The sequence below is a fragment of the Moorena sp. SIO4A5 genome (assembly GCF_010672005.1).
Lineage (GTDB): Bacteria > Cyanobacteriota > Cyanobacteriia > Cyanobacteriales > Coleofasciculaceae > Moorena.
In genome coordinates this window covers 1-106,748 of record NZ_JAAHHZ010000016.1, presented here as the reverse complement: position 1 = coordinate 106,748, position 106,748 = coordinate 1, and the positions used below count along the sequence as shown (strand labels likewise).

97 protein-coding genes, 1 tRNA gene and 2 pseudogenes are annotated in these 106,748 nt (G+C 43.1%); 54 read left to right on the top strand and 46 right to left on the bottom strand.

What is annotated here, in order from left to right:
* The first annotated feature begins 200 nt into the window (after nt 1–200).
* Nucleotides 201–911 carry a CatA-like O-acetyltransferase gene (locus F6K57_RS08530; RefSeq protein WP_293066521.1) on the top strand — a complete coding sequence of 237 codons (711 nt, stop codon included), beginning with the start codon at nt 201–203 and terminating at the stop codon, nt 909–911.
* A gap of 254 nt (nt 912–1,165) precedes the next feature.
* Here the strand turns inward: F6K57_RS08530 and F6K57_RS08525 are convergent, their stop codons facing one another.
* Nucleotides 1,166–4,963 (bottom strand): HEAT repeat domain-containing protein, encoded by a 3,798-nt coding sequence (locus F6K57_RS08525; protein WP_293066518.1) that lies wholly within the window; start codon nt 4,961–4,963, stop codon nt 1,166–1,168.
* 110 nt (nt 4,964–5,073) lie between these two features.
* Between F6K57_RS08525 and F6K57_RS08520 the strand changes: the two genes are divergently transcribed.
* Nucleotides 5,074–5,235 carry a hypothetical protein gene (locus F6K57_RS08520; protein ID WP_293066515.1) on the top strand — a complete coding sequence of 54 codons (162 nt, stop codon included), beginning with the start codon at nt 5,074–5,076 and terminating at the stop codon, nt 5,233–5,235.
* A gap of 195 nt (nt 5,236–5,430) precedes the next feature.
* Here F6K57_RS08520 and F6K57_RS08515 read toward each other — a convergent pair whose 3' ends face one another.
* Nucleotides 5,431–5,652, bottom strand: coding sequence for a hypothetical protein (locus F6K57_RS08515; RefSeq protein ID WP_293066512.1), 222 nt, complete (start codon nt 5,650–5,652; stop codon nt 5,431–5,433).
* 270 nt (nt 5,653–5,922) lie between these two features.
* Here F6K57_RS08515 and F6K57_RS08510 point away from each other — a divergent pair, with 270 nt between their 5' ends.
* Together F6K57_RS08510 and F6K57_RS08505 are read left to right on the top strand one after the other, a co-directional pair.
* Complete coding sequence (locus F6K57_RS08510) at nt 5,923–6,192, top strand: Asr1405/Asl0597 family protein (protein WP_293021268.1); 270 nt, start codon at nt 5,923–5,925, stop codon at nt 6,190–6,192.
* Nucleotides 6,193–6,382: 190 nt separating this feature from the next.
* Nucleotides 6,383–7,459, top strand: coding sequence for an ABC transporter ATP-binding protein (locus tag F6K57_RS08505; RefSeq protein ID WP_293021267.1), 1,077 nt, complete (start codon nt 6,383–6,385; stop codon nt 7,457–7,459).
* Here the strand turns inward: F6K57_RS08505 and F6K57_RS08500 are convergent.
* Complete coding sequence (locus F6K57_RS08500) at nt 7,439–7,612, bottom strand: hypothetical protein (protein ID WP_293066507.1); 174 nt, start codon at nt 7,610–7,612, stop codon at nt 7,439–7,441. The two genes, F6K57_RS08505 and F6K57_RS08500, sit on opposite strands and share 21 nt — an antisense overlap.
* A 645-nt stretch (nt 7,613–8,257) precedes the next feature.
* Between F6K57_RS08500 and F6K57_RS08495 the strand changes: the two genes are divergently transcribed.
* Nucleotides 8,258–9,064: an ABC transporter ATP-binding protein gene (locus tag F6K57_RS08495; RefSeq protein ID WP_293020359.1), complete on the top strand. Its 807-nt coding sequence runs from the start codon at nt 8,258–8,260 to the stop codon at nt 9,062–9,064.
* 83 nt (nt 9,065–9,147) lie between these two features.
* On the opposite strand, the gene F6K57_RS08490 is transcribed toward F6K57_RS08495, so the two are convergent.
* Entirely contained in the window at nt 9,148–10,146 is a 999-nt protein-coding gene (locus tag F6K57_RS08490; protein ID WP_293066502.1) for a beta-ketoacyl-ACP synthase III, read from the bottom strand.
* 487 nt (nt 10,147–10,633) lie between these two features.
* Nucleotides 10,634–11,683 carry a phosphate acyltransferase PlsX gene (plsX, locus tag F6K57_RS08485; RefSeq protein ID WP_293020357.1) on the bottom strand — a complete coding sequence of 350 codons (1,050 nt, stop codon included), beginning with the start codon at nt 11,681–11,683 and terminating at the stop codon, nt 10,634–10,636.
* 192 nt (nt 11,684–11,875) lie between these two features.
* Here plsX and F6K57_RS08480 point away from each other — a divergent pair, with 192 nt between their 5' ends.
* Nucleotides 11,876–13,207, top strand: a complete 1,332-nt coding sequence (locus tag F6K57_RS08480) for a D-alanyl-D-alanine carboxypeptidase (protein ID WP_293066499.1) — start codon at nt 11,876–11,878, stop codon at nt 13,205–13,207.
* 181 nt (nt 13,208–13,388) lie between these two features.
* Here F6K57_RS08480 and lptC read toward each other — a convergent pair whose 3' ends face one another.
* The 3 genes from lptC to metG form a co-directional block, all read right to left on the bottom strand.
* Nucleotides 13,389–14,531 (bottom strand): LPS export ABC transporter periplasmic protein LptC, encoded by a 1,143-nt coding sequence (gene lptC / locus F6K57_RS08475; protein WP_293066496.1) that lies wholly within the window; start codon nt 14,529–14,531, stop codon nt 13,389–13,391.
* Nucleotides 14,532–15,345: 814 nt separating this feature from the next.
* Nucleotides 15,346–15,948 carry an NYN domain-containing protein gene (locus tag F6K57_RS08470; protein WP_008182130.1) on the bottom strand — a complete coding sequence of 201 codons (603 nt, stop codon included), beginning with the start codon at nt 15,946–15,948 and terminating at the stop codon, nt 15,346–15,348.
* A gap of 105 nt (nt 15,949–16,053) precedes the next feature.
* Nucleotides 16,054–17,670: a methionine--tRNA ligase gene (gene metG, locus F6K57_RS08465; RefSeq protein ID WP_293043688.1), complete on the bottom strand. Its 1,617-nt coding sequence runs from the start codon at nt 17,668–17,670 to the stop codon at nt 16,054–16,056.
* Between the two features lie 588 nt (nt 17,671–18,258).
* Between metG and F6K57_RS08460 the strand changes: the two genes are divergently transcribed.
* From F6K57_RS08460 to crtR, 4 genes are all read left to right on the top strand, one after another.
* Nucleotides 18,259–18,570, top strand: coding sequence for a 1-acyl-sn-glycerol-3-phosphate acyltransferase (locus tag F6K57_RS08460; RefSeq protein WP_293020352.1), 312 nt, complete (start codon nt 18,259–18,261; stop codon nt 18,568–18,570).
* Nucleotides 18,571–18,720: 150 nt separating this feature from the next.
* Nucleotides 18,721–18,861, top strand: a complete 141-nt coding sequence (locus tag F6K57_RS08455) for a hypothetical protein (RefSeq protein WP_293020351.1) — start codon at nt 18,721–18,723, stop codon at nt 18,859–18,861.
* A gap of 718 nt (nt 18,862–19,579) precedes the next feature.
* Nucleotides 19,580–19,747 (top strand): hypothetical protein, encoded by a 168-nt coding sequence (locus F6K57_RS08450; protein WP_293043680.1) that lies wholly within the window; start codon nt 19,580–19,582, stop codon nt 19,745–19,747.
* A 264-nt stretch (nt 19,748–20,011) separates the two neighbouring features.
* Nucleotides 20,012–20,914: a beta-carotene hydroxylase gene (crtR, locus tag F6K57_RS08445; protein ID WP_293066491.1), complete on the top strand. Its 903-nt coding sequence runs from the start codon at nt 20,012–20,014 to the stop codon at nt 20,912–20,914.
* 229 nt (nt 20,915–21,143) lie between these two features.
* Here crtR and aroH read toward each other — a convergent pair whose 3' ends face one another.
* Both aroH and sppA read right to left on the bottom strand, forming a co-directional pair.
* Nucleotides 21,144–21,530, bottom strand: a complete 387-nt coding sequence (aroH, locus tag F6K57_RS08440) for a chorismate mutase (RefSeq protein WP_293066528.1) — start codon at nt 21,528–21,530, stop codon at nt 21,144–21,146.
* A 74-nt stretch (nt 21,531–21,604) separates the two neighbouring features.
* A complete protein-coding gene (sppA, locus tag F6K57_RS08435; protein ID WP_293020347.1) occupies nt 21,605–22,429 on the bottom strand; it encodes a signal peptide peptidase SppA in 825 nt (274 codons plus the stop codon).
* Nucleotides 22,430–22,751: 322 nt separating this feature from the next.
* On the opposite strand from sppA, the gene F6K57_RS08430 reads away from it, so the two are divergent.
* The 4 genes from F6K57_RS08430 (at nt 22,752) to F6K57_RS08415 (ending at nt 26,902) form a co-directional block, all read left to right on the top strand.
* A complete protein-coding gene (locus tag F6K57_RS08430; RefSeq protein ID WP_293066488.1) occupies nt 22,752–23,738 on the top strand; it encodes a DMT family transporter in 987 nt (328 codons plus the stop codon).
* Nucleotides 23,739–24,033: 295 nt separating this feature from the next.
* A complete protein-coding gene (locus tag F6K57_RS08425; protein ID WP_293066486.1) occupies nt 24,034–25,260 on the top strand; it encodes a HEAT repeat domain-containing protein in 1,227 nt (408 codons plus the stop codon).
* A gap of 227 nt (nt 25,261–25,487) precedes the next feature.
* Complete coding sequence (locus tag F6K57_RS08420; protein ID WP_293066484.1) at nt 25,488–26,579, top strand: glycosyltransferase family 4 protein; 1,092 nt, start codon at nt 25,488–25,490, stop codon at nt 26,577–26,579.
* Nucleotides 26,580–26,701: 122 nt separating this feature from the next.
* Complete coding sequence (locus F6K57_RS08415) at nt 26,702–26,902, top strand: hypothetical protein (protein WP_070390908.1); 201 nt, start codon at nt 26,702–26,704, stop codon at nt 26,900–26,902.
* 145 nt (nt 26,903–27,047) lie between these two features.
* Here the strand turns inward: F6K57_RS08415 and asnS are convergent, their stop codons facing one another.
* The gene (gene asnS, locus F6K57_RS08410) at nt 27,048–28,436 is read right to left on the bottom strand and encodes an asparagine--tRNA ligase (protein ID WP_293066481.1); all 1,389 of its coding nucleotides are present in this window, start codon (nt 28,434–28,436) and stop codon (nt 27,048–27,050) included.
* A 427-nt stretch (nt 28,437–28,863) separates the two neighbouring features.
* Here asnS and F6K57_RS08405 point away from each other — a divergent pair, with 427 nt between their 5' ends.
* Nucleotides 28,864–29,358 (top strand): hypothetical protein, encoded by a 495-nt coding sequence (locus F6K57_RS08405; protein WP_293020334.1) that lies wholly within the window; start codon nt 28,864–28,866, stop codon nt 29,356–29,358.
* A gap of 11 nt (nt 29,359–29,369) precedes the next feature.
* Here F6K57_RS08405 and F6K57_RS08400 read toward each other — a convergent pair whose 3' ends face one another.
* Complete coding sequence (locus F6K57_RS08400) at nt 29,370–30,476, bottom strand: tetratricopeptide repeat protein (RefSeq protein WP_293066478.1); 1,107 nt, start codon at nt 30,474–30,476, stop codon at nt 29,370–29,372.
* Between the two features lie 809 nt (nt 30,477–31,285).
* Between F6K57_RS08400 and F6K57_RS08395 the strand changes: the two genes are divergently transcribed.
* From F6K57_RS08395 to F6K57_RS08380, 4 genes are all read left to right on the top strand, one after another.
* Nucleotides 31,286–31,483, top strand: a complete 198-nt coding sequence (locus F6K57_RS08395) for a hypothetical protein (protein WP_293066475.1) — start codon at nt 31,286–31,288, stop codon at nt 31,481–31,483.
* A 238-nt stretch (nt 31,484–31,721) separates the two neighbouring features.
* Nucleotides 31,722–31,997, top strand: a complete 276-nt coding sequence (locus F6K57_RS08390; RefSeq protein ID WP_293066472.1) for a hypothetical protein — start codon at nt 31,722–31,724, stop codon at nt 31,995–31,997.
* A gap of 85 nt (nt 31,998–32,082) precedes the next feature.
* Nucleotides 32,083–32,307 carry a hypothetical protein gene (locus tag F6K57_RS08385; RefSeq protein ID WP_293020328.1) on the top strand — a complete coding sequence of 75 codons (225 nt, stop codon included), beginning with the start codon at nt 32,083–32,085 and terminating at the stop codon, nt 32,305–32,307.
* Between the two features lie 249 nt (nt 32,308–32,556).
* Nucleotides 32,557–32,838, top strand: coding sequence for a hypothetical protein (locus tag F6K57_RS08380; RefSeq protein WP_293066469.1), 282 nt, complete (start codon nt 32,557–32,559; stop codon nt 32,836–32,838).
* Between the two features lie 196 nt (nt 32,839–33,034).
* Here the strand turns inward: F6K57_RS08380 and F6K57_RS08375 are convergent, their stop codons facing one another.
* From F6K57_RS08375 to F6K57_RS08340, 8 genes are all read right to left on the bottom strand, one after another.
* Complete coding sequence (locus tag F6K57_RS08375) at nt 33,035–34,264, bottom strand: right-handed parallel beta-helix repeat-containing protein (RefSeq protein WP_293066525.1); 1,230 nt, start codon at nt 34,262–34,264, stop codon at nt 33,035–33,037.
* A 12-nt stretch (nt 34,265–34,276) separates the two neighbouring features.
* Entirely contained in the window at nt 34,277–35,380 is a 1,104-nt protein-coding gene (locus F6K57_RS08370) for a pectinesterase family protein (protein WP_293066466.1), read from the bottom strand.
* Nucleotides 35,381–35,446: 66 nt separating this feature from the next.
* Nucleotides 35,447–35,881, bottom strand: coding sequence for a helix-turn-helix domain-containing protein (locus F6K57_RS08365; protein ID WP_293020323.1), 435 nt, complete (start codon nt 35,879–35,881; stop codon nt 35,447–35,449).
* Nucleotides 35,882–36,400: 519 nt separating this feature from the next.
* Nucleotides 36,401–37,186, bottom strand: a complete 786-nt coding sequence (locus F6K57_RS08360) for a 16S rRNA (uracil(1498)-N(3))-methyltransferase (RefSeq protein WP_293020322.1) — start codon at nt 37,184–37,186, stop codon at nt 36,401–36,403.
* Nucleotides 37,187–37,409: 223 nt separating this feature from the next.
* Entirely contained in the window at nt 37,410–38,810 is a 1,401-nt protein-coding gene (locus F6K57_RS08355; RefSeq protein WP_293066461.1) for a TldD/PmbA family protein, read from the bottom strand.
* Nucleotides 38,811–39,321: 511 nt separating this feature from the next.
* Complete coding sequence (locus F6K57_RS08350; protein WP_293066458.1) at nt 39,322–39,948, bottom strand: hypothetical protein; 627 nt, start codon at nt 39,946–39,948, stop codon at nt 39,322–39,324.
* A gap of 478 nt (nt 39,949–40,426) precedes the next feature.
* A complete protein-coding gene (locus F6K57_RS08345; protein WP_293020316.1) occupies nt 40,427–42,496 on the bottom strand; it encodes an AAA family ATPase in 2,070 nt (689 codons plus the stop codon).
* 61 nt (nt 42,497–42,557) lie between these two features.
* Nucleotides 42,558–43,634 carry an RRXRR domain-containing protein gene (locus tag F6K57_RS08340; RefSeq protein WP_293020314.1) on the bottom strand — a complete coding sequence of 359 codons (1,077 nt, stop codon included), beginning with the start codon at nt 43,632–43,634 and terminating at the stop codon, nt 42,558–42,560.
* Between F6K57_RS08340 and F6K57_RS08335 the strand changes: the two genes are divergently transcribed.
* Nucleotides 43,633–43,878, top strand: coding sequence for a hypothetical protein (locus tag F6K57_RS08335; protein ID WP_293020312.1), 246 nt, complete (start codon nt 43,633–43,635; stop codon nt 43,876–43,878). The genes F6K57_RS08340 and F6K57_RS08335 overlap by 2 nt on opposite strands.
* Here F6K57_RS08335 and F6K57_RS08330 read toward each other — a convergent pair.
* Together F6K57_RS08330 and F6K57_RS08325 are read right to left on the bottom strand one after the other, a co-directional pair.
* Nucleotides 43,858–44,124 carry a hypothetical protein gene (locus tag F6K57_RS08330; protein WP_293020310.1) on the bottom strand — a complete coding sequence of 89 codons (267 nt, stop codon included), beginning with the start codon at nt 44,122–44,124 and terminating at the stop codon, nt 43,858–43,860. The two genes, F6K57_RS08335 and F6K57_RS08330, sit on opposite strands and share 21 nt — an antisense overlap.
* Before the next feature lie 23 nt (nt 44,125–44,147).
* Entirely contained in the window at nt 44,148–44,282 is a 135-nt protein-coding gene (locus tag F6K57_RS08325; RefSeq protein WP_293066454.1) for a hypothetical protein, read from the bottom strand.
* 208 nt (nt 44,283–44,490) lie between these two features.
* Between F6K57_RS08325 and F6K57_RS08320 the strand changes: the two genes are divergently transcribed.
* Nucleotides 44,491–45,615 carry an SGNH/GDSL hydrolase family protein gene (locus F6K57_RS08320; RefSeq protein ID WP_293066451.1) on the top strand — a complete coding sequence of 375 codons (1,125 nt, stop codon included), beginning with the start codon at nt 44,491–44,493 and terminating at the stop codon, nt 45,613–45,615.
* A gap of 98 nt (nt 45,616–45,713) precedes the next feature.
* Complete coding sequence (locus F6K57_RS08315; RefSeq protein WP_293040484.1) at nt 45,714–46,154, top strand: surface-adhesin E family protein; 441 nt, start codon at nt 45,714–45,716, stop codon at nt 46,152–46,154.
* A gap of 79 nt (nt 46,155–46,233) precedes the next feature.
* Here the strand turns inward: F6K57_RS08315 and F6K57_RS08310 are convergent, their stop codons facing one another.
* From F6K57_RS08310 to hetZ, 8 genes and pseudogenes are all read right to left on the bottom strand, one after another.
* Nucleotides 46,234–47,130: a hypothetical protein gene (locus tag F6K57_RS08310; RefSeq protein WP_293066448.1), complete on the bottom strand. Its 897-nt coding sequence runs from the start codon at nt 47,128–47,130 to the stop codon at nt 46,234–46,236.
* A gap of 627 nt (nt 47,131–47,757) precedes the next feature.
* On the bottom strand, nt 47,758–48,645 hold the full coding sequence (locus F6K57_RS08305) for an AEC family transporter (RefSeq protein WP_293066445.1): 888 nt from the start codon (nt 48,643–48,645) through the stop codon (nt 47,758–47,760).
* A gap of 234 nt (nt 48,646–48,879) precedes the next feature.
* Nucleotides 48,880–51,144, bottom strand: a complete 2,265-nt coding sequence (locus F6K57_RS08300; RefSeq protein WP_293066442.1) for a DUF4129 domain-containing transglutaminase family protein — start codon at nt 51,142–51,144, stop codon at nt 48,880–48,882.
* Nucleotides 51,145–51,183: 39 nt separating this feature from the next.
* Nucleotides 51,184–51,312, bottom strand: a pseudogene (locus tag F6K57_RS41900) (pentapeptide repeat-containing protein); the annotation flags it as partial.
* 190 nt (nt 51,313–51,502) lie between these two features.
* On the bottom strand, nt 51,503–51,619 hold the full coding sequence (locus tag F6K57_RS41895; protein ID WP_364301915.1) for a pentapeptide repeat-containing protein: 117 nt from the start codon (nt 51,617–51,619) through the stop codon (nt 51,503–51,505).
* Nucleotides 51,601–51,687 (bottom strand): pentapeptide repeat-containing protein, encoded by an 87-nt coding sequence (locus F6K57_RS41890; protein WP_364301912.1) that lies wholly within the window; start codon nt 51,685–51,687, stop codon nt 51,601–51,603. Before F6K57_RS41890 ends, F6K57_RS41895 begins: the two co-directional genes overlap by 19 nt.
* Before the next feature lie 47 nt (nt 51,688–51,734).
* Complete coding sequence (locus tag F6K57_RS08290; protein ID WP_293028205.1) at nt 51,735–52,838, bottom strand: hypothetical protein; 1,104 nt, start codon at nt 52,836–52,838, stop codon at nt 51,735–51,737.
* Entirely contained in the window at nt 52,831–53,994 is a 1,164-nt protein-coding gene (hetZ, locus tag F6K57_RS08285; protein WP_293028231.1) for a heterocyst differentiation protein HetZ, read from the bottom strand. Before hetZ ends, F6K57_RS08290 begins: the two co-directional genes overlap by 8 nt.
* A gap of 101 nt (nt 53,995–54,095) precedes the next feature.
* On the opposite strand from hetZ, the gene F6K57_RS08280 reads away from it, so the two are divergent.
* Together F6K57_RS08280 and F6K57_RS08275 are read left to right on the top strand one after the other, a co-directional pair.
* On the top strand, nt 54,096–54,581 hold the full coding sequence (locus F6K57_RS08280) for a hypothetical protein (protein ID WP_293028202.1): 486 nt from the start codon (nt 54,096–54,098) through the stop codon (nt 54,579–54,581).
* A gap of 318 nt (nt 54,582–54,899) precedes the next feature.
* Nucleotides 54,900–56,900, top strand: coding sequence for a family 10 glycosylhydrolase (locus F6K57_RS08275; RefSeq protein WP_293028197.1), 2,001 nt, complete (start codon nt 54,900–54,902; stop codon nt 56,898–56,900).
* 42 nt (nt 56,901–56,942) lie between these two features.
* Here F6K57_RS08275 and F6K57_RS08270 read toward each other — a convergent pair whose 3' ends face one another.
* Nucleotides 56,943–57,908 (bottom strand): Rpn family recombination-promoting nuclease/putative transposase, encoded by a 966-nt coding sequence (locus tag F6K57_RS08270; RefSeq protein ID WP_293028192.1) that lies wholly within the window; start codon nt 57,906–57,908, stop codon nt 56,943–56,945.
* Nucleotides 57,909–57,984: 76 nt separating this feature from the next.
* Entirely contained in the window at nt 57,985–59,097 is a 1,113-nt protein-coding gene (locus F6K57_RS08265) for a PD-(D/E)XK nuclease family transposase (RefSeq protein WP_293066435.1), read from the bottom strand.
* Between the two features lie 26 nt (nt 59,098–59,123).
* On the opposite strand from F6K57_RS08265, the gene F6K57_RS08260 reads away from it, so the two are divergent.
* The 3 genes from F6K57_RS08260 to F6K57_RS08250 all read left to right on the top strand — a co-directional run bounded on the left by F6K57_RS08260 (nt 59,124) and on the right by F6K57_RS08250 (nt 61,828).
* Nucleotides 59,124–59,441, top strand: coding sequence for a hypothetical protein (locus F6K57_RS08260; protein ID WP_293028184.1), 318 nt, complete (start codon nt 59,124–59,126; stop codon nt 59,439–59,441).
* 244 nt (nt 59,442–59,685) lie between these two features.
* Complete coding sequence (locus F6K57_RS08255; RefSeq protein ID WP_293028180.1) at nt 59,686–61,401, top strand: dynamin family protein; 1,716 nt, start codon at nt 59,686–59,688, stop codon at nt 61,399–61,401.
* A gap of 253 nt (nt 61,402–61,654) precedes the next feature.
* Entirely contained in the window at nt 61,655–61,828 is a 174-nt protein-coding gene (locus tag F6K57_RS08250) for a hypothetical protein (RefSeq protein WP_293066432.1), read from the top strand.
* 130 nt (nt 61,829–61,958) lie between these two features.
* Here the strand turns inward: F6K57_RS08250 and F6K57_RS08245 are convergent, their stop codons facing one another.
* Nucleotides 61,959–62,393, bottom strand: coding sequence for an SRPBCC domain-containing protein (locus F6K57_RS08245; protein WP_293020691.1), 435 nt, complete (start codon nt 62,391–62,393; stop codon nt 61,959–61,961).
* A 173-nt stretch (nt 62,394–62,566) separates the two neighbouring features.
* Here F6K57_RS08245 and F6K57_RS08240 point away from each other — a divergent pair, with 173 nt between their 5' ends.
* The 4 genes from F6K57_RS08240 (at nt 62,567) to F6K57_RS08225 (ending at nt 66,898) form a co-directional block, all read left to right on the top strand.
* Nucleotides 62,567–63,190 carry a DUF4129 domain-containing protein gene (locus F6K57_RS08240; protein ID WP_293046480.1) on the top strand — a complete coding sequence of 208 codons (624 nt, stop codon included), beginning with the start codon at nt 62,567–62,569 and terminating at the stop codon, nt 63,188–63,190.
* 65 nt (nt 63,191–63,255) lie between these two features.
* On the top strand, nt 63,256–64,374 hold the full coding sequence (locus F6K57_RS08235; RefSeq protein WP_293046478.1) for a DUF4350 domain-containing protein: 1,119 nt from the start codon (nt 63,256–63,258) through the stop codon (nt 64,372–64,374).
* A 135-nt stretch (nt 64,375–64,509) separates the two neighbouring features.
* Nucleotides 64,510–65,460 carry a MoxR family ATPase gene (locus F6K57_RS08230; RefSeq protein WP_293046476.1) on the top strand — a complete coding sequence of 317 codons (951 nt, stop codon included), beginning with the start codon at nt 64,510–64,512 and terminating at the stop codon, nt 65,458–65,460.
* A gap of 31 nt (nt 65,461–65,491) precedes the next feature.
* Nucleotides 65,492–66,898 carry a DUF58 domain-containing protein gene (locus F6K57_RS08225; RefSeq protein ID WP_293066427.1) on the top strand — a complete coding sequence of 469 codons (1,407 nt, stop codon included), beginning with the start codon at nt 65,492–65,494 and terminating at the stop codon, nt 66,896–66,898.
* On the opposite strand, the gene F6K57_RS08220 is transcribed toward F6K57_RS08225, so the two are convergent.
* Nucleotides 66,890–67,858 (bottom strand): stage II sporulation protein M, encoded by a 969-nt coding sequence (locus F6K57_RS08220; protein ID WP_293020681.1) that lies wholly within the window; start codon nt 67,856–67,858, stop codon nt 66,890–66,892. The genes F6K57_RS08225 and F6K57_RS08220 overlap by 9 nt on opposite strands.
* 79 nt (nt 67,859–67,937) lie before the next feature.
* On the opposite strand from F6K57_RS08220, the gene F6K57_RS08215 reads away from it, so the two are divergent.
* From F6K57_RS08215 to F6K57_RS08195, 5 genes are all read left to right on the top strand, one after another.
* A complete protein-coding gene (locus F6K57_RS08215) occupies nt 67,938–68,846 on the top strand; it encodes a DUF975 domain-containing protein (RefSeq protein WP_293020679.1) in 909 nt (302 codons plus the stop codon).
* Nucleotides 68,834–69,646 (top strand): RDD family protein, encoded by an 813-nt coding sequence (locus F6K57_RS08210; protein ID WP_293066423.1) that lies wholly within the window; start codon nt 68,834–68,836, stop codon nt 69,644–69,646. The genes F6K57_RS08215 and F6K57_RS08210 overlap by 13 nt, the downstream gene beginning before the upstream one ends.
* 205 nt (nt 69,647–69,851) lie before the next feature.
* The gene (remA, locus tag F6K57_RS08205; protein ID WP_008191366.1) at nt 69,852–70,118 is read left to right on the top strand and encodes an extracellular matrix/biofilm regulator RemA; all 267 of its coding nucleotides are present in this window, start codon (nt 69,852–69,854) and stop codon (nt 70,116–70,118) included.
* 24 nt (nt 70,119–70,142) lie between these two features.
* Nucleotides 70,143–70,703 carry a guanylate kinase gene (gene gmk, locus F6K57_RS08200; protein WP_293066420.1) on the top strand — a complete coding sequence of 187 codons (561 nt, stop codon included), beginning with the start codon at nt 70,143–70,145 and terminating at the stop codon, nt 70,701–70,703.
* Nucleotides 70,704–70,904: 201 nt separating this feature from the next.
* Nucleotides 70,905–71,231, top strand: coding sequence for a DUF3082 domain-containing protein (locus F6K57_RS08195; protein ID WP_293020670.1), 327 nt, complete (start codon nt 70,905–70,907; stop codon nt 71,229–71,231).
* Between the two features lie 222 nt (nt 71,232–71,453).
* Here F6K57_RS08195 and pabB read toward each other — a convergent pair whose 3' ends face one another.
* Both pabB and F6K57_RS08185 read right to left on the bottom strand, forming a co-directional pair.
* Nucleotides 71,454–72,926 (bottom strand): aminodeoxychorismate synthase component I, encoded by a 1,473-nt coding sequence (gene pabB, locus F6K57_RS08190; RefSeq protein ID WP_293066418.1) that lies wholly within the window; start codon nt 72,924–72,926, stop codon nt 71,454–71,456.
* 21 nt (nt 72,927–72,947) lie between these two features.
* Nucleotides 72,948–74,561 carry a dynamin family protein gene (locus F6K57_RS08185; protein ID WP_293066415.1) on the bottom strand — a complete coding sequence of 538 codons (1,614 nt, stop codon included), beginning with the start codon at nt 74,559–74,561 and terminating at the stop codon, nt 72,948–72,950.
* A 273-nt stretch (nt 74,562–74,834) separates the two neighbouring features.
* Between F6K57_RS08185 and F6K57_RS08180 the strand changes: the two genes are divergently transcribed.
* Both F6K57_RS08180 and F6K57_RS08175 read left to right on the top strand, forming a co-directional pair.
* A complete protein-coding gene (locus F6K57_RS08180) occupies nt 74,835–75,662 on the top strand; it encodes a pentapeptide repeat-containing protein (protein ID WP_293066414.1) in 828 nt (275 codons plus the stop codon).
* Nucleotides 75,663–75,823: 161 nt separating this feature from the next.
* Nucleotides 75,824–75,894 (top strand) — tRNA-Cys (locus F6K57_RS08175).
* 76 nt (nt 75,895–75,970) lie between these two features.
* Here F6K57_RS08175 and F6K57_RS08170 read toward each other — a convergent pair.
* Entirely contained in the window at nt 75,971–78,574 is a 2,604-nt protein-coding gene (locus tag F6K57_RS08170; RefSeq protein ID WP_293066411.1) for an MBL fold metallo-hydrolase, read from the bottom strand.
* An 801-nt stretch (nt 78,575–79,375) separates the two neighbouring features.
* Between F6K57_RS08170 and F6K57_RS08165 the strand changes: the two genes are divergently transcribed.
* Entirely contained in the window at nt 79,376–80,341 is a 966-nt protein-coding gene (locus F6K57_RS08165; protein WP_293020660.1) for a DMT family transporter, read from the top strand.
* A gap of 70 nt (nt 80,342–80,411) precedes the next feature.
* On the top strand, nt 80,412–80,669 hold the full coding sequence (locus F6K57_RS08160; RefSeq protein ID WP_293020658.1) for a hypothetical protein: 258 nt from the start codon (nt 80,412–80,414) through the stop codon (nt 80,667–80,669).
* 142 nt (nt 80,670–80,811) lie between these two features.
* On the opposite strand, the gene glk is transcribed toward F6K57_RS08160, so the two are convergent.
* From glk to F6K57_RS08135, 5 genes are all read right to left on the bottom strand, one after another.
* The gene (glk, locus tag F6K57_RS08155; RefSeq protein ID WP_293045807.1) at nt 80,812–81,789 is read right to left on the bottom strand and encodes a glucokinase; all 978 of its coding nucleotides are present in this window, start codon (nt 81,787–81,789) and stop codon (nt 80,812–80,814) included.
* 317 nt (nt 81,790–82,106) lie between these two features.
* On the bottom strand, nt 82,107–83,156 hold the full coding sequence (locus F6K57_RS08150; protein ID WP_293045803.1) for a zinc-binding dehydrogenase: 1,050 nt from the start codon (nt 83,154–83,156) through the stop codon (nt 82,107–82,109).
* Between the two features lie 730 nt (nt 83,157–83,886).
* Complete coding sequence (gene hxpB, locus F6K57_RS08145) at nt 83,887–84,555, bottom strand: hexitol phosphatase HxpB (RefSeq protein ID WP_293066406.1); 669 nt, start codon at nt 84,553–84,555, stop codon at nt 83,887–83,889.
* An 11-nt stretch (nt 84,556–84,566) separates the two neighbouring features.
* Nucleotides 84,567–85,544: an alcohol dehydrogenase catalytic domain-containing protein gene (locus F6K57_RS08140; protein ID WP_293066404.1), complete on the bottom strand. Its 978-nt coding sequence runs from the start codon at nt 85,542–85,544 to the stop codon at nt 84,567–84,569.
* Nucleotides 85,544–87,085: an aspartate aminotransferase family protein gene (locus F6K57_RS08135; RefSeq protein WP_293045796.1), complete on the bottom strand. Its 1,542-nt coding sequence runs from the start codon at nt 87,083–87,085 to the stop codon at nt 85,544–85,546. Before F6K57_RS08135 ends, F6K57_RS08140 begins: the two co-directional genes overlap by 1 nt.
* A 423-nt stretch (nt 87,086–87,508) precedes the next feature.
* On the opposite strand from F6K57_RS08135, the gene F6K57_RS08130 reads away from it, so the two are divergent.
* The 8 genes from F6K57_RS08130 (at nt 87,509) to F6K57_RS08095 (ending at nt 96,270) form a co-directional block, all read left to right on the top strand.
* Nucleotides 87,509–88,228, top strand: coding sequence for a class I SAM-dependent methyltransferase (locus tag F6K57_RS08130; RefSeq protein ID WP_364301908.1), 720 nt, complete (start codon nt 87,509–87,511; stop codon nt 88,226–88,228).
* A 399-nt stretch (nt 88,229–88,627) separates the two neighbouring features.
* Nucleotides 88,628–88,837: a hypothetical protein gene (locus F6K57_RS08125; RefSeq protein WP_293066401.1), complete on the top strand. Its 210-nt coding sequence runs from the start codon at nt 88,628–88,630 to the stop codon at nt 88,835–88,837.
* Between the two features lie 958 nt (nt 88,838–89,795).
* The gene (locus F6K57_RS08120; RefSeq protein WP_293066398.1) at nt 89,796–90,092 is read left to right on the top strand and encodes a hypothetical protein; all 297 of its coding nucleotides are present in this window, start codon (nt 89,796–89,798) and stop codon (nt 90,090–90,092) included.
* A gap of 2 nt (nt 90,093–90,094) precedes the next feature.
* Nucleotides 90,095–94,951 (top strand): non-ribosomal peptide synthetase, encoded by a 4,857-nt coding sequence (locus F6K57_RS08115; RefSeq protein ID WP_293066395.1) that lies wholly within the window; start codon nt 90,095–90,097, stop codon nt 94,949–94,951.
* Nucleotides 94,948–95,223, top strand: a complete 276-nt coding sequence (locus F6K57_RS08110) for a BrnA antitoxin family protein (RefSeq protein WP_293066392.1) — start codon at nt 94,948–94,950, stop codon at nt 95,221–95,223. Before F6K57_RS08115 ends, F6K57_RS08110 begins: the two co-directional genes overlap by 4 nt.
* Nucleotides 95,210–95,356: a hypothetical protein gene (locus tag F6K57_RS08105; protein WP_293054923.1), complete on the top strand. Its 147-nt coding sequence runs from the start codon at nt 95,210–95,212 to the stop codon at nt 95,354–95,356. The genes F6K57_RS08110 and F6K57_RS08105 overlap by 14 nt, the downstream gene beginning before the upstream one ends.
* The gene (locus tag F6K57_RS08100) at nt 95,356–95,706 is read left to right on the top strand and encodes a XisH family protein (RefSeq protein WP_293066389.1); all 351 of its coding nucleotides are present in this window, start codon (nt 95,356–95,358) and stop codon (nt 95,704–95,706) included. The genes F6K57_RS08105 and F6K57_RS08100 overlap by 1 nt, the downstream gene beginning before the upstream one ends.
* Before the next feature lie 219 nt (nt 95,707–95,925).
* Nucleotides 95,926–96,270 (top strand): XisI protein, encoded by a 345-nt coding sequence (locus F6K57_RS08095; protein WP_293066386.1) that lies wholly within the window; start codon nt 95,926–95,928, stop codon nt 96,268–96,270.
* Between the two features lie 155 nt (nt 96,271–96,425).
* Here the strand turns inward: F6K57_RS08095 and F6K57_RS08090 are convergent.
* Together F6K57_RS08090 and F6K57_RS08085 are read right to left on the bottom strand one after the other, a co-directional pair.
* A pseudogene (locus F6K57_RS08090) lies at nt 96,426–97,484 on the bottom strand (pitrilysin family protein); the annotation flags it as partial.
* 458 nt (nt 97,485–97,942) lie between these two features.
* A complete protein-coding gene (locus F6K57_RS08085; RefSeq protein WP_293066383.1) occupies nt 97,943–99,565 on the bottom strand; it encodes a pitrilysin family protein in 1,623 nt (540 codons plus the stop codon).
* Nucleotides 99,566–100,410: 845 nt separating this feature from the next.
* Between F6K57_RS08085 and F6K57_RS08080 the strand changes: the two genes are divergently transcribed.
* Nucleotides 100,411–101,025: a TetR/AcrR family transcriptional regulator gene (locus tag F6K57_RS08080; protein ID WP_293036647.1), complete on the top strand. Its 615-nt coding sequence runs from the start codon at nt 100,411–100,413 to the stop codon at nt 101,023–101,025.
* Between the two features lie 59 nt (nt 101,026–101,084).
* Here F6K57_RS08080 and F6K57_RS08075 read toward each other — a convergent pair whose 3' ends face one another.
* Nucleotides 101,085–101,531 (bottom strand): DUF4332 domain-containing protein, encoded by a 447-nt coding sequence (locus F6K57_RS08075; protein WP_293019798.1) that lies wholly within the window; start codon nt 101,529–101,531, stop codon nt 101,085–101,087.
* Nucleotides 101,532–101,651: 120 nt separating this feature from the next.
* On the opposite strand from F6K57_RS08075, the gene F6K57_RS08070 reads away from it, so the two are divergent.
* The 3 genes from F6K57_RS08070 to F6K57_RS08060 all read left to right on the top strand — a co-directional run bounded on the left by F6K57_RS08070 (nt 101,652) and on the right by F6K57_RS08060 (nt 102,461).
* A complete protein-coding gene (locus tag F6K57_RS08070; protein ID WP_293019796.1) occupies nt 101,652–101,882 on the top strand; it encodes a hypothetical protein in 231 nt (76 codons plus the stop codon).
* A 25-nt stretch (nt 101,883–101,907) separates the two neighbouring features.
* Nucleotides 101,908–102,153, top strand: coding sequence for a hypothetical protein (locus F6K57_RS08065; RefSeq protein WP_293019795.1), 246 nt, complete (start codon nt 101,908–101,910; stop codon nt 102,151–102,153).
* A gap of 65 nt (nt 102,154–102,218) precedes the next feature.
* Nucleotides 102,219–102,461, top strand: coding sequence for a hypothetical protein (locus F6K57_RS08060; RefSeq protein ID WP_293019794.1), 243 nt, complete (start codon nt 102,219–102,221; stop codon nt 102,459–102,461).
* 85 nt (nt 102,462–102,546) lie between these two features.
* Here the strand turns inward: F6K57_RS08060 and glcD are convergent, their stop codons facing one another.
* A complete protein-coding gene (gene glcD, locus F6K57_RS08055; protein WP_293019793.1) occupies nt 102,547–104,010 on the bottom strand; it encodes a glycolate oxidase subunit GlcD in 1,464 nt (487 codons plus the stop codon).
* A 351-nt stretch (nt 104,011–104,361) separates the two neighbouring features.
* Between glcD and F6K57_RS08050 the strand changes: the two genes are divergently transcribed.
* Together F6K57_RS08050 and F6K57_RS08045 are read left to right on the top strand one after the other, a co-directional pair.
* Nucleotides 104,362–105,018 (top strand): GNAT family N-acetyltransferase, encoded by a 657-nt coding sequence (locus tag F6K57_RS08050; RefSeq protein WP_293019791.1) that lies wholly within the window; start codon nt 104,362–104,364, stop codon nt 105,016–105,018.
* A gap of 558 nt (nt 105,019–105,576) precedes the next feature.
* The gene (locus F6K57_RS08045) at nt 105,577–106,158 is read left to right on the top strand and encodes a hypothetical protein (protein WP_293019789.1); all 582 of its coding nucleotides are present in this window, start codon (nt 105,577–105,579) and stop codon (nt 106,156–106,158) included.
* The last annotated feature ends 590 nt before the right edge of the window (nt 106,159–106,748 follow it).

Below are 106,748 nucleotides of genomic sequence, written 5' to 3'. Positions count from 1 at the left end.
TATTCCCTATTCCCTATTCCCTATTCCCTATTCCCTATTCCCTATTCCCTATTCCCTATTCCCTATTCCCTATTCCCTATTCCCTATTCCCTATTCCCTATTCCCTATTCCCTATTCCCTATTCCCTGTTCCCTGTTCCCTGTTCCCTAAAATCCAGAAATTTTGTACCTCATAGCTATGAGAATTTATATAGTTAAATCATGGATGATTTAAATTACTATTTAGACAAATACGATGCTATACCCTTAGATACTGATCAATACAAAAATAGTTATGTCGGCTGGGCACTAGACTTTTTTATTGATGAAACAAAGGTAATAAATCCTTATTTAGATATTACGTTACGATTAGACTTAACCGATGCGGAAACTAATTATAAGGATAATTTTAAGAATGACTATTCCACCTTTACGTGTTTCTTAATCTGGAAATTACTTAAAGCCCTGAAAGATCATCCTTCTTTTTGGTGGAGATTTATTAACCAGAAATGGTATCAAATTAATAACCCACCATTATTTTGTCCGACAGCAGTGGGAGGCGAAGCTCGATTTTTACCAATAATCATTAATAATGCCACAAAATTAGGATGGCTTGAATTTTCAGAACTATACAAAAATACCAAAGACAGTATTTTCGCTAATCCTATATGCTCTAATAATAGAGATATCTCCTATGCTTACCAACTATGTCAATTTGTTGGTAATCTTCCTGGCTTGGATTTTTTAAGTTTTGCTATGCAGACAGGTCGTGGAAATACCCAGAGTTTTTTCTACTTTGGGAAGCGAACCTACTACGAAAATCAGCAAAGATTAACGGTTCCTTTAGCTATAAAATTTCACCATAGCAATTTAGATCCATTCCTAATCGAATTGTTAGTTAAGGATTATCTAGCTGAATTAAGTAAGCTTTAATACAGTAGTTTTTACTTGGGTGAGTACAGAGTTTCTGGTTTTAGGGAACAGGGAACAGGGAACAGGGAATAGGGAAGACAGAAGAGGGAACAGGGCAAAAATTCTGTATACCTCATTAGGCTAAAAACCGCTATAGATCAATAGGCAAAACTGCGCTCAATCCCTACTCCCTACTCCCTACTCCCTACTCCCTACTCCCTACTCCCTACTCCCTACTCCCTACTCCCTACTCCCTACTCCCTACTCCCTACTCCCTACAACTCAATCGAATAATAATCCAAAGCACCAACTCCCGCACCCTGAGTCCACCGTGAATCAGGTTTCCAAGCACCATTGATTTCTTCCCGACGGCGAGTGTAGACAGTGAGCTGATTATCCTTTACTTTCAGTAGATTATATTGCCAAGGATAACCGGGTATGAGTTCTCTGGTGGGTGCGCCAAAGGTGCCAGCACCAATTTGGTCGAGTTTGCGCCCAGTTGGACTGAGGTCGTAACGGAAAAGGCTGGTTTCGGCTTTGTGGATGTGTCCGTGGAGGAAAAAGCGGAATCCAGCTTGGGCGAGTTGTTCCATGAATCCTTGGTCGGTAATCCTATCGCTTCCAGCACTATTCAGGGCATGGTGCCAAACCGCAATTTTCAGGCAGTTGCCGTAGTCTGGGTTACGGCGAATTTCGGTCAGGGCGTTGCTCAGAGCACCGGAGTGGATACTAGCACGGTCTCTGAAGTAGCGATCCAGTTCCCAAGCGGAGTTTAGTCCTAGGATCAGCAAGTTTTGCTCTGGGAAATAGTCGATAATGGCTTGCTGGTCATAGTCGAGGGGATAGGGTTCAGTTTTGATAGCTTGATAGAATTGGCTGAAGTGGGTAAACCGTTGTTGGTATTTGGCTTCATCTCGGACTCGAATCACATCTTCACCTTTGATGTAGTGACCCTCTTTGAGTTCACCATCGTAGTCTTCGAGATCCAATAACTGATAACCCCGCTTTGCTAGTTCCCAATTGAGGTCATGGTTACCAGGAACTAGAACAATTTGCTTCGAGTCTAGGGAAAAGTCTTGGCGGAGGTTGTCGAGAAACTGTTGTGCTGCCTGGTATTCGTCTGGAGTGGAATAATTCGCGATATCACCGGAGAGGATAAGAGCATCAAGGTGAGGGATTTGAAGGTCTTGGATTAGGTCTTGGGCGAGTTGGTTTGACCAAAGGGTAGCTTGCTCAGGGGTGGTGATGTGGAGGTCCGAGAGGTGGAGGATGTACATGGTTTGAGTCGGTTTGGGACAATAGATTGGGTTGTAGACTTGGTAGCGCTCTTGAATGGCGTTAAGGGCATTTATGATTTCAGAAAAAATATCTTTATCATTAGTTGCTGCCGATTCTTCCTTGTTCAGGAGATTAATCAGTTTAGGAATAGTGGCTTCTGTGCCAATTTTTCCCAGAGCTTCTGCCGCATGCGTACGCACAGAATAGTAGTGATCATACAGCAATTTAATTAAGGGGTCGATGGTGGCTTCTGTCCCGATTTTTTCCAGAGCATCTGCCGCACTCCTACGCACATCAGGGTGGTCATCATCCAGCAATTTAATTAAGGGGTCGATGGTGGCTTCTGTCCCGATTTTTCCCAGAGCATCTGCCGCACTCCTACGCACATCAGGGTGGTCATCATCCAGCAATTTAATTAAGGGGTCTATCGTGGATTTTGTCCCCATATTTCCCAGAGCTTCTGCCCCCATATAACGCACCTGCCAGTTGTCATCATCCAGCAATTTAATTAAGGGGTCGATGGTGGCTTCTGTCCCGATATTTCCCAGAGCAGATGCCGCACTATAACGCACCTGCCAGTTGTCATCATCCAGCAATTTAATTAAGGGGTCGATGGTGGCTTCTGTCCCGATGTTTCCCAGAGCTTCTGCCGCACTACTACGCACCAAATAGTGGTAATCATCCAGCAATTTTTTAATTAACGGGTCGATGGTGGCTTCTGTGCCGATTTTTCCCAGAGCTTCTGCCGCACTACTACGCACCAAATAGTGGTAATCATCCAGCAATTTTTTAATTAACGGGTCGATGGTGGCTTCTGTGCCGATTTTTCCCAGAGCTTGTGCCGCACTACTACGCACATATACGTCGGGATCATCGAGCAATTTAATTAAGGGGTCGATGGTGGCTTCTGTGCCGATTTTTCCCAGAGCTTGTGCCGCATTCCAACGCACATATACTTCGGGATCATCGAGCAATTTAATTAAGGGGTCGATGGTGGCTTCTGTGCCGATTTTTCCCAGAGCTTCTGCCGCATTACTACGCACCAAAGAGTTGTGATCATCCAGCAATTTAATTAACCGGTCAATCGGCAGTTTTTTTCTAATTTTTCCCAGAGCTTCTGCCGCACGACTACGCACCAAAGAGTTGTGATCATTCAGCAATTTAATTAAGGGGTCGATGGTGGCTTCTGTGCCAATTTTTCCCAGAGCTTCTGCCGCACGACTACGCACCAAAGAGTTGTGATCATTCAGCAATTTAATTAAGGGGTATATGGTGGCTTCTATGCCGATTTTTCCCAGAGCATCTGCCACACGACTACGCACATATGAGTCATGATCATCTAGGCATTTACTTAGCTTAGGTATCGCTTTTTCTAATTCCGTTATTTCCAACAAATGAACCTTAACTAAGGTCGGAACGTCTAACCGAGCCACTAACTCAACAGTCTGCTCCTGAAACTCGGGTTTTACTGCTCCTGCTAACCTCGCTCCTAGTTGCCAATCCATTGCTAACCCTAACTTTACCAACCGCTGGGCTTGGGATTGATCATCTAGCAATTGCAGCATCAGCACCAGAGGTTCTGTCCATTTCAAATAATTGAGATAGTTCTGTTGCAATTCCTGATCACTAAGACGTGGTAATTGCTTCAATAAATATTCGGCTGTATAGTATTCTTGGATAAGTTGATGTCGAAACTCAATCAACTCTCCTGATTGTTGAATCAAGTGATGCTTCAGTAAGTCCTTTAGCCAAGTCCTAGCGCGAACTTTAGGATCGAGACAACCATTCTGACCTAGATAGTTAGTTAAAATTTCCTCGGCTTTTGTCTTAGGAATAGCAACAGTAATCTCTTTGGGCTTATCCCCTGCTGTCATCACAAACCCTAACTCTTGCAGCAAGTCAGTCCAAAATCCTCTTGATTCCTCGGAAACCTTAACATCTTGCTTGATGTTATCAGAATAGAACTGGGTAAATGAGCGAAACACTAACCCCAGATTCGATGGTATCTCTCCCTTATCCTGAAACAGGGCACACAGCATCATCAATAGTAGGGGGGTTTGCCCAAATTCCCGTAAGCGATCGCCCAACTGCTCAAGCATCTGCTCTCCCTGTTGTGGCAAATACTTTCGGACAAACTCCGACATTTGCTCTACACTCAAGGGTTGCATTTCCAACTTCTTCTGAATCCCCAAGTCACCACCTACTCCTAAATCCCTAGTGGTGAAAATCATTGGAGTACGCTTCTGGTAATCCTGCCGAAACTGAGTCAAATCCACACGTGCTGCTTCTGAGGGTAGCTCGTTAACGCCATCAATCAGTAACCAGAATTCTCCCTCAAACAATAGTCTTTCGATCTCGGTGGAGTCGAGGAGTAGACCATGGCGTATAAGAAAATTCCGCACTAACTCCAGCACGGATGTCTGGTAATATCGCAGTTCCACCAGCACCGGAATTTTGCTTGGTATCCCTTCATCCCCCAACAATCGCACTAAGGCGGTGGATTTACCCGAACCCGGACGTCCCACTAGTAAGACATGGTCAGTAGCATACTTGCGCAATCCTTCTAGGACAGGCAATCGCTCAATTTCTTTTTGATTTTTGTCTTCTTCCGGATTTTGGTCTCTTTGTGGCTGCTCCGACTTGATGGTTTGCACCATTAGGCCAAAATCAAACAGCATAGGGGTTCGTTGCTGCTGCTTGGGCTTGCGGCCTTCGACATCAGTGAGGGTATAAACTTGCCACCATTGGGCGTAGGTGTTACGGATTGATTCTAGATAGGGATCCCAATTGACCATGTTAAGGATGAATTATGAAGGTTGAATTATCTGGCACCCTTGTGATTTATTCTAGCTGGGCAGCTGAGTTGGTGGGCAGTGCTTTGCTATGGGATCGGGAGCTGAGCTGATTGGTCTGCTGCACTGCCCACCCTACATCGGCTGAGTTGGTGGAACTGGCATCTTGCCAGTTTCAATATATGTTGGGGCGGGCAGTTGGTGGGCAGTGCTTTGCTATGGGATCGGGAGCTGTACTGATTGCTCTGCTGCACTGCCCACCCTACATCGGCTGAGTTGGTGGAACTGGCATCTTGCCAGTTTCAATATATGTTGGGGCCGGCAGTTGGTGGGCAGTGCTTTGCTATGGGATCGGGAGCTGTACTGATTGCTCTGCTGCACTGCCCACCCTACATCGGCTGAGTTGGTGGAACTGGCATCTTGCCAGTTTCAATATATGTTGGGGCGGCCAGTTGGTGGGCAGTGCTTTGCTATGGGATCGGGAGCTGTACTGATTGCTCTGCTGCACTGCCCACCCTACATCGGCTGAGTTGGTGGAACTGGCATCTTGCCAGTTTCAATATATGTTGGGGCGGCCAGTTGGTGGGCAGTGCTTTGCTATGGGATCGGGAGCTGTACTGATTGCTCTGCTGCACTGCCCACCCTACATCGGCTGGTGTGATTGTGATTGTAGTTGCAATTATAGTTGACAAAATTATCTATAAGTGCTTATACCCCTTGCCCTAGATATTTCCATCTCCTGATCACCCCATTTCCCGGTCTTCCAGTGCTATTCTCCGACTGGCAACTGTTAGGATAATATTTTTTTTGTAAATTAGTTGAGAAAGCTTTGCATTTGACCCCTAGATAGACTAAACTAGTCTAGGAGTATTAGCAATAACTAATCCCTGGCTGCTCAAATCTTCCCTTAACCGAGGCAGCTTGGTTCCAGCTTTTAACAAAAAACTATAGCATTATTGATTATGGATCCATCTATATCTGAATCAGAGGCCAGTCAAGTGATTGAGATCAAGTGGGGAGAGCGATGGCAAGTCTATCGGCGCTTGCAAGAGCTAGAGATTCCCTGTCACTGTAAGACTGACCAGCCCTTGAAAGCTGAAATCGATAATGTCACGGCTTTGATTCAAATTTGGAGTATCCTCAGACAGCTAACCCTTCCGCGCCAAGAGTTAATATCCTGGCTCGATGATTGCTGGCGGCTTCCTAGCAAAAGGCGCAAGGAGAAACTTTAAGTAGTAGGTAAGCATTCAGCCCTCAGCGGTCAGCCGTCAGCTTTCCATAACTCAGATTAAACTACTGATCCTGCAGGTCTACTCAACCTTCAACCTTCAACCTTCAACCAACAAACCTTCAACCTCCCAACCTTCAACCTCCCAACCTGCCAACCTGCCAACCTTAAAAGAATACCTTTAAGATCCATTCATGACAAAACCAGCAATTCTACATTTAGAAGGGATTACTAAACACTTTGAGCAAACCACTGAGCCAGCAGTGGGGAATGTGTCGTTTACCCTCCATGAAGGGGATTTACTGGGATTAGTGGGGCCATCTGGCTGTGGCAAAACGACTTTACTGCGGATTGTAGCTGGGTTTGAGCGACCCCAAGCCGGACTAGTGGTATTGGCAGGACGGAAAGTGACTGGGCCAGGGTATTGGTTACCACCAGAACAGCGCAATACTGGTATGGTCTTTCAAGACTATGCTCTATTTCCTCATCTGACCGTAGCAGAGAATGTGGCGTTTGGGCTTAAGCAGAATCGGAAACAGAAGAGTGGTGTCTCGGTCAAGAATAATACGGAAGATGCGATCGCATTAGTCGGATTAGCTGGCATGGGCAAACGTTATCCCCACGAACTCTCTGGTGGTCAGCAGCAGCGAGTAGCCCTAGCCCGTGCCTTAGCCCCCAGACCTAAATTAATTCTATTGGATGAACCCCTCAGCAATCTCGATGTCCAAGTGCGTCTGCGGTTGCGTCAGGAAGTGCGAGCTATTCTCAAAGAAACCGGAACCTCTGCTATTTTTGTCACCCATGACCAAGAAGAAGCCTTATCGATATCCGACCAAGTGGGAGTCATGCGTTCTGGTCGATTAGAGCAATTGGGGACACCAGAAGAAATCTATACCAATCCCAGCTCTCGCTTTGTAGCAGAATTCGTCACCCAAGCCAACTTTTTACCAGCCCAACGCAGAGGAGACCTATGGGAAACAGAAGTAGGCTCCTTTGCCATCAGAGTCAATGATGCCATACTTAATACTAAACTCGATCAGCTGGAGGAAGGGGAGCTAATGCTTCGGGAAGAAAATGTTCTTCTCAAGCCTGATGATGACTCCACCGTAGTGATTCAAGACCGACATTTCCTAGGTCGTGAATACCGCTACTGTTTACAAACCGCTTCCGGCAAAAAACTCCACGCTCGCACCAACCTAAGCACTCAACTACCCGTAGGAAAGCGGGTGCGACTGTCTGTAGCTGACCCATCAGTACCGATTTTTGCCTGAGGGAAAAGGGAAAAGGGAAAAGGGAATAGGGAGTAGGGAGTAGGGAGTAGGGAGCAGGGAGCAGGGAGCAGGGAGCAGGGGTAAGAGTGCATAAAATTGTCCTGTCAACCTATCAACCTTCAACCTGTCAACCTTAAACCTGTCAACATACACTGGAGCATGCCGAAAGGCCGGTCAAAAGACTGAGTTTACCCAGGAGCTGGGTGAGGTGAAAGTCTCACGCCCAGTTCTGAAGCGGAGGTGCTCCCCTTAATAGGGGACATCGACCGTAACTAGTAGAGGGTATCAGTCACAAGTATTGTCAATTTATTCACAGAAAAGATGGTTATGCTTATACGACTTAGATCCTGTCCTCCCTTTCCTGAGTGCCATATAAACACCTGGGGGAACCCCAGGTGTTTATATGGCACGTCTGACCGCGTGCGTCAAAGATTATAGGCGGAGTCTCCAAGGAGGCGGACAGATGACCGAAGCGAATTCAGACTGATCAATGATGAATAATTCATGGTCATCAAATCAAGGTAATATTGATTCCGGTTAACGACTTATAAGTTTAGGGTTTGGGTTGGTGTTTTGTTAATTTAAATTTAAGAAAATTAACACTTAAATTAACACTTAACAAAATTCGCTCACCCCGACTATAAGTGATTAGCCGTAATTAATATGGCTGCTGAATTTATCCTAGCCTACACCGAACGCTATCATGCGAAACGACTTCATCCTTGGCCTTAAGGCCGTAGGCCACGCTCCGCGAACGGCCACGCTACGCGAACAGACTTCATCCTTCAGACTTTTACCGTGAAACAGCAAAAACAAGAATTGTTTTACCGAGAAGATTACATTGAACCGTATCAGTCACCTACTTCGTTACACTACGTCCTTGCCATTGATAGTCTGTATTTTTCCTACCCAGACCAACCGGATAGTTTACGCAATATAAATCTCACCATTAAGCCAGGGGAACGGGTGGGTTTGATTGGTCCGAATGGTGCTGGTAAAACTACCCTATTTCTAACCATCTGCGGCATTTTAAAACCAACTAGGGCAAGAGTGATGCTGTTATTTGGCAAACCCGTGGTCGCGGGTGAGTTTCGCCCAGAAATTGGTCTGGTGTTTCAGAATCCCGATGACCAGTTATTTTCCCCTTCGGTCTGGGATGACGTAGCCTTTGGACCAGAGAATATGGGGTTACCAGCGGTTGAGGTTGAACAGCGAGTTCAAGAAGCCCTATCCCTGACGGGTGTGGAACACTTAGCGGGTCGAGTTCCCCACAACCTGTCTGGGGGTCAGAAGTGTATGGTAGCGATCGCAGGGGTTTTAGCCATGGCTCCATCCCTAGTGCTTTACGATGAACCCAGTGCGAATCTTGACCTTCGTTCCCGGCGTCGCTTGATTAGCTTTTTGAAACGCTCCGAGGAGACAATACTGATTTCCTCCCATGACCTAGAACTGATTTTAGAAGTATGCGATCGCGTTTTGCTACTTGACGAAGGACAAATTATTGCTGACGGTCATCCTCAACAGGTGATGGCTAATCAGCAGCTGATGGAGGCTCATGGTTTGGAAAAGCCTCACTCTATAGTGTCGGTTATCGGTAACCCTTGAAAACCTATTCGTTGGCGGTTGACTGTTCACTGTTAACCGTCAACAATGATTAACTGGCTCAGGATGGTGCTGGAGTACATCAATTACCTTCCCCACTGAAAAACTGCTGCGCCCCAAGTCAATCCTGCACCAAAGCCGGAGGTAGCTATAATATCTCCTGATTTAATTTTCTCAAGCCGCACTGCTTGATCCAACACTAGAGGTATAGAAGCCGCTGAGGTATTACCATATTGGGCGAGATTACTTAAAACCTTGTGGTTAGGAATCTTCAGACGTTGGGCAACTCCATCAAGAATCCGCTGATTAGCTTGATGCAAGACCAGCCAATCCACCTGTTCAGTGCTGATATCAGCTCGAAATAATGCTTTTTCAATCACTTCTGGTACCTTTTGCACCGCAAAGCGATAAACCTCTTTGCCACTCATGGTAATGGGCTGATAAGTGCCTTTAGCAACAGTCAAGCCCTTGACAATTTCCTGCTCTTGTGATTTGTAGGCTAACTGAAGACAGCTATTTTGGGTACCATCACTACACAGTGCAAATCCCAGTAAGCGATCGGATTGATTTGCCTGCAAAACTACAGCCCCAGCACCATCTCCAAATAGTACACAAGTACTTCTGTCTGACCAATCCACCCACCTTGAGAGAATATCGGCACCAATTAGTAAGACATTTTGGTAAAGGCCAGTGCGGATAAATTGGGACGCTGTAGCCAGTCCAAAGACGAACCCAGAGCAGGCTGCGGTTATATCAAAGGCAACTGCTTTTGATGCTCCCAGGAGTGCCTGAACTTGATTAGCACTGCCAAACAAATCATCCGGGGTTGAGGTGGCTAGGATAATCAGATCTAGGTCTTCAGGAGCAATTCCAGCCATAGCGATCGCATTCTTTGCTGCCCCAGTAGCCATCTCACTTAGACTTCCTTGTGCATGCACCAGATGCCGTTGCCGAATTCCGGTACGGCTGGTAATCCACTCATCCGATGTATCAACCATCTGGCTTAGTTGATGGTTATCGAGGGTAACCTCTGACGCTGCGGAACCGCTTCCGGTAATAGCAATGCCTGTTCCTAGTTGATTCAAGGCTCTTCTCCATCAGTTGCATCCCATGTTTTTCTCTTCCCAAGTTCGCTGCTTAGGGAGAAGGCGGAAAGACTGGTCATTGGTCAATCTTGCCATCACAGCCACTGTGAACTAAACTACACAAGCCTTACACGGTTATGGTGTGGGGCTTGTGCCACGCTCAAGCTAAAAATTTCCTAGTTTAACGAAACCCTAGAGATTATTAGGTGGATTTTCTCCATAACGTTATCGGTTAAATAGCAGAATTTGTTGCTAAAGCTACCGGAGTTTACCTAATGGCTATAAGCATGAGTTTAACACCAGACTTGATCAGCTACTAAAAATTTAGTCCGCATTTTGTCATGATCGCTTTTTGTTGACATTTTCAAGAATAACGGTTATACGCAAACTGTCAACCGTCAACCCTCAACCCTCAACAAAAAAACAGTTGCAAAAAAAAACAGTTGCGCTAATGGTGGCCTTGAAATACCGCTCAGCCTATCATGCCTTACTCCTCACTGCTGGAATTGCTAGCCACTGATTCCTTAGAGCTTTTGAAGTGATTGGCTTTAATCCGCTCTATTACTCGGTGATCAATGGCTTCTTGAGCCAACCGAATCGCGTTAAAAATTGATGGGGCTTGGGAGCTACCGTGACTAATAATACAAATTCCTGCCACCCCTAAGAGTAGGGCACCGCCATGTTCTGCATGATCCATACGCTGCTTAATCCGCTTCAAGTTGGGTTTTAACAACGCTGTACCTAGCTGACCTTGTATCCCTTGAGGCAGTTCTTCTCGGATAATTTGCAGCATCACCTCCCCTACAGCTTCGGCAAATTTGAGCAGTATATTGCCCACAAAGCCATCGCACACAATTACATCAAACTGACCTGAGAGTACATCTCTACCCTCAGCATTGCCTATAAAGTTTATTCTGGGATTTTTTTGTAGCAGTTGATGAGTGCGGATGGCCAAATCATTGCCTTTACACTCTTCCTCACCAATGTTTAGCAGTCCTACCTTAGGATCTTCGATGCCTAAGACATACTTGCTATATACTGACCCCATGATGGCAAACTGCTCTAGATATTTAGGGCGACAATCTACAATTGCCCCCACGTCCAATATAATCACTGGCTTGCCAGCCATGATGCTAGGAAACACTGCGCCAATTGCGGGACGGTCAATCCCTGGCAGACGCCCTAAGCGCAATAGAGCCGCTGCCATGGCTGCCCCAGAGTGACCAGCACAGACTACAGCGTCAGCACGTCCTTGCTTGACTAAGTCCATGGCTACGTTAATAGAAGCCTTGGGCTTACGCTTCAAGGTCACCAAGGGTTCTTCATCCATGGCAATGACACCATCAGCAGCTACAATTTCTATCTGACTTGATCCGTGGTGTTGGGAAATAGAGGATCTAATTTGCTCAGGATCCCCTACCAACAATACCTCTACCCCTAACTCAGCTTGTGCTCTAATAGCTCCAGCAACTATTTCATGGGGGGCATAATCCCCGCCCATAGCGTCTATTGCGATTCGTGCGCTAGTCGATGCCATTGCTCAAAGTTTATAGAAACCTTCCACATCTTACCAGAACCATTACCTGGAATAGTAAACAATGTGATCAGTTTAACTTGAGGTTTGGGAACCGAAAGGCTTGCATGGTGACATGTTCTCAACAGAACTGTTCAGTCGCAGCATTCAGTATCTAAAATAGAGCAGCCTCAAGAAACAAATGTGGTGTAGTGAATGCTAAAACAACTTGCTGCTGGGATCCTTGCCGGTGCCTTTGTCGTTATATCTGTCAAACTTTGGAGAATTCTACAACCGATCAACCTTGATCAAGCTCAACTGATGGCTTGGCGGGATACCTCCTTGTTTAGCTTGCCAGCTGAACCAGACCCGTCTGCTGAAGCGATTGTGGATGAATTCATAGGAAAATGGCGTGTTCAAGGTTCAGCAGTTAAGCAAGGAGTATGGATTCAATCGGGACTGACTAGACTCGCGACCCACCGGGGAAATGTTCCAATACCCGCAGCTTCAATCACGAAAATTGCCACTAGTCTAGCGGCATTACAGCAATGGGGACCAGCTCATCAATTTGAAACTAGAGTCAGTGCCACCGGAATAGTTAAAGATGGGGTATTGGAGGGAGATTTGGTGATTACTGGTGGTAGCGACCCGTTTTTTGTGTGGGAAGAAGCGATCGCATTGGGTAATAGTCTAAATCAACTGGGAATCCGCCGGGTCACTGGAAATTTAGTGATCATTGGCAATTTCACTATGAATGATCAGGACAACCCAGAAATTGCTGGTGGGCAACTCTTGCAAGCCTTAAAATCCAGCAGCTGGTCTTGGCAGATTGTCCGCCAGTATCAATCGATGGCCAAAGGAACCGAGAAACCCGAATTAGAAATTGCTGGTAATGTAGTCGTATCTGATACTCCCATTCCCAAGCAGGAATATCTGTTACTCCACAAGTCCTTGCCCCTGGTAGATATTCTTAGAGAGATGAACATCTACAGTAACAACGACGTATCTCAGATGTTGTCTCAAGCCATTGGGGGTGCTCAGACAACCGCTCGGTTGGCGGCTAGGTCAGCTGGTGTACCCGGTAGCGAAATTCAGTTGATTAATGGCTCTGGTTTAGGTATGGAGAATCGAATTTCCCCCCGTGCTGCTTGTGCTATGCTCATGGCTATTGAGCGCTTTTTACAGCCTTACGAGCTTAATCTTAGGGATGTCTTCCCCCTAGCTGGACGGGATACTAAGGGAACCATGCTCGACCGTAACATTCCCCCAGGGGCTGTGATTAAAACCGGAACTCTCAGAGAAGTTAGTGCTCTAGCTGGTTTTCTCCCAACACGCGATCGCGGTTTAGTGTGGTTTGCCATTATTAACGGTGGCAACGATATCCTAGAATTTCGCGCAAAACAGGATCAGCTACTGCAACGCCTGTCTGTCGAGTGGGGTACCCTTACCCAAAAGAGTAGCAATCAAACCCATAAACCATTGATCATTGGTGATCCCAAGCGTATTGAAAAAATCAGCAGTGCCTTGTTGATTGAAAATAAAAAATAGCAAATAGATATCGAGTTGGCTTGACCGTTGACGGTCAACGGTCAACTTTGGTCAACTGTCAACTTTGGTCAACTGTCAACTTTGGTCAACGGCTCCAAAGCCAGTCTCAGCAATAAATTAATTTAGGCTACAGTCAACCTTGGCCAAAAGGCCACGCGATCGCGTTCAACCTTCAACCAGCTCAAGGAATAATTTCTGTTACCACTCTTTCCCCAACACCACTAGTTACTAAAATATCTTGAGCTTCAAGGTTACCCACTGCTTTATCACCAGTCGTATTAAATTGGGGTGAAACTTGTTCATATATTACATTACCTGAGGCTTCCATCTGTTGGGTGGGGATATCCCAAGTTAGCTGATTAGCGTACAGTTTGGCTTGCTTACGGCTTCCCTCCCCTTGTACTCCTCCCGTTAACCTAACTACTTTCTTACCCAAATCTACCCGTCCCCTGTTAGCTGTTACCATCAGTTTCTGCTGCTGGTGAACAATTCTAACCGGCTGATCGGACACGACAGTTTTATCATTCAAATTCCAAACTGCTGAATTACTCGATATCACGACCGGTGGTTCGACCGAAGTCAACTGCACATTTTTCTTGAGAGTTGCTATCTTTGCCTTAAGGTTTACCTCAGACTTATCTGCTTCCACTCGTTCTGTTACTATCTTATTTTTATAGCGTTCAATCAGTATGCTTTTGTTACCAATTACCTTCTCCTGTTCGATATGCCAGACCAAACGTTCCGTTTTCATTTGCAAGTTTGGGTCTTTTGATATGGCTGCTACTTGACCAATTAATTCCAAATTCTGGGTGCGACTTAAGTAACGCCCTTCCTTTGCGGATGCTTGTAGTTTAGGGTGATTACCTTTAACGTTATTGCGGATAACTAACAAATCTTCCTTAGGTTTCCACTCAGACTCATCACCTCGTAACACAGCACCATTACGGGGATCTGTAGCCGTGACCTGACCTTTGAGAAACACTATCTCACCATTCTCTAGGATTTCCCCACTCTGGGCTGAAACCTGTAAAATCAGTTTCCCATCTTGATACAAATCCCCATTGGGTTTCTCAATGTAAGCGATTTTTCTATCTGGAGAGTAAGTCGCTTTATCTCCTGTAACTTTCCATAGAGGACGACCTTGCTTATCTGACTGATCTAGAGTGACGTTTTTAAAGACTAGACTTCCTTCAATTTTTTCAGTAACGTTAGTGTCTTCCTGAACTTGATTTAATGGCTTTGGCTCACTCTTACAGCCAGATAATGAGTAAACCATGAAAATCAAAATAAAAAATTTAAGACATCTCTTGGAGTATAAAAACATATGGCTTAAGAGCGTGTGGTTAGGATAAATGACTATAAAATAATCGATACAAAGCTTAATCATAAAGACTTGTATCGATTTAAAAAAGTAATTTTTATAAAAATGGCTTTCTAGGAAACGCTATACTAGTTATTACTCCTTAGTTATTAGAAGTTTTTATAACCTCTATAGTTCCTGGGGGGCGACAAGCCCCCCAAATTCTTTGTCAGCTCTAGGTTTAAGGTCACTCTCATCCCAAACTATACCTAGACAATCATGAGCATATTTTCAATTACTGAGAATTCAATTCCTGATTATTTCGTCCAACTGGTCGAAAAATCGGGTTGATAAGTAAGTTTGGTAACTGACTTGACGCGCATCCTGACCAGATAAGGATTATAGCCTACCTTTCACCCGCTCAGCGCTCGGCAGAATATTTTCAATGACTGAGAACTCAATCTCTGATTATTTCCTTCAAGTTGGATATAAGTTTTGTAACTGAATTGACCAAACCCAGATGAGTTAATGATTATAGCTGACCTGTTACCCCCTCATCTATACTTGACGTAGTTGCTTAGCTTTCAGTTTTTAGATGGTTTACCCTACTCCATTAATAAAGTCTGTATGTCAACTATAGGAGGGGAAAGCATCGGACATAAACTATAGGTTTTCAGCCACTAATTACTGCCCGAATGCTACAAGACATGAGAAAGAAACGCCCACACACCTACATCGTAGTTTCGACCCCATCAGACAGACCCTAATCACCAATGAATAATGAATAATGAATAATGAATAATCACTAATCACTAATCACTAATCACTAATCACCAAACTATTTGTGCTGTTCATCCATGACATTGAACCCAGACAAAGGACGGTAAGTATAGTTTTGTTTGGGTGTTTTTTGGATACTTTCTTGGATGGTATCAAGGTCAATATAGCGGTCAGCTACATTAATGAGACTATCACTGGTCATGGAGCGTAGGCTGACTACCTCAACCCGAACTCCCCGATAACTTACAGAATCTACTGCATAGGCAAGATCGCCATCACCACTGACTAGAACTGCTGTGTCGTAGGAACCCACTAGTGCCATCATGTCAACAGCAATTTCTACATCCAGATTAGCTTTTTTTGAGCCATCTGGTAGCTGCACTAAATCTTTGGCAATTACTCGGTAGCCATTACGACGCATCCAGAGTAGAAAGCCCTGCTGCTTTTCATTCGTACGATCAACACCAGTGTAAAAGAAAGAGCGTAGTAGCCTAGACCCTGCTGTCAAACGACACAATAGCTTAGTGTAGTCAATTTCAATCCCTAGTTGCAGGGCAGCATAAAATAAGTTTGAACCATCGATAAAGATGGCAACACGACCACGGTTTTCTAGGACTTGTTCAGGTGTAAAAATTGGGTCATGATTATAATGGCTCAGCATTTTTATTATACCTCTTTGTTAAAAAAAAAATTTAAAAAACTTTTTACTTAATCAGCATTAAGGTAAGATGCCGATTAAGTTTTTGGTTAATAAGACGGAACCAAATTAGGTGAGTTCCAGTCGTGCAAATACCGGTTTGGGTTTTCCTAGCTTCTGGTTTTGAGGTAAAACCCCCCAAGATGCATGGGATACATAGGGCGCAGCCAAAAAGATGTGTTCTTTTTGGCTAAAGTCGATGGCAAAACCTAGTTGTTTGTAAATCTCCGTACTAATACTGGGAATAATCGGTGATAAGAGATAGGCAGCTAAGCGCACTGACTCTAAAACTGTATATAACACTTGTTCAACCTCTTGCTGTTTTCCTTGTTTATACAAGCTCCAGGGAGCTTGCTGATCTAGAAATTTGTTACTGGCTCGAATCAGAGTAAATATTTTTTGGCAAGCTTGGCTAAACGCTAGGGATTCATAAGCCCTAGCGACTTTTGAACCGAGATCTAAGCCAATTTCGAGCAGAGGATTGACCTGTGAAATATCTGAGCCAGTTAAAGCTGGAACAATACCTTGACAATACTTTTTAGCCATTCCCAAGGTGCGATTGAGCAAATTACCTAGGTCATTGGCTAAATCGGCATTGACGATATCGATAAAACGGGTTTCACTAAAATCCCCGTCTCGCCCAAATTCAATCTCTTTTAGAAAATAATAGCGAATTGCATCAGCACCGTATTTATCTACCAACTCCACTGGGTCTAGGGTATTGCCTAGACTTTTTCCCATTTTTTGACCATCTTTGGTCAGAAAGCCATGACCAAATACTTGACCTGTAACAGGTAGAGAGGCTGACATTAACATGGCAGGCCAGTATACAGCATGAAAGCGCAGGATGTCCTTACCGATAAGATGTAAATTGATCGGCCACCATTTTTGTAAGGCATTATCAAGAGTTGGTTCACTATCGGGATCCAATAGGGCAGTCACGTAGCCTAGTAAGGCATCAAACCAGACATAGATGGTGTGGCTGGGATCAACCGGTACTGGGAAGCCCCAATCGACATTCAATCGCGAAATCGAAAAATCCTGTAGTCCCTGACTGACAAAACTCAACACTTCATTACGGCGACTTTCCGGTTGGATAAAATCCGGTCGCTGTTGGTAAAGTTCTTCTAGCTGTTTTTGGTATTTAGAGAGCCGGAAAAAGTAGTTTTGCTCATCCCGCCACTCCGCTTCTTGATTGGGGTGAATCGAGCAGCGGTTTCCAGGTAGAAGTTCCCGTTGCTCTTTAAATTCCTCACAGGAGACACAGTACCACCCTTGTTGTTGACTCAGATAAATGTCACTTTTATCCCAAACCCGCATGAAAAATTCTTTGACAATGGCTTGGTGGCGGTTAGCAGTAGTGCGGCTGAAACGGTCATACTGGATATTGAGCTTTTGCCAGAGGACATCAAATCCAGCAGCTATCTTGTCGCAATGTACTTGAGGATCTACCCCTTGATTTTCAGCAGTCCGCTGAATTTTTTGTCCATGTTCATCTGTACCAGTAATTAACAGTACGTCTTTGCCCTGTAACCGTTGAAAACGAGCTACTGCATCAGATGCCATGGTGGTATAGGCACTGCCGATATGGGGTAAGTCGTTCACATAGTAAAGGGGTGTTGTAATGGCAAATGTATTTTTAGTAGTATTCGTATGAATCATATGAGTGTTAAAAACGCCCTCCAGCCAACTGATTTAACTTATTTAAGTGATTTATAACCTAGTGTATGGCTACTAGTATTAATTTTAGTTGTTACTATATGTAGTATTTATCTAATCAGATTTACTTAAGTTTTAACCTTTTCTAAAAAGTATCTGTCGCTACTTTTTAGTTGACGTTACTCAAAATTGTTTATTATCTTGTAACTCATTCCACCTATTTTAGTTGTGGGGTTTCGAGTCATTACTCCTTAGTCTGTTACTTATGAGTAAGGAGTAATGATAAGCAGCCGATAAGTTATCCCACTCCCTTGAAGGAATGGAATCAAGGCCACCTTCTGTCACTTGATTATAAGGAAAATTAATTATTAACATAAGTTAGTAGTCTAGTTTAGATTTAACAGGCTTTTTCTACTACTGGCTTAATGCCTAATGTGTCAAGCTACACACTTGTAGTCACTGGCAGTCTATCACCATTAGTTGTGTTGCACCTGATTATCTCTACTTTAAGGCATCTGTCAATAGATAGAATTTGAAAATAATGTTAAGAAATGTTAATTTAGATTAGAAATTGATGACTGAAACTGGTGTCTGACCATCTTCCTCTACAGGTTTATGATGCGCTGCTTGCTGCAATGGGAAGACAAATGTTCCAATATCGATGAGGATCGCATTCCTCATAAATCTGCCGTTGTAGTAGTGAGCAACCATCGTGGCTTTCTAGATGTCCCGTTGTTGATGGTAGCCTTAGGGCAACCAATCCCCATTGCTTGTGATCATTACATGGGACAAGTACCAGTGATGCGGGTGGGTTGTCCAGCAGATGGGTTGTTTCCCTCTAGAAAAACCAGAAAATACACTGTAGGCGTTTTTACAACAGGCAAGTTCAGTTTCTCGAACATAATCATTGGGTTGGGGTGTTTCTAGTCCGAGCCCAACCAATGGTGAATTTGACTCAGCCTTTGGCAATAGGCAAGTTTTATAAAGGCTTTGCCCACTTAGCTTTGTGGACATCAGTTAAACAGGCAGCGCCGCGCCTAAAGCGCGATCGCTTCCCAAGAATAAATCGTACACTCAGTGATACCGCTGGGATGGTTACGTTTGTTTGACCCATCTGAACCCCTATTTGAACAAATGGGTTGGCATCCGATGGTTATTCATCGCCGTGTGGTAGTATTAGTTGGACATTCCTCTTGGATTACACAGAAACAGCTGTAACACTATCAAGGGAAACAGATTGTCTGCCCCATTACTAAGACCTGCCGGGATTAAATTGCTAGGTTACTACAGGGTATCAAGGATAAAGTATCAAGTATCAAGTATGAAGGATAAAGGATAAAATCTGCTTGTTTGTGGCTCACTTATGGTTGAATAAAAACTTGATCCATAACCATAATTTATGTAAGCATTCAGCCGTCAGCCGTGAGCTAAAAGCTCACGCTACTTGAGGTGCCGTCAGCTTATTTTATTCAAAAGCACCTCAAGTAGCACCATCTGTAGCGCTAATCGCTGTTCGCTGATAGCTGATAGCTGATAGCTGATAGCTGATAGCTGATAGCTGATAGCTTACTAATTTAAACTACCAATTTCCTAGTTCCTATTTCCTAGTTGCCATTTCCTACTTCCCATTTACTACTGGGAGCATGTCACTTATGCAGAGAATTTGTACTAAAGCTATAGCCCCCTCATGTGTTTTAGCTTACTCTGATAGTAAATAGTTCATATGTTCTGCAACTTTGACCTGCTTCCCTTCTTACTTCTACTTCATATTCAAAGTCAACAATGCCAAAAGTTAAGAGTTGTCAGTGTTTCTTGACTCCGGGACAGTCTAATCGGTGATTATTTACTATTTGTTTATTTACCAGGGATGGTTCGAAAGGGTGAGCTGTTGGCAGTACAGACTCAACATTGAGAAACTGCTTTTGATGTCCGTTGTTTGGCGATCCCAACGGATGATTTAAGCAACTCTCAGAAGTTGGCAGGGGTAGTGGTTAACCTGATTGAAGCGGAACTCAACGAGGGAGCTTCACAGGACGTTTATCTGTGTGGCGAGTCGAAAGGAAGTCTGTCTGGCTTTGAAGGTAGCTCTGAAAACCACCCATAGGATTGACCGGATTATTTTGAGTAACCGAGCTACTTCTTTTAACCAACGACCTTTATTAATGCAAAGCGCGAGTGAGGAGGGGCTGCATCAAGACAAGGCTCCCCTCTCCTTACGGTCTGAGGGGGTGACTCCCCTCGTGACGAGAGTGATTTTCCTGAAATTGACTCTAGTTTCTGATTAGAAGCTCTAATCTTAACAAATCTTTATAATTGAGCCATTGTACCTTATACTACCAAAAGACAGTAGAAAGGAGAAAAAACAAGTATGTCGGAGGCCATCAAGCCGCTGACAGTGCCCAAGGAGTTCCTGGGTGCCCCGGATAAGTTTAACTTAACGTTACTCATGTTTGTGGCGGCGATCATCTTGGTGGTCTGTTCCACCAGTGGTTACTGGCTTTGGGATTTGCCTAACGCTTGCTGCTTTAGCATTAATGTCCTTGCCTTACACATGGTAGGAACAGTCATTCACGATGCCTCTCACCATGTTGCCCACAAAAACCGTTACGTCAATGCCCTAATGGGTCATGGTAGCGCCCTGATGTTAGGTTTTACCTTCCCAGTGTTCACGCGGGTTCATATGCAGCATCATGCCAATGTTAACGATCCCGAAAATGATCCCGATCATTTTGTTTCCACTGGTGGTCCGCTGTGGTTAATTGCAGTTCGCTTTTTTTATCACGAAATATTTTTTTTCAAGCGCCGTTTGTGGCGTAAGTATGAGCTCTGGGAGTGGTTTTTTAGCCGTCTATTCATCGCCATCATCATATATCTTGGTTGTCAATATGGCTTTTTAGACTACATCATGAACTATTGGTTTGTGCCAGCATTAGTTGTAGGTATAGCGCTAGGATTGTTCTTTGATTATTTGCCCCATCGTCCATTCAAAGAACGTGATCGCTGGAAAAATGCTAGAGTTTACCCCAGTCCCATCATAAACCTGCTAATTATGGGACAAAATTATCATCTAATTCATCACCTGTGGCCGACCATACCCTGGTACAAGTATCAGCCCGCCTACCGTGCTGTTAAACCCCTTTTAGATGAAAAAGGTTGTGATCAATCTCTAGGACTTCTGGCTCGAAAGAGTTTTTGGAACTTTGTATACGACATCTTTTTAGGAATTCGTTTCCACCGCAAATCATCTAATAGACAAACCGAATCAAGCTGAAATTTTTTTTGTTAATGGTTGACCATTGATGGTTGACCATTGATACATTTGACTCAATAAAATTGTCTTCATTTTAATTGTTAATTGTTAATTTTTAATTAATTGTTAATTAACCATTGACCATTGACCATTAACAATTTTATTTTGACTAATGACTAATAACAACTTGAACTGACCGCTGGCTAATTGGTAGGGTTAAGCCCCATTGTTAGTATAAATAACCTGACAACTAACGGCTGACTTGAGCTAAGGTCCAATCAGGCCTTAAATTTTTGGCCTGACGTAAATAGGGATGAGAAATTTCAAGTTGAGAAACAGGAGTGTTGATGTGGATTAAACACCGGATACAACGCTCTAGGCTGCCCTCGACATGCATCTGTTGCACATCAAGTAAAGGAACATGATCCCAATTCGGACGTTCTCGTGCGATCGCAGCTGGAAATTTAGCATCCAAATCACGGGTCGTGGTGAAAATGGCACTAATAATTTCTTGATGGTCGATTTGATTATGAGCTTCGAGTTCATCTAGCAGTTCCATCACTGCTTCTCGAATCGCTGCTACTGTATTTTCTGAGGCAGTTGTTGCCCCTCGAATTGCTCTAACTCTCCAGTGCAAGGTAATATCCTCCAAATTTCCCTGGGAGATTTGAGATTTTAGACTCTTGTTAAATCTCAAATCTCCATGTTATCTTATGGTCGGTACAACCATAGGGGCTGACCGCTAGTTGATAGTTCAAACTCTAACCAATCTATACCAACAGATATCTGAGATCTATTGCGAATAAGGTTACCCGGTAGCAAGCGACTCAACAATGGTTTGGGTTCTTCGATGGTGAAAGACTTGGTTTTCTCTGGGTCAAGACCCACCAATTCCGCTGCCCAGCAACGGGCATCTTCTTCAGTTCCCAGGCGATCAACCACCCCCAAGTTATGTGCTTGCTCACCAGTAAAAATCCTACCATCAGCAAAACTTTTTACCACATCTACATCTAGCTTGCGACTCTGGGCAACAGTTTGTACAAACTGTTGATAACTGGTATCGATCAACTCTTGAAGAATAGTTTTTTCAGGCTCAGTCAGTTCCCGGTCAAACGCCAAGATATCTTTGTACGGACCTGACTTAATGACTTTAAAGGAAACACCGATTTTATCCAACAAGCGCTCTATATTGTTTCCCCGCAGAATCACACCAATACTTCCAGTGATTGTACCAGGGTTCGCTACTATATGTTCCGCTCCCATGCCAATGTAAACACCCCCGGATGCGGAGATATTGCCAAAGCTAGCTACAATCTTCACCTTTTCTCGCAACTTCACCAAGGCGCTATAGATTTCCTGAGAATCCCCGACTGTACCACCAGGACTGTCAATCCGTAATAGTAAGACCGGAAATTTCTTTTCTTCAACAGTTTTTAGGGCTTCGAGGACCCGTTTACGGGTACCACCAGCGATCGCCCCCGTGATTTCAATTCGAGCAATTTGTTTGAGAGATTTGCGTTTAAACGGCCAAGGCATAGGTGATTGTGAGTATCTAGTGTAGATTTAACTGATTACTGGAGCTTGTATTTCTAGTTTGCATCATTTTATAAAACGGTTAGCTACTAAGGTGCTCAAAATAAATAAATAAACAAATAAACAAATATGAAAAGCTGGTTTAAGCTGTCGCCCATTTAAATTGTATGTTGTTGAGTAAGCTCGAAAATTCCACAACTCACTCCTGTACTCCTGAGCCCCCCTGATTTTGAGCCCAGTCAATATCTAAAGTCAATATCTAAATCAAATTTCTGACAGCTGCTTGAGTGTCGGTTATTTTTGTTCTTCACCATAAATCAGGATTATGCAACTAAAAGCCAACACAATACTGTCACCAAGGTCACTACTAGGTTCACTACTGCTGATTTCCCCCTTTTTTCTATGGGGTACAGCTATGGTAGCAATGAAAGGGGTGATCCCCAACACAACCCCTATGTTTATGGCTGGGGTGCGGTTAGTACCAGCAGGAGTTTTAGTATTAGGAGCAGCAACTGTGATGGGTCGCCCCCAGCCGAAAGGTTGGCTAGCCTGGCTGTGGATTAGCTTATTTGCCTTAGTGGATGGGGCAATGTTTCAGGGTTTCCTAGCCCAGGGATTGGTTAGCACTGGTGCGGGTTTGGGTTCGGTCATGATTGATAGTCAACCCCTAGTGGTCGCCCTGCTATCAGCATTGCTCTTTGGTGAACTTATTGGACTGTGGGGTTGGTTAGGACTAGGATTTGGTATAGTAGGAATCAGCTTGATTGGCTTGCCCGATCAATGGATTCTCAGCCTTTTTACTGGCAACGCTCAAGCTATAGAATTAAGCTGGGAACAGCTGTTTGATCATGGAGAGTGGCTGATGCTGTTAGCATCCCTTTCCATGGCAGTAGGAACAGTAATGGTTCCCATTATCAGCCGCTATGCTGACCCAGTTGCTGCGGTTGGTTGGCACATGATCCTAGGAGGATTACCGTTATTTGCCCTCTCTAGTGTCATAGAATCCCAGCAATGGGTGAATATTGATGGAGTTGGCTGGATCGCATTAGCTTACTCCACTGTTTTCGGGAGTGCGATCGCATACGGTATATTCTTCTACTTTGCCTCCAAGGGGAATCTCACTAGTCTGTGTAGCTTAACCTTTCTGACACCAGTATTTGCCCTGCTATTTGGGAATTTAGTGTTGTCTGAGGTACTCAGTGCTCTACAGTGGACTGGTGTGTGCGTGACATTGCTTAGCATTTATCTAGTCAATCAGCGCGAACAAATAGCAACTGCGATCAAAGCAAGGCTCGCAAACAACAGCGGCTAGCCAAAGGGGAAAACTGGCAGTGGAAACAACAACTGAGATCGTCTGAAGAAGGTAGTGCTAAGCTACCATAAACCCAGCAGTGAAGCCGATTTGATACAATTGAGATTAATCGAGCCAAAATTATGTTGCTCGAACGAGTAAAGCACATGGGATTTAGCGTTGTGTGTTAAGTGCGTAAGCTAGAATTGGCGTTCACATTCGAGTCCTGTAGAATTTTATGACTCGCCATTGGTCTATCATACTTGTAGCTACCTGTTTGAACTGCCTAGGCTGGTTCCCAGCACCCAGCCTAGCGGTGAAATTAGAAAAAGCGATGTTCCTTAGGAACCACTACGCGAACGCATTTTCACCCAACAACCTCCCTGACCCGTTGCTAATCGCTCAATCTCCTTCTGCCACAGAAACTGACCCACCAATTCTGCTCAAAGGGAGTCGGGGCAAAGAGGTGGCTCTTGTGCAAGCCAAGCTAAAGCATCTTGGCTTCTACGATGGGCTTGAAGATGGTGTTTATGGTGAGGGTACAGAGAAAGCAGTCGCTTTATTCCAAGAATCTATTGGATTGAGAAAACTGGGTGTTGTTGATTCTGTTACTAGGAAGGAATTGGAGCAAGCCTACGCTGCTAAGACCACAACCACCAGCACGAGTTCAGCTCCAAACTCAGGTCAATTAGTGGCAGCCGAATCGACTACTGCCGAATCGACTACTACCGAACCTTCGACCCAGGAAAAGAGCCCGTCATCATGGTTGATCATCCCAGCCATCATCATGGCTGGTGGCGGTTTTTTCCTATTCAAGTGGCTGACTAAACCAAAACGACCCGTAGACTCACAATTAGCGTCCTCCACAGAAAACCAAGCTAAACAAGATACTACAGTCAATAACCTCAAAGTCCAAGTGTCAACTGACTCCCAAAACCACCATACTCAAAGGGATTATAACCATAGCGCTAGTTATAATGTCGCCAATTCTAGCAATCCTCAACCTCAGTCTTTAGCTGATTCCTTACATGTCAAAAAGACCACTCGCCTGACTAAATTTAGTATTGTTGAGGAATTAATCAGAGAATTAGAAGACCCAGATCCAAAAAAGCGACAACAAGCTATCTGGGAATTAGCCCAAAAGGGGGATTCCAGGGCAGTAAAGCCCCTAGTGGACTTAATGCTAGATTCTGATTCTAAGCAGCGTGGTTTGATTTTGGAAGCCTTATCCCAAATTAGCACCAAAACTCTCAAACCGATTAACAAAGCCCTAGCCATTTCTTTGCAGGATGACAACCCCCAAGTCCGGAAAAATGCGATTCGGGATGCAACGCGAATTTATGAATTACTAAACCAAGTCTTGCAGATGTTGCGTCACGCTACCGATGACCCGGATTCCGAAGTGCGAGAAACGGCAAAATGGGCAATCGATCAGTTTAATAAAATGCGCCCTTCCACTAAACTGGATAGTTTTCCCCCAGCACAAAATTACCTGAATTCATCAGAAAATAATTCAAACCATTACCAAGATAATAGCGACTAGTTAGGGAAATTCATAACAGGTAATAAAAGTTTAGTAACCTTTACTTACCGTGCTATGATAGGGAAGTGTAAACCGTTAAAATGGAATAGCATAGAATAAAAGTTTACTCAGCTTTACTTACCGTGCTTTAAGTTTAAAATCATAAATATTTTGAAGTTAAATTTGATTAATTACAAGTTTATAATTATCGTTTTTATTATCAAATTGCCAGGGTTAATTTTCAATTAATGAGCCAATTAAATTCCCTGAAATTGCTATTAATTTCCACCCCAGTTGGTCCGTTGGGTTCAGGGTTAGGTGGTGGGGTTGAGTTGACTTTACGTAACATTGCTACGGAATTGATTAATCGGGGTCACAGGATCACAATTGTGGCAACTAAAGGATCTACAGCTTGGGGAATGCCTCTGGTAGAAATTGATGGTGTTCTGCAAACTAGTATTCAAACTCAAACAAGAGAGACTCCTACTATCATCCCCCCATCCTCGGTATTGGCTAATATGTGGGACTATGGGCGGCAAGTTCAAACTGACTATGACTTGATTGTGAACTTTGCCTACGACTGGTTACCGTTTTACCTAACCCCCTTTTTCACTCGTCCCATTGCTCACCTAGTGAGTATGGGTTCATTAACCGAGGGGATGGATCAGATCATCGAACAAGTTGCCATTAATTTCCCTGGCACAATTGGGGTTCATTCAATGGCTCAAGGGGCAACATTTTCATTCAAGAATCGCTGTCGTTGTTTGGGCAATGGCATTGATTTGTCTGTGTATTCCTGTTGTGACTCTCCCTCACCCTGGCTCGGCTGGGTGGGTCGAATTTCTCCAGAAAAAGGCTTAGAAGATGCAGTGGCAGCATCAGATATAACGGCTAAGCCACTAAAAATTATGGGTCTTATACAAAATCAACCCTATTGGCAGCAGATTCTCAACGATTACCCCAATGCCCCTATAGAATACCTGGGTTTTCTCCCAACTGATCAACTCCAAAAACACTTGCGCCAGTGTCGAGCCTTACTGATGACGCCTCATTGGGTGGAAGCATTTAGTACTGTGGCAATGGAAGCCCTCGCTTGTGGAGTGCCAGTCATTTCCTATGACCGTGGTGGATCAGCAGAAATTATCGAAGATGGTAAAAATGGCTTTTTGGTAGAACTCGATTCTGTGGAAGGCTTGGTAGAAGCCTTGGGAAATTTGGATAGAATTGACCGCCGTGAATGCCGTCGCCTCCTCGAAGTTAAATACTCTAATCAGGCCATGGGCGATCGCGTAGAGCAGTGGCTCTGGGATATTTTAAAGGAAAGTCGTGATAGTTGCTAGTTCATTAAGATTTGTAACTAAAAGTAATTTTGTAGTTTTTGATACAGAATAACTGCTATAGTTATAAATGTAAGGGAAGTTAATTCCATAACAATCTTATATAAGCAATCGGAGAAAGGAAAATGTCTACTCAAGAAAAAGCTAGGGCTCTGATGATGAATCACCATCACATGATCAAAAATCGTCAGCAATCTATGCTCGGTCGCGTTGCTTCCGAAGTAGGACTAGATAGCTTAGATTCTGACTACTGGGGTACTATCCAAGGCAAACCCCATCCTAGTTTCCGCTCTACCTATGACCGTAGCCATGCTGCACTTAGCTAGTACTGTGTCAATCTAGTTTTGGGTAGTGGTAAACAATTCGTGATTTTAGCTTCCGTTACCTTTACCAGACCGTAGCCAAACCACGACATCTTTACCACTACCCATCTTTGGCGGCTGTGGGCAGAACCAACCATAGTTTTGATTTTTAGAACTCTGCACTTAAAGGAGTTCTGGGAAACGGAATTACATCCCGAATATTTGCCATACCAGTCATAAATTGCACCAATCGCTCAAATCCTAAACCAAATCCAGCATGGGGCACTGTACCATAACGTCGCAAATCCAAATACCACCATAAATCTTCTGGATTCATCCCCTGATTCTGAATTCGCTTCTCTAATATATCCAGCCGTTCTTCCCGCTGAGCACCACCGATAATCTCCCCAATCCTAGGCGCAAGCACATCCATTGCTGCTACAGTCTTTTCGTCGTCGTTTAAGCGCATATAAAAGGCTTTAATCTCTACTGGATAATCCGTGACAATGACGGGCTTTTTAAACAACTCTTCGGCTAGATACCGTTCGTGTTCTGACTGCAAATCTACACCCCAACTGACCGCATACTCAAACTTACGATCCGTTTTCTCCAGTAATGCGATCGCATCTGTATAAGTAATCCGCTCAAACTGATTATTGATAATATTATCAGCAGTAGCGAGAACATTGTTATCTATCCGCTTGTTGAAAAATTCCAGATCTTCTGGACAGTTTTCCAATACTGACTTAAATACATGCTTGAGAAAGGCTTCTGCTAAATCCATATCCCCCTTCAAATCGCAGAATGCCATCTCAGGCTCGACCATCCAAAATTCTGCTAGATGTCGAGAGGTATTAGAATTCTCGGCTCGGAATGTAGGACCAAAGGTGTACACATCCCGAAACGCCATTGACATAATTTCTGCTTGTAATTGACCACTGACGGTCAGGTAAGTGGGTCGTCCAAAAAAGTCTTGAGTGTAATCGACTGCTTGATTATCGGTTTTGGGAATGTTCTTTAAGTCTAGGTTAGTGACACTGAACAACTCCCCCGCTCCTTCACAGTCACTAGCGGTGATAATTGGGGTATGAACCCACAAGAAGCCTCGTTCTTGGAAAAACTGATGAATGGCATTGGAACAGGCATTCCGAACTCGGAACACTGCACCTAGGGTATTGGTACGCGATCGCAAATGGCTAATGGTGCGCAAAAATTCAAAGGAGTGCCGTTTCTTCTGTAGGGGATAATTGGCATCTGCTTCCCCATATACTGTCACCGATGATGCTTTTACTTCAATGCGCTGTCCCTTGCCAAGAGATTCTACTAGTATACCAGTGACTTCTACTGATGAGCCAGTATTAAGCCGTTTCAGGATAGTCTCATAATCTGACAAGTCTGGATTGAGCACTACCTGTAAATTTGCCATGGAGGAGCCATCGTTGACTTCCATAAAGGCAAAGTCCTTTAATTCTCGTTTTGTCCGTACCCAGCCTTGAATGGTCAAAGACTGATCTGGTTGACCATTGCGCAAAACTTCAGCAATCCGTCGAATTTCCATAGCTTTCCTCAAAAATCTGAGATAACTGTAAACTTTTCTAAATTACCTGGTGGTCTTTAGCTCTAAAAATCTAAGTAAATATACTTAGAAAGGGCTTAATGTAAAGTTTAATGAACAAAACTCTTTAAAATGTTGCAATAAGTGAAGTATTCACTCATAATTATTAAACAAATGCAACGTTTGGTTAAGTTTCATCAAACGATTGGTCACCCAAGATAAGCAGTGAGCCTATTCACTTAAGCCAGGACAGAGTCGGGTTTGTCAGTAAATGGTTAGTTGGTAAAGGTGATCAGTAAGGATTAAGCACAATTACCGATTACCGATTACCGATTACCGATATATGTCCTGGGCCAAGCTTGTAGCCCCAGCTGCGATCGCACTGAGGGTAATAGCTTCCATTAAAACTAATTTAGAGAGGTATTTGTAAATGGTAGGTTTGTTTAAGCGCAATAAATCCAAGGGCTTTTATCTGGAGCTAGACGAAAGCGAAACTAGCACCCCCGAGCAACCGGCGGTAGAACAGAAGCCAGAACCGGCTAAAGCTGAGGCAACAGTGGAAACTCCGACCCCAGTAGCAACAGCTGAAGCAACAGTTGAAACTCCGACCGTAGAACCAACAGCTGTTGCTGCTGATACTAAATCTGCTCGTCAAGCGAAGAAAGAACAACTAGCAAAGGCTAAGGCTGAAGCAAAGGCTAAGAAACAAGCTGAAGCAGAAGCTAAAAACAAGGCAGCTGCTCCTGAGCCAACACCAGTAGCGGCAATCAATTCAGCAGCAGCACTTGTCAATAACAAGGCAAAAGGGCAGCCGGAAACGACCTTTGCGACCAAATACGTACCAATGATCATGCCTCGTCGGCGTCCTGGTCCTAGCATGAATAAGTTCCTCGACATGGCTGCTCAGATGCAGACCCCTCGTTAATAGATTAGTTATTACTCAAGAAACACTAGTCCACTATACAACTGAAATGCTGGATCCCAAGGAGTCTCGACCAGGCGAAATAAGTCGATATGAGACTCCAATTTTTCTAGCATATCTTGGTAGTCTAGAGCAGTTTGCGCAAAGGTGCTAAAGTCAGACCATACTGGCTTCTCAAGCAATCGAACATTTAAGTAATCAGCTAAGTTGTTCCAGTTGACTCTTGTAGTGCTTTGGTGTATACGAGAGTCTTGGGATTGCTTGTTCTGATGAGAAACTGGCTTGAGGGTTAGAGCAATTCCTTGCTGAAATTGATAATTGCGATCGCATAGTCTGAGAATACTGTGGCGCTTTGGTAAATGCAAGTCACAAACCATGGCATAGTCTAAGGTTTGGGTTTTGCGAGTTAAATTCCGTCGCGCATCTAAGTCTACTACCTTCTCAAACAAAGGCAACCGTCCGTCTACTCGTTGGGTCACTTCCGACCAGTTAAAGCTAAAAGACCCCAACTGTCCCTGAGAGTTGTGACAAACTACAGTAGTTTCCTGGTCACTACTGTCAGAAAAATACTTAACTTGATAGATATTAATTGTTTTGATATCTGCTACAGATGCCCACAAACATTTTATTGATGCTTCTCGCAGTAAGGAGCCATAATACTTAAGTTCTCCCACTGGTCCAGTGCGATATAAACGCCAGCCTCTCGTAGGTAGCTGTAGCCTTGCGGTGTAAGGGTCTATCCCCAGGATACGAGCTAAGTTTTGAGCTGCTTTTGGTTTATCTTGTTGGCTGATCGGCTTTAGGACTAATACTCCCAATTGATTACTTTCAGGGTCAGCCGTTGCTTGGGCTAGGGCTTGTCGGCGCTGTTCTTTTGCCGTAGCTTCTAAGCGTGCTAGTCCCTGACGAGCTTGCGCCATAATTTTAGGAACAGGTGTTCCTTTCAGTAACTGTCGATAGATTCTTTCAGCTGCTTCTAGCTTACCTCTGACTTCCTGGAGCCGTCCTAGATAAAGCTGTGTCCAGGGATTATTGGGCTCTTGCTTCAGAAGTTGTTTAATTAATCGCGCAGCAGTTTGATAATCATGGTGCTCAAAAGCATCAGCAATTTGCTTAAGCATGATAGCGTTAGGTGTTAGATCACCAAGTGTTAGACATTCGGTCTCTCGCCTTTAACTTAAGTGTAAAATCAGATGCTCCTAGGGAGCAGTTAAAATCGCTGACTTTTTGTAGTCTTAAGGGATATTTGGGATTATTAAGGTATTAAGTTAAATTAGCGCTATACTTTAGCCGAATTTATCTAGCGCTCACTTTTTAAAGTGTTAAGGGGTATTTGGGGTAATTAAGTGAGTAGTTTAAATTAGCGCTATACTTTAGCCGAATTTATCTAGCGCTGATTTTTTGGGGTGTTAAGGGGTATTTGGGATAATTAAGTGAGTAGTTTAAATTAGCGCTATACTTTAGCCGAATTTATCTAGCGCTGATTTTTTGGGGTGTTAAGGAGTATTTGGGATAATTGAGGGAGTAGGTTAAATTAGCGCTATACTTTGGTCGAATTTATCTAGCGCTAATTTACAGCTGTTTTCAGATGAATCGACCTCACTCCCTTTAGCTACAAGCCCCCGTGGGTCCCCCAATTCTGGGGGACTTTAACTCAATTTCCCCCCAAAATTGGGGGGCTAGGGGGGCGAAAATTGCTGTAAATCAAGATAATTACCGTTAATCAGAATCTTCTCTATCTCCCTACTCCCTACTCCCTACTCCCTACTCCCTGACAAGTTTGTTACAAAAGTTTTTCAAATATGTTATAATTAAAGATTATTTATATGCTATAGTAGTATTATAGACGTGAAAACGTTAAGAGCCAGCCAACGATTTTCCAGGGTCTAGGGCTGGCTCTAGTCCCCCAGTTAAGGAGATACCTAAAATTATGACGTACTCTGAACGCCTCTATCCATGGGCGGTCATTCACCTATTGCCACAAATGCAACGGGTCGTTGTTGGTCGTTACCGGAACCGGTCCGATGCCGAAGGGCATTTGCAGGCACTTAAACGACTGATGCCTGATGGGAAATTTATTATTATTTTTGATTTACCTGAGCCTATGGAGAAAGAATCTGAAGAGTAAGATCGAAGAATGTGATCGCTTGTGCGATCGCATAATTTCTTAGATTGTTGGAATTTACGATAACTGTTGAAATTTCCAACAGTGAACGATTTTCACCCTTTGTTGCTGTTGCTAGTAGTATCCTGATTATCGAAAATTGCTGGAAATCCCGACAGTAAAGGATTTTCAGGCTTTGTTGCTGTTGCTAGCGCTATCGTGATCATCCGAAATTGTTGTAATTTTCGATAACTATCGCGCGTTGATTAAGCTAGCGCTATCGTTATTAGCCCAAATTGCTGGAATTTTCGATAACTATCGCCCGTTGCTCAACCAACGCGCCATTGACATGCAGTCACGCTACGCTCCGGAAGCGTTTCGGCAAAGCCGACGCTACGCGAACGCAAAGCGTGGCCAAAGGGCTCAGCTTCCGCGCTTATGCGATCGCGAATTGCTGGAAATCCCGACAGTAAAGGATTTTCAGGCTTTGTTGCTGTTGCTAGCGCTATTGACCTTTGGTCACGCTACGCGAACGTGATCATCCGAAATTGTTGTAATTTTCCATAACTATCGCCCGTTGCTGTTGCTAACGCGATGCTCGCTACGAGCCGCTACGCGAACGCATGATTTCTAAAATTGCTGGAAATTCAGACAGTAAAGGATTTTCACCCTTTGTTGCTCAACCAACGCAGTATCGAGATTATCCAAAATTGTTGAAATTTCCGACAGTAAAGGATTTTCACGGCTTTGTTGCTCAACAAGGGGGGATCACATTATTTCTAAAATTGTTGAAATTTCCGACAGTAAAGGATTTTCAGGCTTTGTTGCTGTTGCTAGCGCTATCGTGATCATCCGAAATTGTTGTAATTTTCGATAACTATCGTGGGTTGATTAAGCTAGCGCTATTGTTATTAGCCCAAATTGCTAGAATTTTCGATAACTATCGCGCGTTGCTCAAGCTAACGCGATCGCATTATTTCTAAAATTGCTGAAATTTCCGACAGTAAGGATTTTCACGGCTTTGTTGCTGTTGCTAGTAGTATCGTGATTACCCAAAATTGCTGAAATTTTCGACAGTAAAGGATTTTCACCCTTTGTTGATTAAGCTAGCGCTATTGTTATTAGCCCAAATTGTTGGAATTTTCGATAACTATCGTGGGTTGATTAAGCTAGCGCTATTGTTATTAGCCCAAATTGCTGGAATTTTCGATAATCCAAGGATTTTCACGGCTTTGTTGCTGTTGCTAGTGCGATTGACATGCAGTCAAGCTACGCGATCGCGATTAGCCCAAATTGCTGGAATTTACGACAGTCGGAGGATTGAGTGGAAAAATTTAACTACTGTTATAGTTATTGACCGCTTTTGCTGGCCAATGTGAATGATAGGGCGATCAACAAGGCTGAAGGCGTACGCATGATCATCAAAAATTGCTGAAATATCCGACAGTCAACGAATTGGAGTGAAAAACTTATCCCAACCTTATGTCATTAACTTATCATTATTGATAATTACCCAGTCTTTAAAACTGGTTATACCTCAAGATTTAGAGCATAGTTCACCGAAAAATAATTGAATTAAAGAGATCTATTAAGCTGATACTTGGATACTAACTTAGATTGCTTAAAAAGTGGCTTAAAAAGCCTACTTTGCCAGGCCCAACCCGTTATCAATGAGGCTAAAAAGCTATAAATATTAAAACTTAGCAAAAAAGTATATCCTAAATTTGCGCCTAATACTAGGGTGAGAGATATTATTTCGATAATATATTGTTTATTAAACCTATTTTTACGCAGTTTGTAAAATACAAATCCAATCACAGCTAAGGCTAAAGCTATAGTGGGAGTAATTACCAAACCCCCAGCTATAGCTACAGGTAAGGCAATAGAAAGACTTAGTATACCAGCAATTCCTAAATAGAATGGTCTATTACTCCTAAGAATACAGCGACGAAACAATGGATTACATCCTTCTTCAATTTGAATTCCTGGAAAAGGATGGTTTTCAATTCGACAACGACGGAGAGTAGGATTACTGTTATTATTAATTTGCACTCCTAGACTAGTATTAGCATAGATGTCGCAGTCTTCTAGAGTTCCTAATCCATTGTCTGTAATCCCAATTCCGAAACTTTTACCATCATAAATACGACAGCGACGGAGCGTGGGATTGCTACCTTTATCAATAGACACTCCTAGACTAGTATTACCATAGATATCGCAGTCTTCTAGAGTTCCTAATCCATTGTCTGTAATCCCAATTCCGAAACTTTTACCATCATAAATACGACAGCGACGGAGAGTAGGATTGCTACCTTTATCGATCTGCACTGCTGAATAAGTATTACCATAGATGTCGCAGTCTTCTAGGGTTCCTAATCCATTGTCTGTAATCCAAATTCCGTTTTGTTTATCATCATAAATACGACAGCGACGGAGCGTGGGATTGCTAGCTTTATCGATATCAACTCCTCGATAAGTATTACCATAGATGTCGCAGTCTTCTAGGGTTCCTAATCCATTGTATATAATCAAAATTCCGTTTTGTTTACCATCATAAATACGACAGTTACGGAGCGTGGGATTGCTAGCTTTATCGATCTGCACTCCTGAAGCAATATTGCCATAGATGCCGCAGTCTTCTATGGTGCCTAATCCATTGTCTGTAATCCAAATCCCGGTTTGTTTGCCATCATAAATCCGACAGCTACGGATGGTAGGATTGCTACCTTTAGTGATCTTAGCTCCTTGATAAGTATTGCCATAGATATCGCAGTCTTCTATGGTGCCTAATCCATTGTCTGTAATCCAAATTCCGTTTTATTTACAATCATAAATACGACAGTTACGGAGCGTGATATTGCTATTTTTATTAATCTTAATTCCTTGATAATTATTGCTATAAATGTCGCAGTCTTCTATTACTCCTTGACCATTGTATTTAATTTCAATTCCGTCTTCTTTGCCATCATAAATACGACAGCGACGGATAGTAGGATTCCCACCTTTATCAATAGACACTCCTGAATAAGTATTGCCATAGATGTCGCAGTCTTCTAGGGTGCCTAATCCATTGTCTGTAATCCAAATTCCGTCTTCTTTACCATCATAAATACGACAGTTACGGATAGTGGGATTGCTAGCTTTACCGATATACACTCCTGGATAAGTATTACCATAAATGTCGCAGTCTTCTAGGGTGCCTAATCCATTGTCTGTAATCCAAATTCCGTCTTTTTTTCCATCATAAATACGACAGCGACCAATCGTGGGATTGCCAACTTTGTCAATATACACTCCTGAATAAGTATTGCCATATATGTCGCAGTCTTCTATAGTTCCTAATCCATTGTATTTAATCGAAATACCGCAACTTTTACCATCATAAATACGACAGCGACGGATCATGGGATTGCCACCTTTATCGATCTTCACTCCTGAATAAGTATTGCCATAGATGTCGCAGTCTTCTATTACTCCTTGACCATTATCTTTAATCTGAATACCGTTACCTTGCCCATCATGAATACAGCAGCGACGAATAATGGGATTTGCTTCAGAACCACAAATAACTATACCACAGTCATAGGCGGTCAGATCACAATCTTCAAGGATTAACTGTCCCTTGGGGACACACACACCTACAGTGGATTCTCGCAAAGTGAAGCCTCGCACTATTGCATAGTCTGTTTGCATCAGAATGCAGTTCAGATTAGTGGCCTCAATAACAATATCGGAGACTTTCCCATCTCCTAAAATTTCTAGAGATTTATCAATAACAATGCTTTCTCTATAAATCCCTGGCTTTACTAAAATTATGGTTTCAGGTTGGGCATTTTTAATCGCCTCCGCAATTGTTGTGTAGTCAGCCCTATCCGATTTAGCAACAACTACAGTTTTCTTTGAATATAAATTACTTGTCACAGTCTAAAAGTATTTAACGATTCACTGCTAGTTCCCCTAAACAGACCCAAAAATAGTAAAGTCCCACTAGCCAAAAAGTTTGGTCAAAATTTCCACAGAAGGATCAACTTCCAGCCACACTGTAGCTCCACAATCCTTGGGACAATTAGGTTGATAAACTAACCGAGACGGTCCTTTGATTTCCACATAATGACCGTAGGTGTTGCGATTACCTTGTTTGACGGTTAGGACAGGCTCGTAGGTGTCGTTCTTTTTATTTTGCCTAATGACGTTCTGGTTGACATGAACGTAAGTGGCCACCTTTTGGAAACCTCTTCTCCAGGTTCCCTTTGGTCCACGGCGACCGGGACTGACCTTGGGCAAGCCGTTAAATAGGGGAATTTGCCAAAATCTGCCAACTTTTTGAGCACCCTTAATTCTGCCATTTTTGAGAAGTTGACGGACTCGTTGGACACAAATTCCTAGAAGAAAAGCTGCTTGGGTAGTTCCGACTACGGTCATTTTTTTTGCTCCTTTAATTAGCGCTATACTTAGAATAACACATTATTTCTGTATTTGCCAAATTTTTACAAAAATTCATAAAGTGATACCGGAAATTTAAATAGCGCTACTCTTTTAGGGGTTGTAAAGAGTATATGGGATGATTAGTGTTGATGGCTATACTATAGCGCTAATTTAATTTTGGGATTCATGGAAGCTATACTATAGCGCGAACCTTATTCAGGGCTTACGGGGTGTATAAAGTAATTGGATTTAATCTTTTTTTAAAATAGCGCTATTTTTATTTCGAGCAAAAATTATCTAGCGCTATTTTTATTTCAGTTAGCTTACTATAACGCTATAGTTTGCGAAAATTTGGTGATCAAATTTTTTTTACTAGCCCTACCCTTTTAGAAGAGTTAAGGGTTGTATGGGTTGATTAGATTGAATTTCACACTTAAACTAGCGCTATAGTAATTGAATTGAACCATGGACAAACCCAGTTTATTGCCTAAGTTGCCCATGGATGTTATTAATTGCTTAAGCAAAATCCTCACCGTTTGCCTTAACTGATGATTCCGACACTGCTGCTACTATAGACAAGCTAACAATAGGAGCAGTGATAGCTCGGAGAATACGACTTCCTAGAGAAACAGCGATAAATCCAGCAGCAGTGGCTTGTTCTAGCTCTTGAGTTGTCCAACCACCCTCAGGTCCGGTAGCAATGACAATGCCAGGATGTTGAGCAGGGTCTGTTTGGCCAGTATCCAATCCTAATCGTAAATCTAATAAGCAATTGAGTAGATGGGGAGCCTTTCCCCGAGCTACACAAATATAGCGATAGGCTTCTAGGGTTTCCGGTAACTGAAGACTATCGGAAAAGTCAACAGGGTCAAGAATTTTCGGTACAACTTCCCGTTCTGATTGCTCTGCTGCTTCTTGGGTAATCCGTCGCCACCTCTGGAGCTTTTGAGGGCTAGGATTGAGTAAAGTGCGATCGCTTTTCAACGGCACAATCCGAGTCACTCCCAACTCCGTTGCCATCAGACAAATTTGCTCAAATCCACTCCCTTTAGGCATAGCCGCCATCAAGGTTACCTGTTTAGGCAATTCAGTTTGAATGTGCTCAGATGCGACAATTTTAGCTTGAGTCAAATCACCTTCTAGCTCGCTAACGTACCAGCCACCCTCTCCATCCATAGCAATAAAGCGATCGCCCTTTCTCAGCCGCAACACTCTAATTAGATAATGCTGTTGGGCATCAGTTAAAACAATCCCTTGGTCTTGACACTGTGTAGGTGATATCACCAAGCGTTGGATACTCATTGCTTTTGCTACAGTTGTAGGGAACTCTGGATCACAGACAACGACAGATAGCAGAGTGGGACTTTGGAGAATAGTTTTCGACTGTTACTAATGCTCGATTAGCCATTACTCCTTTGTTTTTCAACCTCCAACCTTCAACCTCCAACCTTCAACCTCCAAACCTCCAACCTTCAACCTCCAAACCTTGGCCTTTGGCCACGCTACGCGAACAACCTTCAAACCTTCAACCTTCAACTTCTCCACCAACTACCACATTCCGAATCCTTAAACTTGGTCCTGCACAGCCTACAGCTAAGCCACTTTGTCCACCTTTACCACAGCCACCGGATTCATCCCAATAGAAATCATCACCAATAGCTTCAATATCAGCTAAGGTCTTGAACACGTTACCAGAAAGGGTGACATCTCGCACAGGTTCAGCAATTTGACCATTGCGAATCATCCAAGCTTCTCCAGCGCTAAAGGTAAACATTTCGCCATTAGTCATACCTCCTAGCCAATTGCGAGCATAAACTCCTACTGTGATATCATCGAACAACTGTGCTACTGGAGTAGCTCCAGGTCCTATCCAAGTATTAGTCATCCGAACAATCGGGGGATAGTGGTAATTGAGACAACGAGCATTACCAGTAGGAGTTTCCCCTAATCTACCAGCAGTTTCACGGGAGTGAAGACGTCCAACTAATACACCATCTTTAATCAACTGAGTGGTAGTGGCTGGAGTGCCTTCATCATCGTAGAAATAGCTACCCCGGTGTCCTTGGGGAGCAGCTCCATCAAAGATTTGTAATTCTTTTGGGCCAAAACGACGCCCTATACTCATCACTTCTAGTAAGTCAGGATTTTCTGAAGCCATGTCGGCTTCAGAAAGGTGTCCAAAGGCTTCGTGGACAAACAAACCAGTCAGAATGGGGTCGATAACTACTGTATAATTACCACCTGTAACTGGTGGTAAGGATAGAGCATCGACAGCACGTTGAGCTGCTCCATGGACTTGTTGATCAAGATTGGTTAGGTCTTCATAGCCTTGGCGAGAGCCAATAGTTTCTCTACCAGTTTGGACACTATCGCCATTACGAGCAGTAGCAGCAAAACGCATTTCCAGATCTGCCCAAGACTGCTCTATCAAGGTACCTTCGGAAGTAGCAATGATGATGCGTTGGTTAATATCCCCATACCGGACAGAAGTAGTAGCAATGCTATTGTCATAACTTCTGAGAATTTGATTGTAGCGATCGCATAATGCTTTCTTCTGCGCCAAGGGAATTTCCCTAGGGTCTGTACCAGTCAGGGGTAACTTACAAACATCCTGTATTGGTTCAATGGGAGCAAGGGTGGTTTCTTGATTACCCACAATCCTAGCTGCTGCGATCGCATCTTCGACTCGTTCTTTAATAGCGCTAAGCTGGTTAAAACTCGAAAAACCCCATCCTCCATTATAACATGCCCTTACTTGTCCACCGATAGACAGACCTTCACTCAGGGTTTCTATCTTGTCACCCCGTAATAAAATGCTAGTTCCTTCGGCTTCTTCTAAGCGAATGGCTAAGTAATCGACGCGGGAGCCATATTGAGCAATTAGGTCACAGAGTAAGTTTTTGGTATCGGTTAGGACAATGGGCATAGTAGAGGATATAGCAAATAACTATTCTATTGTGCAATGAGTAGGGTATCTAGTGCTATTGTAAGCATTCAGCCGTCAGCTATCAGCTTATGTTCTTTGTTTTACGTGAGATGATGTTAAAACTTACAATATTATAGCACAATTTACCCCTTATATTCTTCAACATAAGCAGCAAGGTAACCCTCAACCCTAGTCACTTCAATAATATTGACTACTTGTGACAATTCACACTATTCTCCAGAAGGAGCATCAACATCTCAATACCAAATCATAACTATTAACAATATTGATAATCATAACAATAACCAAAACACTACTGAAACCAATAATATTATTGCTTACCCCTTGATTTAGTCTCTATTATATTATATAGCACTACGCATTCAGATGTTTGACATTCATAAACTCCGAAACTTAGTCATAGCTTACTTTTGACTTCTGACTTCTAACTTCTGACTTGCGCGTAGCGCTATACTTCCCGATTTTTCTGGCCACTATCCCAGAATTATCACTAGGTTTCAGCAAGAGATTGAGGGCGAGTGCTATTAATAATCTGTGACAGAATACCGAGCAGAGCCTCTAAATTACCAATAAAGTGTTCTTCTGACTCAATATAAACCGAATTTTTGACCAATTTCATAAATTTCCAGAGGCTGCCAGTTGTTACTCCACCATAGATAAACGGAATAGGATTATTTTTGTGATCATTAAAAATTTGAGCAGCAACCATTTCAGCAATACACTGAGGGATAGCGGATTTAAGGTTATCGTTTTTTGCTTCAACTAGAATAGCAATGGGAGCAGTAACATCCAACTGTTCAGGAGAATGACTAATGATAAAATCACACCTACCGTTTAGCCCTTTACTCTTATCAATAGTAAACTCTGTCCCAGAGAAAAGGCTAATTTTACGGTTAAATTGCTTGCGAATTTCAACTAAAATAGGAGAAACAATCAATTCAGAGCGGGCTTTTTCGGTATCGATTTCCAATCCTAGAGGAAGGTTTTCTTCCAAAATCTCGTTTAATAAAGGGCTAGGAGTAACTGGTTCAACTGATTCAAATAAATTAACTCGTTCTTGAATCGATAGGTTAAATTTATTTTTGAGTGTATCTAGAGTAAATTCACTGTAAGACATTGTATTAACTATATAGATTTGATTTATATCTATATACAGATGTTTTTTATCGGTTTAGGGAGAAAGTGATGGGTTAATGGGAGTAGGGAGTAGAAAGTAGGGAGTAGAGATAGGGAGTCAGGATTCATAACTCATAAATTTGACGTATTGTTAAGGGGAGTATTGTTGCCAAAAAAAAATCGGATTACTAGATGGGATTACTAGATGGGATTACTAGATGCGTTCGCGTAGCGGCTCTGAAAGAGCATCGCACTCAGCTTGTAGAATAACAAAATAGTAACTAATTATGGTAGCATCAACATTAGTTTGTCAGGTAGCAAAAATTATCTCTTTAGAATACTGGCTTAAGGATTACCGGAATAATACCAAATAGGTAGAGGGAGAATTAGTTAAAAAAAACGGTATCACCTTAAAGCACAGTCTAATTCACGCTAAACTCCCCACTTACTTGGGTAATAAACCATGAAGCTTCAACAAACTAGCTATCATTATCGACCTCGACAATCTCAGTATATTCAAACTGATTTGGACTACGCCTTACCAAATCATAACGATTTCCAGCTAGCTCAATAACATCTTCTTCACAATCAGACTTAGGAGAATTGTAAGTCAACACATACTCTTTACCAAGAAAAGGAAGTATCTCATCAGCCACTTCTCCTCGCCACTGAGTCTGAGTCACTAAAACTACTAATTGATTCGCCAGTCTAGGTAAGATATTAGCAATTCGCCGACGATAGATTTCATCCAAGCTTCCAAAGGGAGAATCCATTACAATAGGAAAAGTACTACTATCAGGTCCCATCAGAGAATGCTCTTGACTCCAATCCCTAACTCGGTCAATAATTCCGCCGATAAAGGATAAACTTAGAATCTGATTTTCTCCCGTAGACGCAGCAACTAGATTTTCTTCTCCAAGAGTACTTTCTACTAAGGTTAACTCATACTTATCACTCAACTTAGGGATATAGGGTGTAAAAGAAATTGAGATAAATATCTCCTGGACCCGCTTCTCCAAAGAAGTACGAAACTGAGTTTCCAAACGTTCCCTCACTTCAATTAACCGTTCAATAGAATCTTGAGCAGCAGCAATCCGTCGCTGTATCAACGCCTGCTTACTTTCATTCATTTTGTGCTTAGCAATCTGCTTATCCTTTAAGTCAATGTCTGTATCCAACTGTTCAAGTTGTTGTTGATTCCCTCCTTGTTCTAGAGTTAGCTCCCGAATCCTAGTATCTATCTCATCTAATTGTTGTTGGAGCAGACTGATATCCTCATCGGGAAAGTTACGTAACTTTTTCTTGATATCATCTAGTTGGGTCTCAATTCTAGAAAGCTCAGTTCTTCCCTGAGCAATAGTATCTTGTTGTTGGTCAACATCCTGCCAAAACTCAGGCACCTGTTGGTTAATTTCATCAACCTGGGAACCCATCCTTATTGCGGTTTCTTCCACTTCAGCCATTCCGGCTTTATCCATCCAGGCTGCTACTTGCTGATGAGCATGAGTTCCCTCAGTTAATTCTACACCACAGATACAGCGCTTGTGTTTAAGTAAATCCCCAACAAATTGCCGCTTAATTCCAACAGGTAATTCCCCTCTTTCGGTGATTAAATCTTTGACAATTTCTTGAAAAGTTGAGCTTACCTCTGAGAGCAGCACGGTATAGCCACGAGTTGATATAGCTCGTTTCAAAATATGTTGACTTTGTTTTAGCTGTTCTCTAATTAACTTTTCTCTAGCTTCTAGTTCATCCCGCAGCTGTTGTAACTCCTGAGCGCCACCGAGTTCTAATAACCGTTGACCAATTGTCTTCTTTAGCTCATCTTGATCCTCTAACTCCTGCTTGATTTCCCTTTGACGCTTGATTAGACTCTGGCTCTTCTTTTCCGATTTTCGCTGTTGTTTAAGCAATTGCTTAGTTTCAGAGTCACCAATTAAAGATAATTCATAGTCTAAGGTTTTTTTCGCTTCCCTTAAATGTTTAATGGAGCGATTTAAAACTTCTACCCCTAGCAAGGTCTTGGTTGCTTCCGCAACTTCTGACTTTTTATCGGAGCGTACCAGTTGTTCAATTCGTTCTCCATCAAAAAAGAAGTATTGGTGCAAACTAGCTGGTAAAATTTGACCAATAATATCCTCAGGTAGTTGTTGAGGCAATAACCAGCGTCCATCATCTCCAGCGATTTGGAGATACAATTCTGTGTTACCTTGCTCGACTCCTACCTCAGTTTTGTAAGTACGACATAGACGTTTGACTTGGTAGCGTTTATTATTGTGTTCAAATGCTACTTCTACCCAACAGTCTACTGGTTTATTGAACTGAGCTTCAGCAAGAGCTCGCTTATTCAGCAGTTGGTCTTCTGAAGCAAAAGCAGCACTAAATCTCTCATAGAGTACCCACGAAAAAGCATTCAGGATGGTAGTCTTACCAGCACCATTATTCCCATGAATAATCGTAGTGTTTCGCTCGCCACTAGCTAACACAATCACGGGAGTCTTACCATAAAACTGACGAAAATTACATAGCTGAATCGATAGCAGCTTCATAAGTCTTCGCGGCTTTCGTCCCCATCCCTCTACAGGGTGGGTACGAAAGCCGCGCCTCCAATTAGTGGTTTACAATTAAGCCCGTTGAACGTTTTAGGAGTCGGACTTTGCGGGCAGTGAATTGTCCTATCCGCTTCCAATCGATATCGCTAACGGAAACCTGTTTTGCTGTTCCGCCGCTCACCCAACCACGGGTTACTTTTCCGGCTTTAACAGCTTCAACATAATCTCCTTTGCGAAAACCATGACTAGTAGTTGTTCCACCATATTTGCGCCGTTTTCCACCTTTAGAAAATTGCAACAGGTGTAATTGACGACGACTTATAGGAGCACGTCTAATAACAAAGAGTAAAGTGTTAGTTATATTGCAGTTTTCTGGAACACTCAATTTGCCTTTACTGTGATAGTAATTATTGCGCCGGAAGAATTGAGTAGCAGCTAAAGCTATCCCATCTACCGCATGAGTGTTGACTGACTGCCGACTTTTGTCGGTTTTGTCCTTGACTAGTCCTAACGCTTCCCTTTTTAGAGCAGTCTCCCAGCCTTTTTTTTGAGTGACTGGGGCTATTTTTTCTAGCTGAGATATTGACCAATATTGGCCTACCATAACAGGAGAAAAACCCTTGTTTCCCCTAGCCTTGACTATTTCATAAACGATGACTTTTACTGGGTACAAAAGACTAAGTTCTTTGGCTACTCTTTGCTCTAACTGGCGGTTTGCTCGAATTGAAGGAGGTACCTTTTTGCTTACTCTATTTGAGAATCGTTTTTGTTTATGAGACCTTTGCGAGTAAGGTACCTTGCGGTTTATTCGACGGCTTCTACGAGTTTTTCGCATCATTTGTCGAGTATCCATGCGCACGCGGACTTTGTTGTACGGCAACACTAAATGCCCTGTCCAAAGAGTGGCATTATTTGACTGAACAGCAATACCAGAAAACATTTTTCCAGGATCAATCCCAATAGCAATGTCCTGAGTTTGTTCTCCAGACGGTTGGTTGACTAACTGAACAGCAAAAACATTTAGATCGTTTTGGTAAATAACAGCTAAACCTTGATTAAGCCAACGCCGAGCACGAGAGGCTTTTGTAGGCATCAATGGTTTGCCATCAGGTGAAATAACTGGAACTCGTAGCATGGTGATAAACCTCACGAGAAAAGTATTTGGGTTGATTACCCGTCCCCTGGCCGTAGGCCACGCTACGCGAACGACCACCGAATCTAAGATGTCCTGTCTAACAGCAACTGACGACACAGTTTTGAAGAGATCCGGACTGGGGAAGCATCCGGATGTTCGTACCAAAATTCGGCTCAATGGTCTAGTCAAACACGGACAGTTGGTCGTCTACCCAAGCCCCAACCTAAGAGGATGGGGTTATTGACTGAACTTCTTCCTTGACAATTTTCAGGATATCATCATTAATATTACGGGGAGTTTTCATATAGAGTTTATCCTTTTCTGCCTGCAAGACTCGCTCTATAATTCGGCGCACTTCTAGGGGAGCAGTGATAATCGGCTCCTGGACATCATGGAGTTCATTCTTGCTAGGAGAATAAGTAGAATGTTTTTCAGCTACTCTTCTGGAAATGACTGATGTAGCACCACTGGTAGAGTATCTAAATGCCATAACCGTATTTTTTTTAAAAGCGACTAACCTTTCAGATCGTGTCCGGTTGTTTCGGTAGTATTCTTTGTTGTTGTTTGTTTTAGGAATCGGTAAGGGTGAATAGGGAATAGCTTGGTAGTAATCACACTACTTACCAATTCCCCATTACCAATTATCAATTACCCATGCTTTACAAGAGCGATGTTTCCGGACATGATACCATATCTAGGCTGATTAAATTTATTTTAATACTTTATTGTTTATTTATACTATAACCCAAAAATTTTGCAATATCTTAATAACGAGAGTCACCCAAAGCAGTACTCTATGTCTGTAGGTTTTTAGTTTTGGCTTGAAACGGCTAGGCACAATCACAGACAATCAACGATGAAAAACGCAATTACGGCCTTCGGATTTTCTCTATTCTCTTTAATGTTGCCCTCTGAAGCTAGGGCATATGATTTAGATTTTAGTAATCTTTATGTGTTTGGTGATAGCCTATCGGATCCTGGCAATGTGTTCAATATCAGTAAGGCAGGGAATCAGGTAAATCCCACCATTCCCATCATCCCCCAGAGTCCACCCTACTTTCAGGGACGTTTTAGCAATGGTCCTATCTGGGTAGATTATCTAGCAGATGCTCTAGACATAGAGGTGAAGCGATCTGCTGACTTGTCCGTGGTATTACCGGAATCGCCGATACTTTCTCCAATCACTATCACTCCCGATGGCCCTCGGGTGAGTTTTTTCTTCAATGGTGCGACGACTAATCAAAGCGTAAACTTTGCTTTTGGTGGTTCTCAAGCCGGATTAGCTGGCCTTGGTGAATTCGGGGCGTTGTTACCGGGATTACTCACGCAAGTGGCAGGGTTTACCAATGACCTGATTGTATCTGATCAGATCGGTGACCCCAACGCCCTCTATATTCTGTGGTCGGGTGCCAATGATTACCAGAGTGCGGACCCTCCTAATCCTACTCAGGTCGTGGGCAATATACAGACAGCAGTGAACTCCCTGTATAACTTTGGTGCTCGCAATTTCCTAGTGCTTAACTTACCAGATTTGGGAAAGATACCTCTATCACTGAGACTAGATAGTGTATTATCGACTGGCCTCACGGATTTGACCGACCAACATAACTCTCTGTTGGACTCCACCCTTAACCTTTTGAGCCAATCCTTAGCTGACATTAACCTGATATCCTTCGATGCCAATAACCTATTTAATCAGATTTTGACCAATCCTGGAAACTTTGGTTTCACGAATGTGACGGAAGGGTGCTTAGATGAAACAACGTTTATTGCTTGTGCTAATCCAGACGAGTTTGTATTCTGGGATAGCATCCACCCAACGACAGCTAGCCATCAGATCTTAGCGGAATCTACGATAGCATTACTGAAGTCCCAAGAGAAGTCTGAGTCTGAGTCTGTACCAGAACCAGCGTCTTCTGCCTCCTTAGGAATGATAGGGCTTGCCTGGTTGTTTCGGAAACAGTTAAATAAATCCTGCTAGAGTTTACTATTTACTATAACACAGTGGCAGCTTCCCGAGCTGTCACCGTTGATAATAAATTGATAGTAAATAGTTTAATACTACTATTGGTAAATTCTATGGGGAAATTTCTGTTAATCTTATCTGCGATCGCTTACCTGTCTCAGACTGCTATAGCTCAGACAAAACCAAGGCGTTGGGTCAGAGTCATGTCAAATGCTCAGACAGGCAATATCCACTACTTCGATATCGATTCTTTGGTCAGCACTACTGATGAAATGGGCAATCCCATTCACTCCTTTGATAGTAGGATAGTATTTGGTAATCCTCTCGAACCAGGAGTGTATTCTGCCATTATCACGGTTCAAGTTAATTGCCCTGAGCGTTCCATACGTACATTGCGTTTTGAACAATACGATTCCCAGGGTAGTATAATCAGCCGAGAAGAATCGGAGAATGATTGGTACACAATACCCATGCCCGATACTCCAACGGTTCATGTCATGAATGGTTTTCACACCTTAGCTTGTAAGTCTAATACTAATGTTGTTAACCGTTGACTGTTAACTGTTGACTATTAACTTTTAACTGTTGACTGTTTACTGTTGAGTCGGAACTCTGCACTTTCCGACTCAGGACTCAATTGATATCACTCATCAGAAGATTAACTAATTCTTGGGTGATAGGGAAACCAGTTTGTTGCTCAAAGTGTAAAAACATCGGACTGGGGTTAGCTTCAAGAAACACGTATTCACCATTTGGCTTTAAACGCCAAATCGCCGTCCACTGGAGCCAAAACGCTCTAGTGATAGCTTTGCACTGCTCTTGCACGGTCTTTGGCAGCCTGACCGGAATCAATTGAGCATCGATATCTTCTCGAAAGTAGAGCGACTTGGAGCGAATTTCTGCCGAATACATCGAGTCCCCAATTACATAGGTGCGAATATTTGTGCCAGGGATATACTCCTGTATAGTAACAGGAGAAAGCCGCAGGGCTAAGTTTAGTCGTTCTGGTTGTAGATGTTTTTCTGTTAAAAACTGGACATGAGCACCACCATAGACTGGCTTAAAAATCACTTGGTCACAAGACTTCCTAAATTTAATTATAGCCTCTGGATCATTACTAATTAGAGTATGGGTAATCGTTACACCCATTTGTTCAGCTTTGCTCAATTGTAGAGGTTTTTCCTTATCAAATTCATAAGCTTGCCATGATTTAACCCAGTGAATTGAGTTTCCTTGCATCAACGTTATTAGGGGACTCATAGCATCATTAAAAGCAACTCTCTGCTGTAATATATTTTTGATTGGGGGAATTTGAACTCCAGAAAAATTACGCCAAAAGATGCTACGAATATCTCTTAGACGTAATTGATAGCCATCGGATAGGGTGAGAAGTCCATCTTTAGTGTGTGGCTGCCAAGATAGTCGTAATTTAGTAGGAAACAGAGAAGTGTCGAGATAGTTTGTCTTGCCTCCAGCCTTAGTCAGAGCATGGTTGATATGCGCAGCGTGAGTATCTTCAGGATTGCCCAAAATAAAAAAAAATATTCATCTATTGCCAAACAAAACGAACTAGTAGTTCTACTGTTCTGCTGATCATCCAAGTTATTTTTTGTTTCGGTTTACTAGATAATAGTGTGGCTAATCAATTCAAGATCATACTTGGTTTTGGTTTGGCAAAAAAATTGAATTTTAAAACACCTTATAAGCAAATTTAATTTGGGTATCATATCAGCTATATTTACCTGATAACAGGTAATTTTTATAATAGTTAAATGCATCCTGATATTACTCCGAAAATATAATGCACCCTGTTTAAAAATTGCCTAAATGCTTAAAAACGCTGCTAATGGGTCAGGGAGTTGTTAGTAGATTTATTACCCCTTGAGGCTGGGGGGGGCGACAAGCGCCCCCCCAGGGAGTAGGGATATTTAAACTGTCGTGTTGAGCAGGTGGACTGGCAAGTTGAGTATTCATGACTGCTTTTAATTGCTGAAAGCGCTAGTTCAAGCATGATGGTCAGAGAAATAATCTCTGTATCTAACCATGGCAAATTAACCTGGCTTTAGTAATCCAGATAATTACTGATCCTGTTAAATCTTTTACAGTTCTATGTCCGTTAATTCTCTAGTTTAGCTCTTATCGATAGATACATACTAACTAAGTAGTCGCCCACAAAACTAGGGGAAGAGAAAGGAAACTCACTAAGGTAGACAAAACCACTGTCCGTGCTACTAAGGGAGGATCTCCCCCAAACTCAGTGACCAAAACTACCGTACTAATTGCTACAGGCATGGCACTTTGTAACACCAACACCTGTAAATTTAATCCCTCCAGTCCCAATGCTTGACCAACGGTATGGGCAATTAGCGGAGCTACCAACAAACGCAAGGTAGTAGCGAGCACCTCATACCGTCCTATCACCAAAGGGGTGCGGGACAATTGTATCCCCAACACAATTAAATCGATAGGGATTGCTGCCATACCCAACTGGTGAATACCCTTATCTAGCCCTAAAGGCAGTTTTAAGCGCAATAAACGCCAGGTTAATCCTGCCAGCATTGCCCAGAGTAGCGGTAGTTTTAGGGTTAAGCGCACTCCAGAACTAATGCTACCCCCTTTAAGCAAGGCTGGACAAATGGCAAACATCAACAAGGCAGCTGTGATCATGTATACTATAGCGCGTTCTAAACCCGGTGTACCAAAGGCAAAGGAATTGAGAGGAAGCCCCAGGTTTCCAGCATTGGGAAAAATAGCAGCAACCATAAAGCTTTTTTGGACAACTGGTGGTAATTTCAACAGTTTGCCTAATCCCCAACTCAGTAGGTAAAGCAACACAGCGGTAATGATCAACCCAGCGACTAAACCAATGGTGCTTTCGGTAGACAGAGTTGTCCGATACAAGCTGTCTGCTATCAACGCTGGTACGAGAATATAAAGAGATACCTGAGAAAGAGTTTGCTTGTCCAGAGATAACGTGCGACCAGCAATAAATCCAATCAGGATAATTAAACCGACCGAAACAACAGCAGGTAGAAGAACAGTCATTATATAAATACTTTAGATGAACCCCATTAAAGGAAAAGTCTGTTTGTTGACCGTTGACCGTTGACCGTTGACTGTTAACTGTTGACCTTCAAGCAACCTTCAACCCTACACCGAATACGGGGCGAACAACCTTTAAACTTTAAACCTTAGCCAATAGGCCACGCTACGCGAACAACTTTTAAAGTTTAAACCTTTAACTTTAAACTTTAAACATTCAACATTCAACCTTTAACTTTAAACCTTAAACCTATTTTTGCTAAACTGCTTCAGTCGCCGCCGCAGTTGTTTAATATTAGGTCTGTGACCTCCATAACGCCAACGGATATAAGCATGGGAAATCTGCTCAATGACCTCAGCGGATGCTTTAGGCTGGTCTTGACCTATACGGCTAGCGTACTCTAGGGGAGTTTGAGTCGGATGTTTGACATACCCTTTGGTTGCTAAAATCTTGATCATTTGCTGGTAAATCTGTTCCATTGGTGGCAATGTTGCCAACCAGAAACGATAGCGCCAGTTTTTCCACTGATGCCAACCTAGCCAGCTCAGAAAACCAAATGCGATCGCTAATATCAAGCCGCTCAACATACCTAACCAACCACTAGATACCATCTTCCACAATCCAACAAATACTCGGATAATGGTACCAATAGTGAAATGCCATAGGTTGCTCAGTAAACCAGTGATTGGTGAGGGGAGCCAACCTGCTACCCACTGCCAAAACTGGCGCAAGACACTAAAGGTTTGATATTGCTCAACGGAGGGGGGCAGCAATTCATGACCTGGGATGGGGTCAAAGGCAAACCAACCGTATTTAGGGAAATAAACCTCAGTCATGGCATAGGCATCGGTATTGCGGACGATGTAAAACCCGGTAAAGGGGTTAAATTCGCCAGTGCCAAATCCAGCCACTAATCGGGCTGGGATGCCTATGGAACGGAGCATAATCGTGAGGGTGGTGGAGAAGTGGTCAGGATAACCACCTTGATACTTGAAGAGAAAGGCTTCCACCAAATCTTGATTTTCTTCTAAAAAAGGGAATTGTGAGGGGTCTTGGGGGAGGCGATAACGCTGCTTAACCGCCTGGGCTAGATACAAGGCTTTTTCATAGGAAGAGGTTATAGGTTTCTCTGAAGTGGCTAGGAGTTCTTCAGTACGTTGCCTGACCCTCACTGCAATTTGGGGGGGAATATCCAGATAGTAGTTTTGAATCGACTTGGGGTAGTTATCCCCAGCTTGCTGCAACTTAGTGCGATCGCGAAATGGAACTTCTGATATTACGGTATAGGTCAGTCCTTCTAATAAACCTAAAGGCGATCGCAAACTGCCTTCTGGTCCAATACCGATTTCCCGCGACGGAAAGAACAATTCCTTCGGATAGGCCAAAGCGGGAATCAGATTCGGCAGTTCTGATACAGCTGTGTAGGTTTGAATTACCTTTTTGGTTTGACCTGTGATCAAGGCAGGTAAGAGTTGGAAGCGATAGGACCAGCTTGGTCGAGTTATTTTCTGGACTTGATTATCCCGAGAAATTTCCCAACCCTGACCCGTGTAGTGGTCAAACGCTAGCACTCGCCAAAATCCCGGTGCTTGAGAACGCACCCGCATCACTACCTTAGGTTTCAGTTCTCCCCGCAGATTCTGGTTAATCTTGCTATTAAAGCCATAGTAAAATGTCTGATCCAACTCACCAGCACCCGTAGCGTTTTGAGAGCCACCACTACCATTTTCCCCTTGCTGTTTCCCTTCGCTCACATAGCCAGGGTTAACAATTAACCTATTTTGTGAATCAAATCTCCGGTTTGCCATTTCCCCAGGAGCACTGACGGGATACATCTGGATTTGATAGCCAGGGAAACGAGGCATCAGAGCAAAAATGGTTAACCCTAGCGCTATAATTACACCAATAAATAAAATGAGACGCTTTAGGGGTATGGGTGAGTAGTTGGGAGTAAAACCGTATAATTTTTTACTTTTTTTAGCCGTAGATATACCCAAGCGTGACTGGTAATCCAGGACAAGAACCGGTAATGCGATCGCTAAAAATACTAACAACAGAGGGGCAAACGCCAGAGTCTGACTCACAGTACCAGCGACCCCCAACAGGATTAGCCCAATTACCATCGAATAGCCCAAATCCTTGCGGCGGGGCAAGTCAAAGCTATGGAGAATTTGCAGCTGAACTAACAACTGAGCCAGAGCCAAGCGGGTATCATTGAGCTGACTGAACACATTGCCCAAAAAGGCTCCCAATGCCAGCAACATCCCCAATGCCAGCAATAATTTCAGAGCAATGTTACGTTGGCGACGACGATACCAACTCCAGGTTGCTCCCACAATACTTAAGGGTACTGCCCAAAGACTCCAGAAGGTAGATGCGGCCACATCAACAGCCACAATTCCTACTACTACCAGTGCCTGCACCAACACCCTTAACGAAATCGACTCCTCTGTAGGAGGCAATGGCTTGGCCTCAAGACGCTGCCAAAACTGACTCACCATGGTAGATGCGCTCCGAGGTTATATGTCAAGCTTGGAATGTTAAAGGTTGGAATGTTGAAGGTTGGAATGTTGAAGGTTGGAATGTTGAAGGTTGGACTGTTGAAGGTTGGACTGTTGAAGGTTGGAATGTTGAAGGTTGGAATGTTGAAGGTTGGAATGTTGAAGGTTGGAATGTTGAAGGTTGGAATGTTGAAGGTTGGAATGTTGAAGGTTGGAATGTTGTTCGCGTAGCGTGGCCTATTGGCCAAGGTTATAATCTGCAACCTGTTAATCTGTTAACCTGCAACCTGTTAACCTGCAACCTGTTAACCTGTTAACCTGCAACCTGTTAACCTGCAACCTGTTAACCTGTTAACCTTCAACCTGTTAACCTGCAACCTGTTAACCTGCAACCTGTTAACCTGCAACCTGTTAACCTGCAACCTGTTAACCTGCAACCTGTTAACCTGCAACCTGTTAACCTGTTAACCTGCAACCTGTTAACCTGCAACCTGTTAACCTGCAACCTGTTAACCTGCAACCTGTTAACCTGTTAACCTGCAACCTACTAACCTGTTAACCTGCAACCTGTTAACCTGCAAGTATTCTGACTAATTTGTCGGGCAGATTGCAAAGGTCAAAGGTTTCTGTTCTCCATGATCGAAGCGAATCTCGATAGAACAAATCTGATTGGGTTGTAAATCATAGGATTCTACACTCAGGTAACCTGGATAGGTACGTTCTGCTTTTGCCGAGGCTTGAGGTGTACCTAGAGTCAAGCTACCACCTCTAGGCAAACGAGTGCTGACCCGTAGCTGAGACACACCATCTTCTTGATGATATTCTGCTCGCAGAGTTACTAAACCAGCACTAGTCTCCCACTGGCGCTCCACAGGAGTTTGATTTGGTGAAACTGGAATGGTGAGGGTGGTAAGAATTTCCTTAGCTGCTAACAGAGCCAAGACCATCTTTTGCTCATTGTTAGCTTCTTCGTAAGGTAGGGATTGCAGTTGTTCTTCTGGAGAACGGGTAGGTGTCATCAAGATCCTGCCACTCCAGGAGTTAAGGGCATAGAATTCGTCAGGAAACAGCTTTTGAACTGCCCTAACCAGTTTAGCTCCTAGCTGATACTGGGAAGACACTGCCTCAGAGCAGGCTTCTAGCAATTGAGATAAAACGTTTTCTGGTATGGCAGTTGGTAAGGCCAAGTTAGACAACTGTGGCATCCAAAACCTAACTCCGGAAACCCAAGACTCCGCTATTGCGTCAACAATATCAGTTTCATAGTCTGAAATTTCTGTCTCCCAAGGAAACAGAGGTGGGTTAAGTTCAATTTGAGCTTGTAGTTTGCGCTTCAATAGCGTCTGGAAACGATTTTGCACGGTTGACATCTCTCCCAAGTTGTAGCGGCGGATTTCACCGCCTAGTGTAAGGTCATCATGGGTGTTCGATTCTAGTGAATTCACCCACATGCGGTCTAAAGCCGCTTCGCCATTGTGATTAGGGACAATGTTCAAGTTTTCCAAGTCCAGTGATTCTGATAAATCCAGGGGATATACATCAAAGTCAAAATCCGCTGCTGTTGTCTCACCCAGAGGTACAGTATCGTTTACTTGACCGTTTGATGGTATTGAAGCAGCGGGACGGGACTCTTTTAGCCAAGCCATTAAGCGGCTATAGAAAGCGTCCATATTGTTATCTATGTCACTATTCATCTTTAGATCTACCGGATCCGGATACTGAACTATTACGAATATCCCAGGCAATTTCGAGCAACTTAAACCATCGCTTCTGTGCCTGGTTTAGTGTACAACCCAAGGTCTTAGAAATTTGTTCATTGGAGTAACCTTGTTGTTTGAGTTTAAGTAATTCTGACTGTTGGGAGCTCAGTTTTTGTTGAAATCGTTGCCATTCTTTTGGTGTTAGCCCCAGATTTCGATCCAAATCTGCTCCCAGCCACTGATGTACCAATTCCCAGCGGTGAGACAGAGCAAACCGAATCAGATGATACTTAAACCGTTGTTGTAAATAGTCCCGCTGTCTGGGATTGATGCCTAAAATCTCCTCAATTTCCCTGGTTGGCAGGTCTTTCAGCCGCAGAGTAAAGTAATCCGCACAATCCTGTTGCTGGCGTTCTTTGAGATAGGCGAATAATTCTTTGATTACAGTTTCCCGCAGGCTGGAGTCTAGGGGTTCAGAGTCTGATAATACCATTGCCTCCCGCACCTGCTGGATCGCCGCATCATTCCAAGTCGCATCTGACTCCTGTGCTGCTCCTTCCGCTGCTGTATCCATATCCACAGAGGTTTCTGGAGGTTGCTGTTGGGAAAAGGTTTGAGCACGTAGAATGACCAACTGTTGGGAACGGCGACCGGGTAAAGGAATACGTCGTTTACCATAGCGCTCTGTAAACGCCATATATTCTGATAGTTCCAGGAGACTGCGGGGACGATAGGTTTCCTCCAGGGAGGTTTCCCGCCGAAAGGCATTTAAGGCTTCGGCATAGAATCCCTGTAAGAAATCTTCAATCATATTCAGCCGCGCCTGGTAACTGGTCGGCGTTTGATGGGGTGTAATGTAGCGGTAGATAATCGCACTAAGAGTACTCTGTAGTTCTACCCTTCCTTGGAGCGACCCCAGTTTGTAGTAATGACAAACTTGCTTGAGACGATGGTTAGCGAGGTTTTGAGCCCAGCTGTCCACATCCCCAGAGGTTTGAATCCGATTACTTTCATTGCAAATACGATTAACTTCATCAGCGATACGTCTTGCTACGTCCTGGCAGTTTTGCTTAGAAGCACGAGTGGACTGCCGGAGTTCGTTATACAGCAGTTCAAATAGTCCTTCCACGCCCAGGCAGACTTCCCTCATCATGATTTTCATTCAATAACGACCCTAACATACAGGTACTCTCGACAAATTTGATTTAGGTTTAGACTATGTGCAGCCAAATTCCTCACCCTATAGCTCCTATGGAATTAGACGAACAAATTAACAATTTGATTGATAATGCTCCACAAGATGGAACGACGCCTCAAGCGATTGAAGCGATCGCTCCAGTACTCAAACTTCTGGCGGAACAACTAAACCATCTGGAATATTACATTCTCCAAAATCTTGACCAAGGTTGGGTGTTGACGACACTGAGTAATCGTGCTAACCCTGATCTGGAGAAAAATGTTATTTATGCTTTTCCGACTGTTCAAGATGCTGCCAATTTTCATTCTGATTGGGATCCTCAACTTATGGCGTGCGGGGTGCCAGTCACTCACATTTTGTTTCAGATGTTGGCAATCGACACCGTCACTAGTACTGTTTTCTTTGATACACCTGGTAATTTAGCGGTTGGTTCAGAGGTCTCTCGAGAGGACCTACGAAATTTAATACAAGGTCAACTACAGCAAATCCGGTCAGCACCCAAGTCAGATTCTAACAATCAACCCCCTGATATTGCTTAACTATGGCTTCACCAGAGCAAGGGATGAGCGGATGAGGAGATGAGCGGATGAGGGGATGAGTGGATGAGGGGATAACTGACAAAAGACTATTGAATCACAAATTATTACCATCACCCCTGATCACTTCATTACTTATCCGGTCTGATCTAGGGACTTTTCATGTATTCAATATAGTTATTCCCTGCCATCACGACCTCTGACCATCTCCCCATCGGTGAATTTACTATCTGTAAACGCAACTTGATATTAATTTGCCACTTGCTATAATGGTGCGGCTAAAATTGCGGTTAAGCCCCCAATATGCCTCGCAATAAAACTATGGTAGCTTCTAAAACTGGCTTCCCTGATACGGAAAATCACTGGGCAAAGCCATTTATTGAAGGTTTAGCCAATCAGGGAATGATTAGCGGTTTCCCTGATGGCAGATTCCGACCTAATCTACCCATCAATCGATCTCAGTTTGCTGCCATATTAAAAAACGCTTTTTCCCAACCCGAAAAACAACGATCTGCTCCGAAGTTTATTGATGTATCACAGAAACACTGGGCTTTGGAGGCGATTCAATATGCTTACGAAACTGGCTTTATGTCGGGTTATCCTGGTAATCGCTTCCGCCCAGACACTAATCTGGTTCGAGTGGAAGCCTTGGTAGCGATCGCATCTGGCTTGAACCTTCCCTTGAGTGAGATATCGGATGTACAGATAGAGCTACCCCAACTCTATCAAGATGTGGATAAAATTCCTGGTTATGCCCGAGACAGGATAGCCACCGCTACGGATGCTAAAATAATCGTCAATTATCCCAATCCCAAGCGACTGCGACCCACTCAAGTGGCAACTCGTGCTGATGTGGCAGCGTTTATCTATCAAGCTTTGGCGTATTTGGGTCAGGTGCCGGACCTAAACTCAAAATACACGGTTGCTTTCCAAACCACTAGGGAGGTTAGCCATCAGCGAGAGTTTCGGGGAGTTTGGGTTGCCAGTGTCTGGAACATTGACTGGCCGTCTGAAAAGGGTCTAGCAGCTGAAAACCAACAAGAGGAACTGATCGAGATTATTGACCGGATTGAGGAACTTAACCTCAATGCTATGTTTTTACAGGTACGACCTACAGCAGATGCTTTATATGCCTCAGAATTAGAACCTTGGAGTGAATGGCTAACAGGTACCCAAGGGCAACCACCAGAACCATTTTACGACCCGCTGGAGTTTGCGATCGCAGAATGTCACAATCGCAATATTGAACTACACGCCTGGTTTAATCCGTTCCGTGCTGCAACAGGATCACAAGTTTCCACAAAAGTCAAGCCTCACATCAGCGTTACCCATTCAAACTATGTGTATCAATACGGTAAGCAATTGTGGATGGATCCAGGAGTAAAAACAGTTCAAGACTGGACTTATAACGTGATTCTGGATGTAGTGGGTCGTTATGATGTCGATGGGATTCATCTGGATGACTATTTCTATCCTTATCCTATCAAAGATCAAGATTTTCCTGATCAAAAAACTTATGAAGCTTATCAGGAAGCTGGGGGTGAACTGAGTTTGGGGGATTGGCGCAGGGACAATGTGAATAAGATAGTTGAGCGTCTCTACACTGGCATTAAAGCTACTAAGCCAACAGTTAAATTTGGGATTAGTCCTTTTGGAATTTATCGTCCTGGACAACCTCCTCAAATTAAGGGATTAGATCAATATGAAGCTATCTATGCTGACCCTAAAAAATGGTTAGAAGAAGGTTGGGTCGATTATATTGCTCCTCAACTTTACTGGCGGATTGAGCCTCCTGCCCAAAGTTATCCGGTTTTACTGCAATGGTGGACAGAAAATAATCCTAAAAATCGACACATTTATTCTGGGAATAGACTCAGTAAGTTAGATGGAGAAGAGTGGCCGATTTCTGAGTATGAAGAACAAGTTGAAATTAGCCGCGATCTAGTGTCTCAACTCTCCCTAGGAAATATTTTCTATAGCATGAAAGTATTCACAGAAAATCGTTTAGAGGTGGTTGACCAGTTCAAAAGCTCTATATATTCTGAACCTGCTGTTGTTCCTACTATGGAGTGGTTAAAGACTGAGCCACCTAAGACACCAGGTAATGTCAGAGCAAGAGATGGTAAGCTAAGTTGGCAGAAAGTTTGTGATGGAGAAATTTGTTATTGGACCCTTTATCGACAACAAGATGGGGTTTGGAGGTTGTACAAAATCCTGAATTCAGCCACGCTGGAGATAGCGCTAGAGTCGGGAATCTATGCCTTGTCAGCAGTGGATAGGATTGGGAATGAAAGTTTAGGAGTTGTTGTATCGTTGGGTTAAAGGTTGTTCGCCCTTGGCGTTCCCGTAGGGTAGGTTCAATGGTTAAGGCAGATGTTGGCTAAACTCATCTAAAGAATTAGCTGTTAATGCTGTTGCCATCAAGTTGTCCAGTTGTTGGAGATCATTACCTTGGATTTTCCCAGATATCTCTGAAGGAATCGTTCCAAATCGTAGTTGGAGTATTCGCTCCAAGTTAGCACGACGTTCTTGTTGAATGCCTTCTAATATCCCCTGTTGTCTGCCCTCTTTTATGCCCTCTTCTCTGCCCCTTAACTCTCCCACTGCCTCTGCCCCTTCCAGCATACTAATTTCATACCGTTTATCTTCCAGATATTTCTGATAGGCTGCCTTTTCGGTATTCGGTAGACTCTCAATCCTCAGGTTTTCCTTGGCTTGGGCTAATCCCCTGGCTTGGAATTCCTCCTTGATTTCACTATTTTTCAGGAAATATATCCATTCATCCAAACTGTTTCTGATCACATCATCAAACTGTTTCACTCTCAAGATGTAATATTCCGGAAATATCTGGTACACCTGCTCAATTTTGAACAACTCCTTTTGGAGATTTGATGGCTCTAATCTGTCCTGGATATGACGTCCTCGGAAATCTAATTTCGCCTTATAAATGTAATCTTGTCCTTGGCCGAGGGGAAAGTAAACTATATTAATGGAGTAGACCTTTTTGATTTGACTATAAGGCTCTCCTTTATCCAGATATTCGGTAATCAGAGTCGAGACTCCAAATAACATCCGCTGAAAGTAATCATTTTCCGAACTATTTTGCACCTCCACCAGCAATAACTCTCCCGCACTATTGAGAGCTAGAATATCCACCCGGTTTAGTTTATTGTCTTGTGTCTGAGGATTACTTTCACTTTCTAGTATTGATTCAATGGTAATCACTTGTCCGAGTAATTCGCTGATAAAGCCTTCGAGGACAACATAATTAGCTTTATCCCGCAGTTGTTTTTTGATCGCCCAGTCAAAGCGTATGTGTGTTGCTGCCATGATTAGTCTTGCTATCTACAAGCACTATGCCATTTCGACTTAATTTCCTTTAGACTTCTAGTTTAACACCTGGCCATTAATTCGGCAGATTTTTGCTAAACTCATCTAAAGAACTAGCTGTTAATGCCGTTGCCATCAAGTTGTCCAATTGTTGGATATCTAAGCCTTGAATTTTTTCAGATATCTCTGAAGGAATCGTTCCAAATCGTAGTTGAAGTATTCGCTCCAAGCTAGCACGACGTTCTTGTTGAATGCCCTGTTCTATGCCCTGCTCTATGCCCTGTTCTATGCCCTGCTCTATGCCCTGTTCTATGCCCTGTTCTATGCCCTGTTCTATGCCCTGTTTTATGCCCTGTTCTATGCCCTGCTCTCTGCCCTCTTTTCTGCCCTCTTCTCTGCCCTCTTTTCTGCCCTCTTCTCTGCCCTCTTTTCTGCCCTCTTCTCTGCCCCTTAATTCTCCCACTGCCTCTGCCCCTTCCAGCATACTAATTTCATACCGTTTATCTTCCAGATATTTCTGATAGGCTGCCTTTTCTGTATTCGGTAGACTCTCAATCCTCAGGTTTTCCTTGGCTTGGGCTAATCCCCTGGCTTGGAATTCCTCCTTGATTTCACTATTTTTCAGGAAATATATCCATTCATCCAAACTGTTTCTAGTCACATCATTAAACTGTTTCACTCTCAAGATGTAATATTCCGGAAATATTTGGTACACCTGCTCAATTTTGAACAACTCCTTCTGGAGATTTGATGGCTCTAATCTGTCCTGGATATGACGTCCGATGAAATTTAAGTTACCCTGATATATGTAATCTTCTCCTTGGCCGAGGGGAAAGTAAACTATATTAATGGAGTAGACCTTTTTGACTTGACTATAAGGCTCTCCTTTATCCAGATATTCGGTAATCAGAGTCGAAACTCCAAATAACATCCGCTGAAAGTAATCATTTTCCGAACTATTTTGAACCTCCACTAGCAATAACTCCCCGGCACTATTGAGAGCTAGAATATCCACCCGGTTTAGTTTATTGTCTTGTGTCTGAGGATTACTTTCACTTTCTAGTATTGATTCAATGGTAATCACTTGTCCGAGTAATTCGCTGATAAAGCCTTCGAGGACAACATAATTAGCTTTATCCCGCAGTTGTTTTTTGATCGCCCAGTCAAAGCGTATGTGTGTTGCTGCCATGATTAGTCTTGCTATCTACAAGCACTATGCCATTTCGACTTAATTTCATTATACTGGATCAGTGGCTCAGTCCTGAGCAATGGTCTTTAGACAAACCTAGCCAAGAGGTATTAAACTTAGACAATAAGCAAATTTTGTCAATTTCAGTTAGTTACCGTGAGAGAGATTTTAAAGGTTATTCTTCCTCAACTGCGTCAGCACTTCGAGAAAATTTACAACGATATGAGGGGATTCGGGTCTCGTCAACATTGGGACTCTACCCCCCGATTCATAATGCTCGGTACGAGCCGCTTCGCGAACGCAAACTAGAATCGAGTGAAATAATATTCAGGGCTAATCCCTGACGGCTGAGTCTTGTTAAGATGCGATGTTCCGTTCGCGAACGCATTAGACAAATGACCAATGACTACTGATTAATGACTAATCAAGGGCTGATGCCTGACAGCTGAGAGTTGAATGTTTACCTGATCAGAGTTTTTACCTTGCGATATGCTTTGAAAATAACTATAATTAATCTACCATAGCTATATTTAATAATTATTTTGTCCTAATTTAGGTAGGATAGTATACTCTAGGGGAGTAATTTTAATGAACAATCAAATTATTGATCAAGTCTTGTACAACCACCAACTTGATATTGATGACCTGTTACAAGATTTGCATAAATTTGTTAGTCAAATCAATAAACCGGAATTACAGTCAAAAATCAGGACGATACAAAAAAATAGTAATGAACCGTTTTTATTAGTTATTGTTGGAGAAGTCAAAGCCGGGAAAAGTAGCTTTATTAATGCCCTCCTTCAAGAAGAAATTTGTAAAACTGATGTTGAGCCATGTACGGATGTTATTCAACAAATTGTTTATTCAGAGGAGCCTTTTGAAAAGGAGATTAGCCCAACGTTACGAAAAATTGGTTTACCGATTGACATTTTGAAAACTTTATCAATTGTCGATACTCCTGGAACGAATACGATTCTGGACAACCACCAAGAGATTACTGAAAACTATATTCCTAACAGTGATTTAGTGTTTTTTGTATTTTTCGCTAAGAATCCCTATCATAAAACAGCTTGGGAACTCCTGGATTATGTTAGTGAGCAATGGCGTAAAAAAGTAGTCTTTATACTTCAACAGTCTGATTTAACTAAACCAGAAGAATTAAGCCGAAATACTCAGAGAGTTAAAGACTATGCTAGTCAACGACATATTGAGTCTCCTATAGTTTTTGCGACATCAGCGGAATTAGAAAACAATGGGAATGAAGAGGGGAGTGGGTTTAGGGAAGTGAGAGGATTTATTAATGATATGGTTACCGGTGGGGAGACTTATAAAATTAAACTGAAATCAATTAGCGATCGCACTCAAAACGTGATTGATGAATTAGAGCATGAATTAAAATCTATCCAACGGCAACTAGAGCTGGATAAATCATCAGTAGAACGAATCAAAACTAAACTAGCTGTCGGTGAAAAAAAGTCTCAAGATGAGATTAGTAAACTGGTGGATAAGTTAGCCGCCAACTATGATCTAGTTGCTGAGCAAATAAAATCCGATTTTAGCGCTGGTTTCACCTTTCCTAAACTAATCAATAAGTCCGTTGTTGGTACCGTTAATAAAAATGCCTCGATCCAAGCCTGGATCGATCAGATCAAGGCCAAGTATGAACCAGAGCTACAAGTGTCGTTAGAAGAAACCTTAAAAGAGGGGACACACCATTTTTTAGGGGATATTAAAAACCTAATTGATTCGTTAATACAAGATTTAAATACTATCCAGAATTATTCCAGTAATAGCCATCTATCTATCCAAGTTATTGAGCGCCGTCATGAGGTGTTTGAAGACGTTAAGCAAAAAGCATCTAAACTCCTTGAAGATGCTGAGTTTATCAATACTTTAAAATCTAACGCTAGTGGAGTCGCCACCAATGTATTAGGTGGAGCGGCAGTAACAGTAATTGCTGGCCTATTTATGGCGATAACAGAAATAGTAATATTGGATATTATCGGTGCTGCATTTGCCGGAGTTGGGATTTTAGTTTCCGGGGGAGCGCTTTATCTTAAAAAAAGAATGATCATTAGCAAGATTAGCAAAAAATTAGATAGTGATAAAACTAAGTTGATATCAGATATTAAAGAGCAACTTAAATTCAAATATACTCTGATATATGAAGAAATAAAAAGAGTATTTGGAGATTTAGATGATTATGTGGAAAAGGAAGAAGAAGGAATAGAACCAATCCTTAAGGAGTATAGAACAATCCAGAGCAAGGCTAAGGATTTATTAGAGTTAATGGTTAATAGTTAATGGTTATTGGTTATTGGCCTTAACTATTGGGTTATGGCCGATGAATCGGTTCACTATTGCTGGCAGAATGATGATTGTTGAGGCCAAAATCTAGAGAGCTGATGCTGTCAATAGCTTCAAACGGCTATCAAATGTGATAGTATAACCTTGACAGTAGTTTTTGTTTACTGTAAGCCTAACTTGGTCAACTTAGACCAGATGTAGCTATATAATAAGGTATTTTTGACTCTGATTAAGGAGTCCCAGGAGGGATATGAGCAGCACAGATAGCAATAAAGACAAGGAAATCCAATTCACTGCTAAAGGAACTGGATCCTCAGGATACATCGATAGGAAACAGCTGAGCGTAAAGCCATTACCCCAAAATCGTCCTATTGCTACAAATGTTAGTGAAGGGACAGATGAACTTATGGGCTATCTTGACTAAGGAATTAGTTACTAAGGGATTACTTGTCAGGTAAACCAGTGCTTCCGGGTGTGGTTAAGTCGTTAGTGTCTACAGTGTCATCTTTAACACTTCACCCGGAGTAAGGGTGTGCTAGCGCCATACTAACCTTCTAAAACCCCTCAGCATAACGCTTCAACTCCCATGCCATTCGTTTAATACCCCGTAACTCATCCTCTCGGATAAAGGGTAGAAACACCCGAGACAATATACCTGAATAAGAGTGTTTGTGGAAGTATTTGGTACGACCCACTCCTATTTCTTGCAAATCAAATACACATTCACTACGAAAGCCAGGGATAGAAGACACCCAACTTAGACACACACCAGGCTGAACTTGTGTCACCAATGGCTCAAATTCTGTCTCTTCTTCATTGGGAAGCCGTCGCAGCGAGAGAAAGACTTCTTTGCCCTGCTCAAACCGTAAATTTGAGTCACAATCAAATAGAAACGTGTTCCAGTACTTCCACTGCTGTTTATGGAACAAAATTTGCCAAACCTTCTGCTTTGGGACATTGATATCAATGTCAGTATAGAGACTTGTCATGTTAGTAAATAGCAGTTTTACCGGCTTCAAGTACTGTTATTTTAGATCATGGGAAATGGGCAAGAATAGAAGGGTGGACTACACACAATAATAACACAGATGCACGGATGACTTAATCCATGCCCTAAATCCGCTGTGTAACATTATTAGTTATTAGTATCTTAACTTGTGCCTTGACTAGTGACATGTCTACTGGTTCCTTTGAAAAAAACAGTTTGGATTGGCAGTTGCAGCTGCTGCAACGACAATTCGGGGAGTGGTGGGAGCTGACAATGTCTCAGGTGCCTCTTGACCAAGCCCAAGGCTCACTGCCATCTTGGTTACTGTCTCCTATGCTAGCCCGGGGGATTAGGATAACGTTTTGGTTACTTGTTGCTGTAATCCTAAGCTGGCTAGGGGTGCGGCTGTTGAGAGGATTACATCCTTATATTAGTTATTATTACCAGCAACTGAATCAAGCTGCAAACAGAGTGACAAAACGACCAGTTCCAGAATTATCAGTGGTCAATTGGTGGGAGCGATCGCAAAACTATCAGCAGCAGGGTAACTACACCGAAGCCTGTCGTTGCTTGTATATGGGGATGTTGCAGCAATTACACGATACTGGCATTGCCCCTCGCCATCCCAGTCGCACGGATGGAGAATATCTACAACTCATCCAGCAATTACCGCAACCTAAACCATACCAAATCTTACTGATCACCCACCAGCAGTTATGTTTTAGTAACGCCGAAGTCTCTAGTCAGGTTTTTGAACGGTGCAAGGAGGCTTATCAGCAGATAAAGGTTGAAGTATGAAGTATATTCCCGTAGCGTGGCCGTTCGCGCAGCGTGGCCTACGGCCTTAAGGCCAAGGATGAAGGATGAAATTTCCTAGGCGTCGGTTAGGGGTAATTAGTGCGATCGCAATGGTGGTACTAATTATGATTACCCTGGTAGCTGCTCCAGCTAATAATAAAATCAATAGCGGTTCTACTTACAGCCGCGCTCCCTATGGCTATGGCGCTTGGTACGCTTACATGGCAAAACGGGGAACTCCTGTACAGCGTTGGCAAAAACCGTTTAAGGATTTAGCGAATCAGACAGATGCTCAAGGCTCGGTTACCTTATTGCGTGTCACTAGTTGGTTGACAGTAGATGCTATTTATGGTATAGAGCGAGAATGGATTAAACAGGGCAATACGATGGTGATTTTGGGAGTCAAGCAGCCGGTGACAGACGCTGATTTTAGTACTCTCCAAGAGGCTTCAACGGGAAAGGTTAAGGTTAACACCAGGCGGCGATACAAGGGTAATCAGGGGAAGAAAATTTTAAGCGATCGCTTTGGTGCTGTGGTTTGGGAAAAGCCTATTGGTGATGGTAGAGTTATCTTTGCCACTACATCCGATATTGCTGCCAATGCCTATCAGGACTTTCCAGCTAACTATGAATTATTAGCCCAACTGGTTACTCCCTTGAAACCAGAGGAGAATTTAACTAACCACAATCCGGTTTGGGTCGATGAATACCTCCACGGTTACAAAGATGTAGATGTGATCAAGCGAGAGGTCGGTGAGACTCTATTCAGTTATTTAGGGAAAACCCCTATGTTGCCAGCCTTTATCCAAGGATTAATCATTCTTCTGGTTGCCATCTGGGCTCTGAATCGGCGCTTTGGACAACCATTGAGCTTATCTGAACCAGTCGTGGATAACAGCGAAGCCTACATCCGAGCATTAGCAGGTGTTTTGCAAAAAGCAGGCAGCAGTGAGTTTGTGTTGGAAGTTGTGGGAAAAGACGAACAACTGCAACTGCAAAAAGCACTGGGATTAGGACAGACTCTGCTGGAGGAGCAAGCTCTAATTGATGCCTGGGTTGAGCAAACTGGACGTCCAGCTACAGAACTGAAACAATTGCTGGAAATTCAATCTAGTAAACGTCGTATTAGGGAGTCAGACTTACTAAAATGGCTGGGAAAATGGCAGAAAATTCGTATTGATTGATGGGATGATCACAACTGCCCGATTGCTTAAACTACTGCGTATAAACCTAACTAATCCGACCCCCAATCAACCAGAGTTTGCCCATGCTATCCTGGTACCACGAAGACGGTCCCACAGGATAGCTAATCAAAGCAAATGACCAATGATCTCCCTGTCTTGAACCGCCTCAAGCAAACCCTTGGCAAAATAATTGTCGGTCAATCGACCCTAGTCGAACAGTTACTCGTAGCATTGCTTAGTGGTGGACATGTCATTATTGAGGGGGTACCAGGAACCGGTAAAACCTTGCTTGTCAAAGTTTTAGCAAGGCTAATCCAAGCTGAATTTCGGCGGATTCAGTTAACCCCAGATATTCTACCATCGGATATTTTAGGAACCAATATCTTTGATCTGAATACCCGTAACTTTACCCTCAAAAAAGGACCAGTCTTTACTGAGATTTTGCTAGCTGATGAAATTAACCGCACCCCACCCAAAACCCAAGCAGCGCTGCTAGAGGCAATGGAAGAGCAGCAAGTCACTTTGGACGGGGAAACCTTGCCTCTATCTGAATTATTTTGGGTGATTGCTACCCAAAACTCTCTAGAATTTGAAGGCACCTATCCCCTACCAGAAGCTCAGTTAGACCGATTTTTATTCAAGTTGGTAGTGGATTACCCAGATGCGGCGGCAGAAAAGCAAATGTTGCTTAATACTGAGAAAGGATTTCGTGGACGCCGTTTGGATTTAGAACGTCTGAAACCTCTAGCAACTGTAGAACAAATTTTTAGTGCTCGTCAAGAGGTTAAAGCTGTCCAAGTAGACGAGAAGGTGCTGGATTATTTGCTAGCCTTAGTTCAGCAAACCAGGCAAAATCCTGATTTAGCCTTGGGAGCCTCCCCGAGAGCTGCTGTAGCTTGGTTACAAACCAGTAAAGCCCAAGCTGTGTTATCAGGACGGGATTATGTGACACCGGATGATGTAAAAGCGATCGCACTCCCTCTACTCCGTCACCGTCTGATTCTGAAACCAGAGGTGCAGTTAGATGGGTTACAGATCGATAGCGTAATAGCTTCATTACTCAAGCAAGTTCCAGTGCCTAGGTGAGTGGCTCAGCACTCAGCACTCAAAAAAAAATATGATTCCCTCAAAACGAACCTATTTACTGTTAATACTAGGTATTGCGATCGCATTATTACTCGCTACTGTTTTTAATCAGCAAATCAGTCTAATTATTACTCTTGTCTTTGATGGAATTGTCCTTGGTTTAGCCTTATGGGATGGAAAACGGGTCAAACCTAACCGAGTGAAGGTAACCCGCACGCCTTTACAACGGTTATCGATTGGGCGAGATAATCTGATTGTGCTGTCAGTGGAATCTAGAAATCAGGTTGCTCGAATTCTGATTAAGGACTACTATCCATTAGAGTTTGCAGTTTCCACCCCAACGATCACTGCTACCCTTGACCGGAATAGTAACAAGGAACTAACCTATACAGTTCATCCAGCCAAGCGAGGCCAGTTTCACTGGGGAGATATTCACGTGCGCCAGTTGAGTCCTTGGGGCTTGGTGTGGGATGATTGGAAAATCCCAGGGAGTCAGAACGTAGCAGTTTATCCAGACTTAGTCACGTTGCGATCGCTTTCTATTCGCCTCACCCTGGAAAATACTGGTACCATGCGCCGTTCCCGAAGCTTGGGTAGTGGGACAGAATTTGCTGAACTGCGGGAGTATGGCATTGGTGATGACACTCGCCTGATTGATTGGAAAGCCACCGCTCGCCGCTCTCGCCCTTTAGTAAGGGTGCTGGAACCGGAAAAAGAGCAGACTTTGATTATATTACTAGACCGGGGACGGTTGATGACCGCACAGGTACTTCAACTGAAGCGGTTTGATTGGGGATTGAATAGTACTCTAGCCCTAGCATTAGCTGGGTTACATCGGGGCGATCGCGTGGGGGTGGGTGTGTTTGATCGAGACATAACGACCTGGATTCCACCAGAACGGGGTCAACATCAACTATCGAAACTCATAGAACGCCTCACTCCGATTCAGCCAGTGTTATTAGAACCAGACTATTTTGGTGCTGTTACAAAACTGGTGAATCAGCAAACTCGTCGTGCTTTAGTCGTAATGATTACAGACATCGTGGATGTTACTGCTTCCGCTGAATTGCTAGCAGCCCTAGAACGCCTCACCCCTCGCTACTTACCTTTTTGTGTCACTCTTCGAGACCCCCTTGTTGACCAATTGGCGCACACTCCCCCTAATACCCCTCAGTTAGGGAAAATTCCCAGTCAAGACCAGCTTTGGCACAGCGGATACCAGGCGCAGGCGAAAAAAAGAATGAGTGTTGATCTTAACCCTGACCCGGGGCAAGCCGCTTATACCCGTGCTGTCGCTCTGGATTTAATTGCCCAGCGCCAAGTTGCCTTTGCCCGGTTGAAGCAAAAAGGAGTTCTGGTCTTGGATGCACCAGCCAATCAGATTAGTCAGCAACTGGTTGAGAGCTACTTACGAGTCAAAGCTCGGAATCTACTTTGAAGTATCCTCGACTTTCCGGCTACTACAATATATAACCAAAAGGCTAAACAGTCCGATTCCAACCAAATACTTGAGGAATGATGGCACTAAGGGACTCGGAGATAAAAACCCTTCAATAATACCAGCAATAATCAACATCGGCACAATCCCAAACATCAACTGAGCCGCTTGGGAGCCATAAAATTTCAATGCATCTACCCGGCGATATTGGCCTGGAAACAGAATTGCTCTACCGATGAGTAAACCGGCTCCACCAGCAAAGAAGATAGCGGGTAATTCCAGGGAACCATGGGGAAACACAAATGCCCAGAAGGGATAAGCTAAGTTATTTTGACCCACTAAGGTTCCAATGGCACCAATCAGTATTCCGTTGAATGCCATGACATATAGGGTAAAGGCACCGCAGGTAATCCCACCAGCTACTGCCCGAAAGCATACCGATATATTGTTAATCATAATGCTACTGGAGGCTAAGGGTTTCATGCCCAAAATCGAACCCATCCACAATTCCTGGCGATCGCGTACTTGTTCAATTAACTGTTCCGGAACCACTAGGGAGATAAACACTGGATCTTGCCAAGCCAACCACCAGGCAATTAAGGCTCCGAGGAGAAACACTGCGGTTGCGATCGCAATATAACTCCAGGTCTGTTGCACTACAGCAGGGAAACCCCAGCGACAAAACTCCCCTAAGCCTTGCCAGTCTTGACGGCGAGAACCTTGATAAATCTGGTTATAGCCCCGAGAGGTGAGTCGTTGTAAATCCTTGACCAGGGTATGGCCTACTTGGTTAGTTCTAGCACGGGCTAAATCCGCTGAGACGGAGCGATACAAACTAGCGAGTTCCTTGATTTGGGATGCTGGCAAGGACTTGATTCCTCGTTTCTCCACTTGTTGCAGGAGAGTATCCAACTGTTTCCAATTTGCTTCCCGCCGCCCAATCCAACGTTTAATATTCATAAAGTTTCCGTGTAATTTTCGTAAACCTCCCTTAAGATAGCGTTAACACTTCTCTTGCCATCAATAGCCCCATCGACCCATGTCTTATGAGCCTAGTCCCAACCAATCTTTAGGACCACTCAGTATTGGTAATGTCGTTAATGTAGGTCTGCGGATCTACCGCGACCATTTTAAGTTATATTATCGTCTAGCTTTTATCGGTTATCTATGGCTATTAGTTCCCATATATGGCTGGGCTAAGTTTTCTGCCATGTTTGGGCTAATTTCACGTCTAGCGTTTAGGGAAATCATTGAACGTCCAGAAACAGTGAATGAGGCACGCCGCCATGTCAATCCTCGGATGTGGAGTTTTCTCAGAGCAGGCATCCTAGTATCCTTGATAACGTTTGGAGTAGCAATCCTAGTATCCTTGATAATTTGGGTGGCAATAATGGTAATTATTGTTATTATTAGTATCTTGATCGGAGTCCTTGCTTCAATTTCTGGGAATAGCAGTACTATTTTAGATAGTCTCGATACTCTCCCTGAGAATAGTGTTGCTATGCTTATCATAGGATTTCTGGTTTTGAGTATTTTTATGATTGCTTTTTTCTTTGGATTTATCTGGTTTATATCTCGCTTGTTGATTTATGAAATACCGCTGGCTATAGAAAATCCCATCGGTGCCAGGGCAGCCATTGGTCGCAGCTGGAAATTAACTCAGGGATTTATATTACGTATTCAAGGGATAGTAGTTGTTGGCTTTTTAATATCACTACCCATTTCGATTGCTGTACAGATAGCTACATTCATCATACAAACTGTTTTATCTCTTTGGTTTCCTCAAGACTCAGCAATTTTTATCTGGCTGTATTTAGTGCTAGTTTTTGGGCTGAGCTTTGCTAGTGGTGCGTTGTTGGTTCCCTTCTGGCAAGCCATTAAATCAGTGATATACTACGATCTATGTAGTCGTAAAGAAGGCATAGATTTGCAGCTATGGGGAAGCTAACCTCAACACCGATTAATTTTTTTAATCGAGTCACTATACAAACCCCAGAAAGTGTTGAATTAGAATTAACCTTAGCAGGGATTGGCAGTCGAGCTTATGCCTTGCTAATTGATTATATTGTCTTAGGATTAATTTTATTAGTATTTATAATTGCTTGGGGCGTTTTATCTTCCCAACTGCTGGACTTATTAGACTATTTTTTTGGTATTAATGATTTAAGGCTGTGGCTATTAGCAATTTATCTATTTATTACTTTCTCGATTTACGTCGGTTATTTCGTTTTGTTTGAAACCCTATGGCAGGGACAAACACCGGGTAAGCGCTATGGCAAAATTCGTGTCATTCGTGATGATGCTAGACCAGTGAGACTACAGCAAGCTACCCTACGTGCTTTGCTCAGACCTGTTGATGATTTATGGTTCCTGGGAGTATTTTTAATTATCTTTAGCAAACGAGAAAAACGGTTGGGAGATTGGTTAGCAGGAACCCTGGTAGTCCAAGAAGAGCAGCCTATTGCTTCTGCTAGCTTCGAGATCTCCGATCAGGCTCAAGCCTTAGCCAATCAGCTCCAAACCCAGGCAGATTTCTCCCCCTTGCAGCCAGAAGACTTTGCTATGATTCGAGAGTATTTGCAGCGGCGCGAGGCAATGACATTTCAGGCAAAAGCGAAGTTAAGCCGACAACTGGCTGATCAGGTCAAAGACATGATTGCCTTGGAAAAGGTACCCTCAGGTGTCACGGCTAACTTGTTTCTGGAGGCTGTGTACCTTGCCTATCAGCAGCTATCATCCCAGGATTAGTGACCCACGCACCCTTGCTCCAGCTTGAGCCATGGGTTGGTTATCTAGGAGTAAAACACCCTATGCACTCAACAGTGAAAACGGATGATTCCCTAAAATCCGGTTTTTTACCAGATTTTAGGCTTGTAAGGCTAAATTAATGTCGCTACTATTGTACTTGAATACTTATACTAGCTTCTCATCCGGCTTTTGCCGTTAGTTGCTCATGGACATTCAGCTGATTAATATTGGTTTTGGTAACATTGTTTCAGCAAACCGAGTTGTAGCAATTGTTTCTCCAGAGTCTGCTCCTATCAAGCGGATCATTACTGAGGCAAAAGAGCGTGGATATCTGATTGATGCAACCTACGGGCGTCGCACCAGAGCGGTAATTGTGACCGATTCCAGCCATGTCATCCTCTCGGCAATTCAGCCAGAAACTGTTGCTCATCGCTTCGTTATCAATAAAGATAGTCACAATGGTAACCATTAAGCTTGAAACTTAACTAGACTCAACATGGAAGCAGGGAGACTCATTGTATTGACTGGTCCTTCTGGTGTTGGTAAAGGAACCTTGCTGCGCCAGCTCCTGAAGCGACACCCGGAACTTGATCTTTCGGTGTCAGCAACCACCAGGCAACCTCGTCCTGGGGAGGTGCATGGGAAACACTATTACTTTGTCAGTCGTGACCAGTTTGAAGAAATGATGATAGGGGGTGAGCTTTTAGAGTGGGCTGAGTACGCTGGTAATTACTATGGTACACCTAGTTTGCCAGTCAAGCAGCTTCTTGAGAAGGGTAAGTCTGTTATTTTAGAAATAGAATTGGTTGGGGCAAGGAAAATCAATAAAACCTTTCCCTCTGCTCTGCGTATTTTTGTACTACCCCCCAGTCTAGATGAATTAGAGCAGCGGATTCGCTTGAGGGGTAAGGATAGTGAAGAAGTAATCGCCCAACGCCTTTCTATTGCCAAAGCAGAAATTGAAGCTGCTGATGAATTTGATGTGACTATTGTTAATCAAGACTTCAAAGAAGCTCTACAAAGCTTGGAAGCAGTTATTTTTCCATCGCCAAACTAAGTCATTAAACACAAAGGTAATATTATATCTGGTAGCTTCGTTATTGATCCTGGTATCGATAACTGGTTGAGATGTGTCAGGTTATAATCCCCTGTGGGTCAGCCTCCGGAAAGTTCAACTAGTAGACATAACACGTAGTAGAGATAACAAGCTACTGGGTAATAGTTTAAACCCTGCTTAAGACTAATCACGCTTTGACTAATGACAACATCTAACCAAGACACGGAAACCCCTAAGAGTACTCAAGCGCTACCTTCGCCCTGGCGCTGCCTTACGGGAGCATTGATTTCTGGAGGATTGACAAGCGCTATTTATTTTCTAACTGCCTCGATTGCTACAACCTTTGCTAATAAACCCCTCACGTCTAACTCTCAGACAGCACTCAAAATTGCGATCGCAGTTCGGACGCTGGTAGTGGGAGTCAGTACCCTAGCCACGTTTATCTTTGGTATTACTACCCTTGGTTTGGTAGCCTTGGCAATTCAACAACTCTACCGAACGAAGTTCGGTACTCTACCGCCCAAGTGAGGGTCGGGAGGTATAGCAGAAGTCAGAAGTCAGAAGTCAGAAGTCAGAAGTCAAACTCTTGCGCTTACTTAGGTTTGAGACTTTTGTCATGTCCGCGCCTGCCCTGGCGACTGCTATAAATTTAATTTTCTTACCCCTACTCTGTACTCCCTACTCCCTACTCCCTACTCCCTACTCCCTAAAACCCTGGACGAGGTAGTTCACCCATTGAGAAATGCTATATCAACAATTCACCATCTGGGTTTGTAAACCATCAATATCAAACAACTCTGGGGAAAACTCTCCACAAACCGTGTAGACAATCGCACGCACTAGGGCTTCAGCCTTGAGTAGGGTTTCTTCAAATTCCAGCTGGGGATTCGATAAAGCAATCAGAGCACCACCGATACCAATCGATACTTGATTGGGAGTAATCTCAGCAGTTCGGATCACAATGTTAAGGTCTGCAGCACCGTTGAGTGCAAGAAACCCGATCGCTCCGGAATAGATTCCCCTGGCCTGAAGTTCCAATCGATCAATAATCTCCATGGTTGAGATCTTAGGAGCACCAGTCATGGATCCTCCAGGAAATGTGGCACGGATACAGTCCCCCACCCGTACATCTGGACGCAAACGACCCCGAATTGTACTCACCAGTTGATGAACTGTGGCATAGGTTTCCACATCCATTAACTTAGGGACATGGACACTGCCAATTTCGCAAACCCTGCCCAAATCGTTCCTAAGTAAGTCTACAATCATTATGTTTTCACAACGGTTTTTTTCCTGAGTGCGTAACGCTTCGCACAACAGTCGATCTTCTTCTTCTGTTTGGCCTCGTGCAGCAGTTCCTTTGATGGGTTTAGATTCTACCCAACCTGAGGAGTCAATTTTCAGGAATCGTTCTGGGGATGAACAAGCCACAGCTAGCTCGCCAAATTTTAGGAAGGCAGAGTAGGGTGCAGGATTGAGTTGGCGCAACCTTCGATAAAATGCCAAGGGTTCAAGTTCGATATTGGCATAAATTTTGTTAGTCAAGCAAATTTCGTAGCTTTCTCCAGCTTTAATCTGATCCAGACTTTCTTGAATATCTTCCAGATATCTCTGGTAGGAACGACTCAATCGAAAGCTAACTTTTCGATGAGTATAGTCTAACTCAATGGGAGGCAGAGGAGGTAGAGTACAAAGCTGTTTTTCGATACCTTCAAACCAAGCATTTGCGTGGGTCTTTTCTCCTTTTTTAGTCAGACACAACAGATAGGTTACTTGCTCTTGATGGTCAAAAGCAATAATTCGGTCTGCTAAGAGAAACATCGCATCTGGAAATGGCGATTGATGGACGAGCTTTCCTCCACATTCGGCTTTTATTTCGTAACCAAAGTAGCCAACAAAACCACAATTAAAGTCAAAGGGAAGTCCTTCTAAACAGTTGTATCGGCGCTCAATTTCTCTGTGTAGATAGGAGAAGATACTTTCTTGACGATGTGTTGTTTTGCCCGAGCAGTTAATGGTGAGTTTTTGGTCAGTAATCGAGTATTGCACTAGCAGGCTGTTTGGTCCTGTACCATCTCCCATAAAAGAAAAACGAGATAGACCAGGTTCTATACGAGAGCTGTCTAGCCAGAATGCTGTTGGTTGTGAACCAAATAGATGAACAAACACTCGTTCCGAATCAGGGTATACCGTGAGCTTGCGACTATGAATATTAAAAATCATTCGATGAAACAGCCGTGACAGCTATAGCTGCTCTACCTCCTTTAGAATATCGTTAATCTCCTGCCGGAGACTTTGTAAATTATCCTCCAAGGATTGACTGGCAGCGAGTTTATGATCAATTTCCCCCAGTCTCGGCTTCAGAGAATCAGTGAACTGCTTGAGGCTGTTTACCAATTCTTGCTGCAAACCTTGTTTTAGCTTATCGGTATAGTTATTCTGCAACTCACGCAAGGTTTCATCAAGCTGTTGGGTTGCCTTATCACGCTGTTTAGGAACTGCATTGAAGCTAAACATGGTCAACATCAGAGCTAGTACAAAAGCTGACAGATCAAATAGTGCAGCGGTGGCTACTACATGTCCCCCAATTCCTGTTGCTGCGGCGGCAGTTCCCAAGGTCAAAAAATTGTTGAGTCCCTTTTCTGAGGCTACCTTAAGATTGTCAGAGATAGCAGTGGTATCAATTTTACCACTATTAAGTTCGGGAACCTGAAATGAGTCTTCTGAGAGGGTTGCTGCTACTTGTAAATCTTCCCTAGCTTCGCGAATAATTTGTTCTCGATATTTCACAAGGGTTGATGCTGCTTCCTTAACAATATCCTCCATCTGTTGCTCAAGTTTTACCTCCTTGATCGCCCTAGCTACTTTTTCTTCCAGGAGATCGTCTTCCCTAATAATACGCTTTTTCAATAGGCTAATGAAGGCGAAATTATCCTGGATTAGCTTATGTAATTGTTGAATTAGATTGGTAAACAGGTCACGAATTTTTTCTCTAAAAACACCAAAAATCAGGTCATATTGCTCAATGCGCTCATTGATTCGCAATAGGGATCGGTCAAATATGGTTTTTTCGGCAATAACTTTCTCCCGTGCCTGATAGTTCTTTTTCTCTAACTGCTCTAGGTAAACTAACAGAGAGTTCTGAGGACCTTGAAGTTTTAGCCGTATTTTTTCAGCTTCTACCAGAAACTCTAGTAAGAAATCTCGTAGGCTGTCGATGTCTTTACCAGTGCGTGTTGATACTGTAAATAATGGTGGTACTTCTGTAAAGACATCACTAAGTCCATCTTTAACGTGTGAGATAATCTGTTCACTCTCTTGTGGGGTGATCAGATCCACTTTATTAATAATAACGATTACTTTACGTACCCAGATCTTACTGACTAAGGAGAGAAAGTCTAGCTCTGATTTAGTCAGTGGTCGTTCCACTGAAGTGACAAACAGGATGATATCAGCATGCTGTAGATAATCCTCTGTCAGTGCTTGGTGACGTTCAATGATCGAGTTTGTGCCTGGGCTATCAATAAAGACAATGCCATCAAACCCATCTGGGTAATAGGGTTGAATCGAGTTTGTGGTCGGAAGTATGCCCACAGCAGCTAGCTCGTCATTACTCAAGCGATTCAGGACACTGGATTTTCCGGCATTAAATTCTCCACAGACAAAGATCGAGAAGGGATTTTCCAGTTGCTGCTTGAGGGCATCAAGATCAGGGCAAGAGACATCGAAAAGCAGCTCTGCTTCGACAAACAGTAGTTTTACACCTTTGATGGTGTTGAGGCTGCGGTTAAACAGATGCTCTTGTTGAACAGGAAGGGTGACCACGTTACTATGAGCGAAATGAGCGAACAGATCCAATTATATTACCAAGTATTCGCAAGATAAAGAAGCATAAATCCAAAGCATACGCTAATTAACCATAGGCCCAGCGTTACTTTAAGGTAAGTTTCTTCACTGGCGGGATAGATCACCCTCACTTCCGTGATCAGTTTAGCCGAGAGGTAAGCAAGCTCGATTAACCAACCATTAACACTTAAAAGTCTGGCTTGCTAGATTAGAAATTGACAGGCTTGACAGCCTGACGCTGATACTATCTCAGCTCTAACTGGCTTCCCAACGCTCCAAATAACTATGAAACTCCCAAAAGACCGTATCCCTGAAGACCAAGCCCACCAAGTATTCGCCCTAGCGGCTCAACTCTATGCTCAGCACAACCAAAGCTATTCTGTCAAGGAGTTGATTGAAGCAGGTAAAGAGGCACAAATTCCCCCAGAATTTATGGAAAAAGCCCTTGCTGAGATTAAAAAGCGAACGCATTCTAAATCCGTACTCCCCAAACATCATAGTCATAGATCTGGTCTGATGTTGATTGGTATGGGTACAGTCTTACTCGCTCTTGCGGGTATAGGATGGTTAGCTAATTTTGTAGAACCTAGACCAGTCCCACCACCGGAGCGATTGGAATCTATACAACTCCCAGAAGCAGGGCCAACAGAGGTAAGTGTACCTGAAGACCAATCCACAGCGTTTGACGATAATCTAGGGTCAGGGCATATTAACAAGTGTACACCCCTGATCGAGAAAGACCTCAGGGGTGCTAACCTCCGTGGGGCAGATTGTACGAATGTGGACTTGTCAGGAGTAGATTTCACTAATGCTAACCTGACTGGTGCTAATTTCAGCCGTGCTGATTTAAGTCAGGCTAACTTCAGCAATGCCAATCTCACCGGTGCCGATTTGGCTGGAGCAGATTTAGCGAATGCGGATTTAAGCGGTGCTAACCTGACTGATGCCAATTTAAGTAATACAGATTTAACAGGATCTAACTTGACTGGTGCCAATCTCAATGGTACCGATCTGGCCAAGGCAGACTTAGAAGGGTCTGTCATTAATGGTGCTAATTTCGATAACACTAATCTCAATCAGGCAACTATGCCCAACGGTACAATAAACCAGTAAAAAAACTACTTATTAGCGTTCTTTGCGTCTTCCTTCACCATGGAAGCACCGGCTAAAGGGGATGCACTGGACGCGGTAAGATTTTGAATATGGGCAATTGCTGAGATATTCAAAGAAATTGAAAAGTGATATAGTATGATATAATAAGAAACTAGTGGCGTGGCGGCATAGCCAAGTGGTAAGGCAGGGGCCTGCAAAGCCTTTATCCCCAGTTCGAATCTGGGTGCCGCCTTGTTGAAATGGGTAAGACCGGGAAAATCCCGAAGATCGCGAAGATCTTAAAGTCCGGCTGCAGGGGAACGCTCTTGCTAGTAATCAACTTCCTCTGCCAACAGAAGGTCAGTGTCAAGAGTTGACATATCCTGGACTTTAGATTGAAATTGATCACAGATTGCCAAGGGATCAACTCTCCGCTCAAACAAAGGACTATCAGGAGATTCACAAAATCTACCACTGAAAAACTGACACACGGCACAGCAATCCTTTCCACTCTTAAGCCCTGCTTCAATTTCTTCTTCCTGAAGTATCATTTCCGGTTGCATGGGAGCAAGCTTGAGATTCACACCATCCCATCGCGCTTTGATAATGCCGCTGATACTCAAGGTCTGCCATCGAGGGTCTTTTTCCACCACCTCTTCGGGAACTCGCAACCAAGCATCGGTACCAAAGGTCTCCACCATCACGTCAAACTCTTGGGGTTGCTGAATTTTAGCAAGCTGCTGTCGGGAAAGCTGTTCCGGTGCTACTCCTAATTCAATTTTATCCCCCACAGCAGGAATATGGATATAGAACAAGGACTGATTGTCTCCAGACCGGGCTACTTGGTGTAAGGCTTCTAATTCTCCGTGAATTAAGACTAGGTGCTTGGGCTTTACCTTGTTGATTACTTGTCCGAGTCCTACTTTATCGGTATGGGCAGAGAGGTTAAACCGTTGGATTTGAGCTTTGACGGTAATTGGTTTCCCATCTAGTTCAATAGTGTCCCCAGTTTTGATACTTTGCAGGAGTCGGCCAGGGGATTCCTCATCAGTGTAGCCAGAAATAAAGATGGCAGCATTCTCTCGCTCTAGCAGTACTGAGGCATAATAGACTGAAGGTCCTCCGGTGAGCATACCTGAACTGGCCACAATTACACTGGGTTTTGCGATCGCAATCGGACGTTCCCGAAAGTGTTCGATAGAAATAATCGGGGGTGTACTGGTTTTATCAAAGAATGGTTCTTGGCCATTAATCTTGACTAAGTTTTGAACTGGAATAGGCAATAAGTCCAGGTTTTCTCGAAATACCTCTGTGACTGCTCTGACCAATCCATCCACAAAGATGGGAACTGTTAATTTATTAAATAGCTTGGAGGTGCGGATCGCTAACAGGATTTCCTGAGCTCTACCCAAAGCAAAAGAGGGAATCAAGACATTGCCCCCAGCTTGCACTACTTCAGCAATGGATTCCATCAATGCAGTTTCTTGATTTCTTCTAGCGGGGTGGACAGAGGAACCATAGGTAGACTCAGTAATTAAAATATCCGCTTCAGGAAGCTCAGCTAAATTCAATCCGTTAGTGGTGCGACTATTGGTAGTGTGGAAGTCTCCGGTGTAGAGTAAAGACATATCCTTATAGCGCAGATAGATACAAGCCGCACCCAAGATATGCCCGGCATTGATGAACCTTACCATTAGTCCCGGTAAGGGCTCAAAGTCTTTGCCTACTGGTTGAGTTTCCAATTGAAACAAGGTTTGTTCTAAATCGCCCTCATCAAATAACTCTGGAGAGTCTTCATTCAGTTGCTGTATCTTCAGTCCATCCCTGAGCATGACATGGGCAATTTCCCTGGTGCCATGAGTGGAAATCATCCGCGCACCAGGGTAGCGGCTGTGAAAGACGGGGACAGCACCAAGGTGGTCTTGATGGCTATGGGATATCAGGAGCAGGTTAGGATTATCCAGATAGTCCAAGGCGGGCAAAGGGTCGTAGCCTTTGGGTCGAGTGCCACAGTCTAAAACTACTTCATACGGACCAATCATAATTTGGAAACAACTGGCACCAATGCTTCTAGCTGCTCCTAAAGGAGTAACAATTAAACGATCATAGGATTGAGAATCAACACTTGCAGATGGGATATCCGGAAACTGGTAATAATATAAGTGGATATAGTTTCCCTTCAAACTCACTCGTGCTTGTTGCTGGGTTGAAGGGGAGAACGCTTCCCATTCCCATCTTGTTCGACCTCGCTGTTTAGGCAAGTCTAATTGCCAATCGTTGACACCGGTTTTCTGTTTCAACGTGGCTAAGACTCTATCAATGGTTTCCGTCGGGGGAGCAGCTAGTGTAGATTTGGAGGGATAATGGTCATCTGATAGCCTGGTCAGAGCCTGCTGTAACAAGGTTGTTTGGGTTTGTTGAAATGTTGACTCATGTTTATACTTCCTAGACTCGACCGGTTTGTGGCTACGGTTTTTCTTCGAAGCTGGGCGGCTATTGGAATTGTGCTCTCCTTGGGGTAAAGCTCGATGTAAAATCAGGGTATCCCGTTGGCGCTTAGCAACTACTTCCCACAGTTCCCCAATTTTCATGTGCTTGCTAGAGCCTAAGACACTGATCTTCAGGGTTTTCTGTCCTGGTCTGGAAACTTTTAGTTGTACAAACTGTCCTCGTTTTCCTAACTGCACTACTCTGCCAGCGATTAACCATTGCTCTTCCTGGACTGTCTCAGTCATGGCTTCTAGGTAGAGAGAGCCTATTACACCATCTGAGCTAGTATTGGGGGCGACTTGCCAGGAATGGATTCCAGTAGGAATATCATCAGTGGGCAAGGTTTTGATTTTGAATCGAAGGCCATCCTGACTGAGGAGATAGTTTACCTGAGCTACTGACTCGATGTTTCCAGTTAAGGTGCATTGGATGGTATTGGTCATCGCTGTAGTGGCATTAGCAGTGGACTATTCGGGGATTTTTTGGATCAGTTGCCACTTTAATGGTAGACAAGGAAATGGGAAATGAGCCCAAATTACGTGCGTAGTTACTGATAATCCAAAATTATACCATATCCTGTATATTTTAGCAAATATCGCACTCAGTGATTAGGCTAAAAGGCTGGTGTTTCCTTCTGTTGTATCAATGTAGTATGCCAAGTAGTAGGCGAAATGGGATGCCCGCTCGGTCGCCGCTACGGAATTATCCTTCGGAGCCGTTAGGAGAACCCAATAATAATGCGATTCGGGCAAAGCCCGACGCTTCGCGAACGCAATATCGCAATAATAGTAAGCCAAACCCTGGGATACATTGCCAATACTATCGGACAGGATATTAGATCAAATCCGTTTAATTGTCCATAATAAAAATTACGATATTGTTAATCATCACTAATCCTCCAGACGTGATATAAAAATTTGATACTGATTCCATTTGATTTGGTGAGCAGGATACTTTATGATTAGACTATTATTTATTTGGAGCAGAATAGTAGGTTATAGCTTAGCTAAACTAGACTAAGCTATCAGCTAATCAGCTATTCATGATGAGTGTAAGATAACAGACCAAAAAGAACCAAGTAACATCAGAATCAACCACGATAAAAAAACTGTATAGACGTTATATATCACGTCGTCTATACTATCCTAGGTTGTTCAACCCAATGATTGCCTTATATTAGCTGTCATAGGATAGCTAAATACTTAAAAATTACGGTATTTTGAGTCAGGAGCGAACACCAAACCATGAAAGCGATAGTAACAGAAGACAATAGAGAGCAAACATCAGAATTACTACCAATAATATTATTGGTAATTGCCTTACTTGCTTTATCTATAACAGCCATATTAATCAGGTTTTCTCTTCAAGAAATAAGTGCTAATGCCACAGTATTCAATCGTCTTTGGATAGCTACTCTAGTCTTTGGTTTGTGGAATGGAATAAACCAAGTACGCACTCAAACATCGAACCAGAACTCTGAACCACAGTCAGGTTATAAAATTGTCGATATCCTACTTTTGGTAGGCGTAGCGATATCTCATCTGGGTGGTCGATTTCTATGGACTTGGTCCTTAACTAAGACTAGCGTTGCTAATGGCAATGTACTAGGAGCTTTAACACCATTTTTCGCTACTCTAGGAGGATGGTTATTATTTAAGCAGCGTTTTGACCGTAGATTCCTCATTGGTCTGGCACTTGCCTTGTTAGGGGCAACTACTCTACAAATAGAGGATTTTCTAAAATCGTCCAATAATTTTATCGGTGATACTGCGGCCTTAGCATCTTCTGTATTTTATGCAGTAAACTTTTTACTATTAGAACAACTGCGAACCAAGTTTTCTGTAGAAGGAATACTGATTTGGCGCTGTGCTTTGGGAACACTGTTTATGATCCCAGTGGTTCTGATATTCAGCGATCAAATTTTCCCGATATCTTGGTCAGGATGGTTAGCAGTGATTTCCCTAGCTGTTGTCTGCGAAGCTGTGGGACATGGTTTAGTAGTATACAGCCTCAAGCACTTTTCTTCAGGCTTTGTTTCCTTAGTCCTGCTTCTCGATCCAGTAGTTGCTGCTATTCTGGCCTGGATTCTATTTTCAGAAAGCTTAAGTATTCTTAACTTACTAGGTTTTGCTGTGATTATGGAGGGGATTTATCTAGCAAAAACTGGCAAAGGTGCTGATAAGCCAACTATTAAGGAACAAAACACCTAAGACCATTTTCCGTTATGGATGCTACAACTAGTTATATCAAGTCTGGTTGAATACCCATAATTAAGGGGAGATGGGGAGATGGGGAGATGGGGAGATGGGGAGGTGGGGAGATGGGGAGATGGGGAGGTGGGGAGATGGGGAGATGGGGGAGATTTTTATTAAGGGTAATTATAGCGTTTATCGCAGTTATGAGGTACAGTCTTCTTTTAGGTTGATTCCCTGTATTGATGCAGCGCATTGCTGTTCGCTATTCCCTATTCCCTATTCCCTATTCCCTATTCCCTATTCCCTATTCCCTATTCCCTATTCCCTGTTCCCTGTTCCCTAAAAACCCAGAACTTTGTACCTCATAGCTATGATAATTGCTATATCCTGACATGATATTAGTCGGTAATTGGTAATTGGTATAGCAGTTCTCAATCCAGTGAAAACTGCTATAACATACTTACATACTAATAAATAAAGATTAGTTATGTTGAAGATAGACTTCTATGAGCATACCAAGCAGCACCCTGCAAAGCGGCCTGGTCATTAAGAATCACATAGATAGGAATAGACTTCAGCAAATCAACCATCTTATCCTTATTAATAAAATGTTCCATAAACAGAGGTTCATGCAGCTTATCCAGAATGCGAGGGGGAATCCCTCCACCAAGATAAACACCCCCAGTTGCGAAAAACTTAAGAGCAGCATTTCCGGCTTCAGATGCCAAAATTGAGACAAACATCTCTAAAGCTTGCACACAAAGGGGACATTTATTGGCCAGAGCTGCATTACTAATTGCTGCGGCTGGCTCTCCTTTGCTCATTTCTTCTGCTAACCATTCAGGGGTGTTGCCATGACCGCTATCCCGCAAATAATTATACATACGAACCAAGCCAGGACCTCCTAGAAGAATCTCGTAGCTAACCCGTTTGTATTCTTGCTGAACATAACGCATCAGTCCCACTTGAAGCTCATCTAAAGGACCAAAGTCAGTACTCCCACCTTCAGATGCGATCGCATGAACTCGACCTTCCACCTCAATGCTTGCTGCTTCTCCCAAGCCAGTACCAGGTGATACTACTGCTCGATTTCCCCCTGGTATTTTAGTGCCGACATTAAGAGTAACTAAGTCATCATCCTTTAGGGTTTCTATGCCATAAGCATTGGCTTCTACATCGTTGAGCAAGCTAACCGGAACACCGGTAACTGAAACTAATTTAGCGGCTTCTACTTTATCCCAGGGTAAATTAGTCAATTTACACACACCTTCCTGGATTGGACCAGGTAAGCCGAAACAAGCAATTTTAATGGGATGCTCACAGCTTTTAACGAAAGCCCCAACCATATCTTCAAAACTATGATAGTCTTTACACTTATAAGTGCTTTTTTGGACTATAGAGAGGTTCTCGTCAAATACTGCTAATCGGCAATTTGTTCCGCCTAAGTCACCTGCTAATATCATAAGTAATTCAAAATTACAAATAAAAAAATGCTATCAACGTTTTAAGTTAATTATACCTTAATCAGTAAGCATTCAGCCGTGAGCCAAAGGCTCACGCTACTTGAGGTGCCGTCAGCCGTCAGCTTTTAGCTCACGCTACTTGAGGTGCTTAAAATAAATCTAGAACGATAGAATTTAATAGTTCCAGAGTAATGAGAATTGAAAGTCTGGGAAAAATCCATGACTCGTGGCACAGACTTTGACGCTGATAGCTGATAGCTGATAGCACCTCAAGTAGCGTGCGCGTAGCGCTAATCGCTGTTCGCTGATAGCTTACCTTAATCAACCTCTGCAAAATCAATTACTAAGGCTCGGCAATGCGGTTGATTGTGAATATCAACTGCTTCTGTTGTTAATTTTGAAAAGGGAACAGTATTGGTAATAATCGGTTGTAGATCAATCTTCTTTGTGCAAATTAGTTCTATGGCCTGACGAAAATGCTCTGGAGTATATCGATAGCTACCATAAATCTTGAGGGAACGATAATGAATTAAATTAGGATTGCCCGGAAACTCAGTTCCCGGGGGTGTTCCACCAAACCCAACTGCGGTACCGCCACACCTGAGCAGGGTTAATGCCTGTTCATAGGTTTCCCCAGAGCCAACGGCTTCAATAACGACATCAGCACCATAACCGTCGGTTTGGGCCATAACTATGTCTTTGAGAGACTCTCGGGTAACATTAACGGTACGATCAGCACCCAAGGCTGATGCCTGTTCCAGAGAATCATCATGTTTGCCAGCTAGAATAATTTTGGTAGCACCTCTCAAGCGCGCTAGCTGAAGGAAGCTCAGTCCGACACCGCCATCACCAATAACTACCACACAATCGGACAAACCAATATTAGATAAGTCAATACCCTGAAGGATACAGGCTAGTGTTTCTGTAAAGGCAGCAAACTCGTAGGGAATTGATGAGGGCAGCTCAACGATTCCGCTAGCCAGGGAAGCCGGAACGCATACAAATTCAGCCATGCCACCGGGTTGTAACTTAGTTGGGTTGAGGCAATGGCCTAATGCTCCTCGCTGACAGTAAAAACACTCTCCACAGGGTTTTTCTGGGTTGACGGTAACGCGCATCCCTGGTTTGACTTTGGTAACACCCTCCCCTACAGCAACAACATCTCCCGCCAGCATCCTACCAAAAATGACTGGAGGATTATGTTTGGCGTGTCCCACTAATACCGCCCGTGCGTGCATCGCACAAAAGAAACACTTCTGAACCTGTATCAAAACTTCCCCTGGGCTAGGTTCAGGTCGGTCTATTTTTTCTAAGCGAAAGTTCTCACGTCCTGGACCATACCAGACCGCAGCCTGCATGGTTGTCATAATCTCTTGCTCCAATGTTGTTTACCAAAAAGTTTGGGTCATTAGCCCCGTCCTTCGCTGGATAGAAACCTTAGACAGGGTCGCCAAAATCGGCAAAGAAAGTTTTAACCCTTATATGCATAGCCTGCCAACCATCAAGGCGACCCTGTCTTACGGTAACTTGGCCATAGGCCACGCCAAAGGCGAACGCGAACAACGGACGGCTTTTCCAGCCGATGTGATAGAATAAAAGCATAAGCAATAAACTTGCATGTCAGATAGGTACTATCTAATCATAAGTAGACAACGTAAAAAATATGTATGAGATACGTATTGCGTAATTTGGTCTAACGACTACAACGTCTATGAAAAACTTAGATAAAAAAGTATCTGTCCCAAAATAAAAATAAAAAAGGTACGGTGGGGCACACCGAAACCTAGATCTATGATCAATCACGCTTGGGGAGATTTGTCCTCTACTTTTCCTGGTTCCGGCCTGGTTTAGCAAGACGAGTCGTAGATCCAAGAATCCCCGTTCTTCCTTCGGCGGGGAGTGTCAATGTGGGTGGATCTCATTAAAGCTGTTTGACCCTGTGGTGCGTTACGGGCAGCAACCTAACTCTGGCTACCGAGAAAATTAGGGCCGCCCTAACGCACCCTACGCAACTGTGGTGCGTTAGGGGCAGCAACCTAACTCTGGCTACCGAGAAAATTAGAACCCCCCTAACGCACCCTACGCAACTAACTTCTTTTACCGGTCAGCTAAAAACGTTTTCAGCCAAGGCTCCGTGATTTGTTCTAGTGATTTAAGGGTGACATCTGCGATCGCAAAACGTTCATCCTCTAGATTTTCTGGTGGTGGAACTGCAATACATGCCATGCTGGCAGCTTTGGCACTAATCACGCCACGAACCGAATCCTCTAAGGCAACACACTTTGTTGGTTCTATACCCAGACGACGGCTAGCGGTGAGATATACTGCTGGATGGGGTTTACCAAATTCCTCCGCTTCTGCTGATGTAATCACATCAAAGGCATCCTTTAAATCGAGCCGTTTGAGTACTGTATCAATTAGACCCATGGGAGATGAAGTTGCTAGGGCTAGGGGTAAGTTTAATTCCCGACACAACTTTACGGCTTCAATTGCACCTGGCATCGGTTGTCCCATGGTCATCAATAGCTCACTCATCCGAGCGATCATTCTTCGACATACCTCAGCTTGGCTCATACCAGTCCAAGGAAATCGAGCATACCAATACTTGACCACCTCATCGTTTCGCAAACCCATTGTTTGAGAAGACATACTCTCGTTCATGGGAATGCCAAGGTCATTGAAGACTTCGATTTCTACCTTAGACCAAAACGGCTCACTATCAATTAGTAAACCATCCATATCAAAGATCACAGCTACATCCTGCATCAGAATCTTCCTCAAGCGTCGAGATCTACAACAGTTCGGGTTCCAGGCTGTGGACTCCAATTAGTCAATTCTATAGGAAGCTTCTCAAGAGGGATAAACCGACCCAACAGTTGTTCAAAGAACGCCTCGTCGCCCTTGATGGATGCGATCGCAGCCGCAATGGTTTCGTCTGTAGCGCCAGCAAAAGACGTCACTACCGCTATCTCTCGCATAAATAACTCATGGGGAGAAATCGGTAAAGAAATCCCTGGTTTAGGAACACCATAGATACAGACTAAACCGCCTTTACGAACAAGATCCAGTGCTGTAGCCAGACCCCCTGGTGAACCGGAACATTCCACCACCACGTGTGCCTGGTTTGGTTCTGGAACTTGGATCCGTTCAATTCCCAATCTGTTTAGCCAAGGGAGCGGCTCTTTGGTGATATCATAGACTTTAATCTCTCCCTTAAAATTGGGGGAATGATTTAGGAGGTAGGTAATTAGAGTACCTGAAATACCTCCCCCAATCACCAGGACTTTAGGGTGTGAAGTAGCTAATAAATTAACACCAGCTAAAATCCGTTTTACTCCCCTTACTGCACAACTTAAAGGCTCAATCAGCACCCCTAAAGCTGGATTGGATAATTCAAAAGGATGTAGGGAATTTATAGGAGCACAAATTTGATCAGCATATCCTCCATGTTCATTTACTCCAAGTTCTTGGAGATTGATGCAATGACTAGTTAATCCCTCTAAACAATAACTACATTTTCCACAGGAAATCTCATTATTGAGGGCAAAATGACCTTTTTGATTAGGCAGGCTACAGACTACTTCATGACCAAGAATACAATCTTTATCTAAGCCTGCTGCGGTTAGTTGCTGGTCTGTTTTACAGACTCCCACAAATTCCACCTTAGCAATTACTTCATTATCTTGAGTTTTGCTAGGCTCAGGAAACTCGCGAATTTCTACTTGATTGGCTTTGGATAAAACTGCTGCTCTCATCAAATAGCTCCTGCGGTTTCAGCGGTTGGACATAATAGGATATCAAGCTTTTGTAGGACTTGATCTAAAACACCAATAGTGCAATCAATTTCTTCGTAGCTGATATCAAGATAAGGAGCAAATTTCAAAACGTTCAGGTCGTATCCTCCGGTTTGGAGAATCATGCGCCAACTCTGGTCTTTCCAAATAAAATCATTATCCTGAGCAATGCTTGCTGCTAGTTTGGCAGACCCTTTGTAAGGTATACCCTTTTCATCAGCAAAAACCATGTTAAGTATAAGTCCGAGTCCATCTACGCTATAGACACAGGAATGACGGGCTTGGAGTTCTTTTAGTTTGGTCAAAAAGTACAAACCTTTTGCTGGTACTGATCTTTCGTAGTCTTGTGCCAGCATATAACGCCATGTTGCTAAAGCAGCAGCAGTTCCGAGAGGATGGTTAGCAAAATTGCTGTGGGCGTGTCCAGGAGTGAAAAAGTCTGGTGCTACTAGGTCTTCTCGCGCCCAGACTAAGCTAACTGGACTCAAACCATTGGTGAAGGATTTGCTCAACGTAATAATGTCTGGCACAAACCCAAAATGTTCGAAGGCAAATAATTTACCAGTACGGTACATCCCAACTTGAATTTCGTCATCAAAGACAAGAAGTCCGTGCTTTTGTCGTAACTCACTGATAAACCCTTTAAAGAAATCCCTGGGTGGGATGGTGTAGCCTCGTCCTTGACAAGGTTCTACAACTATGGCACCCACTTCTGAACTAGTTTCACTTGCGATGCCATAAAATTCGTTGGAGAATGCCTTGCGAATCATGCGCTCGCAGTATAAGTCACAGGTTTCTCGTTCCTTTTCATAGAAACACTGAGCGCAGTTAGCAAACGGCAACATAACTGCCCGTTCTGAGAACTCATTAAAATACTGTCGATATCGATGACTACTCGAAAGGTTGAGAGTACCAAGAGAGCGACCATGATAACCACCCATCATCACAGCTACTTTATTCTTGCGGGTGTTTTTACGAATAATCTTTAGGGCATCTTCCACCACAAGTGCGCCGCCCACATTAAAAGATACTCGGCCTTTGACACCGGTTCTTTCATACATCGCATCTACTACTTGTTTCGCGATTAATAATTTTTCACGATGTAGAAAGTCGCCATTGGCTTGAGGTAATGTATGGAGTTGTTTAGTAACCTCTGATTCAATCTCTGGATTGCGATACCCAAAGTTACAACTTGAGTGCCACATTCCCGTATCGATATAGGATTTGCCTTCATCGTCGAAAACCAATCCCCCCTTACAACCAGTTACAATGATTGGTCGCTCTTGATAGTGAACCGTATCCCCCCAACAGAGGTATTCCTGATCAATTTGGCGAAGAGCCTGGCTGTCGAGTGTAGTTGGTGAATCTAGTATTTCCTTATCTAAGACCGATTTTTTTTTGATGCCTTGGGGCAAGGACATTTCTGTACTAGCGCCACACCAGTCATTACCAGTTTTTGAGATTATTACCTGATCTAGACTTTCTTGATTAATTTCGGTCATGAGGTAACTCTTTATCTTCTCTTTACTTTTTGTTTACCATTTCTTTACCCAGGTTTAATTATCACATGATGTTCAAATAATCGCGATTTCAAGGGGAAAGATTTTGTAAAACTTAACAAAACAAGTTTCCTTGCCAAGATACTTGACAAAAATTGATATATGTGTAGTAAAGGGGTTTTTAATTCGGTAAGGTACAAAGTTCTGGGTTTTAGGTAGCTTCGGAGCTTCTGAGCTTCTGAGCTTTGGAGCTTCAAAGCTGGGAAAAAATCCTGTATACCTAATAGTGATTTTTTTTAATTACAATTATCATTATACTTATTCAGTTATTTATATTATTAGATTTCTTGACAAAATGCACATTTTAAAGTAAAAGGAATGGTGAAAAGTTAGATTAAATTATGTTAACTTAAAAATTAAAATAAAATTAAGCTGTCACTTCATTGTTTACCAGAAGAATACAAGGCGTTTGTCCTCTCTTATATTTCTCCTGGTATGGAGGTTTTAGAATTAGCTTCCGGTTCGGGACGGTTCAGCATTAACCTGCTGGAAAAAGGAGCTCAAGTCACAGGGATTGAAATTGATGCAGGAATGCTCAATCAGGCACGAGTTAAGCTCAGTGACTGGTTAAAAAAAGGACAGCTTGAACTGATTCATGGGGATATCCGTCGTTTTGAACTGAAACGGCAATTTGATATTGCTTTCTTATCAGGGGAAGTTTTGGGTGAGATATCAGAAGTAGAGGATCGCTACCGCGCATTTCAATGTATCTCAACACATTTGAAACCTGGAGCACGTCTTTTAATTATTACTGATAATCCTGGTTATTATCTGCAAGGGGGATATCGTCGAACGATTACCCGTAGCCGTCAGTTACCTGATGGAAACCTTGTAAAAATGACTGAGGATCGAAGCTACGACCCGATCGGAATGTATCAGATGACAATACTGCAATATTTGGTCTCATCAAAGGAGAGTTGTTTTCACTTTAGTCATCCTAGAAAAACAGGAATTGTCCTACCCAATGAAATCCGCTTACAAGCTCATTTGACTGGCTTTCGACTGGTAGCAGAATATGGTAACTATCAGCGTGATGAATTGCTTCCTTCATCTCCAAGAGCTATTTATATCTTAGAAAAGTCTTGAATTTAATCATTGTAAGACCTGGGGGGGCGACTTGTTGCCCCCCTCAGTATATTCTCAAAGATTTAGCCAGAGATGCACCCTGTTTCCTATTCCATTTGTTATTAGATTGACGGTAATAGCGTGCCTCCGCAAGCTCTTTTAATTAGCCGATTTTTCAACAGCAATGCTCTGAAAGAACCGCTACGCGATTGACCTGCATGTCACGCTACGCGAACGCCTAAATTTAGCGATGGTCTGAAAGAACCGCTACGCGATTGACCTGCATGTCACGCTACGGGAAGGATTTTTTGAAATTCATTCTCAAATTACATTACCAAAAAAAATTTATTTATCAAAACCCTTTAAAAAAATCTATAATAATTACAATAATTAATATAAACGTAATTAATTTTTTTAGTCATGTCTACAGAATTTATTCCGAATCAAGACAATAACCCAAAAAAACAACGTATTAAGTACATTAAGGGCTCTCCTGAAGCAGTAACCAATACTATTTACGGCCTTTATGCACTGGGGTATGCAGATGTTTCCGACTGGAGCCCTTTGCAGCCGACGGGAATTCCTGGGGAAGTAATTAGTTTTGCAACCAAGTATTCGACTTGGGGTTAATAGGTTAAATTTCTGGGGGGGTTTCCCCCCCGGTCTGGTCCGGTAGGATTACATCCGGATTGATTCGGAAACTGATAGACAAGACAATTGCGTTTGCAGCACTGAAATAGCCGTGGATATTATTTCTACGGCTATTTTTTTTGCTTTTAATTGAATGCAATTGGCAAGCTATCGATTGTTGTTTTTTCGGGAAATATTATTGGATAATTAAATATTATCTGATCCCAACAATTAACATCCGTTACCAGGATTAAAAAATGCCATAATCGGCGGCATCAACTAATCGAAAAACTACCTGGTATTTAACCCCATCATAGTTACCTGAGGAATGGAGTTTTTCTAGTATCATCAGATGCTCCTCCCAGTCTTACCAATCCTTCGTTGTTTTAACTAACATGACGGCATAGTTAAGTCCGGAAGAGCCCTATAAATATCGGAAAAATGGGCGGGATTTTGTAAAGTTTTGTTTCAAAACTTTACAAAATCCCAGAGATATATAGTATAATAACTATGGTTTTACCACAACTTGGCAATCAGAGCGATCGCAGAACACGAAAACTAGGGATTTGCCACCCAACCGCCTGATCGCTGAAAGCATTATTGGTCGATTAACTTGCCTGATCGTGTGGTCTTACTATATAACCCTGATCGAGGCTCTCACTTTCAAAGCACAATCACTCACTTATCGCGCTTAGTAAGGTGGGAATACCCTGACCTAATAAGCACCTGGCTCGAGCACAAACTCAGGCTAGTTAAGAGCCGTGAGTAAGTTAAGGAATTCAACTAGTTCTTTGGCTTGACTGTGGACTGACAACTTGATTAAAAAATGATTGGTATCTGACTTTTTTGAACTGCTTGTATTAGGAGTAGCAGAGTGCCGAGTTGTGTAAATTATTTCCCCAATGGGGAGTCTAAATTCTTGAGTTTAGTTGATTTATTAGGCAACAGAGCGCAAGCTATGCCTAATCAGCTTGCCTATATCTTTCTGGAAAACGGAGAAACCCCCTCAGGGAGTCTTACCTATGGGGAATTAGATAGACAAGCCAGAGCGATGTTCCTTTGGAACCGCTTCGCGAACGCATCCCATCTCCAGCAATGGCAAGGAGAACGAGCTTTACTGTTATACCCTTCTGGATTAGAGTTGATTAGCGCTTTTATGGGCTTTAAGAATGTAACTGAGTATCTAGAGGTAGATCATAGAGTATTACAAGTTCCAGATAATCTGGCAATAGATGAAGAAATAATAGAGATTTAATTATGAATAACAACCAGGTAAATATAGTTGAATTTATATCTTGGCTTCACAACCAGGGGATTAATATCTCAACCAACGGTGAAAAACTCCTTTGTCGTGTTAATAAAGGAACTATAACCCCTGCGCTACGCCAACAAATAGCTGAACGTCAAGCAGAAATTATAGTTTTTTTGCAACAAAATGGTCAAGGTTATAATACTAATTACCCACCAATTAAAGCTATTCCTATAGACCAAAAATTACCCCTATCTTTTAGTCAAGAACGACTGTGGTTTATTGATAAACTTGAAGGGTCAAAAGCTCCTTATATTGAGCACGGTGCTTTACAAATCACCGGTAACCTAAATGTGTTAGCCCTAGAACAAGCCTTATCAGAAATAATCAATCGTCACGAAGTACTACGGACAAGTTTCTCCACTATTAATGGCAAACCAATACAAGTAATTGATTCCGACAGCACCATTAACATCAATGTGGTGGACCTACAACAATACCCAGAACCAGAACGGGAGACTATCTTAAAGCAAGAAGTACAACGTGAAGCAACAACTCCCTTTGACTTAGAGGTAGCACCATTAATCCGGTGTAAATTATGGCAACTAGACACCACCGAGTATGTGTTAGTGCTGACCATGCACCACATTGTATCGGATGGTTGGTCAATCGGAATATTAATCGAAGAACTATCAAGTTTATATCAAGCCTTTTGTGCAGGAAGTCCATCCCGGTTACCCAAATTAGCAATTCAATATGCTGACTTTGCCCTTTGGCAAAGACAATGGTTAAGTCAGGAAATCCTAGAAAGGCAACTCAATTATTGGAAAGAGGCATTAGAGGGTGCTCCAAAATTATTACAATTACCCACAGACCATCCTCGTCCCCATGTAATGAGTTACCGGGGGAGTAGTGAAATTTTTAGTTTAAATACTGAATTAACCCAGAAGTTGCAAACCCTGTCTCGAGATAGTGGTACTACCTTATTTATGACTCTGTTAGCGGCGTTTGGGACTTTACTATATCGTTACAGCGGTCAAGAAGATATTTTAATTGGTACACCTATAGCCAATCGCAATCGCCGTGACATAGATCCACTAATTGGCTTCTTTGTCAATACCCTGGTATTGAGAACCCATTTTGACGATAATCCCAGTTTTTCTCAGTTGCTTACACAAGTCAGGGACACCACACTCAAAGCTTATGAACATCAGGATGTACCGTTTGAACAGGTAGTATCCGCATTGCAACCCCAACGGTCTTTGAGTCATTCCCCCCTGTTCCAGGTGATGTTTGTGCTGCAGAATGCACCGATGGGGAAATTAGAGTTACCAGGTCTGAGTTTGAGTCAGTTCAATCAACACAGTACTACCTCTAAGTTTGATTTGACCCTGTCAATGACGGAAACAGAGATGGGATTGGTGGGGACATGGGAGTACAACACGGACTTGTTTGATAGGTCTACTATTAAACGGATGGCTACTCATTTCCAGAACTTGTTGTCAGCAATTGTGGACAATCCCCAACTTTCTGTGGGAGAGTTACCTTTGTTGAGTGAAGGGGAACGTCATCAACTGTTGGTGGAGTGGAATGATACTGCAACGGAATACTCAAAAGAAAAATGTATTCATCTGTTAGTGGAAGAGCAGGTAGAAAAAACACCCGATGCTATAGCTGTGGTGTTTGAGCAAGAACAGTTGACCTACCGTCAATTAAATCAAAGGGCTAACCAACTAGCACATCACCTACTTTCAATGGGAGTAGGACCAGAGGTACTGGTAGGTATTTGTGTTGAACGTTCTGTACAGATGGTGGTAGGACTGTTGGGGATACTCAAGGCTGGTGGTGCTTATGTACCCCTGGATCCTAATTATCCCTCAGAACGACTGAGTTATATGTTAGAAGATTCAGGTGTGGAAGTATTGTTGACTCAACAGTCTCTAGTAGAATCTTTGCCCTCACATAACACACAGATGGTTTATTTGGATAGTGAATGGGGAGCAATTGAGGAATATAGTCAAGATAATCTTGAAGTTGGGGTTGACTCGGATAATTTGGCTTATGTGATTTATACTTCTGGTTCTACTGGTAAACCAAAGGGTGTACAAATTAACCACAAAGCATTGGTGAACTTTATTGAATCAATGCAGCAAAAACCAGGATTAGAATCAACGGATATTTTTCTATCAGTTACTACCTTATCTTTTGATATTGCTGGATTAGAATTATATCTTCCCTTAATTACCGGTGCACGCTTAGTTGTTATAAGCCGAGAAATTGCCACAGATGGAATGCTTTTAGCACAAAGTCTAGACAACTACCAAGTAACTACAATGCAAGCCACTCCGGCAACTTGGAGATTATTGTTAACTGCAGGATGGAAAGGAAACAAACAATTAAAAATTCTATGTGGTGGAGAAGCATTAGATAAAACGGTTGCAGGTGAATTAATTAAAAATAGCCAACATTTATGGAATTTATATGGTCCGACAGAAGCAACTATTTGGTCTACATTAGCTCAATTAGATCATAATTTTAGTGGTTATTTTGTTCCTATTGGAAAAGCCATTAATAATACTAAAATCTACATCCTAGATGGCCATCTCCAACCAGTACCCATAGGAGTACCTGGAGAATTATACATAGGAGGTAATGGACTAGCCCGAGGATACCTCAATCGCCCAGAACTAACGAAAGAAAAATTCATTACCAACCCCTTCTGTAGTTCCAAAACAGAACGACTCTACAAAACAGGAGACCTGGCGAGATACCTACCAGACGGTAACATTGAATTTCTCGGTCGGATCGATAACCAAGTCAAAATTCGAGGCTTCCGTATTGAACTCGGAGAAATCGAAGCAGTCCTGTCCACCCACCCCCACATCCAACAAGCTGCAGTCATTGCCCGAGAAGATATTCCTGGTAACAAACGCTTAGTTGCTTATGTAGTTTGTGAGCAAAACAATCAATCCATTGTCGAAAATCCATTACAATCATCACAGATTGAGCAATGGCAAGGAATATATAATAATATCTACAGTGACGCAGTAGAAATTCAACAAACCAGTTACAACACTCTAGGTTGGAAAAGCAGCTATACAGGTAACCAAATCCCTAAGGAGCAAATGCGTCAATGGGTAGATTCCACTGTTGAAAAAATTATCTTTTGGCAACCCAAACATGTGTTGGAGATCGGTTGTGGCACAGGCATGTTGCTGTTCCAGATTGCTCCTCATTGTTTGAGTTACCATGGTACCGATTTTAGTAAGGTAGCTTTAGATTATGTTCAGCAGCAAATCCAGCCGTTGGAAGATAGCTATTCACATGTAAGCCTAAGCCAAAAACTGGCTGATGATTTTACAGGCATTGAAAAAGGCCGATTCGATGCTGTTATCCTTAACTCAGTTGTGCAGTATTTTCCAAGCATCGATTACCTGATAGAAGTTTTGAAAGGTGCAGTAAATAGTTTAACGAAAGGAGGTTTCCTATTTGTCGGTGATGTTCGCAGCTTGCCATTATTAGAAACGTTTCATACCGCAACTAAGTTTGATCGCGCCTCAGATTCATTAACCATAGACAAATTGAGGCAGCAGGTAAAAACAGCTGTTAAGCAAGAAGAAGAATTGGTGATCGACCCAGCCTTCTTTCTAGCTTTAAGGGAATATATCCCAGAAATAAAACAAGTTCAAATCCAGTTGAAACCTGGGGATTATCAGAATGAGCTAACTAAGTTCCGTTACGATGTAATTCTTCATGTTGGCCAGGAAGTATGTGCCACAGTCACCCCCGAATGGCTTGACTATGATCAAGAGGGTTTAAACTTATCAGCTATCAAACGAATTTTACTAGATAAGAAGCCAGAGGTGGTTGGTATTAAGCACATCCCTAATGCTCGTTTGCAAGAAGAAGTCACACTTGTTCAAGAGCTTGATGACTTCAGGAAACTCGAAACTGTAGGTCAATTGCGTAAGATTTTGCAGGAGAAAAAACACATAGGGGTAGAGCCGGACAATTTATGGAATTTGAAGGATGAATTACCTTATTCGGTACATATTACTTGGTCTGGTACTGGCGGCAATGGTTGCTATGATGCCATCTTTATACGTAATGAATCGGCCTGTGACTCCCAAAGGGTAATTCCAAACTTGGAAGCAACTGTTCCAATCAAAGCCTGGAGTGCTTATGCCAACAATCCCTTAAAGCAAGAATCGAATCGCCATCTGGTTTCACAATTATCTAGCTTCCTCAAAACGAAATTACCAGAATACATGGTGCCCAGTGCCTTAGTGATTTTGGAGACTCTACCGTTAACACCAAATGGCAAAGTAGACCGCAAATCACTACCCGCACCTGATGGGGTTTTCAGCAGAGTTGAGGAATACGTCGCACCACGTACAACCATAGAACTTCAACTGACTCAAATCTGGTCAGAAGTTTTGAATCTCACCTCTGTCGGAGTACAAGATAACTTCTTTGAACTGGGCGGTCATTCCCTTAATGCTGTCCGTCTGATGTCAAACATTAAACAACAATTCCAAATCAATTTACCTTTAGCAACCCTTTTCCAAAGTCCCACCATTGAACAACTAGCCAGCCTTCTGGGTTCTTCAGTAAATACACAAAACCCCATCTTAGTGGGCATTAAAACCAGTGGAAACCAACCTCCATTATTCTGTATTCACCCGGTTGGTGGCAATCTCCTGTGTTATGCAGAGTTAGCTCGTCATTTAGCTCAAGATTATCCAGTATATGGTTTACAATCTCTTGGTTTAGATGGGCAACAGCAACCCTTAACTTCTGTTGAGGAGATGGCATCCCATTATATNTGCTCGTCGCGCCACAAAACAGGAGACAAAAGCTTATGAGAAAGGAATATGATTTTTCTAAAGGAAAACGAGGAGCCGTAATTCCTATCTTAGGAAAAACACGCATTACTATTTATCTCGATGATGAAATTCTTGCCCTATTTCGAGAACAGGCCGAAACGGCTGGAATTGGTTATCAGACTCTAATAAATGAAGCTTTAAAAAAACATCTCCTACTGCCAAATGAGCAACCTCTGACCCAAGGGGATCTACGTCGTATTCTTCGTGAAGAATTATCAGATAAAGTAGGGTGGGCAAATGGACATGATTGATGATGAAATTGCCAAGCTCTCAGAATTTGCCGACCCTACCCTAAGGAATGCTCGCTTTACCCCCTACTTCATTCGTCACCTCCGCCAACACTTTAAATACCACAGGTTTTGTGATGCAAGGGAGCAAGAGTAATGGCAAAAGACTTATTTCATGATGTTGTTAAAAATGCCTTAATTAAAGATGGTTGGCAAATTACCGATGATCCGTTTTTTTTGAAAGTCGGCGGAGTAGAATTTTTTATTGATCTGGGTGCCGAAAAACTAATAGCGGCAGAAAGAAATGGTCAGCGGATTGCAGTGGAAATCAAAAGTTTTATTAATCCCTCCTCTATTACAGACTTCCACCTTGCCATTGGTCAATTCATTAACTATCGAGTAGCCTTAAAGGTAAAAGATCCAGAACGACAATTATTTCTGGCGATTCCCGATACCACCTACCAAAGGTTTTTTCAGAAAGAATTCCCTCAAATTGTTATTCAATAGTACCAACTTAAACTATTATAGCGTTTCTCATACCTTTGAGGTACACATTATTTTTTTTCTCTTCCCTATTCCCTATTCCCTATTCCCTATTCCCTATTCCCTATTCCCTATTCCCTATTCCCTGCTCCGAAGTCCCTGCTCCCTAAAACCCAGAGATTTGTACCTCATGGGTATAATACTTGCTATAAGTTATGACATTGATAATGAGGTAATTGTATCATGGAAAAGCTAGAAAAGCTTCAAACTTATCGCAGCATAATCAAGCAACTACTCAGTCAATATGCCAGTTACAAACCCTCTCATGGTGACATTGAAATTCATAGCATTTTTGATACGGAAAACGACCATTATCAAGTAATGGCCATCGGCTGGGACAAGAAAGAAAGAGTTTATGGCTGTTCAGTTCATTTAGAGATAAAAAATGGCAAGATCTGGATTCAGAATAACAATACTGAATGGGATATTGGTCAAGATATGGTTAATATGAACGTTCCCAAAAATGATATTGTTATTGGGTTTCAGCCACCTTCTATGCGGCAATACTCAGGCTATGGCACAAAGTAAGCATATGCGCTACGCGCACGCTGCGCGAACAGCGGTCAGCGGTCAGCCGTCAGTGCCTACGCGTAGCGTGGCCGTAGGCCAATCGCTCTTGTAGGGTGCTTCGCGGTGAAATGTAACGCACCATCTATATACAAATTGAAACCAAAATATCCTTAAGATTTAATAAAGGGTACCGTGGTTTCAGAGCGAGTTTGTCCCCCAGCAATAAACAAACCCGGATAGTCATAGCGAACACTCCAAACCCCGTAGACCGAGTAAGCTAGACCTTGACGCGATCGCACTTCGTTAAATAGTCTGCCCCCAAATCCATTCATCACCTCATTTAACACAGAAAGGGCGGCGTAGTCAGGGCTATTGAGTTTGCCCCCAATATGTCCCATTTGAATATTACTTTGGGTCAGTTGAGGTTGATCCACAAAAAATATACCCCCTAACTGAGCCTGGGATGCGTCTGGCACCTTTGGCTGTGCTGGCGCAGAGGTAGATTTCCAACTCCCAAATTTCTCCTCAATTAGCGATCGCATTTTTTCGGAGTCAAAATCCCCCACAATACCCAGTATCATATTTTCTGGATATACATACCTCTGTGAGAAAGTGATTAAATCATTACGAGAGATATTGTCTAGATGCTCATACTCTATCGTGCGGGCATAGGGGCTAGTGTCACCGTAGATCAGTTTCCTAAATTCACGAGAAGCAATATCACCGGGATCATCATTGCGGCGGGCAATTTGTCCCGCTAGTTGCTGTTTAGCTAGGGCGAGCTTAGCTCGTGCAAAGGCGGGCTTTTGAATAACTTCAGCAAACAAATCAAAGACCAAGTCCAAATCTTCGCTCAAAGCACTAAAACTCGCACTGCCAGAACTAGTGTCAATACTAGTTTCCACCGAAGCTGCCTTTTCTTCTAACAGCACATTTAACTCATTGCCTGAGTGTTCAGTGGTACCCCCAGTACGCATCACAACTCCCGCCATAGTCGCTAAGCCAATTTTGTCAGCAGGCTCAAGGCGATCGCCGGTGCGAATCATTGCGGTACCACTCACCAAAGGCAGTTCATGGTCTTCCATCAAATAGACCACCATCCCATTGTCTAACTGATAGCGAGTGTAGTCCGGTAGCTGAATTGGTGGTAACGGGTCAAACTCTAATTCATCGTAATGGCGTGGGGTATCAGCTATTGCTGGTAGACGAGACACAAGCACTACCACTAGCATTGTCACTACCAGTAGCCCGATCCATTTCAGGTATTTGGGATTTTGGCTTTTCGATTTTAGATTGGTCATTGGTCATTAGTCATGGGTAATGCGATCAATAGTTGGTGGTTACCAGGTTTAAGGTTAGGAGGTTGAAGGTTAGGAGGTTGAAGGTTGTTCGCGTAGCGTGGCCAATAGGCCAAGGTTAGGAGGTTGAAGGTTGTTCGCGTAGCGTGGCCAATAGGCCAAGGTTAGGAGGTTGAAGGTTGAAAGTTAACCAGTTGTTCGCGTAGCGTGGCCAATAGGCCAAGGTTAAGCGGTTGCCGGTTGCCGATTATACACTTTACCCTTCAACCAAACCACCTACCCTACATCAGATCCCTGGGCATGAACAACGAAACAACATTCAACCTTCAACCTTCTCACCTTCAACCTTCTCACCTTCAACCTTCAACTGAGAGCAACCTTGAAGCGTTTAGCTACTCAATTGGTAAAATCCGTCCAATCGTGCGGTTTTCTGGTCGAAAAGTTGCCTGAGCCACTCGCTGAATGTCTGCTGCACTCACTGCCTCTATATCTTCTATTTCCTTGAACAAGTTACGCCAATCACCGGTTTTGACCTCATAGGTTGCCAAATTTCTGGCCATACCCATATTGGAATCAAGCGATCGCAATAGGCTAGCCCTTGCCTGAGTTTTTACCCGTTCCAATTCTTGGGGTGAAACTAGTTCAGTTTTGAGCTTTTCAATGTCTTCTGCCAATGCACTTGCCACCTCTTCTACCGTGTGTCCTGGTGCAGTGAGGGCATAGAACAACATTAAATTAGGATATTTATCACCAGGAAAGCCACTAAACCCTGCCGCCGATAGGGCTACTTGTTTCCCTTCTACCAAAGACTTATATAGGCGAGAGGTTCGACCATCACTCAGCAAATTGCCCATAATTTCATAAACCACATGGTCAGGATGGGTAATCCCTGGTCGATGGTATCCTTCCAAATACCAGGGTTGGGAGGGTAATTTCAAGGTAACTTCCTTGGTTTCGGACTGTGGTGGTTCTACCGTAGTGACTTTAGGAATTTCCTTTTGATGGTTGTAGCGTCCAAAGTAGACTTTAGCTAGCCGTTTCACCTGCTTTGGATCCACATCTCCCGCAATAGCTACAGTTAAGTTATTCGGACTATAGTAAGTGTCAAAAAACTCCTGAACATCTTGGCGAGTAAGATTGCGAATGTCTTTGTTGTAGCCAATCACCGGACGCCGATAAGGGTGCTTGGTATAGGCAGTATCCAAGAACGCCTCAATCATTTGACCGATCGGAGAGTTATCAGTGCGCAGACGACGCTCTTCGAGGATTACCTCTTGTTCCTTATAAAATTCTCGAAATACCGGCTCAAGGAAGCGTTCTGACTCTAGGGACATCCACAGCTCTAATTTGTTCGATGGCAAGCTGTAGAAGTACACCGTATAATCCGTAGACGTTGCGGCATTCAAGCCCACGCCTCCTGATTGCTCAATAATCTGACCCAACTCATTTTGCTGGACATACTTAGCCGCCTCAGCTTCGACTTCGGCAAACTCTTCCTTTAACTTAGCCACCTCTGCCTCATTCCCAGTGGCTTGATATTCTTTAATTTGTTTCTTCAACTCGTCCAACTTGTCTAGCAGAATTTTTTCTGCCTCATAGTTGGTAGTACCAATCCGGGTGGTACCTTTAAACGCTAAATGTTCTAAGAAGTGAGCCACACCGGTTTTGCCATCCGGTTCATCCACACCCCCTACATCGGCATAAGTAAAAAGAGAAACTACTGGTGCTTCGTGGTTTTCTAGGACAATGAACTTCATGCCATTATCCAGGGTAAACTCAGTTACCCGTTCGATCACCCGGTCTAGATAGGGTTGGATTGAGGTTGAGGGTGATGCTGGGGTTTCAGTACGGGCTAATGCGATAGTCGAGCATGTTCCCCAGATTAGGATTGCTGCCCCCAGATAAGATAAAATCGATAGGGACTTGATAGATCCTGTCTTGAATAAGCACCGAAGTGGTCTTAAGTGATCAGCAACACGCTGGAGAAACACGACCAATCCATTCTGTTTAATCATACAAGGGTGGCAGTAACGAACTTACAGAACTCTCCCACAACGCCCACCGCTTTCTAGGGTGGGATTTAGTGGTACCGCCTTTAGGCGGCGTGAGGTTAACAACTAATAAGCTAGCGTCTCTTCATCAAGTGTTTGACACTCCCCGCCGAAGTAAGAACGGGGATTCTTAGTTCTACGACACGCCTTAAAATTAGCTATCCTGAAAGGCAATATTCAAGCCAAATACCCGTTCAATCAGCAACCAAGCATCAAGCCTAACTTAACTAATCCCAGTGGGCTTATCTCCCTAAGCGCTAGGTACTAGGAGTGTCTAATATAACTGTTTCTCCCTTCCCTCGTTCCCGTGTGCCCCACGGTACGTTATATATTTTGAATTTGCTACTTTACTGGTTTTCGGTATCCGTTAAGACCCATGCGTTTTAGCGGTGCGACCCGTGGCGAATTTAATTAGCCGTTCGCGAAGCGTCTCCTACGGAGAACGGAAAGCGCACCGGCGAGGTTTTTCGCGCCTCGTGTACTAGCATTTTGCGTGGAACGGGCATCCTGCCCGTAATTGTCGTTATTGAATCAGGTAGTACCGACGAATCCTACCTGTGCGCTTTCTACACAATTATTGTATTATAAACCTTTGCCTTGACAAATTCCGGAAAAATCGCCCGTTTATGGGCACCTCAAGTAGCGTGGCCAAAGGCCAGCTTGAAACCCAAATTTTTGGTCACAATCAAGGCATGATTACCATCACCTACTACTAGAAGCTCAAGCCAACTCTGTCTCAAATTTGACAATTATGGGGTGAAGTGTTGGACAATTTGGATAATAGCGCTACAAGTTTCATTTTGACACCCATGGGAATAATTAATCAGCCAACTCAGTCAGAGACAGAGACCAGGCAACGTATCCTGAGAGCAGCACGACGTTTGTTTGCCAGTCGAGGTTATAACGGGACAACCACCAGGGAGTTAGCCAGTACTGCTGGGGTCGCTGAAGGTACCCTATTTCGTCATTTTGAAAACAAAAAGGCAATTCTGATAGAAGTCGCCACCCAGGGTTGGGTAGACATTCTCACCGATTTGCTCACGGAACTCAGTGAAATGGGCAGCTATAAAGCAGTAGCACAGATGATGCGGCGGCGAATGATGCGTATGGGTGAGAATGCGGATCTGATGCGAGTATGCTTTATGGAAGCCCAATTCCACCCAGAATTGCGCGATCGCATTCAGTCAGAAGTAATTATTAAAATGACGGATGTGGCTGAAGCCTTTTTTGAAACCGCCATTGAGCGAGGCATTTATCGCCCTATGAACCCTAATATTTTGGCTCAGGTGTTCTTGGGCATGTTTGCCGTTGCTGGTTTCAGTCACAATACCATCCTCGATTCAGATGCCTCCCCCAAAGAGATTCAAGAAATGGCAGAAGGCATTGCTGATATTTTCCTCAATGGAGTGTTGGTGAAGGAATAGAGTAGGAATCCCTGAAAATCACAAATTGAAAATGCCAATTGACCATTAAAAATTAAAAATTACCAATGACGAACTAAATCTCGTGCTTGTTTAGTCCATCGTGCCACCTGATCAACACCAGGGCAAAGGTCTCGGCGCTGCATGGTTGCTACCTGTAGGCGTAAAATATTTTGGTGCAAGCGGTGAGGGGGAGTCTGAGCTAGTTGGGTTAAAGAGCATATTCCTGCATGTAACACTAGTCCACAATATTGGCAGCCAATGCTAGGGATACGGGCTAAATCTGCTAGGGCGACCCATTTATTGACGTACTGAGTCTTAACCTTTAACTGGTTAGCTAGCGCTTGTTTAGCTTGGCCAGTGCTTGCCTTTTCGAGCAACTCCCTAGTGGTGGTAATCCCCAATGCTTTGAGTTTTGATTGATCTTGAATACTTAATCCGGGCAACTGCTCAATTGACCAGTCACTGACTTGGGTAGATCTCGGATGAATTTTCGATTTAGTAGACATCTAGACTACCGGGAAATGATGCTTCTAGATTAATCCAGCCGACACCGAACCGCAACAGGGGACTCATACCTTATAGCAGTTCTCTATTGGGTGAGATACCTCGCCCTTGGAGTTGGGAGTATGGAAAGGGCAGAGAGAGTGTGGGAAGTGTGGGGAGATGGGGAAATGGGGAGATGGGGACTCAGATCAGCAACTGGGGTGGAAACCACGCTCAACCTTCAACAAACCACCATACATCAGTATCCGGATCTCGGTTCGGTGGAAATGAATACTGGCTTAGTGTCAAAACCTGCCAGATCACATTTGTGCTTCCAAGAAACTGATGCAAAATATATGGACTTCTGTGGATAAGCTTGGTAAAGCTTTACTAGGGCATATGTGGAGAAGTGTATACCTGAGCTTTCAGGATGCGATCGCTCTGCTTGTAATCCTCTACATTCCTAGTTTAATCGGGCAGTTAATTCTCTCCAACACCTTCTTAGATTTTAGTGTTTGTCTAGATAGTACCATTGGTGTCCAATTTTATGCCAGCTTAATCATCGGTGCCGCTAATTTTTTGCTCTGGATCCTGATTGCTGGTCGCATAATTGGTCGTTTGTGGGCACATTTCAATAATTTTTAATCTCATTAAACTTTTAATTATAACATTTTTAAATCGGTTGAGGTATTTTCCTTCTTGGTTTTAGAATGAAGTTAAGCCGTAACAAAATTACTTTGGAGCAGGAAGCCAAAGCTGGATTGAATTCCCTACTCCAGCAAACAGCTCAAGTTGGGAGTTTTTTTTTCGTCTTGCTGTTAATCAGTCTTGGTAATCCTTCAGGATTAGTCGTCAGTTTGAGTTTTTTGTGGGGAATTGCCTTTGTGGCTTGGCAAGAAAATCAGCGACTGACTGGGAACCGCAAAAGGCAAAAGGCAAAAGGCAAAAGGTAATTTTTTTGCCTAATCTCAACCTAACTCGAAGCTCCTGAGTCCTGGATAAGGAACGAAGGCTCATGTCGAACTCACAAAACTTGGTTTAAAAACGCTCGATAGACTCAAATTCCTTGATTTTTCTGGCATTTGCTGCCTCTCCACAAGTCCGGGGTGTCGGAAATACCTTGCCTGGATTGGCTAAACCCTTGGGATTGAATACCTGATTAACCCATTTCATCGTTTCCAAGTCCACCTTAGTGAACATATCTGGCATAAAACAGTTCTTATCCGCACCAATCCCATGTTCCCCAGATATACTACCCCCTGCTTTCACACAGAGTTTGAGGATTTCGCCACCAACATTTTCTACCTCTTCTAATGCCCCAGGCACCTTTTCATCGTACAAGATTAGGGGGTGTAGATTTCCATCACCCGCATGGAATACGTTAGCTATTGTGTACCCAGATTTCTCGCTTAATGCCTCAATCTCCCTCAAAACCCCGGCTAACTCAGTGCGAGGAATCACCCCATCTTGGACGAAATAATTGGGACTGATCTTCCCTGCCGCAGCAAAAGCAGCCTTGCGACCTTTCCATAATTTCAGGCGGGTTTCTTCGTCACTAGCCGTAGTGATATTTCTTGCCCCATTCTGTTTACACAGTTGGGCAACCCGCTGTTTATTAGTGTCCACTTCTACCTTTAAGCCATCCAGTTCTACGAGCAATATTGCTCCAGCATCCCTCGGATAACAACCTGTTGCCACTATGTCCTCTACCGCATTGATGCTGAGATTATCCATCATTTCCATACCCGCAGGAATGATTCCAGCACCAATAATGTCAGTAACCGCAGTACCAGCAGCTTCAATGCTAGTAAAGTCCGCTAGGAGGACACAAATTGATTCTGGTCTCTTGAGGATGCGCAGCGTAATTTCTGTAGCGATCCCCAAGGTGCCTTCGGAACCAACAAATAAGCCAGTTAGGTCGTAACCAGGCATTTCTTGAACTGATCCCCCTACATCCACGATTGAACCGTCAGGAAGAACCAATTTTAATCCCATGACGTGATTAGTGGTCACGCCATATTTGAGGCAATGGACACCACCAGAGTTCTCAGCCACATTGCCACCAATGGAACAAATAATTTGACTGGAGGGATCAGGGGCATAATAGAAACCCGCACCACTGACTGCTTGGGTCACCCAGTTGTTGATTAAGCCCGGTTGTACTACGATTCGCTGATTTTCCAGGTCAATGTCCAGGATACCCTTCATGAGGGCAGTGACAATCAACACACCATCTTCTATAGGTAGAGCACCACCGGATAATCCTGTGCCAGCCCCCCGTGCCACCCAAGGGATAGAATAGCGATCGCATATCTTAAGCACCTCTGAGACTTGTTCGGTAGTTCGTGGTAGCACTACTACCGCTGGTCGTTGGCGATAGCTGGCCAGACCATCACATTCATAGGTCAACAATTCTTCACGACGTTGAACCACACCATTTTTGCCTACTATCGCCACAAATTTCTTAATGATTGGGGTCCAGTCAGTCTTATGATTCGTCATGTTTCAATAGCGATAGAATAATGTGAACTACCTGACGTTGAAGAATTTCTAGTTGAAGGTGGTCGGGAATGACTTAAGCTAATCCCGTCAGCCGATTTTGCTCAAACTGGTCAAAAAGGTATTAATTATTAAGTATAACGTTTAATGTCTCCTATTTACCTTACTATTTACCTGACCTGAAATGGGGTAAATAGTTTCGAGCTCAATTGCTCATACCTGATTCAAAGTGCTTAGCCATATACCTTCTGCTCCCTTCAATCTACGGGAAGCTAAGGGGTAAATTAGAACCCCTTCGGCGTATAGTCTACATACTTTAGTTAGAGTTTACCATTCCCAAATAATTTTGTAGTTGTGGATTCCTGCTTTTCTTTCTTAACCCTTCATAAATCTGTCCCTACTGGTCAAGATACCTTGGCTGGTGGTATATCTCAAGTCACTATACGTGATGCTCAATTTGAGGATATCAGCACTCTAGCAGATATTCTTGCAGATAGCTTTCACCCTCAAAAAGGGCTGATCAGCTGGGTTCACCCTCTATTAAGACTGGGTATTTACGAAGATTTGCGCCACAGACTGCGATCTAGTTTACCCCATTACCTGTGTTTAGTCGCCGTCACTACCGTTTCCGGTTCTGCTGGTACCAGTGAGATGCTAGCTGGTACTGTAGAGCTAACACTCCGTTCTCGCTATTGCTGGCCAAAGCCCAACTGCCAACATCTTTACCTCTCCAATCTGGCTGTCAGAAAGTCTTGTCGGCGGCAAGGAGTCGGAGAAAATTTGCTCTTGGCTTGTGAGCAAACTGCCCTAGAATGGGGCTTTCAAGACCTCTACTTGCATGTTTTGGAAAACAATTATCAGGCCAGGCAACTTTATCTCAAGAGGGGATATGAACTGCATCGGGTAGAACCAAGCTATACCGGAGGATTGCTTAGGCTTCCCAAACGCTTGCTCTTACACAAGCAGATTAATCCTGCTGGTCTTAGTTCACCGGGTCAGAGTCTGTCTTAGTAGGCTGAATTTCGTCATAATGGAGTTATCAAGCTGACCAATAACACATACATTTGGTGATTTATCACATTGACAAAACAAACAAAATATGTAATACAACATTTTGGCTGCTGACTATCTGTAGCAGAGTATCTTTTTTGTAACAGAACAAAAATGGGGTTATTGATAAAGTTTTCAAGAAAATTGGTTTTTGAAGACCTTGCCCGGATCGAAATTTAGTTTATTTGTGCTACGGTCTACTTGTAAATCCCATGAGATCTACCCTAGTAAACCACAAAAGTTGCTTTATACCAATAAATTGTAGCTATTGATACCAATAATCTAGAATTTAGGATCTAGCCATACAAAGTTTTGGTGTCTTGAAGCCATTTTGAGGTGTTTTTTGATAACTAGTAACTTAGGTTAAACCCAAGTTTATAGTTGGAAATGGTAGTTGAACAAGACTTGACTCTCCGTTTTGTGTATTTTCAAAAATTTACAGCTATTTTAAGGAAAGCGGATCGGGGCTTTTAGCTTGGGTGCTTACCTGCTCTAAGATATTACGCCATATAGTTTCAGATGGAGAGTGAATACCAACACTATTACCAGATAGCTCTTTACCCAAAGGAGGTGGTTGCTCACAACCAGGGTCTCGCCAATCCTCAACCCCTAAGTGGCATGAACCAGGAAAGCCTGAACCTCTGCAAGAATCAGATGAGAGACTCACAGCCATCAGAAATTCTCTCGCAATTTCGGGATAAACAATTGTTAATTGTTAATAGTAGGCGTCGCAATGGCCTAATCATATATAAGCACTACCATGCAGAATTCGCAGGACCAGGTTCGGCTGTAGGAGGAATATTTGATCTTGATTGTCAGGGAGTAGTCCCAGTGGGCAATCTATCATTGGTTTCTCCAGAATCAGCTGAAGAGCGACGGCGTGCTTATTTGATTCGGCGGCAATGGATTCGACTGACTAAACAAATTACAGAATATCCAAGTCCTATACAACGAACCCAACAGATTCTTGAACAGTTTGAGGGATTTGGTTTTGATGCCAACACTATTGCCCAACTGCCAGATGAAGCCTTTGCTCTGCTGGTAGGGGTTTTGCCCTATACAATCAGGAAGGTACGTAACGCCCCTCACCATGAGCATTAAGTCTGGAATCCTTTGGCTGATGCTGATCGTCTCAATTGATTATAAAATTTCTAAATTTAGATTTAGATCTGCGGAATCCCCCCAGCTACCGGTCTCCCGAAGCATTATTTAACTTCAATGATTAGAGCAACTAGCGCTATAGTAGGTAATGGGTAATGGGTAATGGGTAATGGGTAATGGGTAATGGGTAATGGGTAATGGGTAATGGGTAATGGGTAATGGGTAAGAGAGAATTGTGCCAAACCCCTACCTATCACCATTTACTGTTCACCATGGATTATCCTGGCTGCCATCCGATCAGGCTCTGTAGTTGGCGAATAGAGCAATTTCAGCTATAACAGCCCATAGGGTATTTGGCGGGCTTGTCGAAATAATGGAGATAGTTGATTATTATCTAAACTATCTAAGGAATTGTCGGTGTTTAGCCAGTTGGTTACTATGAATGATTTTGACATACTTAAAAAAACTATCGATCGCCTAAGAAGCGAACGAGATGATCTCAAGAAAGAACTAGATACCTACCGAAGTTATCTGGATAAGCGCTCTACAGATATCAGAGCTTTAATTTATACAGAATTACAACTATTTTC

What these genes read in the sequence shown, in the direction of transcription:
- F6K57_RS08530 (WP_293066521.1), top strand. Translation starts at nt 201, where the DNA reads ATGGATGATTTAAATTACTATTTAGACAAATACGATGCTATACCCTTA.
- F6K57_RS08525 (WP_293066518.1), bottom strand. Translation starts at nt 4,963, where the DNA reads ATGGTCAATTGGGATCCCTATCTAGAATCAATCCGTAACACCTACGCC.
- F6K57_RS08510 (WP_293021268.1), top strand. Translation starts at nt 5,923, where the DNA reads ATGGATCCATCTATATCTGAATCAGAGGCCAGTCAAGTGATTGAGATC.
- F6K57_RS08505 (WP_293021267.1), top strand. Translation starts at nt 6,383, where the DNA reads ATGACAAAACCAGCAATTCTACATTTAGAAGGGATTACTAAACACTTT.
- plsX (WP_293020357.1), bottom strand. Translation starts at nt 11,683, where the DNA reads ATGGCATCGACTAGCGCACGAATCGCAATAGACGCTATGGGCGGGGAT.
- F6K57_RS08480 (WP_293066499.1), top strand. Translation starts at nt 11,876, where the DNA reads ATGCTAAAACAACTTGCTGCTGGGATCCTTGCCGGTGCCTTTGTCGTT.
- lptC (WP_293066496.1), bottom strand. Translation starts at nt 14,531, where the DNA reads ATGTTTTTATACTCCAAGAGATGTCTTAAATTTTTTATTTTGATTTTC.
- F6K57_RS08470 (WP_008182130.1), bottom strand. Translation starts at nt 15,948, where the DNA reads ATGCTGAGCCATTATAATCATGACCCAATTTTTACACCTGAACAAGTC.
- F6K57_RS08460 (WP_293020352.1), top strand. Translation starts at nt 18,259, where the DNA reads ATGATGCGCTGCTTGCTGCAATGGGAAGACAAATGTTCCAATATCGAT.
- crtR (WP_293066491.1), top strand. Translation starts at nt 20,012, where the DNA reads ATGTCGGAGGCCATCAAGCCGCTGACAGTGCCCAAGGAGTTCCTGGGT.
- sppA (WP_293020347.1), bottom strand. Translation starts at nt 22,429, where the DNA reads ATGCCTTGGCCGTTTAAACGCAAATCTCTCAAACAAATTGCTCGAATT.
- F6K57_RS08430 (WP_293066488.1), top strand. Translation starts at nt 22,752, where the DNA reads ATGCAACTAAAAGCCAACACAATACTGTCACCAAGGTCACTACTAGGT.
- F6K57_RS08420 (WP_293066484.1), top strand. Translation starts at nt 25,488, where the DNA reads ATGAGCCAATTAAATTCCCTGAAATTGCTATTAATTTCCACCCCAGTT.
- F6K57_RS08415 (WP_070390908.1), top strand. Translation starts at nt 26,702, where the DNA reads ATGTCTACTCAAGAAAAAGCTAGGGCTCTGATGATGAATCACCATCAC.
- asnS (WP_293066481.1), bottom strand. Translation starts at nt 28,436, where the DNA reads ATGGAAATTCGACGGATTGCTGAAGTTTTGCGCAATGGTCAACCAGAT.
- F6K57_RS08405 (WP_293020334.1), top strand. Translation starts at nt 28,864, where the DNA reads ATGGTAGGTTTGTTTAAGCGCAATAAATCCAAGGGCTTTTATCTGGAG.
- F6K57_RS08400 (WP_293066478.1), bottom strand. Translation starts at nt 30,476, where the DNA reads ATGCTTAAGCAAATTGCTGATGCTTTTGAGCACCATGATTATCAAACT.
- F6K57_RS08395 (WP_293066475.1), top strand. Translation starts at nt 31,286, where the DNA reads ATGACGTACTCTGAACGCCTCTATCCATGGGCGGTCATTCACCTATTG.
- F6K57_RS08385 (WP_293020328.1), top strand. Translation starts at nt 32,083, where the DNA reads ATGATTTCTAAAATTGCTGGAAATTCAGACAGTAAAGGATTTTCACCC.
- F6K57_RS08365 (WP_293020323.1), bottom strand. Translation starts at nt 35,881, where the DNA reads ATGACCGTAGTCGGAACTACCCAAGCAGCTTTTCTTCTAGGAATTTGT.
- F6K57_RS08360 (WP_293020322.1), bottom strand. Translation starts at nt 37,186, where the DNA reads ATGAGTATCCAACGCTTGGTGATATCACCTACACAGTGTCAAGACCAA.
- F6K57_RS08355 (WP_293066461.1), bottom strand. Translation starts at nt 38,810, where the DNA reads ATGCCCATTGTCCTAACCGATACCAAAAACTTACTCTGTGACCTAATT.
- F6K57_RS08350 (WP_293066458.1), bottom strand. Translation starts at nt 39,948, where the DNA reads ATGTCTTACAGTGAATTTACTCTAGATACACTCAAAAATAAATTTAAC.
- F6K57_RS08345 (WP_293020316.1), bottom strand. Translation starts at nt 42,496, where the DNA reads ATGAAGCTGCTATCGATTCAGCTATGTAATTTTCGTCAGTTTTATGGT.
- F6K57_RS08335 (WP_293020312.1), top strand. Translation starts at nt 43,633, where the DNA reads ATGGTGATAAACCTCACGAGAAAAGTATTTGGGTTGATTACCCGTCCC.
- F6K57_RS08340 (WP_293020314.1), bottom strand. Translation starts at nt 43,634, where the DNA reads ATGCTACGAGTTCCAGTTATTTCACCTGATGGCAAACCATTGATGCCT.
- F6K57_RS08330 (WP_293020310.1), bottom strand. Translation starts at nt 44,124, where the DNA reads ATGGCATTTAGATACTCTACCAGTGGTGCTACATCAGTCATTTCCAGA.
- F6K57_RS08320 (WP_293066451.1), top strand. Translation starts at nt 44,491, where the DNA reads ATGAAAAACGCAATTACGGCCTTCGGATTTTCTCTATTCTCTTTAATG.
- F6K57_RS08315 (WP_293040484.1), top strand. Translation starts at nt 45,714, where the DNA reads ATGGGGAAATTTCTGTTAATCTTATCTGCGATCGCTTACCTGTCTCAG.
- F6K57_RS08305 (WP_293066445.1), bottom strand. Translation starts at nt 48,645, where the DNA reads ATGACTGTTCTTCTACCTGCTGTTGTTTCGGTCGGTTTAATTATCCTG.
- F6K57_RS08300 (WP_293066442.1), bottom strand. Translation starts at nt 51,144, where the DNA reads ATGGTGAGTCAGTTTTGGCAGCGTCTTGAGGCCAAGCCATTGCCTCCT.
- F6K57_RS08290 (WP_293028205.1), bottom strand. Translation starts at nt 52,838, where the DNA reads ATGAATAGTGACATAGATAACAATATGGACGCTTTCTATAGCCGCTTA.
- hetZ (WP_293028231.1), bottom strand. Translation starts at nt 53,994, where the DNA reads ATGAGGGAAGTCTGCCTGGGCGTGGAAGGACTATTTGAACTGCTGTAT.
- F6K57_RS08280 (WP_293028202.1), top strand. Translation starts at nt 54,096, where the DNA reads ATGGAATTAGACGAACAAATTAACAATTTGATTGATAATGCTCCACAA.
- F6K57_RS08275 (WP_293028197.1), top strand. Translation starts at nt 54,900, where the DNA reads ATGGTAGCTTCTAAAACTGGCTTCCCTGATACGGAAAATCACTGGGCA.
- F6K57_RS08270 (WP_293028192.1), bottom strand. Translation starts at nt 57,908, where the DNA reads ATGGCAGCAACACACATACGCTTTGACTGGGCGATCAAAAAACAACTG.
- F6K57_RS08265 (WP_293066435.1), bottom strand. Translation starts at nt 59,097, where the DNA reads ATGGCAGCAACACACATACGCTTTGACTGGGCGATCAAAAAACAACTG.
- F6K57_RS08260 (WP_293028184.1), top strand. Translation starts at nt 59,124, where the DNA reads ATGCCATTTCGACTTAATTTCATTATACTGGATCAGTGGCTCAGTCCT.
- F6K57_RS08255 (WP_293028180.1), top strand. Translation starts at nt 59,686, where the DNA reads ATGAACAATCAAATTATTGATCAAGTCTTGTACAACCACCAACTTGAT.
- F6K57_RS08250 (WP_293066432.1), top strand. Translation starts at nt 61,655, where the DNA reads ATGAGCAGCACAGATAGCAATAAAGACAAGGAAATCCAATTCACTGCT.
- F6K57_RS08245 (WP_293020691.1), bottom strand. Translation starts at nt 62,393, where the DNA reads ATGACAAGTCTCTATACTGACATTGATATCAATGTCCCAAAGCAGAAG.
- F6K57_RS08235 (WP_293046478.1), top strand. Translation starts at nt 63,256, where the DNA reads ATGAAATTTCCTAGGCGTCGGTTAGGGGTAATTAGTGCGATCGCAATG.
- F6K57_RS08230 (WP_293046476.1), top strand. Translation starts at nt 64,510, where the DNA reads ATGACCAATGATCTCCCTGTCTTGAACCGCCTCAAGCAAACCCTTGGC.
- F6K57_RS08225 (WP_293066427.1), top strand. Translation starts at nt 65,492, where the DNA reads ATGATTCCCTCAAAACGAACCTATTTACTGTTAATACTAGGTATTGCG.
- F6K57_RS08220 (WP_293020681.1), bottom strand. Translation starts at nt 67,858, where the DNA reads ATGAATATTAAACGTTGGATTGGGCGGCGGGAAGCAAATTGGAAACAG.
- F6K57_RS08215 (WP_293020679.1), top strand. Translation starts at nt 67,938, where the DNA reads ATGTCTTATGAGCCTAGTCCCAACCAATCTTTAGGACCACTCAGTATT.
- F6K57_RS08210 (WP_293066423.1), top strand. Translation starts at nt 68,834, where the DNA reads ATGGGGAAGCTAACCTCAACACCGATTAATTTTTTTAATCGAGTCACT.
- remA (WP_008191366.1), top strand. Translation starts at nt 69,852, where the DNA reads ATGGACATTCAGCTGATTAATATTGGTTTTGGTAACATTGTTTCAGCA.
- gmk (WP_293066420.1), top strand. Translation starts at nt 70,143, where the DNA reads ATGGAAGCAGGGAGACTCATTGTATTGACTGGTCCTTCTGGTGTTGGT.
- F6K57_RS08195 (WP_293020670.1), top strand. Translation starts at nt 70,905, where the DNA reads ATGACAACATCTAACCAAGACACGGAAACCCCTAAGAGTACTCAAGCG.
- pabB (WP_293066418.1), bottom strand. Translation starts at nt 72,926, where the DNA reads ATGATTTTTAATATTCATAGTCGCAAGCTCACGGTATACCCTGATTCG.
- F6K57_RS08180 (WP_293066414.1), top strand. Translation starts at nt 74,835, where the DNA reads ATGAAACTCCCAAAAGACCGTATCCCTGAAGACCAAGCCCACCAAGTA.
- F6K57_RS08170 (WP_293066411.1), bottom strand. Translation starts at nt 78,574, where the DNA reads ATGACCAATACCATCCAATGCACCTTAACTGGAAACATCGAGTCAGTA.
- F6K57_RS08165 (WP_293020660.1), top strand. Translation starts at nt 79,376, where the DNA reads ATGAAAGCGATAGTAACAGAAGACAATAGAGAGCAAACATCAGAATTA.
- F6K57_RS08160 (WP_293020658.1), top strand. Translation starts at nt 80,412, where the DNA reads ATGGGGAGATGGGGAGATGGGGAGATGGGGAGGTGGGGAGATGGGGAG.
- glk (WP_293045807.1), bottom strand. Translation starts at nt 81,789, where the DNA reads ATGATATTAGCAGGTGACTTAGGCGGAACAAATTGCCGATTAGCAGTA.
- F6K57_RS08150 (WP_293045803.1), bottom strand. Translation starts at nt 83,156, where the DNA reads ATGACAACCATGCAGGCTGCGGTCTGGTATGGTCCAGGACGTGAGAAC.
- hxpB (WP_293066406.1), bottom strand. Translation starts at nt 84,555, where the DNA reads ATGCAGGATGTAGCTGTGATCTTTGATATGGATGGTTTACTAATTGAT.
- F6K57_RS08140 (WP_293066404.1), bottom strand. Translation starts at nt 85,544, where the DNA reads ATGAGAGCAGCAGTTTTATCCAAAGCCAATCAAGTAGAAATTCGCGAG.
- F6K57_RS08135 (WP_293045796.1), bottom strand. Translation starts at nt 87,085, where the DNA reads ATGACCGAAATTAATCAAGAAAGTCTAGATCAGGTAATAATCTCAAAA.
- F6K57_RS08125 (WP_293066401.1), top strand. Translation starts at nt 88,628, where the DNA reads ATGTCTACAGAATTTATTCCGAATCAAGACAATAACCCAAAAAAACAA.
- F6K57_RS08120 (WP_293066398.1), top strand. Translation starts at nt 89,796, where the DNA reads ATGCCTAATCAGCTTGCCTATATCTTTCTGGAAAACGGAGAAACCCCC.
- F6K57_RS08110 (WP_293066392.1), top strand. Translation starts at nt 94,948, where the DNA reads ATGAGAAAGGAATATGATTTTTCTAAAGGAAAACGAGGAGCCGTAATT.
- F6K57_RS08105 (WP_293054923.1), top strand. Translation starts at nt 95,210, where the DNA reads ATGGACATGATTGATGATGAAATTGCCAAGCTCTCAGAATTTGCCGAC.
- F6K57_RS08100 (WP_293066389.1), top strand. Translation starts at nt 95,356, where the DNA reads ATGGCAAAAGACTTATTTCATGATGTTGTTAAAAATGCCTTAATTAAA.
- F6K57_RS08095 (WP_293066386.1), top strand. Translation starts at nt 95,926, where the DNA reads ATGGAAAAGCTAGAAAAGCTTCAAACTTATCGCAGCATAATCAAGCAA.
- F6K57_RS08085 (WP_293066383.1), bottom strand. Translation starts at nt 99,565, where the DNA reads ATGATTAAACAGAATGGATTGGTCGTGTTTCTCCAGCGTGTTGCTGAT.
- F6K57_RS08080 (WP_293036647.1), top strand. Translation starts at nt 100,411, where the DNA reads ATGGGAATAATTAATCAGCCAACTCAGTCAGAGACAGAGACCAGGCAA.
- F6K57_RS08075 (WP_293019798.1), bottom strand. Translation starts at nt 101,531, where the DNA reads ATGTCTACTAAATCGAAAATTCATCCGAGATCTACCCAAGTCAGTGAC.
- F6K57_RS08070 (WP_293019796.1), top strand. Translation starts at nt 101,652, where the DNA reads ATGGAAAGGGCAGAGAGAGTGTGGGAAGTGTGGGGAGATGGGGAAATG.
- F6K57_RS08065 (WP_293019795.1), top strand. Translation starts at nt 101,908, where the DNA reads ATGTGGAGAAGTGTATACCTGAGCTTTCAGGATGCGATCGCTCTGCTT.
- F6K57_RS08060 (WP_293019794.1), top strand. Translation starts at nt 102,219, where the DNA reads ATGAAGTTAAGCCGTAACAAAATTACTTTGGAGCAGGAAGCCAAAGCT.
- glcD (WP_293019793.1), bottom strand. Translation starts at nt 104,010, where the DNA reads ATGACGAATCATAAGACTGACTGGACCCCAATCATTAAGAAATTTGTG.
- F6K57_RS08045 (WP_293019789.1), top strand. Translation starts at nt 105,577, where the DNA reads ATGGAGAGTGAATACCAACACTATTACCAGATAGCTCTTTACCCAAAG.